Source organism: Methylomonas sp. Uni0009 (assembly GCF_054188105.3).
The window spans coordinates 2,640,486-2,755,399 of the sequence record NZ_JBTAFN010000001.1; the positions used below are offsets into that span (position 1 = coordinate 2,640,486).

Consider the following 114,914-nt stretch of genomic DNA (forward strand, 5'->3'; position numbering starts at 1 on the left):
GGCCAGCCTTTACCTAACGGAGAGCTCGGTGAAATTGTGGTTACGCATATGGCGACCAGAGATTTTCCGTTTATTCGGTATCGTACTGGCGATATGGGAATATTGTCGGATAAAGTCTGTGCCTGCGGGCGAGGATTACCCGTGCTGGAGGAGATTCAAGGTCGAACCACCGATTTTGTAGTTGCTCAGGATGGAACAGTATTGCATGGCTTGGCATTGATTTATGTCTTGCGAGATTTAGAAGGCGTTGATTCCTTTAAAATCACCCAAGACAGTTTGGATAAAACCACTGTGCAAATTGTTAAAACCCTAAAATATCAAGCGGCTTACGAACAAAAAATCGTCGACGAATTTAAAAAACGTTTAGGACCAGCCGTTACCATCAATATCGAATATACCGATTACATTCCCAAGGAACGTTCAGGAAAGTTCCGTTATGTGATCAGTCACGTCAAGGCATAACTATATCGATCACTATGACAAAATTTGCAGGATGGATGGGGAGCGGTCTCCAGAAAGATGAATCTATTGCTTTGCTGGGGCAAATGACGGCGGCGGATTCAACATTTAATGTTCGGCATGGTCAGAACTACGCCTTTTCAACCGCTGCGACCGATATGACGGACAGTAATGGGGTGTTGTTGCTCGTCCCGCAGTCCGGTTCGCGATTAGGTCGCTCTCAGAGTTTGTGGGATGCCTATTTAAGTCGCGGTGTCGATTTTTTAGTCGGTTTGCCGGAAGCTGATACCTTGCTGCTTATCGATACCAATCAGCAGCTGCTGATGTTGGCTACCGATCCGATTGGTCTCAGTAACATCTATTACGCAGAAATTGCCGGTGGCCTAATATTTGGTTCAAGTGCTGATTTTGTAGTGCGCCATCCTCAGGTCAGTAACGGCATTGCGCCGCAAGCGGTATTTGATTACATCTATCTCAACCATTGTCCCAGCCCCACAACGATTTATCGGCAGGTTAAAAAGCTGGAAGGCGGGCAATGCCTGGTTTATCACAACGGACGAATCAGCTTAAAACGCTACTGGCTACCGGTATTTCATGAGCAATCCTGCGATTTGCAGCAAGCCGGCCTGGAATTGCAGCAGCAGTTGATCGAAGCGGTTAGAAGTATGGCCGATACCGAAGACAATACCGGTGCGTTTCTGAGTGGTGGGCTGGATAGCTCCAGTGTGGCGGGTGCCTTGGCAAAGGTATTTCCAGGCAAGGCGAAAACCTTTTCGATGGGTTTTGACGCTGACGGCTATGATGAAATCGAGTACGCCAATATTGCAGTGCAACGTTTCAATACGCGGCAACACCAGTATTACGTCACTCCCGAGGATACCGTTAATGCCGTGCCGGCAATAGCGGCTTACTACGATGAGCCGTTTGGGAATGCGTCGGCCTTGGCAGCGTATTATTGCGCCAAGTTGGCTAAGGATCATGGTGTTGACCGTTTGCTCGCGGGGGATGGGGGGGACGAGATTTTTGCGGGTAACGAGCGCTATGCCAAGCAAATGTTATTCGAGAGTTATCATCGCCTGCCAAAATTCCTAAGCGCTGGCCTCGAAGCAACATTAAATAACTTGCCGGATGTAATAGCCAAACAAAAACTACCGTTCAAGGCAAAACGCTATATCGATCAAGCGAACGCAGCGATGCCAGACCGCTTACAGGACTACAATTTTTTGCATAGGCATGCTGCGGCAGACATTTTTCAAGCTGATTTTTTAGCGGAAATTGATACTTCTGCGCCCTTACGCCAGTTTAGGGAAGACTATTGGCGGCCGGAGTCTGCTAGTACCTTGAACCGTATGTTGTATCTGGATTGGAAAAATACGCTCCACGATAACGATTTGGTCAAGGTCAATAGAATGTGCGAAATGGCAGGCGTCGAAGTCTGCTACCCCTTGTTGGATAGACGCATTCTCGACTTGTCTTGCCGAATTCCTTCGAATGACAAGTTGCGAGGGCAAAAGCTGCGCTGGTTTTACAAGCAGGCTATGACGGATTTCCTTCCGGAGCGGATTATCAACAAGCCCAAGCATGGCTTTGGGTTGCCTTTCGGCGTTTGGCTGAAGGACCATCAGCCGCTTAAGCAGCTGGCTTATGGCGCAATAAATGATTTGAAGCGGCGCGAGTTTTTTAAACCGGACTTTTTGGATCATGCTATCGAGATGCATCAAAGCGTGCATGCCGCCTATTACGGCGATTTAGTTTGGATGTTGATGATGCTGGAGCTTTGGTTTGCCGGTAAGGGTTTGTAGTCAAACAATCCCCGTATTAACTAGCGATTTATAGAGAGTGACAAAAAACGTCAGTTATGAACAAAAACTACTTTTTTGATAAGGTTGTGGCTACAGGAATATTGCCTTTTTTATTTGTAAGAGCGTTGTGTAAGGCTTTGAAATGTATGTGAAAAAAGCTTAATTTTATCGTTTTATTCTGTTCGGAAGATAATTGGCATGCTAATTGTTAATAAGTCTGAGAGTTTTAAGTTCCGTTCATCATAAAAAAGAAGGTGGTTATGAATAAGCAAATGCAAAAAGTACAACAAGGTTTTACCTTGATCGAGTTAATGATCGTGGTCGCCATTATCGGTATCCTGGCTGCTATCGCGATTCCGGCGTATCAAGATTACACTATAAAATCCAAAGTCTCTGAGGGTCCGAGTTTAGCGTCGCCCGCCATAACAGCAGGTGGTGTTGCGTGTAGCGAGGGTACTCTGGGCATGGGTGCTAATGGAACGGCTGCGGGTGCTCAGACCAACGGTTCTTTTGGTCTTAGTACCAGTACAGCCATTGTAGGTAAATATGTCACTTCGGTTGAGATGACCGCTCCAACTTTTGCTACCGATCCTACTGCGACAATCACTATTACCTATAGAACTCTTGGTGGGCCCGTGCCAACCGGAAGAACGGTGATTTACTCTGGCCGATGCACTCAGGGATCGGGGATGCAATGGACAGTTTCAGGTGGTACTATGGACGCCAAATACAGACCAAAATAAAGATTTGTTTTAATTGATTGCTAAAGGGGCCTCAGGGCCCCTTTTGTTTTGATAGTATTTTATTTTTTACGTGAAAACAATGACTTGGTTTAATGCTCTCGCTAAGCTTTTATGCGAATCCAGCGCTCTGAAAGTATTACTACTTTCAGTTTTGATAGTGATTGTATATTTCCCAGGCTGTTATGGGCCGTTTGTGGCAGACGATTACCCTAATATTATTGATAACAATGGGATTCTACTGGAACATCTGAATAGCCAAGAATTGGCTTCCGCCTGGAGCGCCAATACCAGTGGCCCGTTCAAGCGGCCGATTGCAAGTTTCTCTTTTGCTTTGAATTACTATTATGCCGGCCAACATTTTGATCCGGTGGCTTTCAAGCTGACCAATGTCGGCATCCATTTCATCAACAGCTTCCTGGTGTTTTTTCTTAGTCGATTGTTGGTTAGCGTTGCGGCTCCAAGTTATCCCGCCCAAAAACTGGCGTTTCTAGCAGCATCGATCTGGGCATTGCATCCTATGCAATTGACCTCGGTTTTGTATGTGGTACAGCGGATGAGCAGTTTGTCCTGTCTGTTCATGTTAGGCGGATTTTTATTGTTTTTAAAAGGCAGGTTGCAAGCGGATAAGCCGGCCGGAATCGTGTTGATGGTAGCAGGCTGTGTGTTGGGCACGTTATTGGGAGCCTTGACCAAGGAAAATGCCTTATTATTGCCATTACTTATTTTTGTCTGTGAATTAACCTTGTTGCCGGCTATTCCTTCTACTGTACGAGGCAGAATTTACTGCTATTATGCCGTCACGGTGATACTACCAGTGCTGCTCGGAGTATCATATTTACTCAGTCACCCTGAGTACGTGCTAGGTGGTTACCTGACACGTAATTTTACCTTGGCGGAACGGCTGATGACCGAAGCCAGGGTGTTGTTCTATTATCTGGGGCTGTTGCTCTATCCCGATAATACCCAACTCAGTCTGGCGCACGATGATTTTACATTAAGTAAAGGTCTGTTTCAGCCGCAAACTACGGTGTTAGCAATCGTCGGTATTGTTTGCTTGATTATGGCTGCGATATATAACAGCTGTAGAAAAAGAACACGGTTTTTCAATTTTGCAATTCTGTGGTTCTTCATCGGACAGAGTATGGAGTCCAGTATTTTTCCGCTGGAATTGATTTATGAGCATCGTAATTATGTACCCAGCATTGGTATCGCGATTGCCGTGGTGGCTATATTGTATGAATTGCTTAGCAAGCGGATTGGCAATGGATTGCTCAACGCACTCTACGCCTGTATTGTCATCAGCCTGGCCTTGGCTACCCATACCCGAGCGGCAATTTGGTCCAATCTGGATAGCTTCAGTTATTTTGAGGTGCGTAATCACCCCGCTTCGGTACGAGCGAACAGCGCCTATGCCAATAGTCTTGAACTTAAACGAGGACCCAACCCAGAAACATATCAGCATTATTTAATTGCGTCACAGTTGAATACCTTTGAAGTTTCGACTTTGGTTGAAATGTTTAATGAACTTAATAGGTTGATTTATTTGCAAAGTAGGGATAATGAATCGAAAGAGATTGTCTTGCCTAGCCAATATGATGCTCCATTGGTGTTAGATGCGCGCTATATGTTGGCTCTAAAAGAGCTGGTTCACCAAGAAATAGTGGATAGGATTTCTGATAAATCCCATCCACTACGAACCATGGACTCAATCCGCGCCGCGACTAGGTGTTTGGTCAATGGGGATTACGAATGCAAAACGATAGCGGTTAATGTGTTGGAATGGATTGATGCTACCTTGGCCCAGTCTAATTTTAGTGACAAGCCTGTAATGCACTTAATCAAGGCTAAGGTTTTCTTTAATCAAGGGCAGACTGACGTTGCCATGGCAGAAGTCGACAAAGCCATCGCATTGTCACCCGACAGAATGTATTTTTACGCTGAAAAGGCTTATTTATATATCACGCTGAATGAGTTCGATAAGGCCGAACAAGTGATCAGGGAAGCTGAAGCTAGAGGTGTAGCAAACGGATCTGACGCGAAGGAGTTTAAAAAACTCAGGGATGCGATCATTATCAAAAAATCTATCACTCAACCCTAAAAGTCGTAACTTTTACTGTCGGATATTAATCAGCACACCCAAGCCAAATTCAATAGAATATTCGCTAAGTTTATCATCCTGATTCGCAGGGACTAGCATGATACTATTCGGGATTTGGTCAATTGCCATCAACAGCCGTCAAGGCCTGGGATTATGCGGATACTCAATATAGTCTTCAAAAATATCAATTCACTGGAAGGCGAAGGCCGAGTCGATTTCGACCAAGGACCTATCGCCGACAGCGGTGTGTTTGCTATCACTGGCCCCAACGGCTCAGGCAAAACCAGTATCCTCGATGTCATCACGCTAGGCCTATACGGTGAGACTTTTCGTTTCGACAAGCCTGCCGAGCATGTAATCACAAAGCAGGCAAACGATAGCTTCGCACAGGTTGAATTTGCTTTAGATGGCGAGAGGTTTCGTTCCTCATGGCAGGTAAAACGGCCTGCTGACGCAAATCAAGATCAGGTTTTACAGCCGGAAATGAGCTTGACTAAGTTAAACGATGATTCGGAGTTACTCGCCAGGACACCAAATACAGTACGGACCAAAATTGCCGAGTTGACGGGCATGGACTTTCATAAATTCAGCAAATCCATGGTTTTGCCGCAGGGCGACTTTGCGGCTTTTCTAAATGCGCTGGATAGCGAGCGCATGGACATTCTGGAAAAAATCAGCGGTACCCAGATCTATGTTGAGTATCGGCAGCGGACTGAAGGTAACTTTCATACATCGCTCAGTCGTTTAACGCAACTACAACAGGATATGGATCTGATTCCTTTACTCAGTCCGGAAGCCTTGCAAGCCGGTGAGCAAGACTTACAGGATTTCAAGGATCAAGTTGCTGAGTTAAAAAACCAACAAAAACAGTTGCAACAGCAACTATTTACAATCGAAAACATTCACTCACTAGAAGGACGCCAAAGACAACTTCTCGAACAGTCAAAGAAAGTTGATGCGCAAATTAAGCTGTTACAAGACGATTTACAGAAAATTGCCGATTGTCGGCAAGCGACGCAGTTTCGCGAAGAAGTAATTTTATTGGACGGTAAGCAGGGACAGATTGTCCAGAGTCAGGCGACCTTGGATGCTTATCGTCAGGAGCTGAATGCGCTACAGCGCCAACTTGGCGAAGATGTCAGTAACGCAATCGTCCCAAGCCTGAACGGTAAAAGCGTAGAGGAGCAAAAACAGGCTATTGATGCGCTGAAATTGAAAGTGGGTGATCTGAAGCTGGAGTTGCCGCGTGAAGCCGAACTGGTGCAGAAGCTGCAACAGCAATTGGACGAAAGAAAGGCCAGTCTTGCGGAAATAGACGGCTGGTTGCAAGATCATCAGGTGGATGCTAGTTTGCAGTCTGACTTTCCCGACGTGGTGCAGTTACGTAATCTTCGGACAGAACTGGTGGAGTTGGCCGGTAAGCAGAAGACTCAAGCCAATTGGACTAAAAACACGACTGCGGCGCTGAAAAAAAACCAGACTGCTTTACGCGATACTAAAACGGCGGTTGCCGATTTGAATGAGCGTATTGAAGCTGCACGTAAAACCCTACTGGAGTTGGCGCAAGGTAAAAGTTTCGAGGAGTTGAAGGAGTTACTGGTAGAGCAGCAAACACGGGTCAATGATTTTCAGGAACTGCACTCGCTGGCTGCGGTTAATGCCAAATTTACCAAAAAAAGTTTTTTTAGTTGGTTCTCTCGTAATAAAGCGCCGGAACTGCCCGATGAGACTCGCTTGCAAGCCAGGCTGGATGCCCTGCGAGACGAGATGGACCGTGAAGAGAATATCGGCAAAGCCTTGGAGCAAGCCGTGCTGAATGAGGCATTGCTGAAAAAATTTAGCGGTGATCGCGGCAAGTTGGTTGATGGTAAACCGTGTTTTTTATGTGGCTCCTTAGATCATCCCTATATTTCTAAACCGCCAATCCAAACCAACTCTAAAAAAGCCTTAGTCGATCAGCGCGGCAAGATGCAGGCCTTAAAAGCGGCTATCGATAGTGTCTCCGGGCAGTTGGCAGTGGCAAAAAAGCAAGGTAGTCAATTGTCAGCTCGGCAGCAAAGATTGCAGCAAATGCGCTCGCAATGGTTGGTTTTGAGCAACCGTTTAAACGCCGTCAGTGCGGAGCTGGACATCAATAATTTGTCTTTGCAAAAACGCTTGTGGGACGCAGAAGCCCAGGAGTTGGAGAAAATCAAAAACCTGGTCAATGATCACGCGCAGTTACAGCGTAATGTGGCTAAGTGGACGGCCGAGCTAGAAGCCAAGCACGCTTTGGTAGAAAAATTAACGGCGTCGGTGGAGCAACTTGATGCCACTTGGCGTAATCGGCCTCAGGAATACATCGAATCCGAACAGCTTTTCGCTAGTCGTACGGCGGAGCAAAAGGCGCTTGTTGATAAACTGGAAAAGCAGTTGGCTTTATTGGGTGAGAAGTTACCAGGAAAAGGCAAAGAAAATATAGTCTTCGATAAGCTCAATACTCGGCGCCAGGATTACCAAATCCGCGAGTTACGTCAGAAGGGCTTGCTGGAGGAAGTTGCTAGCTTGCAAGATAGACTGCAAGCCAGCCAAGCAAAAATAGCCAGTTATCAGGAGCAGACGGCTGACGCTTTGACTAGCTTGCAAACGGAAGAATCGCTGGGTTTGCATTTAGTTATCCTGGAGAAGCAAAAACTCATCGTCGAATTGGAGCGGCAAATAGCCACCCAGCAACTCGAACTAGATGCAATGCGGCGAGTTCTAGCTAATAAAATTGCGGGTGGCGTTTTTGCTGATGTCGATAGTTTACGGTCGGCTTTAGAGCTGATCGATAGGCGGGCGGAAATTGAGCAAAAGCTGGAACAGCAAAATACGCAATTGGCAGCAATCGGCGAAGAACTGGCTAAACTGTCAGCCGATTTACAAAATGAATTGGCGGTTATGCCGGCCAATTTAAACGAAGCCGATCTTTTGGGAATGCAACGTCAGCTATCCCAGAAAATCGATATAGCCGAACAAGAAGTAGCTACGTTGGAAACTAAGCTGGATAAACAGTCAGCTTATCAAGAAAAATATCAGAGCCTTCAGGCGCTTTTGGCTGAGCAAAGGGTGATACACGCGCAAGCCGAAGCGGAAATGAAGTTGATTAACGACGAGCAGGGTGGTTTCCGGCGGCGTATTCAACAGTTGTTGGTGGATAATTTGTTGTCGCAAGCCAACCGGATTTTGGAAAAACTAAGCGGACGTTACTATATTCGCAGTTTGGCTAGTGATAATGGTTTGGCGTTAGAGGTTGAAGATACCAAACAAAAAAATCTACGGCGATTGCCGAAAACCTTGTCTGGCGGGGAGAGCTTTGTGGTCAGTTTGGCTTTGGCCTTGGCGCTAGCTGAGATTGCCAACAACGGTAAGGCGATCGATTCACTGTTTCTGGATGAGGGCTTTGGTAATTTAGATGCGGAAGCCCTGTATCTGGCAATGAGTGCCTTAGAAGGCTTGAAGACTCAAGGGAAAACGGTCGGTGTAATTTCCCACGTCGAAGGGGTAAAAAAGCGCATTAAAACGCAGATTGAATTGGTAAAAAAAGCCAACGGTATGAGTGAGTTGAAGATGGTTGCTTGATCTGACGGTGGAGTAGGTGAATGCTCCACCACAAAATTAAGTAATTAATTGCTGGGGCGGAAGGCTTTGCCGTAGGTGGTTTCCGCGTTGAAATTGTCCCAAACATATAAAGGATAGACGATGGGCTGCGTAGGGATTGGCGAGGAAACCAAATCCAGCACGCCGACGCCGATTCTTCCTCCCATGTTCAATAACCCTTTAAAAGTCCCGCCGATAAAGCCGTAAATAACATTGCTTTGATTATTGATTAAAATAATGTTTTTCGGTATTTCCAGGGAAGATGTGGTGATGTTGGCGAGGCCGGTAGTCAGTTTTCGCCCGAAGGTTTCGCCATAGGTTTCGGCCTCTTCCGCTAGGCTTGGCAAGCTGGTCATTAGAAAAGCTGCGAATAAAACAGTGGTCAGGGCGCGAGTATTTCGATTCATAACTGATCCTGTATATGAGAATGGATTTGAGAATCTGTTGGTCGAGTCGGATTTACCGCTTCGACCGACAATCGCTCGAAAGTATAGCAGAGCCCTGAACTGTTTACTTTTTCAACGCCTTGGCAAATGCACTGCTCATGCTGTTCTGTAGCGCGGGTTGTTGTTTGGGTTTATGAGCAGTTTTTTGCGGTTTTTCTTTTGGAATAATCTCACCGGCATCCACGTTTTTTCGCATGCTTAGAGAAATACGCTGGCGTGCTACATCCACTTCCAGTACACGTACTTTTACCATATCGCCGGTTTTTACGACGCTACGCGGATCTTTAACAAAGTCGTCCGCCAGGTGTGAAATATGCACCAAACCGTCTTGGTGTACGCCGATGTCCACAAAAGCACCGAAATTGGCGACATTGGTCACGACGCCGTCTAAAGTCATGCCGGGTTCAAGATCGGTAATTTTCTCAACACCATCCTTGAATTGTACGCTTTTAAACTCCGGACGCGGGTCGCGGCCGGGTTTTTCCAGTTCCTGCAAAATATCCGAGACGGTGGGAACGCCAAAATTGGCGTTGGCATAGTTTGCCGGATTCAGGCCGCGTAAAAACTGGCTTTGGCCGATCAAGTCGCGGATTGATTTGCCCGTATCATCTAGGATTGCATTGATCACGGGGTAGGCTTCTGGATGTACGGCAGATGCGTCTAGCGGGTTGTCGCCGTTCATGACTCTGAGAAAGCCGGCGGCTTGTTCGAACGCTTTATCGCCTAGGCGCGGCACTTTTTTCAGCTGATTGCGGTTCGCAAACGGGCCATTCGCATCGCGAAACGCAACGATGTTTTCGCTGATGCTGCTGCTAAGTCCGGATACTTGTTTCAGCAAAGCTACCGAAGCTGTGTTTACGTCTACGCCGACCGCGTTCACGCAATCCTCTACCACGGTATCTAGCATACGAGCCAATTGCACTTGGTTAACATCATGTTGGTATTGACCAACGCCTATCGATTTTGGATCGATTTTCACCAGTTCCGCCAGTGGGTCTTGTAGCCGGCGGGCTATCGATACTGCGCCGCGTAATGAGACGTCGAGGTCTGGAAACTCCTTGGCAGCCAGTTCCGATGCCGAATATACCGACGCGCCGGCTTCGGAAACTGTGATTTTTTGAAAATTAAGGTCTTTATGTTGCTTCATCAAGTCTGCAACCAATTGATCAGTTTCCCGAGAAGCGGTGCCGTTACCGATACTCACCAGTTGTACTTGGTGCTGCTTGATCAATTTAGCCAGAACTGCTATCGATTGATCCCACTGGTTCTTAGGTTGATGTGGGTAAATGGTTTCTGTGGTCAACAGCTTGCCGGTTGCGTCAACCACAGCAACTTTGACACCTGTGCGAATGCCGGGGTCCAGGCCCATGGTCGCTTTGGGACCTGCTGGCGCCGCCAGCATCAAGTCGCGCAAATTGCTGGCAAACACTCTAATGGCTTCTTGCTCGGCGGCTTCGCGCAGTCTCAGCTTTAGATCCATATCGATACGGGTAAATAATTTGATTTTCCAGGCAAAGCGGGCGGTTTCGGCCAACCAGGCATCGGCGGGTTTTTCTGTGTCTTTAACTTGAAGGCGTTGACTAACGAATTGTGAACATAACTGATGTTCTTCTTGATCCAGTTCCGCCGGTTTCAGGGTTAAGGACAGTAAATCCTCGTTACGACCGCGGAACAAGGCCAAGGCACGGTGCGACGGAATCTTATTGATCGCTTCGCTATAGTCGAAATAATCCTTGAATTTGGCTGCCTCTGCTTCCTTGCTGGTCACGACGCTAGCGTGCAGGATCCCCTTATTCCAAACACGTTCGCGCAATTCAGCAAGTAGTTCGGCATCTTCGGAAATACGCTCCATGATGATCTGACGGGCGCCCTCCAGGGCCGCCGCGACATCCGCGATACCTTTTTCAGCATCGATATAGCTAGCTGCGATTTGTTCGGGGATTAGGTCGCGATTATCCAGGATGGCGTCGGCTAATGGTTCAAGACCGGCTTCGCGAGCAATTTGCGCTTTGGTGCGGCGTTTAGGCTTGTAGGGTAGGTATAGGTCTTCCAGAAGCGTTTTGGTGTCGGCGTCGAGTATTGCTAGTTCCAGTTCCGGGGTGAGCTTTCCTTGCGAGCGAATGGTGTCGAGAATTGAGTCGCGGCGGCTGTTAAGTTCCCGCAAATAAATCAATCTTTCCTCAAGATTTCGCAATTGCGTATCGTCCAGGCCACCGGTGACTTCTTTGCGATAGCGGGCTATGAAGGGCACCGTGGCGCCATCGTCCAATAGGGCGGCTGCGGCGGCGACTTGTTGCGGCTTAACTGAAAGTTCTTCGGCAATGCGTTGGATAACGTCCATCTGTAGCTAAAATAAAATTGGTATAAAGGCTCAATTCTACATTAGCGTGGGTTCTTGAAAAAGCGAACTATCAGAAATGGAGTGAGAAACTTGCAGGCACAAAAAAGGCGCCAGCTGAATTTTCAGCTGGCGCCTAAATTGCTAAGCAAAAATTATTTCGCTTGGCTTAAAACGTCGTTATTAAAATCTTTATGCTTTGCCAAAACTTGGGCTTCAGCTTGGGCAGAAGTTTCGCCGCTGTATTTGAGATGTTTGGTTTCATCCGCTTTCAGCAAAACGACGCCAGCAATAGCAATTGCAGTAACAACAGCAACTACAGTAAAGGTATTGTCTTTTTCTTGTTCAGCCATTTTTATAATCCTCATCTTGTTGTTGTAATAATTAGCCCTAAACGGGGCAACTCGAGTTGTATGTCGAAATTAGTATTATTGTTGGTCGACGGTGCATTTTTTACACTCAAAACTGTTTTGTGTCAAAACAATATTTTTGCGATTATTCGTTTTGATTGATAGGTGTTTTATTTTTCTAATAAAATCAATTAATTATGGGCTTTTCTTTTGGCTGAAAAGTATCCGGTTTTGATGCGATGCTGTTGCTGCGTATCTGTTTCGGCGCGGTTTGCTATGCATTTATGCCGTATGCCCGAAGCTTGCATTGCGGCGGCAAGTTTAGAAATATTGCGGGAAATTCCTATCGTTTGTCGAGTGTTCTGCGGGGCGATGAAGAGAAAGGAGGTATGGTTAACTTCGGCCATCGTGCAGGTTGCATGGTAGGATTGGAATTTGAATCTGGCAGTCTGTTTGTTCTTACGGCGTTGTGTTGTTCGAATGGAGGCGGCTCGAAAATAATCTTTAGCTAAATTTGAGGTACTCATGCTTAAACACATACATCTTCTTTTCGTGGCAGTTTTGGTCGTCAGCTTTATTGGGCGAGTGGTGCTTGCCGAGCTAAAGCCAGCCCTGTTGGAGCAGAAATGGCTAAAAATTGGTCCGCATGTTATTGCGAGTTTGGTCTTGTTGACCGGATTTGCCTTGGTTTTCCAAGGAGATTGGTTGTCAGCAGAATTTGCTTGGATTGTAGCCAAGCTATTGATGTTGATAGTTTACATTGGCTTGGGGATTGTGGCGATTCGCCAATCGGGACGTTCGCGATGGTTGGCTTTTGGTGGCGCATTGATTTGTTTGTATTACATCTCCAAGGTTGCTGTGACTAAGCAGGTTTTTTTCTTTTTTTAAGTGTTGTTCTATGCGTTGGGGTTTGCCCGCGAGGCCTTGTGTTTCTTAGAGAGTAGATAAATTTGGCTTGCGAAAAATAGTTATTGACAGATTGTGAAATTTGTAGGCTAACGAAAAAAGCTTGTCAAAGCGTTTTTATTCGGATAACCTCAAACCTCCTGTCAATACTCAACGTAAGGAGGGTAGGATGCGAAAAACGAAATTGACGGCAATATTATTGCTTTCAGCGAGTCTAGCGTCTTTTAGCTCTGTAGGTTTAGCGAAAACAGAAAGGAACGGTTTTCTTTCCCTTGAACAAAGCGGCGTCGCATCGTATTACAGCGACAAAATGCATGGTCAGCGGACAGCAAACGGTGAATTTTATGATAAAAACGCATTAACTGCGGCTCACGCGAGCTTGCCGTTTGGTTCTTTGGTGCGTGTCGTTAATCTTAGTAATAATCGTAGTGTCGAGTTGCGGATAAATAGCCGCGCTCATAAAGCCAATAAGCGGCTGCTTGATGTGTCCAAAAGGGCGGCCAGCGAGCTTGGTTTTATCCAAGCAGGCTTGGCGAAAGTCAAACTTGAAGTTCTGCGTGTAGGCGACGCCTAAGTTGCCTGTAGCGATGTAATTCGGTCTACGGACCGGATTACATCGTCCTCGCTTATTCTGAAATCTCTCAAACTTACTTGTTAAGCGGTTTCTTTAATCGCTTTAAAACCGATGTCTGTTCGGAAATACACATCCTGCCAGTTGATTTGTCTGCATAGCTCGTAGGCTTTTTCCTGGGCTTGAGCGATGCTGTCGCCCAATGCACACGCGCATAATACTCGGCCTCCAGCGGTGACTACTTGGCCTGCAACTTGTTTGGTGCCGGCATGAAACACTTTAAAATCGTCACCAATATTGCCCGGTAATCCGCTGATTGGATGGCCTTTGGCATAGTCGTCGGGATAGCCGCCGGCTGCGAGTACGACACCCAATGAAGGGCGTTCGTCCCACTCGGTGGTCGTATGATCAAGTTGTTTATCTATGGCCGCCAGACAAAGTTCAACCAAATCGCTTTTTAAACGCATCATGATCGGTTGGGTTTCCGGATCGCCAAAGCGGCAGTTGTATTCCAACACTTTGATACTACCGTTCTTGCCTATCATTAGGCCGGCGTAGAGAAAGCCGGTATATTCGTTACCGTCTTCACGCATGCCTTGCAAAGTGGGCAAAATTACCTCATCCATGACGCGCTGGTGAATCTCCGGTGTCACGACAGGTGCGGGAGAATAGGCCCCCATGCCGCCGGTGTTGGGGCCTTGATCGCCGTTGTCGCGGGCCTTGTGATCTTGAGAGGTGGCCATGGCCAAGGCATGCAAGCCGTCGGCGATAACGATAAAACTGGCTTCTTCGCCATCCAAAAATTCTTCAATCACCACCCGGTGCCCGGCCGTGCCAAACGTATTGCCGGCTAACATGTCTTGAACCGCGGCAATTGCCTCTTGTTCGGATTGGGCGACGACTACGCCTTTACCGGCTGCCAAACCATCGGCTTTGACAACGATGGGTGCGCCATTTTCGCGAATATAAGCGATTGCCGGTTCAACTTCTGTAAAACTTTCGTATGCGGCTGTGGGGATGCCGTGGCGGATCATAAAATCCTTACAGAAGGATTTGGAGCCTTCCAACTGCGCGGCTTGAGCAGTCGGCCCGAAGCACTTCAAACCAGCGGCGGAAAATCGGTCAACGATGCCTTTGACTAAGGGTACCTCCGGTCCAATTATGGTGAGCTCTATGTCTCGGGCTTGAGCGAAACTCAATAAACCTTCGATATCGTCGGCCTGAATATCTACATTGTTTATGCCGTGTTCCAGGGCAGTACCAGCGTTACCAGGCGCAACGTAGACGTTGCCGGCTTTTGCGGATTGCCTGACTTTCCAGGCCAAGGCGTGTTCTCGGCCGCCACTACCTACGATCAAAATATTCATATAAGGTTGTCCCGTATTAGTGTCTGAAATGCCGCATGCCGGTCAATACCATCGCGATATTGTGTTCGTCGGCGGCGGCAATCACTTCTGCATCGCGCATCGAGCCGCCTGGATGAATTACCGCCGTTATGCCGGCCGCCGCGGCCGCGTCGATGCCGTCGCGGAACGGAAAAAAGGCATCGGAGGCCATGACCGAGCCAGGCACCGTTAAGCCTTCGTCGGCGGCCTTAATGCCGGCGATTTTTGCCGAATAAACTCGACTCATTTGTCCGGCGCCAATGCCAATGGTTTGGCCGTCTTTGCCGTAAACGATGGCATTGGATTTAACAAATTTAGCGACTTTCCAGACGAATAATAGGTCCGCCAATTCTTGTTCAGTTGGTGCGCGTTTGCTGACTACTTTCAAATCGGCAGCGCTGATCTTGCCGGTATCCTTATCCTGAACTAATAAGCCGCCTGCGACGCGTTTAAAATCTAAGGCTGATTCATGGGTATTTGTCCAATAGCCGGTTTCCAGCACCCGGACGTTCTGCTTTTTAGCCAACGCCGCTTGCGCACCCGCTGATACGGCCGGTGCGATGATCACTTCGACGAACTGGCGTCCTGCGATTTCCGCCGCAGTCTTTTCGTCCAATTCGCGGTTGAAAGCGATAATGCCGCCAAATGCGGAGGTCGGGTCAGTCGCGTACGCCAGATTGTAGGCGTCGAAAATGTCACCGCTTACCGCAACGCCGCAAGGATTGGCGTGTTTGACGATCACGCAGGCAGGTTGGTCGTTAAACGCTTTGACACATTCTAATGCCGCATCGGCGTCGGCAATATTGTTGTAAGACAGTTCCTTGCCTTGCAATTGCTTGGCGGAGGCTATGCTGCCAGTCGGTGGATTTTTTTCACTATAAAAAGCCGCGTTTTGATGGGGATTTTCGCCGTAACGCATGCTCTGTAGGCGGTGGAATTGCAGATTTAGGGTTTCCGGGAAATCGCCGCCATCGACGACTTTACTGAGGTAAGCGGCAATCATTGTGTCGTAACGCGCGGTTTGCTCAAAGCTCTTTAGCGCCAATTTAAAACGGGTGTCGTGGCTTAGGGCGCCGGCATTCGCTTGTAACTCGGCCAAAATTTTCGGGTAATCGACCGGATCGACAACGATAGCCACGTCGTTATGGTTCTTGGCTGCGCCCCGGATCATGCTGGGGCCACCAATGTCAATGTTTTCTATCGCGGTTTCCAAGTCGCAATCGGGTTTTGCGACGGTTTGTTCGAAGGGATACAAGTTGACTACTACCATATCGATGGCTTTGATGCCGTTCTCGGCCATCACTGCGTCATCAATGCCGCGCCGACCTAGAATGCCGCCGTGAACTTTGGGATGTAGGGTTTTGACGCGGCCGTCCATCATTTCCGGGAAGCCGGTGTAGTCGGAGACTTCGGTAACCGTAATATTATTGTCGGCTAGCAGTTTAGCCGTGCCGCCGGTGGAGAGTAGCTCGATGCCTAGGTGGCTGAGTTCTCGGCAAAATTCCAGAATACCGGCTTTGTCGGAAACGCTGACCAATGCGCGGGTCACTTTTTTATTTATGCCCAAAGTGGGATTCATGCAAACCTCAAGAAAGGGTAAAAAGAAGGGTTGGAAATTAACCTATGCCGTAATGTTCAAGCTTTTTGCGTAAGGTGCTGCGGCTGAGGCCGAGGATAATCGCGGCTTTGCTTTGATTGTAATCGCAGTGTTTCAGCGTGGTTTCCAGTAGGGGTCTTTCCACTTCTGCTAAAACCAAATGGTATAAACCGCTGGAATCGTGCCCGTTTAGGTGGGCGAAATAGTCTTCGACGCAATGACGGACATGGTCAGACAGCGTTTGCTCGCTGCCGGTGACTTTATGTGTAAGATGTTTTCCCATCTAGGCGGCTCGTGGTGTCAGCAAATTGAAAGAGGCGTTGACGAGCGCGAGTTGCCGCGCAGCGTGTTGGGCTTGGTTAATTGCAGTCTTTTGGTCGGCAGGCAGATTGCCGAGATGATCGAAATACCAGCCGATGTGCTTGCGGGCGATTCTAACACCACTGTCGTTGCCATAAAAACTGTATAAATTTTCCAGGTGCCGGTTGATAACGGCTTTGATGTCGGTCAAGCAAAGTGGTGAATATGTCGTGTTGCCGAGATGGGCGACTAGGTCGTTAAATATCCAGGGTTTGCCTTGCGCCGCTCGCCCTATCATCACCGCGTCGGCTCCCGTATATGCCAATACCTCACTGGCTTTAGCGGGGCTATCGATATCGCCGTTTGCGATAATCGGAATACTGATACTTTGTTTGACCTGTTTGATGGTGTCGTACTCAGCATGTCCGGAAAATTTACAGGCTCGGCTGCGCCCGTGTATGGTGAGCGCTTGAATGCCGCAGCTCTCAGCAATCTTGGCGATGCTTGGCGCGTTTCTATTGGCTAAGTCCCAGCCCGTACGAATCTTGAGGGTTACCGGGATTTCCACGGCATTGATTACCGCGTCTAAAATTTTAGCCACTAATGACTCATTTTTCATTAGCGCTGAACCCGCCGCCACCGAGCACACTTTTTTTGCCGGGCAGCCCATGTTAATGTCGATAATCTGGGCGCCTCGGTCCTGATTCAATTTGGCCGCTTCAGCCATTTGCCGAGGGTCGGTACCCAAAATTTGCACCGAGCGCAGGCTAATGTCGCCGTTGTAATCGAGCTTTTTCAGGGTGCGCGGGTGGTGCTGCAAGCTGCGATTTGAAATCACCATTTCCGACACCGTGAGGCCCGCTCCAAATTCGCTGCAGATTTGCCGAAACGGTGCGTCTGTAATGCCCGCCATCGGCGCTAGTAATACTGGGTTGGGAAGTTCGTAAGGGCCAATTCGCATGAAAAGCCAAGCTAGTCGAAAAAGGCGGCAAATGATACCCGAAAACGCGCGGATTAACGATGGCTGAAAGAAAGTTCTTGAAAATCGTTGTTGGCGTTGATTTGGGAGCAAGTATTGCGTATTAATTTGGGGTTTAAATCTCCTGTGACCATTATCGCCGCGAAATCCACGGATGAAGTAGAAGCGTAAGCAATCGGCGAGATTTCCGGATTTGTTGAAGAGGATTGCATCGTTTGCCCGCGATGAAGTAGTCTTGGCCGAACAATTATGGAGTTAGATTCAATGGATAAACAAAGCTCAAATACTGTTTGGCATCATGCCACCGTAACACGTAGCCGCCGAGAGATTTTAAACGGGCACAAATCGGCCATTCTGTGGTTTACCGGTTTATCCGGGGCAGGCAAGTCAACTTTGGCTCATGCCGTCGAGGAGCGGTTGTACCAATTAAAGTGTCGAACGTTTGTGTTGGATGGCGATAACGTTCGCCAAGGCTTATGTGGCGATCTGGGGTTTAGTCATCAAGACCGGCAGGAGAATATCCGTAGAATTGCCGAAGTCGCCAAATTAATGCTGGAGGCCGGTACGATAGCGTTAACTGCCTTTATTTCGCCCTTCCGGGCTGAACGGCAATATGCGCGAAATTTGGTACCGCACGGCGATTTTATTGAAATTTACTGCAACTGCGATTTGTCCGTGTGTGAACAGCGGGATGTAAAAGGTCTATATAAAAAAGCGCGGCAAGGCGATATTAAACTATTCACCGGCATATCTTCCCCTTATGAAGTGCCGGAAAACCCCGAGATGGTAGTAGGTACCGGAACGTATGAGTTGGAAGCCTGTGTCGACCAAGTCATGAGCATGCTCGAGCAGCGCGGTGTTATCGCCTCTACTAAAGGCGAAATGTAAAGTGAATATCGACGTATTTAATGGCGATGCAGATGGTATTTGTGCGTTGCTACAGTTGCGATTGGCTTTTCCCAAGGAGTCTGTGCTTGTTACTGGGGTCAAGCGTGACATTGGTTTATTAAGTCGAGTTTGCGCTGAGGCAGGCGATCAAGCAGTTGTGCTCGACATCTCTCTGGATAAGAATCGCGTACCGCTATGCGAGCTTCTTAATAAAGGTGTCAGTTTTTTTTACATGGATCACCATTATTCAGGTGAAATTCCAGTTCACCAAGGTCTGACCTCTTTAATAAGCACTGATGCCAACGTTTGCACAAGTTTATTGATGAATATTTATTTGAAGCAACGCTTTGCCGAATGGGCTGTGACAGGGGCTTTTGGCGATAATTTGGATGCTTCGGCAAGAGAAGCCGCTAAGTTACTTAATTTAACGGCCCAAGAATTGCTTAAGCTACAGCAACTGGGAATCGCTATCAATTACAACGCTTACGGTGCGAGTATCGATGATCTATATTTTGCTCCGGATGAGCTCTATAGGCAGCTGGAAGGTTTTATATCGCCGTTTGACTTTATCCGGGATAAGGCGGAAATTTGTCAGCAATTATTTAATGGTTATAACGAGGATATGAGTCTAGCGGCGCAAGTTGATGCTGAATATCAGACCGACAGTATCTCGGTAGTTATTTTGCCTGATGAAAAGTGGGCAAGGCGGGTATCTGGTGTATGGGGAAATCAACTGGCTAATCAATATCCGAATAGGGCTCATGCAATCGTTAGCAACAATCAAAGAGGAGGCTATCAAATTAGCGTTAGAGCCCCGATAAATAATAAAGTTGGTGCCGATGTGTTATGTGCCTTATTTTCGGGTGGCGGCCGTAAGGCTGCGGCAGGTATTAATCATATTCCATACCAGCAGTTGACCAATTTTGTAGCGGCTTTTCAAAGCCAATATCAATGAGCCAAGTTTTTTGTGAAAAATAGCTTATTAATTGCTTGTGTTGTTTATACGATTTTTGTCGTTTACGGCAGTTTGGTGCCATGGCAATTTAATAGTATTTCGTTAAGCGATGCTTGGTTTCGTTTTCAGAATATTGAATATTTGACCCTGGGTATTGCGTCAAGAGCAGATTGGGTTGCCAATATTCTGCTATTTATACCGCTTGCCTTTCTTTGGCTGGGTACGCTTTCCCTAAAGCAACAATTTGTTGGTAGGTGTGTATCGTCAGTTTTTGTATTGATAGTCAGTTTTTTGCTTTGTTCGACTATCGAATTTACTCAGTTATTTTTTCCTCCCAGAACGGTGTCGTTAAACGACATAATAGCCGAAACTTTGGGAGCCGCCATTGGTGTTTTTGCGTGGTGGGTTTTTGGTGGAAGATTTGCCAATTGGTTTGAAAATTGGCAAATAAATAAAAACAATTCAGTTCCCTATTTGCAAATCTATTTGGGGTGTATGTTTTTTTACAGCGTCATGCCGCTGGATTTAACCCTAAGTCCTGTTGAGTTTTATCATAAATGGCATGAAGGGCGCGTTATTCTACTGCCATTTTATGGGTTAAAGGGAGAAGCTTTTCGAGATATATATGACTGCTTGTCTGACGTCATATTATGGATGCCAATTCCATGGCTATGGTATAAGCTTAAACCTTTGAGTAAAGTTGATCTATTAAAAAGAGTTTTTTTCTCGGCAACTATAATTGAGTTTTTTCAGCTGTTTGTATATAGCAGGGTTACCGATGTTACGGATATTTTGCTTGCGTTGGTGGGCGGTTTTATTGGCGTGCAATTAATAACGTTAGGTTCAAATAGGCTTGCTTTGGTCGGAAGTGCTAGTGAGTTGAAAAGTTATCATAGGTTCACTGTTTTGTATGTGTGTTTAGCGTATTTTTTATGGGTATTGGTTGTAGGATTTGTATTTTTGTACCCTTATGATTTTGAGTGGGGTTATATAAGATTTTCAACTTGGAGTGATAAGTTTCTTAGAGTGCCTTTTTATGCATATTATTATGGTACCGAATATAGGGCTATTACAGAGGTTTTTCATAAAATTTTATTTTTTATGCCTTTTGGTTTGATAGGGTATTCTTTTCAGTATTTTAATAGCCGTAATCAAGCAAGTATCATTATTTTGGCTGTAATAGTGATGACGGCTCTGAGTATTGAATTTGCACAATTGTTTTTGCCAAATAAAAATGTTGATATAACAGATGTTATTTTAGAATCTTTTGGAGGGTATCTCGGTTATTCGGTGGTCAAGCTGCTGCAACTTAATAGACCTGCTTTGCCGGAGCCTAAAAACAAGCTGGGAAATGAGGTTTTGTTTGCGATTTCAAGGGGGCAGGCTAATTTTGCTGAAGGCTCGGCTTCCGTGAGTCGTCCAAGAAATATTACGAGCTATACAAGTGGGATTCCCCTATTTTTGCTGGTAGTGGGGTCTGTATTTGTGACTTTGGGTGTGCTGGTATTTGTCAGTGGCTCTGAGGCTATGCCTTACAATGTGAGGGAGTTATTTTCGAAAGAATACCGAATCATCAGTGCTTTAGGCATAGCTGTATTGATTTATTGGTGCTTTGCATATCCGCTATTCTCTTTGATGAATATTTTGAAAAACGGTAGGGGAGAAGTTTTTTTTTATGCTCGTTTTTTAGCGGTACATACTCTGATAGCGTGGATGTTGGTAAGGGTTATTGTTCCCCTTGAAAGTATACATGATGTGTTGGGCTCTCCAATTTTGAGTATCCCCGCAGAGCTAGAGCTAGCGTTTCGGTTTTTAGGTTTGTTTGGTGTATATTCATTAATCGCATTGACAGCCACTCATGCGGCGCTTTTTTGGGTGGTTTCAACTCGGCAGTTGGTGCGGCTTTTCGTTTTAGGCTTCTTTTGGATATTATCGTTACTGCCGTTTGGGTATTGGATCGTGGTTATTGAAGCTGCGACGGACAATCTAACAGAGTTAATGATCAATAGTGGCTATTCTTTCGCGGTCATCTGTATTGGTATTTATTTTTTTCTGGTCGGCTGGCTAGGTTCGTCAATTTTATTTTTAACAGTTTTTAATAATAATCGGCACATTGTTGTTATCGGATTTTTATTTATAATTTCTTTTCCATTAGGCTATCAGTTGTTAAGTTGGGGAACGGAGCAGTTTATTCTAAAGTATGATGCTGTTTTTTCGGCTATGCAATTTTTGTTAAGTGCTGATAGAAGTCATTTAGTTTCAGGCGATATATTAATGGCGCGTTTTTTTGTGGCGCACTTTGGACTGGTTTTATTGGTTTTTACGGCTCAAGCCCCGCTGTGTATGATTTTTCGTAATGTGGTTACGTCGAAATATTCAACGAAGCCCATGTAACGAAGTGCTTAGTGGTGTTTTAGTTTTTCAGATGGCTATTTTAGTTTTTATTATTTTTTTTAAATTGATGCGTATTTATGTGCTTGGGTAGTCTTGCATGATATTTAGAAGTTTTCCATTCGCACTTATTCTGATGGCATTATTGAGCATATTCGTTACGAATGTAGTTGCGATGGGTATTCAGGCTGAGCTTGTCGTAGATGGCGTTAACGTGAAAGACGACAAAGAGAAGACTCAAACAGCTTCAGATGGAGTTAAAGATATACTAAGTTCGGTTGATCTTAAAAAAGATATTGCTAAAATTCATAGTCATGAAATAGCTGTCCAAAATATCAGGGCCAAGGTTTCTCCAGACGAATTGGCTGTTGACGATTCTTCGATCTCACGACCTATATTTCGACAGCAGGAAAACATTAATAAATCTGCGCAGTTTTCCTTCTTTGTTCCAGATTTTTCTGATGCCGATTTGGTTTGGGGGAGGGTTGGCTATAATTACTCCGATGATGTATTTTCCTCTAAAAAACTCCTGGACGAACTACGGGATAGTCTTGGGGAAGGAATATATAGCAAATTAGTTTGGACCTATTACGATCTCAAAGACCTTGACAGCAGGATATATGCGAGCATGGTCGGGTATGATTTAAGTGGCAGTAATTTGTTGGGAAAATTACAACAGTTTATCGGGGTGGATGAGAATTTGAATGCTATGATAGTTTTCAAGAGCAGTATTGGGATAACTGCTAAACCTGAGGGTGCTGGTGATAGGAAAAATCAAGATTCTGGCAGAAATTCTAAGGTTATACTTGACTTCTCTCAACGTAATTTCGCCAGAAAAGAAGAGGTTGATACTGGGCGACTTCAATATATTTTAAAATACTTGACGATAAAGAATTTTGTATACAGCTTATTGGCATTAATGGGGTTTGGTTCGGTTTGGCGGATGTTTAGGTTTTTTGTTAAACAAGATTTAAGATAACTGCTCCTAAAAAAACATTGAGAAATCTTGATATATCTTTTGATGGAAAAAGTTTGGATGGGTTGTTGTGAACCGCCCCGGTTGTCTCGGAGGCTCTAACCTCTGAGGGAATTGAGCACTGAAAGAGAAAACTACTAAACATTATTCATCGGAAATTCGAGAACAAGCGGTTTGCATGCTGCTAGATCATCAGGACGAATACCCGTCCGAATGGGCGGCGATTCAATCGATTTCTGCCGAGTCTGGTTGTGCAGCCGAGACCTTACGTCGCTGGCTGCGGCTGTCGCAAACGGCTGGCGTAAAACCTAAAGGGCCGGTCGACAGCCAGTCGGAGCAGACCAAGGCTCTGGAGTGCGAAGTCCGCTAGTTACGCCTGGCCAACGAGATTCTGGGTGAGGTGTCGGCGTATTTTGCACATGCGGAGCTCGACCGCTCGTCCAAACTATGAAAGCGTTCATTGACGACCATCGCGTCGTTTATGGGGGCGAGCCGATCTGTAAGATATTGCCGATTGCCCCTTCGACGTATTACCAGAAGTGATCCCTTGGTTTTGAACAGGAAATCGATGATTTGAAGTGAAATCCCTGTCATGGTTTAGGTGGCCAACTTGTCGGGGAGTCGCTATTTTTGCCGAAAGATTTTTTCGAACTTCCCAGCAGGAAAAAGTCGGCAAAAGCTACGCGACTTCTTATGCCTGCTGCCCCCTGATTCGTCCGCGTCACCTTGTTCCGATCCAGCAAGGGGGGGGCGAAACACAGACTCTCGCATGACTTAACGCCATGTCGCGATGCCTTGCAGGTTTTCTCCGCTTCTGTGCGAAAACCTGCAAGGCGCTACGGCTATCGGGGACTAAAAAATCTTCACTTCGCTAATGCTCCGTTTCCAAGATTTTCAGCGAGGGTTGGTAACCCATCGTTATAAGCCTAATGCGGCGTTTTTTGTTTCAAACTGGAATGTGGTCGCCCGTGGTTATACCACTCGGAATAATCCAGGAATGAAGCACGGGCTTGGCTGACGGAATCGTAAGCATGTAGGTAAATCCGCTCGTACTTGACGGATCGCCATAGTCGCTCGACAAAACATTATCTCGCCAGGCCTGCGGCCGTCCATACTAAGCTGGCAGCCTTGGCTTTTCACCACGTCGATAAATGCCTTGGCGGTTAACTGGCTGCCTTGGTTGGTGTTAACGAATGTTCAGTCTGCCATAGTGTTTGAAAGCTTTTTCCAAAACTTCCACGGCATGGCAGGCTTCCAGAGTTATCGACGCCTTGGCAGCCAGGACTTCGGGGCTGGCTCAGTCGACGACTGTCGTTAAATACGCGAATCCTTTGGTCGTTGGGATGTTGGGCGTATCCAGCGCCCAGGTCTGATTGGCGTATTGCCTCATAGAAAAAGGTAACCGAAGTATCAGAGTCGTTGCCTCACATTAGAGGTAACCTGGACTTGTGAAAAAATGAGTTTCAATTGTTGCTCAATGGCGGCCTTAAGAGCAAATGGATTGAGTTTGGCATGATGTTCCTGGAGAGTCTGTTTGGTGGTTTCCGGAATGCCAGGATGATTGATCACCCGTTGGTAAGGGGTTTGCGGGGCATGGTATTTTTTCACGACTTTGGCGCCGTCTCGGTGTTTTTTCTGAAGTTTCAGACTGGGGCAGAAATGATTCTGCAAAGGGCACCAAAGCGTGCTGTAGACCTCGTTCATCAACGGCACCAGCGCGGCATTATCCAGCCGGTCGTAGCCGAATAATTGCCTGGCGTGAGTCCAGTTTTTCTGCTCGACGTGAGCATTGTCGTTTTTTTTGTAAGGCCTGGCGCGGGTAAACGCAGGCTTTTGCGGGTGGTCGGTGAAATAGCGAACCAGGTGATGATTGAGAAATTCAGAACCATTGTCGCAATCGAAGCCTTTCAAAGGGAATGGCAACAGGTTCTCGATGGCCTGAATCTGTTCCAGGATACCTTGCGAGCCTTTATTCCAGGTGGCCCGGCATTCGGTCCAGCCGGTGACAATGTCCGTCATCGTCAGGCTCCAGACGAAATCGCCGGCCAGCGAATTGCCACAGTGAGCGACAGTATCGGCTTCGACAAAACCGGGCTGGGTCTCGTCCCAGTAATGAGTTCGGATGGGAATCTGGGTTTTCAACAGAGACCCGGGTTTGGTGCCGGACAAGCCTTTGGGGTGCTGGACGCGCAAGGGTTTGAGCAAGCGATCCAAGGTCGCCGCCGAAACCTTTAGCAAGTCGGCACGAACCTGATCGGAGAGTGAGCCGTACTGCGCTTCGTAGTGCGGCAGCCAGATCGGTATCGCTGCTTTCAGGCGCTTGCCGCACAGTTGATCGCTAGCGAACCAGATGCGCTTCAATGGCTCCAGCAACACCTCGGCTTGATATTTCCGCTTGGGGCCGGGCCGTTTGCTAGGCGAAGCGGTTGGCTTGGCTTTTCGATTCAGCAAACGAATCGCGTACTTACGGGCGTAGCCGCAGACTTCGCAAAACTCGTTCAGGATCGTTTGTTTCGTGGCCCTATCACTTTGTCGATAACGTTTTTGGATGGCGTGTAAATAGGCTCGTCGTTCGTGTTTTCCCATGGTGGTAACCCGCTTGATTTCGGTTACACACAATGTGAGGCAACGACCCGTTTTTACTGAACCCTTGGGTTACTTTTAATTTGAGGCAATTCGTTGGCACGGTCGACGGTTGTGTCGCGCAGCAAGTAGGGATAGACTTCTTGGTCGGGTGTCTTCTTGCTGGTGTTAGGCTTGCAGTAAACCGCCTCGATGCCCATTTTCGTGGTCAAGGTTTTCACCCGCTTGCGGCCGATCAGGATATGTCTTGCAGATTGAGCTGATCCCGTAACTGGCGAGGGCCCATGAACGGGTGTTTCAGGTGCAGTTGATCCAGACGCTTCATGATGTCCAAATCGCACTCCGAAACCTGCAAGGCATCGCGACACGGCGTTAAGTCATGCGAGAGCCTATGTTTCGACTCCTTGTTGGGTCGGAACGAGGTGGCGTGGACGAATCGGGGCGCCGCGGGCATGCGGTCGCGTAGTTTTTGCCGATTTTTTCCTGCAGGGAAGCTCGAAAAAATCTTTCGGCAAAATAGCGGCTCCTCGAACTCCATTATCGCAAAGGTTGGAGTCTTCGAGAAAATGGGGGCGATTCGCTTAAAAGACTACCGGAATTAAAAACAAAAACCCCGGTGGAATGAGTTTTCAACCGGGGTTTTCCGACAGTGGCGAATTTCAAATTCGCCTAGAATGCCAAATGTTAGGCTGATTTTCTACGTTGTCCTGCTAAGCCTAACAGACCAATTCCTAACAGTGCCAAAGATGTTGGTTCAGGAACTGAGACTGTGTTGCCATTGAATTGACCGTTGCCGCCATTGGAAGTTTTAGCATTGTTCGTTGTGTCAAAAAAGGCACTGGAATTATATTCCAGAGTTTTAGGGTCAAAGTAAGCATAGGCTGAGCCGCCAATAGCGCGAAGTTGTGCTGATACACTACCGCCTTCAACGTTACCGCTTCCAGTGAAGACAAGTGAATCAATTGCTAAATCGAGCCATACACTGCCTGATTGAGCGTCTAAAACCTCGGCATCGCCGCCTGCTGGGGTTTGATAGTTAGTAACGGTATCGTTTACAAAAATCCGTGCGAAAGCACCGCTAAGATCATAAGTGCCGTTTGTAAGCAGTGAAATACCGCCGAACGCAAATGTTAGCTCGTAACCAGCATCCATAAACGCAGGGCCGGAAGAAAATCCGCCGTTAACGCGGTCGATTTCGCCAACCCCTTGCAAGAAGTAACCTGTGGCACTAGTGCCGACGCCAGTGACCGTAGCTGTTACATCATTAATCCCAACAGCATTTGAGTAAAGAACTGGGTCGGTATCAGTTGCTGAATACCACTGAGTAAATTTAAATTCGCTCAAAAAGTCGTGGTCTGCTGCATCTAGATAGTCAGGATCCCAGTTTACATGGTCAACGCTCAACGCGCTTGCTGCACTGCTAAGGGCTAGCAAGCTTGCTGCGCCGATTAGTTTCAGTTTGGTAGATGTTTTCATAGTAGTCACCTTAAGTATCAGAAAAATTTAAAAGACCTAGTGTTCAGTCAAGCACTACTTAGCATGTATTGTGCCATTTGTTATATTTTATATAAGCTATTGTTTGTTATGTGGTTTTATTTTGGTGTGTTTGTGCGATTAACTTCCAAGTCAGTATGCTGTAAAAAAACCTGACGTTTGTTATGGTGCTAGTAGCTCCCAAGGTGCTTATGCAAGCTGTTATACTCATTTCTACTTGACCAGTTGTTAGGGGAATAAAAATGGATTCACGCACTTTAATTGCCGCTTTAACCGAATTTCAGCAAGCAATCGGTATTGATGGAGTAGTCAATAATCCAGATGTATTGGGTCTCATAGCTGCAAATTGTGTCGGAATTAGTCGCAGCATTCCGGCAATTGTCGTACCTGAGGATGTATCAGCCGTTTGTCAGATTGTCAGGATTGCTAATAAACATCAAATATCTCTTTATCCCTACAGCACTGGGCGAAATTGGGGCTATGGCTCAAAAAACCCAGCTCAGGACCATTGCGTGTTGGTTGATTTATCACGGATGAATAAAATCCTGGACTTTGATAAGGAAACAGGTTTGCTCACTATCGAGCCCGGAGTTACCCAACGCCAGCTTGATGCTTATTTAAAGCAGCATGACCATCCGTATCTGATTCCGGTTACCGGGGCTGGACCTGATTGTAGTCTGGTTGGAAACGCCTTAGAGCGAGGCTACGGCATCACTCCGTATGCTGATCACTTTGGGGCGGTAATGGGACTTGAGGCCGTGCTACCCAACGGAGAAATTTATCTTTCCATGCTCTCTGGTTTGGGAGGCGAGGCGGTTGATAAGGCTTTTAAATGGGGGATGGGGCCTTACATGGACGGTCTTTTCTCGCAAAGTAATTTTGGGATTGTCACCAAAATGACGATTGCTTTGGCGCCAAAACCGGAGCGAGTTGAGGCGTTTTTTTTCAGTGTAAAAAAAGCTGACGATCTAGGGTTGGCGGTTGAAAAAGTCCGGCAGGTGTTGCGTGAGGTGGGAACGGTGACGGGTTCTATCAACCTGATGAACAAACACCGGGTATTGTCGATGTCGGAGCCTTACCCAAAAGACCGCTTGGGCTCGGATGGGTTGATTCCGGAAGATGTGCTGCAGCAGCTTATGAAGCGCAATCAGGTCATGGAATGGACCGGTGTGGGTGCTATTTATGGCAATAAGAAAGTTGTTGCTGCGGCGAGAGGGGAGATTCGAAGAATATTAAAGCCTGTCGCCAAACGGCTTGTTTTTTTTACCCCGGGTTTAGTGAAATTCATGCATGGCGCCGCGCAGGCTTTGCCAGTTATCCGCGACTTACATTTAGTTAATGTGTTGGGGACGTTGAATAAAACCATGCAATTGTTTGCGGGAGAGCCAAGCGAGATTGCCTTGCCTCTGGCCTACTGGCGGTCAGGTGTCATGCCGACTGATGGTACCTCGATGAATCCGGATAAGGACGGTTGTGGGCTTATTTGGTATTCGCCGCTTCTACCCATGAAACCTGAGTTAACTCGCCAATATGTCGAAATGGTGAAATCCATCTGTATCAAACATAGAATCGAGCCGTTGATCACCTTGACTAGTATTTCGGATCGTTGTTGGGATAGTACCATTCCAATTTTGTTTGATAGGCAAGACGCAGATGAGGTTGCCAGGGCACAAGCTTGTTATCATGAACTGTTAGATACGGGGCGAAAACATGGTTTTGTGCCTTATCGTCTCGGTATCCAGTCTATGGATTTGCCGGCTAAGGAACATGCCGTTCCTGATGTTTTGCGTTCTCTAAAGCAGGCTGTCGACCCAAACAATATTATTGCCCCGGGTCGTTATGGCTTATAGACAAACTGGGGGGCGCTGGGTTTGGCTAATAAAGCCAACCCAGCATCTAGGTGGCTGCTAGTTTTTAATCGAATCTAGCATGGCTTCGGCGAAAACTTTGTGAACCTCTGTGGTTGGATGGATTTCATCCCAAAATATCAAACCGTTTCCTGCATCGAAAGGCACTATTGAACAATTGTCTTGAGTCAATACTGGACTATAGAGACATCCTGCCGCAGGTCCTGCTACAACCTGATCATCTCTAACGATCAAGGATTTGGTTATGGAGTAAATGTCGACTTTATAAATTTTGATTTTAGGTAGCTTTGCAAGTTCTCTCAATTCTATCCTTAGCCTGTTGTTGTGATCGATAGTTTGGAATGAAAGGAGGTCGAGAATTTCCGGATGAGGATTTGCGGGGTCTTGGTAAGCTATGAAATTAGCAATCGGTACTTCACTTAGGTCAGGGAGATTGGGCACTAGAAAACGGCGAATCCCTGAAGCATACAAGTTACGAATCGATTTGCTGATATTGTCGACAACTTGTTCTGTAGGAATCACGATTCCCTTGCCAAATTGATTGAGATAATCGTTTGCTCCACTCCAAACAAAAGCCAAAGAGTTTTCAACAAAGCTGTCATTTTTTATGACCTTGAACATGCCTACTTGCCCTAGTAGGCCGGTCACATTAAATTGTCCTAGTACCGAATTGCCGAAACTAGTTTCAGAGCCACCATAAGCAAAGCTTATGGCTAGGTTTTTATTTGGTTTCAGCGTAAGTTTTTCTGGAGAGAGCGCCAATATAGGCTTTACTTTAGACGAGTTGCCGAGTGACTTCCAGAATTGTTCAGCGGCATTTGGACCGTTCGAAAATCTACCGTTGAAATATCGCTTTTGGGGAGGGACGGGTATGGGAAGTCCTGAGGCGGATGTCTGTATATAAACGTTGCCGGTGTCCGATAAGCTATCACCGAAAACATAAAGATTCCGGTTGTTCTCCGCCAAGGCTGAGTTGCTGAGTTGCAACGATATTAAGGTAAATAAAATAAATCGTAGCATTGAAGTTTTCATTTTTTCTTCTCCCTAATAGGGTGGCAGGATTAATGGTAAGTTATTGATCACTAAAGTTTTTATAAATATTTTTTTATCTCGCTCCCTTACCCCACAAAATAACCTCCACCGTGCTCAGCATTATCGTCAAGTCCAGAAATAGGCTGTAGTTTTTGACGTAATACAAATCAAATTGCAGTTTTTGTCGGGTATCGTATTCGCTGGCGCCATAGGGGTAACATAGTTGCGCCCATCCGGTAATGCCGGGTTTAACCCTATGCCGTTCTTTATAATAAGGAATATTCTCTTCGAAGCCTTTTACGAATTCCGGTCTCTCCGGGCGCGGGCCGACAAAGCTCATATCGCCTTTTAGTACGTTTAGCAGTTGCGGCAGCTCGTCTATCCGATATTTACGAATCACTTTGCCGACGCGAGTTACGCGGTCATCGGTTTGGCTAGCCCATTGCGCGCCATTTTTTTCAGCGTCGATACGCATACTGCGAAATTTAATGACATCGAACGGAATGTCCCGATAGCCGACACGTTTTTGCCGATAGAAAACCGGTGCACCAAAGCCGCTTTCGATATAGATCGCCAACATGGTGAGGATCATTAGCCACCAACTGACAGATAGTAACAGCAGACTGGCTAAAATATCGAAGCTGCGTTTGACGATGGGGCGCAAACCGCCACTCACAAAACCATCGGAAAACATCAGCCAGCTTGGACTCAGCGCCTCCAGAAAAACCAGCCGTTGCTCTCTCTCATAGAAAGTTTGCAAGTCCATGATTTGCACGCCGGACATTTTGATGTCCAGCAGTTCCTCCACGGGTAGTTTTTTTCTACGATCATCGACAGCGATGACTATTTCATCGACGTTAGCGGCTTCGACAATATCGGTTAGCCTGATTTTTTCGTTGAGCGCAATCGCATGGGGTACGCTTATTGGTTCGTCCTCCAGCGTGATGTAACCGACTATTTCAAATCCTCTATAAATATAGCTGGAATTAACGACGCTGAGTTCGCCCGCTCTTTGCCCGCATCCCACCACTAACACCCTGCGTTTTAAATTATCCAGATTGACGAAGCGATAAAATAAATAACGTGTTAACAGCAAGCCCACAAAAGAAAAAATAATTGCGGAAATCAGGACGCTGCGTGCCAGCATCAAATCGGGAATGATGTAGTAGATGAACGCCAGTATAAAAACCGCAACGGCAAAGCTGAAGCTGATGCGCTGGAGAATATTGTATTCTTCTTTATCTAGTGTTTTGCGGTACAAGCCCAAACCGGAACAGCTGGCGATAAACACCACTGCGTAAACCGCTGCTGAAGCAGCGAGTTCGGATTGAGAATACCAGGATGCTATATATAAAAATCTGAGGCCAGCGCCGCAATACATAGCCAGATAAAACACCAAAGATTCCACTATAAGCAACCAAAGGTAGGCGGTGGAAATGTAATGTCGAAAAATTCTTATCATGTGAAGGCTACCGCTAACTCCTGGATAATAACTATTTGACGATATTCTGTTTTAGAAGCGTCTTGATATGTTCAGCGGGAATAGCATAGGTGATGCCGCTGGGATTGGATATGGCATTTTCTTTGCTGCCCTGTACAAAGACTTTGTTAATGATACCAACAACTTTTCCGGAATTGATGTCGTACAAGGGGCTGCCGCTGTTGCCGGGGTAGGCGGTGGCGTCTAATTGGAACACATTGAAAGGCGTCTGTAGTCGTTTCAGCATGTTGACGTTTAACTGCCGAGTGGCGATTGCCGGTATGGCGTTGGGTGAAATAGCCGAAATAATGCTTCGGTGCGTGACCGGATACAAACCCAGCACCATGCCTATTGGGTAACCGGTGAATGCATATTGCTCGCCCTCCCGCACTATTAATGAGTCACCGATTTCCAGTGCGGGTAAAACTCCGCCGTCTACCTTTAGCAATGCCAGATCGTGATCTTCATCGGTCACGGTCAGTTCTGCAATTTGCATTTGTTCTTTTTGCTCGTGGCGATAAAAAACCGCATAACGTTCGAGGTGCTCTTCGTCTAGTTTTTTTGCGGTTACGTGAGCGTTGGTAACCACTTTTCTGCCGTCGGCAACGGCGAAGCCGGTGCCCAGGAATACCGCACGCGGGTTTCGTGTTGGCATATAAGTGCCGATGGCTACTATTCCGGGTTTGACTCGGGCAAGAATGTCGGGGAGGTTAACTTCATCGGCATGGCTGGTGGCGATGGTGCATAGTCCGATAAATAGCGCCAAGAGATAAAGTATTTGGTTTTTCATGGCTGGAGGAGTTAAGGGGCCTTAATTGGTAGAGCTTGGAAAGTTTAGTCTAACTTAGCATGAATGCGGGCGTCGTCGTGAATTAACCGTTGTTTACACTTTGGTAATAGACAGGCACCGGCTTAGATAGCGCTTAATGTCCACCGGGAAAAACGCGCGTGGGCATTAACCTACTAAAATTATATACCCAGTGAACTAGTTGGTTTCTTTTGAGTCTTATTTTTCGGAGATAGTAAGACAATTCCCGGTAGTGTGTGGCAGTGGTGTATCAGCGGGTTTGAGATTAAAAAACGCAGGTCGCTGGCCTTCTGTTAAATCGCTACCGGTTTTTTTATGCTTATATCAGACCGATTCTGTTTGAAAATCGTTGTTCTTCCAACACAAAACCTCCGCGCCATCCGGTTTCCAATCCGCCAACACGTAGCGTCTGGCCGGCCGGTCATCCAGCATAAATTCGTGTAATTTCGGTCGATGCGTGTGTCCATGGATCAATGTGCAGCAACCATACTTGTGCAGGCTTTCGACCACCGTATCCTGGTTAACATCCATAATATCCAGGGTTTTGCCGCGTTTATGGTAATAGCTGCGCAACCGATACCAACGTGCCGCTATCAGCCGCAGCCATAAGGGTTTGGACAGCACATTTTGTTGCCATTCCGGGCTGTGCGATTTGCTGCGAAAAGCCTGGTAAGCCAAGTCGTCGCTGCAGAGTAAATCGCCGTGGGTTAGTAAAATTCGCTGACCATTCAATTCGATAGTCGCATATTCATCCAACAAACGGATACCGGTTTCCTGGCAGAAATCTTGACCCAGCAAAAAATCGCGGTTGCCCTGTAGTAGAAAAATCTCGGTGCCGGCGTCGCTAAGTTGTTTGAGAGCGTTTTTGATGGACGGGATAGGTCGGGTATTGTCGTCGTCGCCGATCCAGGCGTCGAACAAATCGCCAAGGATATACAGCGATTTTGCCTCAATGGCGCGCTGCTGCAAAAAGCCCAAGAAACGCCGGGTGATCTCCGGTTTTTCCAAAGCCAGATGCAGGTCGGAGATGAAGAGTACGTCTTGTTTCACGTTAAGCAACAGCGGTTTCCGCCCACTTACCGGCGGAAACCGCTAATTATTATTCGATAACTTCGGCTTTTTCGATAACGATGTCGGTTTTCGGTACATCCTGATGCGGACCGCGATTGCCGGTGGCTTGTTTGGCCATGGCATCGACGACATCCATGCCTTCGATCACTTCTCCGAATACTGCATAACCCCAACCGCTAGGGCTTGGGCTGGTGTGATCCAGAAAAGAATTGTCTTTATAATTGATAAAAAATTGCGCGGTTGCCGAATGCGGATCGTTAGTACGGGCCATTGCCAAGGTGCCGCGTTTGTTTTTCAGGCCATTGTCGGCTTCGTTCTTGATCGGTGCATTAGTTTCTTTTTGTTTGAATGAGGTATCGAAACCGCCGCCTTGGGCCATAAAACCTGGGATTACCCGGTGGAAAATGGTACCCGCATAAAAGCCCTGTTTCACATAGGCCAAAAAGTTGGCGGCGGAAACCGGTGCTTTTTCGTCTTCCAATTGAATGACGACGTCGCCCAGGGAAGTGGTTAATTTGACTTTGCTATGTGTATTGGACATTTTATTTTCTGTTGCAAATGAAAGGGTTGAGAATAAAAACAGCATCAGGTAAACCAGGGTGGTACGCATTGATAGCTCCATAATCGCGCTGCAAGCCGCGAATTCTATGTGTTTTTATCTTGAAAGAGAAGCTGGAATCTTGATAGATTGCCAGATGTTTCGCTACATCCACCTATGGTCAACATGTTGAAAATCTACAACACCTTAACTCGAAGTAAGCAAGAGTTCATTCCCAAACAGCTTGGCAAAGTCGGTATGTATGTCTGTGGCATGACGGTTTACGACTACTGTCATATCGGCCACGCGCGGGTCATGGTGGTGTTCGATACGGTCGCCCGTTATTTGCGGCATGCCGGGTATCAGCTTACCTACGTCAGAAATATTACCGACATCGACGACAAGATTATTCAGCGCGCCAATGAGAATGGCGAGGCGTTTACCGCATTGACCGAACGCTTTATCGATGCGATGCACGAAGACGAGCGCGCTTTGTCGGTGTTGCCGCCGGATATTGAACCAAAAGCCACGCAATCGATTGCCGACATCGTGAAGATGATTTCGACATTAATCGAGCGTGAGTTTGCCTACGTCGGTAGCAATGGTGACGTGTTTTATGCGGTAAACCGCTTTGACGGCTACGGCAAGCTGTCCGGTAAAAATATCGAAGACTTACAAGCCGGTGAGCGGGTGAATGTCGATACCGCCAAACGCGATCCGCTGGATTTTGTACTGTGGAAAATGGCCAAGCCCGGCGAACCTTATTGGGATTCACCGTGGGGGCAGGGCAGACCGGGCTGGCATATCGAATGCTCTGCCATGTCGACTTGTTGCCTGGGTAATCATTTTGATATTCATGGCGGCGGCATGGATTTGCAATTCCCGCATCACGAAAACGAGATTGCCCAGTCGGAAGGCGCCACCGGCGAACCCTTTGTGAATTACTGGATGCATAACGGTTTCGTGCGGGTCAACGAAGAAAAAATGTCCAAATCGTTGGGCAATTTTTTCACCGTGCGCGAGGTGTTGAAACAATATCGCCCGGAAGTGATCCGCTTCTTCATCCTCTCCAGCCATTATCGTAGTCCACTGAATTATTCCGATGAGCAACTCGACGAGGCGGGTGTGGCTTTGACTCGTTTGTATACAGCCTTGAGAGGTGTCGAAATTATCGATGTGGCTATCGATGCAGATTACTGCCAGCGTTTCGAACAGGCGATGGATGACGACTTTAATACACCAGTGGCTTTGGCTGTTCTATTTGATTTAGCGCGCGAATTAAACAAAGCTGAGGAAAAAAGCGTGCTGGCGGCAACATTAAAGCGACTGGCGGCCATTTTGGGCATATTGCAGGACGATCCGGACAGTTTTTTGAAGGGTGGAGCAGCGTCTGATGGTCTGAGTGAAACGGAAATAGAGCAATTGATTGACGCCAGAAAAACCGCGAAAGCCAGCAAAGACTGGGCGCAAGCCGACCAAATTCGCGATCAATTGAAAGCGCAGGGCATTGTGCTGGAGGATGTGGCTGGCGGCAACACCATTTGGCGCCGCGAAAGTTAAGGACTGTCAATGAACGAAATCAAAGATAAATCGGTAGAAACATTCCTGGACGAACTAGCTGGCAAGCAAGCCACGCCCGGCGGCGGTAGCGCGGCGGCAGTGATGGGTGCGCAAGCCGCCGCCTTGACCAGCATGGTCTGTAATTTGACCATCGGCAAACCCAAATACGCGGCGGTGGAAGAACAGATGAAGGCCTTGCTGACCGAGTCGGAAGCCTTGCGCAGCACCTTGATCGGCATGATCAAAGCCGATGTCGATGTATTTGACAAACTGATGGCCTGTTATGGCTTACCTAAAAGCACTGACGACGAGAAAGCCGTGCGCGCCGAACAGATTCAAACGGTGCTCAGAGAAGCCACCCTGGTGCCGCTGGAATGCGCGAAAGCTTGCGCCAAGGCTATCGAGTTGAGCCGGGTGGCTGCCGAACACGGCAATCTAGGGGTGATCAGCGATGCCGGGGTGGCGGTGATGGCGGGCTACGCCGGCTTGAAAAGCGCCGCGCTGAATGTACAGATCAACGCCGCGAGTTTGAAGGACAGGACGTTTGCCGAGGCTCAACTCGCCGAGCTGGATACTTTGCTGCAAGCAGGCGAACAGGCCGCCGAGCAGATTTACCAAATCGTCAGGGAAAAGCTTTAAATCTTTCCTTAGGACGGGGCAATTTCAATCGCCCCCTCTCAGCTTAACTTGAGCGGCAGGTTTTCTAAATCTGCTTAACATTGATGTTCAAGGTCTGAATCCGATAAGCAATCTGCCTAGGCGTCATATCCAGCAAGCGCGCGGCTTTGGCTTGTACCCAACCGCTTTGCTCCAACGCGGCAATCACCCGCTCCCGTTCGTCCATGTTTTCGTCGTGCAGATCAATGTGTTTGATCGATTGCGGGGTGCGGCTGATGCCTATTTCGTTTTCCAGGCCGGTGCTGGCAATCACGTCGCGGTCGATAATGCCTTCTTGGCTCATGATCGCCGCCCGTTCCAAACGGTTTTCCAATTCGCGAACGTTACCCGGCCAATCGTGTTTCATCAAAATCCGGATTGCACTTTCCTTGATTTCCAAAGGCCGGCCGCCTTGTTGGCGGGAGATACGGTTTAGGAGAAAACTGGCCAGTTCCGGAATGTCTTCGATACGCTCGCGCAGCGGCGGCATATTGATGGGCATCACATTCAAGCGGTAATACAAATCTTCGCGGAAATTGCCTTCGGCCACTTCCTGCTCCAGATTGCGGTTGGTGGCGGCAATGATGCGCACATTCACTTTTAAAGTGCGGACGCCGCCGACCCGCTCGAATTCGCCTTCTTGCAGCACGCGCAATAATTTGGCCTGAAACGACGCCGAGATCTCACCGATTTCATCGAGAAACAGCGTGCCGTTGTCTGCCAGTTCGAAGCGGCCCTTGCGTTGGCCGATTGCGCCGCTGAATGCACCTTTCTCATGGCCGAATAATTCCGATTCGAGCAAGGTGTCGGGCAAGGCTGCACAGTTCAATTTTAGAAACGGGCCGTTGGCGCAGGCTGAGTTAAAGTGTATCGAGCTGGCCACCACTTCCTTACCGGTGCCGGATTCGCCGCGAATCAACACAGTGGTATGCCATTTGGCCACCTGGCGGATGATGTCGAACACTTTCAGCATCGGCTCGGAATGGCCGATGATGTTTTCGAAGCGGTAGTTTTTGACCAGTGTTTGTTTTAAATAGTCGCGTTCGCTAGCTAGTTCGTTTTGCTTGCGTTCCATTACACGCAGCATGTTCACGCTTTGGGCGATCAGGTTGGCGACCATTTCCATGAAGCGGGCGCGCTCGCCCAAAAACGTCGAAGTACAAGGCTGCGCGGCTAAAATGCCGACCACTTCGCCTTGTTCGATGGCCAGCGGGGAGCCGATAAACGGTAAATCCGGGTTATAAACCCCTAAGCGACTCAGGAAACGCGGTTCGTCGGCGATGCGTTCCACGACGATGGTGCTGCCTTCGTCGAGGATAGCGCCTACCAGTCCCTCGCCCGGTTGGTAACGCACCGAGCGGTCTATGCCGTCGCCGTAGATCTCGCAAATGCTCATGCTGTCGTCATCGACATCGCGCAGCGTGATCATGCCGAAATGCAGGCCGTTACGCTTGTGCAAAATCTCCAGGATGCCTTTAAGCTTGGTGCGCAAGTCATGCGTGCTATTCAGCAATTGACTGACCAGAAATAGCGTATCCAGTTCGGATTCAACCAGCAATAAACGATCACTCATGGATGTTCACCATCGCTAGGTTTTTTTGACAGGGAAAGCTAATTTTAAAACTACAGCCGTTTTTGTATTGCGGGTCGATTTCTATCATGCCGTTATGCTGATTGACGATTTCCTTGCTCATGACCAGTCCCATGCCGGCCTGGACGCCGGCGGTGCTTTGATTGGTGGTAAAAAACGGTTCGAATACTTTGCTCCGTTGGTTGGCAGGTATGCCGGGGCCGGAATCGGCTATCGACACGCAAACCCAATCATGCTCGATAGCCGTGCTAATTTTGATGATGCGTTCCTGGCTGCCAGCACGATTCATTGCGTTGACCGCGTTGTCGATCAATTGCTTGAACAACATGCGTAACTTGTTTTCGGAGCCGAGGATATTGGGTAACACCGGGTTGGGCAGCCAATCCACCACAATGCCGTTTGCCAGAAATTTGGTGCTATACAGCAGCATCACTTCGTGCAGCAGCTGATTCAAATTCACCGGCACCACCGCGGACTCCGGTATTTCCGGCACACAGCGCTGCAAGGTGGCAAGCGTTTCTTCCCCCATTTTTTGCACTTGGCCCAATAGGTCGCGGATCGGACTATTGTTGGCGTCGTTGCGTTGCGTCATGATTTGAATCGCCGCGTGAATCTGGTTCAAGGGCTGGCGAATCTGGTGCATAGCACCCAACAAAGTTTCGCGGATGCTGCGGATGTGTTCTTCTTCCGCCAACATAGTGCGCAAAGTCTGTATCTGTAGCTTTTCCTGCTGCCGGCGCAAGGGGCTGATGTCGTTAATGGTCAACAGTAGATAGTCTTTGGATTGTCTGGCGAAGAAGCTGTCTGCGCAGACATCGTTTTCGATAAACCAGTTGCCGGAGCAGGAAAACCAACGCGTGCCTTTAAGCCCCGCGCTTTCAATCCTCACCTCGCGATTGGCGAAACCTTGTTGCCGGTCGATGTTGTCGCCCCACAAGTCGCCCATGTCATGTTCCAGGGCCTCCAGAAAGAACAGGGCGGGTTCCTTCTTATCGAGTTCGCTGATCAGCATCTTGTACATCTGATTGTCGAGCACGACCCGTTTGTCCGAATCGAGCACCACCATCGCCACCGGAGAAGCGTTCAGTACCGATTCGATCAATTGTTTTTGGTTATTAACTTGTTGTTCCGCGTAGTGTGCCTGGGTGACATCGCGGTGCATACCAATGTAATGACTGATGGCGCCGCGGTCGTCCAGCATCGGCGCGATGGTCAGATCAGCCAGATAGCGTTGCCCCATTTTTTGCCGATTGACCAATTGGCCGTGCCAAACCTGCTTACGGGAAATGGTGTGCCACAAATCATAATAAATCTGTCTGGGTGTGGACTTGTCGGACAGCGCTGATTCGTTTTGGCCCAAAATTTCAGCGGCGTTGTAGCCGGTTACATCGGTGAAGGCCTGGTTGATGTAAAGGATATTGGCTTTTTTATCGGTGATCGAAATGGCCACCGGCGCTTGCTCCACCGCCTTAACAAACAAAGAGAAAGGCAGTGTTTTAGAGGTTTTGCCGCTTCTTGGCGATTGCCCGCTAGGGCCGATGGCTGGCGATAGTATATCGGCCGTTTCAATCTCAATCTGGCCTTGCAGGTAGTCAGGGGTGGATTTGGTCATGGCAAATGGTTCTCGCGTGTTTTTTCTGGGCTTAAGTTGGAAAAATACATGCAATTAGAGAGCCAAATGCGTTTTCGCTCAGCTGCTGTTGGAAAATCCAGGCTATTTGTATGGTTTACGACAAATTTAACTGTACTTGTTCCGGCTCTGTGTTTTTTAGGACAGAGATGTTGGCGGCAAATCTTGCGGCTTTGCACTGAAATGGGGAGTTACGGCGTTTTTGCAGCATTGGCATAAATGATGCTGTCTTGTTGCAAAACACCGGGTCGAAAACGATGAGCGAATACTTACTTCTGATATTGGGTACAGCCTTGGTCAACAATGTCGTGTTGGTCAAGTTCTTGGGGTTATGCCCATTCATGGGCGTTTCCAACAAGCTGGACACCGCATTGGGCATGGGTTTGGCGACAACGTTTGTATTGACACTGGCGTCCGCGGCCAGCTGGGTGCTGGAGCATCGTTTATTGATACCGTTCGATATCGGTTTTCTGCGCGTGCTGGGTTTTATCTTGGTGATCGCCGCGGTAGTACAGTTTACCGAGATGGTGATACATAAAACCAGCCCGGTGATGTATCAGGTGTTGGGGATTTTTTTACCGCTGATTACGACTAATTGCGCGGTTTTGGGTGTGGCGCTGCTTAACATCCAAGAGAAATACAATTTCGTGCAAAGCCTGCTGTTCGGCTTTGGTTCGGCAATGGGTTTTACCCTGGTGATGGTGCTCTTCGCCGGTCTGCGTGAACGCTTAGCGCTCATGGCTGTACCGGCGCTTTTTTCCGGCACCCCCATCGCATTTATCACCGCCGGCATCCTGTCGCTGGCGTTCATGGGATTCGCGGGGCTTTACAGCAAATAAGAGGCACATCATGTACGTTTTATCTGCCATCGTTATTTTGACATCGCTGGGATTGTTGCTGGGCGTGGCTTTGGGGATTGCCGCCAAATATCTGAAGGTGGAGTCCGATCCGTTAATCGAGAAAGTTGAAGCCTTAATGCCCGGTTCGCAATGCGGCCAATGCGGCTTTCCCGGTTGCCGGCCGGCTGCCGAGGCCGTGGTATCCGGTGCCGCGCCGGTGACATTATGTCCGCCTGGCGGTACGTCGCTGGTGGAACAACTGGCCAAATTACTGGGTGTCGATGTCGATTTGAGCCAAACCCAAGACCAAGAAGCAATGGTGGCCAGAGTCAGTGAAGAAACCTGCACCGGTTGCACCCGCTGCTTCAAGGTTTGTCCTACAGACGCCATCGTCGGCGCACCCAAACAAATCCACGCGGTGGTGGCGGATGCCTGTATCGGTTGCAAGAAATGTGTGGAAGTCTGTCCTACCGAATGTCTGCAAATGCACCCTGTGGAAGTGACCTTGCGCAACTGGCGCTGGCCCAAACCGCTGGCCGCTTGAGACGGAGACACCTATGTTCGCCTTGTTCGAAAATCCCCGTTTGCGCGGCGGTATCCATGCCGAAGAGCACAAATCAGAAACCTCTCCGCTTAGCATTGTTACCGATTTTCCAATACCTAAGAAATTGTACATTCCGGTGCAACAGCATGTCGGCAAGCCTGCCGAGCCGGTGGTGAAGGTCGGCGAGAAAGTACTGAAGGGCCAATTGCTGGCCTATAGCCAAGGCACCATTTCGGCGCCTGTGCATGCACCAACATCGGGCGTTATTGCCGACGTCAAAGATTTTCCGGCACCGCATCCGTCAGCCTTGCCGATTCGCACCGTGGTGATTGAAAGCGACGGTAAGGAACAATGGGCCGAGTTAATCGTTCCGGCAGACCCGTTTCAACTCGAACCGGAAGAAATATGCCAACGAGTCGGCGCCGCCGGTGTGGTGGGTTTAGGCGGTGCGGTATTCCCGTCGGCGGTCAAACTCAGTTTAGGCCGCAAAAACAAGATTCATACCTTGCTGATTAATGCCGGCGAATGCGAGCCTTATCTGACTTGCGATGACCGTTTGATGCAAGAGCGCGCGGAGCAAATCGTTGCCGGCATCCGGTTAATGTTGCGCGGCATGGATGCCCCGAAGGCTATGGTGGGTATCGAAGATAATAAACTCGAAGCTTTCGCGGCCATGCAAACGGCCGCCCGGGATTTTCCCAATATCGTGGTGGCGCAAGTGCCGACCCGCTATCCGATGGGTTGGGATAGGCAAATGTTGCGTTATTTAACCGGCCAGGAAATTCCTGCCGACGGGCGAGCCACGGACATTGGGGTGGTGGTGCACAACGTCGCCACGGCGTTTGCCGTCTATCAAGCCATTTGCTTGGGACAACCCTTGATTAGCCGGGTGGTTACGGTCTCCGGCGCGGCCGTTGCCAAACCCAGAAATGTGGAAGTGCCCATCGGCACCTTGATGTCGGAAGTATTGGCGTTTTGCGGATTGGAAAAGTCGAAAATGGCCCGCTTAGTGATGGGCGGACCGATGATGGGCGACGCTTTGCCAATTGCCGAAGTACCGGTGGTGAAAGCCTGCAACGGCATCCTGGCCTTATCGCATGCCGACATCGACGAGCCGGCTATACAGCCTTGTATTCGCTGTTCCAGTTGCGTGACCGCTTGCCCGGTGGGTTTGTTGCCCTTGGAAATGGCCAGCCGTATCAAAGCCAACCAACTGGACTCAGCGGTTGATTTGGGCCTAAAGGACTGCATCAGTTGCGGCAGTTGTTCTTATGTCTGCCCGTCGAATATACCCTTGGTGCATTACTTTAAATTCGCTTCCGGCGAGTTAGTTAAACGCCAACAAGCCGAGCACAAGGCCGAACAAACCAAGCGTTTAGTCGAAGATAGAAATAATCGGATGGAACGGGCCAGATTGGAAGCCGAAGCGGAAGCTTTGCGTGCTCAGGAAGCCAGAGCTGCCCGTTTGGCTGCCGCACAACAGGCGCAAGCAGCGCCAGCAGAGGAAACCGTATGAGTAATAAACCGATTAGCGGGCCTCACGTGGCGGCCACCCGCCGCGTCGATCAAATCATGCGTTTGGTGATTATTGCCCTGGCACCGGCTACGGCCTGTGGCGTGTTGTTGTTCGGCTGGCCGGCTTTGTATTTGCTGGCGGTGACCGTGCTGTCCGCCATGGCTTTCGAAGGCTTGTGCCTGAAGATGAAAGGTGTGGCGGCAATGCCTTATTTGCGCGACGGTTCGGCGATCGTCACCGGCTTATTAGTGGCGATGACTTTGCCGCCTTGGGCGCCATGGTGGATAGGCGTAGTCGGTTCGGCGCTGGCGATTGTATTGGGCAAGCATGTTTACGGCGGTTTGGGGCAAAACCTGTTCAATCCGGCCATGCTGGCCAGGGTGGCTTTGTTGATTTCCTTTCCCATCGAGATGACTACCTGGGCCAACGTATCGCCGCTGTTCACCGGGCCCGGCGTGATCGATAGCTTAGCGATCACCTTTAGCGGTTTGGAAAACCCGGATGCGGTGACCGGCGCCACGACGTTGGGTTGGGTCAAGACTGAGTTTTCGCAAAACCGGCTGTTGCCCGGCAGTTTGATCGAATATTCGGGATTTTTAGCGTTTCTTGGTTGGGAGCGCGGCAGTTTGGGGGAAACCTCGTCTTTATTATTACTGGCCGGCGGCATTTGGCTGATGCGCCAAGGGGTCATCAAATGGCACATCCCTGTCTCGTTGCTGTTCAGTATCCTTCTGTTGTCGACGATTTTTCATGCTTGGGATAGTCAGCATTACCTTGGACCCTGGGTGCATTTGAATTCCGGCGCGGTGATGTTGGTAGCGTTCTTTATCGCCACCGATTATGTCACGTCGCCTAACACACCTTTAGGCCAAGTGATTTTCGGTGCGGGCTGTGGTTTATTGATTTTCGTGATCCGCTCTTGGGGCGGCTATCCGGAAGGCACCGGTTTTGCGATTTTATTGATGAACTCGGTTACGCCGCTGATCGATCATTACATTCGTCCCAGAATTTATGGCCGCTACCGAAACGGCAAGCCACTCGATATTTCCAATTCCTGAGACTGGTCATGAATTCCGAACCCGTTAAATTACCTCCTAAAGCCAACCGATATGTAGAGTACGCCTTGCGTATCTTGAGTAACTTTAGGCAAAAACTGGCCGTGTGGCTGGAGCCAGGAAATTTGGAACAACTGCGGCCGCTATTACAGTATCAGGCCGGCGTGTTGGGGGGATTTGCGTTGCTGGCGGCGATTTTATTGGGCGTTGCCGATCTGGCGACCCGTGGTGTGATCGAGTTGCGCTTGCAGGAAGATTTGCAAGCTAACCTGGAGCAAGTGGTTCCGGCTGAGCTGTACGATAACAACTTGCTGAAAGACAGTGTATTGCTGTCTTCCGCCGATGCTAATCTGGGCGCGGAGCAAACCGAAGTGTATCTGGCTAAAAAGGCCGGTTTGGTTAACGCAGTCTGTTTTAAATTCGTCGCACCTGATGGCTACGCCGGGCCGATCAGTTTGGTGATGGGTATTGACAGCAAAGGCGAAATCCTAGGCGTGCGGGTTATCGCTCATGTCGAAACACCGGGATTGGGCGATAAGATTGAAGTGACCAAGTCCAAGTGGGTGCTGTCTTTCAACGGCAAATCCTTGAATAACCTGACCGTCGAGCAGTGGGCGGTAAAAAAAGACGGCGGGGTGTTCGATCAGTTTAGTGGGGCGACGATTACGCCGCGCAAGGTCGTACAGGCCATCAAGCGGGGCTTGGAGTTTTACAAGGTGCATCAGGCGGAGTTGTTGCAGCCTAGTTGATAGTGTTTTTGGTGTCGCTATCGCGACGGTTAGTTTGCATGTCGGTTCGCGGACCGACAGCCGCGATACTTTTCTTTGCTCCGCCAAAGAAAAGTATCCAAAAGAAAGGCGGCCCGAATGCCGCTTTGCTCCTGCGCTCCGAAGCGTTTGGCGAGGGTTTTCGGAAGGGGCTTCCCAGCCCCTCCGAAAACGAGCGGCATCCATGCCGCCCCCCTAGCGGGCTAGTCTCGCCAAACGCTTCGGTGCTCGGCGCGGCATACGGGAAGAAAACCGTCGCGATCTTCTAAGGCATCAACACCTGCTCACGATTTTTGGAGATACCATCATGAATCTTTCGATTCTGTTTTCAGAACAATATAGAAAAATTGCCCGTGACGGCCTTTGGGACAATAACGTCGTGTTGACGCAAAACCTGGCACTGTGTCCATTGTTGGCTGTCACCGGTACCGCGACCAATGGCTTGGGCATGGGCCTAGCGACCATGGTGGTAATGGTGGCATCCAATGCCGCGGTATCGGTGAGCCGGCATCTGATTCCGTCTGAAATTCGCATCCCGATTTTCGTGCTGCTGATTGCTGCGTTGGTGACCTTGGTGGATATTTTTCTAAACGCCTGGATGCATGAGTTACATAAGGTACTGGGCCTGTTTATCCCGTTGATTGTCACCAACTGCGTCATTCTCGGTCGAGCCGAAGCGTTTGCTTCCAAGCAACCGGTGATGCCGTCGATGTGGGATGGTTTGATGATGGGGGTGGGCTTTACTGCGGCGATGGTGGTACTGGGGGCGATGCGGGAGATTAGTTCGGCCGGCACCTTGTTCGCCAATGCGTCTGTGTTGTTGGGGGAAAGTTTCCGGTTTTTGGAAACCACTTTGATTCCGGAATACAAAGGTTTTTTGTTGATGGCATTACCGCCGGGTGGCTTCATCATGCTGGGTTTCATGGTGGCATTGAAACGCTTGTTGGACCGGAAAGCGGCGGCCAAAATTACAGAACCGACCATTATTGATTCGGTTGTCTTGGAAGAAGGGGCGTAAACTATGAATGTGGGTGTATGTTATGCGCAGGCGGACAGGCAACTCTGGTTGCGGCTGGAAGTGCCGGAGGGCAGTACCATCGCCGAAGTGATTGAATTGTCCGGCGTGTTGACGCAATATCCCGAGATCGATCTGGAGAGCCAAAAGGTCGGGATTTTCGGTAAACTGGCCAAATTGGATGCATCGGTTAAGGAAGGGGACCGCGTGGAGATTTATCGTAAAATCACCGCCGATCCGGCGCAAGTTCAGCGCAGGCGGGTGGCGTAGCCCATGTACGTGTGTCTTTGCAAAGCCGTCACCGACAGTCAGCTCGATGCTGCCATAGACAGCGGCTTATGTTCGCGGAAACAGTTGGTGCAATGTTTCGGCGTCGGGGGCGATTGCGGTAAATGTAACAAGGACATTGCGCAAATTTTGGATAGAAAAAATGCATGTCGGCTATTGCAGGCTGCGAATGACGCCCAACTAATCATAAAAACCCAGGAGATTTGACATGCAAGGCGATAAAAAAGTAATCGAATTTTTAAATAAGGCACTGGAAAACGAATTAACTGCCATCAATCAATATTTTTTGCATGCCCGGATGTTCAAAAATTGGGGCTTTCAAAAGCTGAATGAAAAGGAATATCACGAATCGATCGACGAAATGAAACACGCCGATAAGTTGATCGAAAGGATTTTGTTTCTGGAAGGATTGCCCAATCTGCAAAGCCTCGGCCGTTTGATGATAGGCGAGAACCCCAAGGAAATGCTGGAATGCGACCTTAAATTGGAACATCTGGCCTTGCCTTTGTTGAAAGAGGCGATAGCTTATTGTGAAAGCATCAACGACTACGTCAGCAGGGAATTGTTCGAACACATTCTGGAAAGCGAAGAAGAGCATGTCGATTGGTTGGAAACCCAGATGGACCTGATCGAAAAAGTCGGCATTCAAAACTATCTGCAATCGCAGATGTAAATAGGCGCTCCAGTCAAAAAAAACTTTACGGGGCCGATTGCCGGCCCCGTTTGGTTAGTAAGCCCCGACGCTGCAGTATGCCAACGATTGTCATATCGTTGTTGCCCATCATCTTTTGCATCTTCCTGAAATTCTTAACCTCCCTTTTTTCATTGGATTGCGGTCTTTAGCGGTGGCTCGCATACCGGCACACCTGATCCTTGTGGGATGAATGAGACACCTATTCTCGCCATCGCGGTTTTGATGGCCCACCCAGTAGGCGCATCTGAGTCTATAGTTATGCTGCTTCGCTTGCCCTAGGGTTAAAACATAGGCGTAGTCATAACGACAGTTGACCAACTTTGATAGATGTTCCCTGGTGATGAATGAGTTATCCTTAGCGGTATTGCGCAACATCGATGCCAAGGGCTGAAGGGTTTAAATGGCCTTTAACGCGCTAACAACACCGAAAACATTGATAGGAATTTATGCCGCACAGTGCCTTTACGCTGGAATCGTTGCTGGAAACTCATGATCTGCCGCTGATCATAATCGGCGCCGATTTACGCATCGTGGCAGTGAATCGCGCTTGGGAACAGAGTTTTGGCGTCATGCGGCAGAATTTGGTCGGCCAACCGTGCTGCGTCGAAAACCGCAATTGCCGCCATCAGCGCTTATTTCAAACTCTGGAAGCCTACGCCGGTATTTTTGCCGACGCCAACGATGCCAGTTCCCAGCGTTCTTTTAGTGCGCGCGGTTTTCCGTTGCTGGATGCCGATGCCACATTGTATTTAGGCGAAACGCTAACCGTGTTGAAAAGATCCGCGGCAAAAGGCAACGAGGCACCGGCCATGATCGGTAAGTCGACGGCGTTTGGACAATATAAAACTCGGCTGCAACAGGCAGCGGATACGCAAGCACCGGTATTATTGCTGGGTGAGACCGGCACCGGTAAGGAATTGGCGGCGGAATTTGTGCATAGCCATTCCCGGCAGGCGGATGGCAATTTTGTGATTGTCGATTGTACGATTCTGGGCGAAGAGTTATTTGAAAGCGAATTGTTCGGGCATGAAAAGGGTGCGTTTACCGGCGCGACATCTGCAAAAAAAGGTTTATTCGAATTAGCTAACAATGGCACCCTGTTCTTCGACGAGATTGGCGATTTGCCGCTGTCGCAACAGCCCAAACTGCTGCGCGCCCTGGAAAGCGGCCAATTTCGGCGGGTAGGCGGCACGGCGATGCAAAAAGCCAATGTCAGAGTGGTATGTGCTACGCATAGAAATTTAGCGGACATGGTCAAAGCCGGCCGGTTTCGCGAAGATTTGTTCTACCGTTTATCGGTGTTTCCGGTCGAAGTGCCGCCACTGAGGCAGCGTAGACAGGACTTGCCCTTATTGATCGATCATTTTTTAGCGCAGTTAAACACCGAGGCCGATAGCGGCTATACAATGACGCAATCGGCCTTAATCAAGCTTATCCAATACGCTTGGCCCGGCAATATTCGCGAGCTGAGAAACTGTCTGCAATTGGCGGCCGGCTTGTGTCAGGATAAAAGCATTCAAGAAGCTGACATACATTTTATGCAGCGCCAAGCAGTAGGGGATCCGGCCGCCGCCAGTGAGGCAAGTGGCGATGCATATTCCCCGCCAATTAACAGCATGGCGCAATTCGAGGCGGAGTTTATCAATAGTTTGATCAGCAAGTATCAGGGGAATCGCAAGTTGATAGCGGCGGAAATGAATATCAGTGAACGAACGCTGTACCGTAAACTTAACCGACTCAATCTAAATTAAGTGGCGGGGCAATGATGGAATCCAACCTGATAAACTGGACGCTTGATAACGTTGGCAGCCGGCAACGCAACGGTTTGACCCCGCCGCGCGACATGCGCGAGACTATCGCCCAGATTAAAGCGCTGCCGCCTTTGCCCGGCAGCGCGCTGCGCATATTGAATCTGATCGCCGATCCCAGCGCGGATGCGCGCAAATTAGCCGACATCATCGAACTCGACCCGTTATTGACAGCGCAAATTACCCGTTGGGCCAGCTCTGCGCTCTACGGTTATCGCGGCCAGATCACGACCGTGCATGATGCGATTACTCGCGTGTTGGGGTTTGATTTTGTATTGGATTTGGCTTTGGGTTTGGCGGTGCTGGCACCGTTGAAATCGCCCAAGGAAGGGCAGATAGGTACGCGGATGTTCTGGACCCATGCCTTGGCCAGCACCCGCTTGATGGCGCAGTTGGCCGCCGTTATGCCGGCCGCTACGCGACCTGAGCCGCAAGCCTTGTTTTTATCAGGCTTGATGCACAATATCGGTTTCCCGTTACTGGGGCATCTTTTTCCTGACGAATTCAGTTATTTGAGTGGCTTGATCAATGCCAATCCCAGTCTGGCGATTTTCAATCTGGAAACTTTTGCCTTCGGGCTTAATCATGCCGAAATCGGCGCCTGGCTGATGAATGTGTGGTCGATGCCGCGCATGATTACCGATATTGTCTATCACCATCACAACCCCTTCTATCGCGGCGAAAACCACCAACTGAATCTGCTGACGTTTTACAGCGATTGCCTGTTGGGACGTTTAGGCATAGGCGATGCATCGAACCAGGTGTGTCCGGAGGAAGTGCCGGACTTGCTGGGCTTGGACGAGGCGGTTTGTCTGGAAATACTCGACAGCCAGAATGACGATTTAGCGAAAATTCTAGCGACTGCGGAACAACTTACCGATTAAATTCGCCGCCTGTCATCGCCAAGTGGGCGCCTAAAAATTTGCCGGCGCCCCACCAATCAACTCAGCAGTTAATCGCGCAATATTGCATTGCGGCGGTCGGATTGCTTCAAAATGCCTCCCAGTACCCACATTTGATACATGGATACGGTCCACATAAACGCAAAGGAAACGCCCAAGCCGGCCCCGGCGACAATCACCAACAAGGCGAAGTGGGGATTGAGTTTAGTCAGCCACCACGAGGCGATGTCTATCAGTAGAAACAAATAAGGCATCACGATGGCGGGGTATTTATATTTGCAAGGCACACCGGTACTAAAACTGAAAATGATGCCGACAAACATAAAAATAAAACTGATCCCAAACAAATGGATATGCGACAGGCGGGTCAGTGATTGAAAGGTAGCGCCTTCGTTTGATTCGGTCAGCTTTTTTAAGTTTTCAAACTTGGTGAAATCCGGCAACGAACCGGCATTGGCGCTATGACAGCCTATGCAAAATTGCTCGACGATGGGTTTGATGTCCTTGTTATAAACCGCTTCGTCACCGCCATCCCTGACCCATTGAATGATTTTGAAACGCTCCTGTTCCGGTGCGTTGTATTTCATCGATCCATTCAATTTGGATTCCAACACCGAACCGGAGCGGTCGCCATAGTAGCTGTAAACAATATCGTCCATCGACAAACCGAATTTGCCGTCGGCCATGCCGTGGGTAAACAAAATCTGGATTAAGGCCATCAAATAACCGGCGGCTATCGTCGTTAGATAACCGGTGAACAGCAATTTGATCGAGAGGCCGAAGCTGATCAGATTGGCGCCTTTGTACGCATATTTAACAGGTGTTTGGTTGCGATCAGACATAGATGTTTTCCGGGTTATTGAGCAGGGTATCGCTTAGCGCAAGGTTTAAAACGGGAGGCAAAAGCCTTGCCTCCCGTGCCAAGCATATTATTAGTTTTTGATATTTTGGTAGTAATAACCCAGTTCGCTGACTTCTTCATCAGTCAGGGTTTGCGCGATGATGCGCATCCGGCTGTAGATGTCGTTGTGACGAGAGCCTTCCTTAAACGCATGCAGTGTGGCCGAGATGTAATCGGCATTTTGGCCGGAGATGGCCGGAATATCGACGGCTTGCCCCTTGCCGTTGCCACCATGGCAGACTTCGCAAGGTGGAAACACCCGCTCACGGCTGCCGTTTTTAACCAAGGCTTCGGCTTTTTCATAGACCATTACCGTTTTCGATTGGAAGGCTGGCGGTTGCGAGCCGAACCATGCTGCCAAATCGGCGGCGTCCTGTTTACTCAGGGTTTTGGCCAAGCCCGACATCATCGCGTTATCCCGGCTACCGTCGGCATAATCCTGCAATTGCTTGTACAAATAGGTCGGCAATTGCCCGGCTAGCGACGGGAACGCCGCCGAGATACTGATGCCTTTTTCGCCGTGACAGGCGCTGCAAGCCTTGGCCAGTTCTTCGCCTTTTTGCGGATTGCCAGCTTTCACGAAATTTAACTGTTCGGCAGTCCAGGCGACTTGTGAGGAAGGCTGGGCAAAAGCCGCGCTGGGCAACAATAATGCTGCGCTTAGAATGAGTTTTTTCATGATCAGACCCCCCATCTGCCTGAACCAAAGGTTTCCATCAAGAAGAATTGCAGGATCGGATAGCCGAACGCGATCAGCATGAACACGCCGATCACGATATTCCATAAGGTGAAGTTGTTTAGATAGCCGGGCAGATTACTGACCGCGTGAATCGGCTCGGCGTATTCCACTTCACCCTGATAACTTTCGCTGCCGAGATGGGTTTTATACAGGTTGTAAACCAGCATGCCGGCCGAAACGACCAGGATCAAACCGCCGAAAATCATCGTGACCTCGTAGGGTTCCCAGGAAATCGTCAACAGATTGTTGTAATTGACGCTATCGATGCGGCGTGGCTGGCCTAGCAAGCCCAAGATGTGCCAAGGTGTGGTCATGATAATCATGCCGATGAACCAGCTCCAAAGCTGGGCAATGGCCATGGACGGGCAGAACAGCGGCTTGCCAGTCAAAATCGGCCAGAAGTAATAGGCAATGCCAAAGTACATGATGATAGTGGTGCCGCCGAAGATCAGATGGAAGTGTCCGGAAATCCAGGCGGTGTTGTGCACCATCGCGTTCATCGCGTAGCTGGCATTAACCAAGCCGCCGAAGCCGCCGAAGATCAGCATCAACAAGCCCAGAATGATGGCCAATACCATGGGATTATTCCAGGGCAGGGCAGCAATCCAGCCGAACAAGCCCTTGCCGCCGTTCAAACGACCGGCGATTTCCAGTGAGGCAATCACGGTAAAACCGGTGATGAAGGTTGGCAGCGTGACGACAAAGGTACCGACCGCGTGCAGGATTTTCCAGCCGTGGCCTTGTTCCGGGTCCATGTATAAATGATGAAAACCGATCGGCAAGCTGAATACCACCAATAAGATGAATGCGGCCCGGGCCATCTCATCGCTAAACAAAAAGCCGCCGGCTTGCTTGGGTACCAAGGTATAAAACGCCGTGTAGGTGGGAATCAGCCAGAAATAAACGATAGGATGCAGGGTCCAGGCGAACAGCGTGCGCGCCAAGCCGGCATCGATGGTATCGATCCAGCCCAAAGCCCAGGGTATCAGTTGGAACAACACTTCGGCGGCTACGCCGGCGCTGGTCCACAGCCATAAAATGGCGTTCGCGGTGGTGGCGAACATCGCCAATGGTACGGGTTGCTCCGGATTGATCTTTTTCCATTGCATGTACATGACAATCATCGACACGCACCAAAACCAGGAGCCGACGACCAATAAGGTTGCTCCGATGTAAAACAGCGGATGCGCCATCAATGGCGGATAAAAGGTAAACAGCACCGAAGCTTGGCCTAGCAGCAACGGTAATGCCGCCAAGACTACGCCAGTCAGGGCCACGCCGAAGCCGGTCCAGGCAAAAGTCTTATTCCAGACCGGTAGTTTCAGGGTGGTGTTGGCCACATAATAGCCAAAGCCCATGATGAAAAAGGTGGTGAGTACAAAGCCCATTAACACCCCGTGGGTACTGACCGAGGCGTAATACACTTCCCGCGATTCCAAAAAGCCGAAGAAGCCGCTACGCTCGATGACCTGATACAGGCCCATCACCGCCGCCAGCCCGAACGAGCCAAACGCCACCCAGAAATGGGTCAGCGCCAATTTTTTTTCCGCTGCGTTATCCATGATTTGCTCCCCCTTGTTTATTGAGCGCTTCCCATTGCGCCTTGCTCACCACTTTGATGTTGCTCCACATATGCGCGTGGCCCATGCCGCAATATTCGTTGCACAGCACGGGATACTCGCCGGCGTGATGAAAGGCGGTGCTTACCTGCGCAACGTAGCCGGGCACGATCATCGTGCTCATATTGGTCATCGGCATATGCACGCCGTGGATTACGTCCAGACTCACCCAGCGAAAAGTGATTTCGGTTTCGGCGGGCAGGGTGAGTTCTTTCGGATAAAAGCCGTAACGCCCGGCCACCATGCGTACGGTGACGCTACCGTTAGCATTATGTTGTACACCCAGCTTGTCTTCGGCGAACTCGGCTGAGAGATGCAGTTTGGCGGAGTCTATGGTTTCGACGTTACTCGGCGCGTGAATGCCGTGAAAAAACGCCGACCCTAAAATGACGGTCACAAACAGGCCGGCTATCCCCAACGAGATACCGGCCCAGTTTTTTTCCAGTTTATCGATATGCATGTCTCCCCCTTAACCGATATGGCCGCGAGGCAAAAAGATGCCGTAGTACATCAACAGCCAGGCTACGACCATGCCGCCGCCGACTATCAACATCAGCGCCCAAGTGCCCACCGGCGAGCTTTGCAAAATTTTTTGACGTTCTTCTTCTGAGAGATTGTTCATATCCTTCCTTCTTGTATGCGTTTTGATAGGAATTAGGTTGGCAACCAACGGCATGAACAGCAGGGGCTTTGTCATTCTTACTGATGACTTTACCATCTGATTGCTAGGGTAATCATACCTTTAGCGCCGGGCTAACCGAAAGCAATAAATCAGCGGTACTAATTGTTAGAGGAGGGTGGGCTGAAAGCGCGCCGAGAACGGCCTCGGTATTTACCGGAGCGGGGAAGACATGGAGGACGGGAAATTTAGAAATCCTGTGCGGTTGGAAATCTCTGATGTGAGCCAAAAAGCCAAAAAACTGGTAATGGCGAAGTCGTCGTGTCACTATTTGGTGCAAATCGTTAGTTTGCCCCAAAAAAGTTAACGGGATCCGCTGGCATGAAACACCGAAAAACTGCTTGCAAGCGTCCGTGTCGAATCACTAACCCGTGGTAGCCACAATGAATCAACCGATCAACGAATTTCAAGAAACGCCGCCCCGCCATGTGAAATTTCGATTACTTGGGTTTTCTAATGCGGCGTTGTTGCTGGCAGCTTGTAACTTTGTTATCTGGTTATTTATTTTATTTCCGATCTATGCCGCTACGGATGGCGTCTCTAACAGCGATGGCTTACGCTTCTTAGTGGTGGCTTTTATCGTGATGGATCTGGTTGGCTTAGCGTTGGCTGCCGTGGCGATGTTTAAGTCGAAACTCCGCAAAACCATGGCTAACTACGGATTTGTAATGAATGTCGCGATGATCGGTTTGAATCTATCGGTATTTCCGTTTTAAAGCTTTGTTGCTTCCGTTAAATATGTTTGTTGATTGAAATCAGTCAATCCTTTGCAGCTATGCCACAATAGGCAGTTGGAATCCTGAGGTTTTGTAAGCGGGGCTTTAAATGAGCAACTGTATGCGCTTAGGTCGACGAATAGAAATCAAACGGTGGGCATGGGGTGTCTACTGCAGATTTTTCCTTAGCCAGGCTTTTCGTGAATGAACTCCGGTGTACAAAGGATTTCCAGCGTGGTACGTACTCAAAAAATTATTATTAGCGACGGTTTGCTCAGGAGCAAATATGCGAACAGTTAGATCAAAATTAAAAAAAAATCTGGTCATTTTTCTGGTGATGGCTGCTTTTTCTGCTTTTAATCCAGTACTTGCCGAAACGGCGGGGACTGACGACAAGGATGCTCATCACGAACACAAGAGTATGGATTGGCCGGGGATTTATAATGGCCTAACCCCCTGTGCCGACTGCATCGGCGTGAAAACCACGCTGGCTTTGAACAAAAACGGCAGTTATCTGCTGATGACCCAATTTTTGGGGAAATCGGAAAGGGAGTTTACTGAAAAGGGTAAGTTTGCCCCTGGCGAAAAAGCCAACACTCTGGTTTTGACGCCAAAGAATGGCGCAACTTCCCAGCAATATCTGGTTGAAAAAGATGCGTTGATTCAGTTGGATGGTAACGGCAACCGGTTCACCGGCAAACTTGCTGATCGCTACATTTTGCGTCGAACCAGCGTCACCGATAAGCAGCCTGAACATTCCGGGCATTGATTTAAACGTTAGGCCGGGTGGCCGCGCGCGCTGGCGGCCATCCGGAAATTAGATCTGCTATATCGATTTCTGTTGGTTTTTACGCCGAAAATAGACAATGGCTAAAAGTACCGTCAAGGCCAACGCGCCAAGCATGAAACGCGGTTCCACGACCTTCACCGAATGATTTTCGTCTTTGAATTTGAACTTGGCGAGTACGCCCAAGGCGGGGTCGGTAATGTCAATGGCAATCGATTTGGCGGCAAGATTTAAAAATTGCACTTCGCTGCCATCGAACGGTTTGTTGTTGCGGGTATCGTTGCTGACCATGCCAGGATAAAGCGGTGTTTCAGCAAGGTGAGAGACACTCAACTGTTTGGCGATTTCTTGCTCGAGTTCGCGAGTGGTTTTACCGTCGGTTTTGATATGAATCGGTTTTTGGTCGTCTATCTTAATCTCGATTTCGCCTTGTGAGGCGGTGAGGGCTTTTTTCGAGGAAAAGCCGTCCAGATATTCGACATCCGCGCTGAACACCAAATCAAAAGCCACTTGCACGCCGTCGGCGTTGAAATTTTTATCGGCAAGATCGAAACGCAAGCCTTGGTTGCTGTAATCTCTAACCGTTACCGTGGTCAACGAATAGCCGGTTTTGTTGGCGATGATTAATTCTGCTTGTTCCGGCGGTTGGGTAATAGTGATGCCGCGCCAATTCGGATCGAGCTGAATCATGCCGTCTTTCATTGATGTAAGTAGTTTTTTGGTGACGGCGTGAGCCTGTGTCGGATCATCAAACTTGTGTGCATTCAGAAAGCTCAAGCCGGTAGAACGATATAGCTCCCCATCGTCGATACGCCATTCCGCCGTGTATGAAAACAGCGAATCGCTGGTTCTTCGAGGCATGCTGGTATGAATGCGCAATTTATCCTGATCTGCCGGCGTAGTGATTGCAAAGGCTGATGGGACAAAAATACCCGACGAACAGCATGTCAGAATGATGGCAAGAGTGGATCGTTTCATCGTGGTTCCAAGCAAAAAAAAATTTACGTTAGCATAATGCGGCGTAAATGACACAACCTTTGATCGGACGGATATTAACGCCACTAATTGTAGTGTTTGCCAGTGCTGATATTTTGCGGAAAACTAGGCTGAGCTTGCTTGTGTTTGACCAGAAAAGGCGGTGGTTTATTTGCGCGGATATCTGTTTATTCGGGAACAAAAAAATTCACCGCTTGAAATAAATGTTCAAGTAAAAACTAGGGATATTAAGGCAGGCAAACACTACGCAGCAAACGCTCGAGTATCTGTTCTGTATTACAATCCCAGTGCTGGGCGCTGCGTCAGGTTTTAATTCAATAAGTTGCAGGTAAGGTATCGGTAAAATCCGAAGAGGATAGAAGTGGACGAATCGATAGGGAGTAGAAATAGTGGGAACTAGAATTTTCCACTAAGTTTTTCAAAAAATAAATATAAATTAATAAGGAAATACTGTTATGACATTAGATTCTCATGCTGCTAAATTAAAAGAAATGGCGGAGAAAATTATAGATTTCACGCCGCAAGAAATCAGTAGTATTACGCCGGAAGAAATCCAGCGTCTATTTTATGATTTACAAGTTTACCAAATTGAATTGCAAATGCAGAATGAAGAACTGCAAAAAGCGCAATTTGAGTTATCCCGCCTAAATAATAAGTTAAATTTTACTTACCATTGCGTTCCGGTCGGTATTATCACTCTGGATTATCAAGGTTTTATAGAGCAAGCAAATCATACGTTTGCAGATATGTTGGGTTATAAAGCCAGTAAATTGCAGAAAACCCATTTTTCCAAGCTAATCTTCGAAGAAGATAAAAATATATTTATTCACCGTTTTGATGCTTTTTTCAAAGCGCCAGCCCATAAAAGTTTGCAGTTGCGTTTGCAAGGCGATAAGAACTTGGCTTTTCCTGCTTTGATTAAAGGTAATGCGGATGACGGTAGCGATACAGCAGGCGAATCGTTTGATTTGAAAGCGCGTAAATTAGTCGTGACTATCACAAATATTAGCGACGTGATCGCCGACGCAAATAAGGCTTGATTTTTTTATCGCCGCGTGAACGGTAATGTTGTCCAGAGGCTTTATTAATTTAAACGATTGATATTAAATAACATGGTTTTATGGATAATGAAAACACTGTAAAAGTGCCGCCGCAGTATATTGTCGGGATAGGTGCTTCGGCCGGAGGCTTGGAAGCTATTGAGGCATTTTTCAAGAATATGCCTGCGAATAGCGGTTTGTCGTTTGTGGTGATTCAGCATTTGTCACCACAGTATAAAAGTTTGATGGCTGAACTATTGTCCAAACATACCGCCATGCCGGTAAAGCGCATTGAGGACGGTATGAAAATCGAGCGCAACACCGTCTACTTGATTCCGCCCCGGAAAAACGTCACGGTGTTTCACAACCAGCTATTGCTGGCCGAGCAAGATCCCAGCAAAGGGATTAATCTGCCGATTGATATATTTTTGCGCTCCTTGAGCGAGGACGCCAGAGAGCTGGCGGTAGGTATCATTTTGTCCGGCACCGGCAGTGATGGCACACGCGGTATTCGTGCCATCAAAGAATTCGGCGGCATGGTGATGGTGCAAGACGAAAATTCCGCCAAATTCGACGGCATGCCCAAGAATGCTTTTGCTACGGGTTTGGCGGATTTTAGTTTGCCGCCGGAGAAGATGCCCGGTCAGTTGTTGGCGTTTGTTAAGCATCCCTATGCCACCTTACAGGAAAAAAATATCGTCTCGTCTGACGACAGTGACATCACGCGGATTTTTTCAATCCTTAGAGAAAAGTGCAAAATCGATTTTACCTTTTATAAACCCAATACGGTAGTTAGACGCATTGAACGGCGTATATCGATCAATCACTTAAAAGATATATCCGAGTATTTAAACTTGTTGCAAACAAATCCTCATGAAGTTTTAGTGTTATTTCAGGAGTTGTTGATAGGGGTTACCAGTTTTTTTCGCGACGAGCACGTATTTGACGATATTCGTGAGCATTGGTTAAAAAAAGTTGTCAAGTTATTGCAAGAAGATGAGTTGCGAGTTTGGGTGACCGCATGTTCCACCGGGGAGGAAGCTTATTCCTTGGCGATGTTGTTATCGGAATATCGGGAGTATTCAGGACATTATTTTCGCGTGAAGATTTTTGCGACCGATGTCGATCTAACAGCCATTGAGAAAGCCAGTAACGGTAAATATCCGGAAAGTATTATTGCAGATATTCCGCCCAAGCTCCTGTCGAAATACTTTATTCGCCGGGAAGATTATTTTCAGGTCAGTCAAAAAATTCGGGAAATGGTGGTGTTTGCCCAGCATAACCTGATTAAAGATCCACCGTTTACCAATATTCATATTCTCAGCTGTCGAAACGTGTTGATTTACTTGCAACCTGTTTTACAGAAAAAAATATTGGAGTTATTCAACTTTTCTCTGGTAAAGGAAGGCTTGTTGGTGCTGGGTACCAGTGAAACGATAGGCGATATGGGTGAGTATTTCGATGTGGCAAGTGCCAAATCAAAACTATATCGCTCCAAAGGCAAATATAAATCCTTGGGTTTTACTGCGTCCCCCAGTGCTTTAATGACTTACGCGCCGTATCCGAGTTCGGTGCGCTCCTCGAATGCGCTTAGTGGTCAGGAAGAAAGAGTATTGGACCGGTTCATCAGGGCAATATCGAATGATGTCTTGCCGTTTACGATGATAATTAATGAAAATATGGAAATATCCCATATTTTCGGCGATTCTAAAGATTATTTGAGTTATCCCAGCGGCAAACTGGTGAGTAATGTCAGTAAAATTGTTAAAAAAGATTTATCCATACCCATTTCCACAGGTATCCAAAAAGCCTTAAAAGCGAATAACGAAATTGTGTTGTCCAATATTCGGGTCAGAGAGCAGGACAGTTTGCGGACGTTTAGACTGCAATTTAAACCCCTGCCGGGCAAGAAGGGCCAAGAAATCTTAGTGGCGGCGATGATCACGGAGACGGTGGATCCTTCTTGTTTTAGCGAGACGGAAACCTTGGTCTACGATGTCAATTTAGATGCTAAACAACGCATCATCGATCTGGAGCAAGAATTACAGTTTACCCGCGAAAACCTGCAAGCTACGGTGGAAGAGTTAGAAACCTCTAACGAGGAATTGCAAGCCACCAACGAAGAATTATTGGCAAGTAATGAGGAATTGCAGAGTACGAATGAGGAATTGCAATCGGTCAACGAAGAGCTTTATACCGTCAATGCCGAACACCAGGGCAAGATAGTCGAGTTGACCTTGCTGAATAACGATTTGGATAACTTATTCAATAGTACCAATATCGCTACTCTGTTTTTAGACGAGAATCTGGATATTAGGCGATTTACTCCGAAACTACAGTCGATATTCCATATTTTGGAAACCGATCTCGGGCGGCCGTTTTATCACTTGACGCATACGATCAAAGACCTGGATGTCATCGCTGTCGTTAAAGGTGTCAACGATCAACACAACTGTTTCGATCAGGAAATTCAACTTGAAAACGGCACCTGGTATCTATTGCGGGTAATTCCCTACGTGGTTTCTGCGAAAGTCAATGCCGGCGTTATTTTGACTTTTGTAGACATCAATCAGCTGAAAAGCGCGCAATTGGAGTTGCATAAGCGTGAAGAGCAAGAAACACTGAGATTGGCCAAGTTTGTGCAGTTTTCCAACGATGCGATTACCTTGCTCGAACCGGACGGTACCATCGTGACGTGGAATCATGCCGCCGAGAAACTGTATGGCTGGTCGGCGCATGAAGCGCTGGGGATGAATTTTTACAATCTGATTCCGGACGACGAAAAGCATTTTGCCAAGCAAGGTTTAAGCAACCTGAAAGTGGGTAACACCTTGCCGTCGTTTCAGGCCAAGCGGCTGAGCAAATCCGGTAAGGTGGTGCACGTTTCGGCGTCGGCTTGTATGTTCCAGGCCGAGAACTCGGCTAGGGAGTTAATCGCGTTAACCGAGCGCGATTACGTTCACCAGCATCAAGTCGAAAAACAGGAGTGTTTAAATTGTTTGCAAAAGCTGGCCACGATAGTGATGGATACCGACGAAGCAATTATTCTGTTTGAAGTGTCAGGGAAGATTACCGCTTGGAATAAAGGTGCCGAAATCTTATACGGCTGGGATAGCTTGGACGCCGCCAGTATGACGTTTGCCGAGATCGTCTCTGACGATGAAAGGGGCATTACCCAACAACTGATTCAGGAATTGATCCTTGCTGGCGGCGTGAAAAGTATTAAGACCAAACGTATCACCAAGGATCAGAAAATTATCCCGGTGCGTATGCATGCAACGGTTTTGGGTAATCGCTCGGGAGAAGCGCTCTTAATCGTCAGCAGTGAAAAAGCGGTGCACTGAGCGGCTAATATCAACTCGCTATTGAGGCAAGATTTCGGCTAACGATTGCTCCACCGCCGACAATTCCGCCGGCGTATTGATGTTGACGAAGATGTGCGGCTTATCGCTGAAATCTACGTTGACCAGCGAATGCCGGTGAAACCAGGTTTGCAACTTACGCTCACCGCTGCGCAAGTAATTCTGTAAATCAGTTTGCAAGCTGGTTTTCAGTGCGGCGAAAACCGGATGCAGGCGTTCGCCGTCAAACGCCACGGCGATGTCCGCATCCTGGCTAATTAATGCGTCGAGCAAGCGTTGCAAATGCATGCTTGCAACCAGCGGCGAATCGCACGGCGCTACCAGTAATATCGCATGTTGCGCGGCCTGCATCGCCGCCAGAATGCCGGCCAGCGGGCCGTCAAAGCTTGGTTCGGCATCGCTGATAACCGGGTAAGCGAATTGCCGGTACTGATCTTGATTACGATTGGCGCTGATCAACAAATCGTCGACCAGTGGCATCATGGCTGCCATTGCGTAACTAACCAAGGGCCGGTTATTGCACAACATCAAGCCCTTGTCTTGCTCCTGCATGCGTCTGGCCATACCGCCGGCCAGCACCACGCCGCTAACTTTGTTTTGCCCGCTCATGATGGTAAGCTTTCCCGATGTTTAAAACAGCCGTCATTTTCGCAAGCCTGCCGTTGATTGCAAGTTGTGCCGCGCAGTCTCAGCATACCGAAGAAGTGACGTATTATCAGGTGGAAACCAGCAAACCCTACGACGAAGTATTGGCGGAATTGGAAGTAGCGATTGCCGAACACAACTTTCGCATCACCGGCCATAGTCGGGTGGGGAAGGTAATCCGCGACAGAGGAGCCACGAATTTTCCGGAATACGATACCGTACAGTTTTGCAACTTGACGCTGGCAAAGGTCGTGCTGGAAATCACCCCGCACGCAATTGGCTATATGCCCTGTAATGTGGTGACCTATCAATTCGCAGGTAAAACCATCGTCAGAACGCATCTGCTACCTGAAGATACCGACAACCCGGCCTTGAATAAATTCGCCAAGGAAATGAACCCGCAGTTGCAACAGATTGTCGACTTCGCCGCCGAACAATAACTATCCCTACAACGATAAAAACCGAGCATCATGAAAAAATCATTCTTCGCTACTCTCGCTGTTGTAACGCTGCTAAGCGGCTGTGCCACTACCCAGGAAAACTCAAAGCCGGAGGCCGCCGCAGCCGAGCCTGCGGCATTGGTCAATGACTATCCCACCCGGGACCGCGTCGAATATGTGCTGGAGTGCGTCGCCAAGCACGGCGGCCTGACCTATATCAGTCAATACGCCTGCGGTTGCAAAATCGATAAAATCGCCGAAAAACTCAGTTTCGAAGAATACGAGTCAGCCAAAACCTTTACTCAGATGCAAAAAACCCCAGGCGAAGCCGGTGCGGCCTTTCGCGATCCTAAACAATCCAAGGATTTGCGCACCAAGCTGAAGGATGCTGACGCCGAAGCGGAAAAAGCCTGTTTCGTTAAATAATTCCTGTTGACCATGATGGCCCCGGCCGGGTTGTCATCATGGTTCATGTCTTTTCCGTCAAACCATCGCTATACGAGCAGTTTGGCGTTTGCCGTCGGACTCACTTAATCTTACCGTTATGCCCAACGCCGAGTTTTTTCTTTCTTACCCCAAATTCAAACTGGCGATACTGGCCTTGTTGACGCTGAATATCGGTATTTACGCAGCGGTCGATACGCTGACCACTGCGGTTGATGCGCTGGTTTGGGTGATCTTATTGGTGATGTTCGAACTGGAAACTGTCAAGGCCGCGCCGTTTAATGAGACGACCTTGCATGCGGTGAGGAACGTTTTGATTGTGGTGATTGCCTTGGTATTCGGCAGCTACGTCCGCGATAACGAATGGTTGGATGTGCTCAACTCTCTGCTCTGGTTTGGGTTGATTGTGCTGCTCGAGTTGGAAGTGCGCTGGCCGACTTTGGTTGCTCGACACCGGCAGCTGTTTTGGTTGATCACTCTCGCTGTATTTGCGGGTTTAGTCGGTATGGTCGTGGCTTGGCTGATGCAGTCAGAGTGGCTGGATGCTTACGATGCGCTGCTGTGGATCACTGCATTCGGCGTGATTGAAGTCGATATTTTTCATTTTCTGAAGTTGACGCGCGATTAATCCCAACGCCATTTTCAGCGGTTTCCCAAGCATGAGAAAGATTGTTTGGTTGCTTATTTTGGTGGCGCCGTTGCTGCTGAAAGGCTGGTATGTCGATAATTTCATTTATCACTATACCGGTACCCGTTTGCTGGGATTTACTCAGGTTTTATTTAACGATGCCGTGATTTATGGCGGTATTTTAATATTACTGTATTTATCGCTGCTGCCGACTATGATGCGTTGGCTGGCGGCATTATTACGCTTGGCGGCTGTGCTGTTGTTTGCGGTTTATATTATCGATTACGCCATTATCGTTAATTTCAATACCCATTTGGCTTTAGGTGATGCGGTAAAATACGCCGATTATTCAAGTAAATATATTCAGCAAATTTATGGGTTAAGCGATTTTGGTGTGCTTGCGCTTAGCGTATTAATCTTGGCTGTACCTTTATATTTTTCGTGGGTAAGGTTTAAATCCGTAAATCCTTATGTCAAAAAGTGGCCCATCTGCTTAATTCTTGGCTTACCGTTGGCCGCGGCGTTTGCCGATAATGAAAAATACGCCCATGCCTGGATTTATAAAAATGTCATTGATTATAACTTAACCATATTATCCGAGGCTGCGCCGTATAGCGCCGCCTATGTCGATAACTTTAGTTTTCAAGAGCATATAGACTGCCAAACTCAACCGGTAGACACTAAGAATACTATTATTTTGATGGTGGAGTCCCTTTCCGCTTATCAAAGCCGATATTTCTCCGGCATCCACGATTGGACGCCCAATCTGGATGAAATTGCTCGCCAACATCAAGCGTTCAAGAATTTTTACGCCAACGGTTTTATCACCGAAGACGGCGAAGTCGCGCTGCTGACGGGCTTGCAGCCGCTCTATCCGCCCTCCAGTTATACCGACGATGGCGGTACGTCGTTTTATAGTTTTTATAATATAAAAGATTCCCTACCCAATATTCTTAAAAAGCACGGTTATAAAACCGAATTTTTAACGACTGCAGATTTGGAGTTTGGTAATACCGGAGTCTGGGCAAAAAGTGTGGGGTTTGATTATGTCGAAGGCCACGACCAGCCGGAGTATGATAAATGGGAACGGTTTCATTTTGAGGCCGCGCCGGATGAGGCCTTATATTTAAGAGCTTTGGACAGGATCGATAAAAATAAGAGAAATAATTTTTTGCTGTTTATCAAAACGGTTAGCAGTCATCATCCTTATATTAATCCGGAGACTAAGGAAAAATCCGAATCTGCGGCCATTACCTATACCGATAAGCAAATAGGCCGGTTTTATCAAGAACTAAAAAATAAGGGCTTTTTCAAGAATGGTCTCTTGATTATTGTCGGCGACCATCATTCGATGACACCCTTAAAAAAAGCCGAAGTCGAGTTATATGGCCAGTATAAAGCTTCGGCCAAAGTGCCTTTAGTGATTGTCGATAGCGACCGGCCGGTGGGCGTGGAAAATAATCAATATCAACAAATTGATGTGTTTAATACTTTGCAGGGCTTGGCGGCAGGCAAGCAATGTTATTCGGATTGGAACGGAATATTGTTCGGCGCCGCGAAAGCCTCACCCAAATACATCATTCATAGGCGCGGCGATAATCGGGATATGGTTAGTGTATTTGCCGAAAACGAAGACTATCTGGTGAAACTGGATGGCGATAATACTCGCGTAAATAGCAAGCTACCGGCTGATCAGACTGTCCGGCAGCTGTTGGTCGAAAAGGTTAACGCGCTGCGGATAGCGCGGGCGAAGTGGGCGTTGACACAATCCGCCGAAAAGTCAGATTGATACGCGCTTGTTTTAGTTGGCGAGTTTTGGGTAGTTCGTGGCGCCAATGGTGTTGCAACTCGCCGGCCATGATCAGCAAATCGCCGTGCCTTAGCTCGATATCCAGCACCGTGCAGCTGCGGGCGTGTCGAAAGCGCAGCAAGCGCGTCTCGCCGAAACTGAGCGACGCGATCAGCGGATTCGCTCCCAACTCTTTTTCATTATCGGCATGGCAGCCCATCGAGTCCCGGCCGTCGCGATACAGATTCGCCAAAACGCTATTGAAAGGCTGCTGGCAAACGGTTTCGACGTCGCTTCGTATGGATTGTAGCTCGCTGGTCCAGGGCAAGGGTTGGTGATCAACCCCGGAATAGCGGTAGTCGGCACCTGGGTCGCCGTACCAGGCCATCAAGCGCGGCACAGGCACCCAACGCCCGAAAATATGGATTTGCTCGGTTTGCCAGGCCAGGTTTTGCAATAAGCTGTGCAAATAACTGTCTGCAATGCCGGTTGGGTAGAAAGCTGGCAGAAGATATAACTTGCCATCGCGGGGAGCCAGATTTTGGTAGTTGATGTTTAAGCTCGATGTCATCGCAGTACGCGCCTCAGCTGGCTCGGGGATTTTAGCCGCCGAACCAGACAATCCGGTAAATGAGTCGGATTTAATGCACCAACAATATAATCAGCTGCGCGGCAATGATCCGCAGAATCATGACCAACGGGTATACGGTCGCATAGGCCATCGACACAGCCGCCGCCGGGCTGAGGTTATTGGCGAACGCCAACGCGGGTGGATCGGTCATGCTGCCGGCCAGCAAGCCGCAAAGCGTTAGAAAGTTGAGTTTATAAACTATCCGGCCCACGGCCGCGACGATCAGCAGAGGCAGCAAAGTGATCATCGCCGCGCAGGCCATCCAGTAAAAACCATCGCCTTTGACCAGTGTCTCGACGAATTGATCGCCGGAGTGCAAACCGACGCAGGCCAGGAACAACACAATGCCGATGTCTTTTAAAATGATGTTGGAGCTTTTCGGTAAATGCCAGGTCATCGTGCCCCAGTTACCCACCCGGCTGAGCATAATGGCCACCAGCAAAGGCCCGCCGGCCATGCCCAGTTTGACCGCGGAGGGAATGCCGGGTAAATACATGGGCACACTGCCCAGCAACACTCCCAGCGAGATGCCGATAAAAATCGGCATGATCTGCGGATGATTGAGTTCTTCCAGCGAGTTACCCAGGGCTTTTTCGATACTGTTTAACGCTTCCTGATGACCCACCACATTCAGCTCGTCACCGAAGTGGACATGCACATTGCTGGTGGGCGAGAACTCGACATCAGGCCGATGAATTCGGGAAATAGTGACGCCGTAAAGCATGCACAGATTGCCGACGGTTTGATTGATCGCGGATTTGTTGGTGACTACCAATCGTCTGCTTTGCAAATTGGTGGCAATTTGTTTTAGATCGATATCCGACTCCGGACCGATCAGAATTTTCAGTTGTTCCAAAGGTTCACGTTCGCCGACCAGGCGGATGGTGTCGCCAATTGCCAGGCGGCTTTCCTGGCCGGCGACATCGACTGCACCGTTATGCAGAATCCGGGTCATCACCACGTTCATACCTTCGAAAAACGGAATTTGGCTCAGCGTCAAACCGTTCAGATTTGGGTTTTCCACCCGCAAATCCTTCCAGATCGGTACATGGGTGTCTTGCTGTTGTTGGTCGGCAAAGCTTTTGGCTTCGTCGGCTATATCCACTTTAAACAAGCGTTTGTTTAGTAGCATGGCCAGAATGATGCCGGCGATACCGAATGGGTAGGCCACCGCATAGCCCAAGCCCGGCATTTTCAAGGTTTCGCTGTCGATGCCGGCAATCCCGCCCAGTACTTGCTGGGCGGCGGCCAGCGATGGGGTATTGGTGGTGGCGCCGGAAAACAGGCCTACCGCTACCGGCATCGGAATCTCGCCGACAATGCTGATTAATACCGTAATTAATGCGCCCAATAGCACAATCGCGGCGGCCATGCCGTTCAGCCGCAAGCCGTAACGAAAAAACGAGCTGACAAAGCTGGGGCCGACTTGCAAACCAATCGCGTAAACGAAGAGTACCAAGCCGAATTCTCGCAAGAAATGCATCACTTCCGGATTGATACTCAGTTGGAAATGCCCGAATAGCAGTCCGGAAAACAGCACGCCGGCGATGCCCAGTTGAATACCGGCCAGCGCTACTCTGCCCAACACCAGGCCGCTTGCCACTACCAAGCTAATAATTAGTAGTGTGTGCGGCACGGAATCTTGATTAAAAAGCGATAGCAACCACGACATGGCCTATTCCTTTGGTTCGAGTGGGTTGAAGGGATTTAGGTTTGCTTAGTCAATGTCGCCTGACTATGATGCAGAAGCCTGATAGCGCATTATGTGGTCAGGATTGTACAACAAGCCAACCAAGGGTGATTCCGATGAATAATAAATATCATAAATTGAGATATATCGTCATGCTGGGGCTGTTTGCCGCCGGCGTCAATGCTGCGGATATCGAAGCAGGCAAGGCGAAAGCGGCTGCGTGCCAAGGTTGCCACGGTGCGGCCGGCGTCAGTAGCAGCCCGTTGTGGCCCAGTCTGGCGGGGCAGAGCGCGGTGTATATCGAGAGTCAGCTGAATAAATTCCGCAACGGTCAGCGTGATAACGAGGTGATGAAGCCCTTGGCTTCAGGCTTGAGCGACACCGACATTCAAAATATTTCTGCGTATTACGCCAGCTTGCACGGCAAATCGGCCGGTAGCAGCGACGCCAATTTGGTTAAGCAGGGTAAAGACAAAGCCGCTATGTGTCTGGGTTGCCACGGCAACAATGCGCAAGGTATGGGTATGGTGCCGAAACTGGCCGGACAGCATCCGCAATATTTAGCCAAACAGCTAACCGATTTCAAAAAAGGCGCGCGCAAGGCCCCGCAAATGAATGCTCTGGCACAATCGCTTAGCGAAGACGACATCAAGGCGGTGGCCGCTTATTTGGGGTCCTTGTAAATTATTTGATATTCCGCATCGTTGAGAGTAACTAACGATGCGGTTGTTTTGTTGAATGATTCGGCTAACCTTATGTGCATAGTTCTTCAAATCCCGCAATCCAAGCGCATAGCAAATTAACAGTGTGATGAAATTAAAGGGTCCGATACGGATTGGCTTGTTGGCTTGCGCCTCCGGGTCTGCGCTAGCCGATGCGTTGTCATCCGATGTGTCCTGGTCGGTGATTGGGCGTAATGTCACGATTACTCAGCCGTTCTTTGCCGGCGCAGACAGGGGGAGTTTTGCCGGAAATTCGGCAACGGTAGGTTCGGGGGCCACCGTTAATTTGGCGGGTGGTTACAGTATTCAGGAAGGCGACACCAGTTACTGCCCAGGCTGCATTATCCAGCTTTATACCGCTTGGATTGCCCCGGCACAGGCTGGCTCGGCCGGGTTTTACTCCGGCGGGATCGGTCCCGGTTTCGGTAGCCTGAGCGGATCGTTTTCTGGCCAACTCACGGCTCCTAAAACACCGGGGACTTACTTTATCGGTCTTGGCGCAACGCTGGACTATGTTTACCAACCGAATACTGCCGGCGGGTTTGGGAAAGACCAGAATGGCATATCCGGTTTCGCGCCTTTTCAGGTAACTGTCATACCTATAGCCGTTAGTTCTATTAGTGCGAATGACAGTTTCAGCACTCTGCCCGGTTACTATTACAACACCGGCGGCGATTTCAACAACTATGGCACATTAGTCAATAACAGCGCCACGTTCAGTCATGGCTCAGGCGTTTTCGCCAATTTCGGCGCCATCAACAACCAAGGTGTAATCGAGAATGCCGGACAGATGGTCAATAGCGGCAGCATCGACAATGTAGCAGGCAATACGCTGACAAACGCCGGCGCACTGGTCAATCAGGGAAATTTCGGCAACGCCGGGCAACTGAGTAACCAAGGTACTTTCAGCAATCACGGCGTGCTGAACAATACCGGCACTATAAGCAATACCGGCCAATTCAATCTGGCGCAAACCGGCCTAATTACCGGGACCGGCGATTTCTATAACAGCGGGCAAGGGCGCGTCGATATTTCCGGTAACAACACGCATCGGTTTGATGGCAATGTCAGTAACGACGGTGTTTTCAGAACGGTAAATACCTCGGTAGCGTTTACCGGTAACTTCACGAATAACGGCCGCTATGAGAGCGACCCGTCGATCAACCAATTCAACAATCTGTCCATAGGTGCCAGCGGTTATTTGGTGGGCGGTGCCGGCGATGTTTTCATCGTAACCGGCGATTTTATTAATGCCAGCACGCAAAATACCCTGTGGAATACCGCAAATGCCGATCTGGTTTTCAGCGGCCCGAGCGCGACGCAGCATGCGATGAGCTTGGTGGGTAGCGATCAGGGGCAGACTACCGTCGGTGCGGTCAATAATTTTGCCTGGGGTTCTGTAACGGTAGCGAGCGGCAACGGTTTGAGCTTGGTCGATGGCAATAGCACGCCGGGCGCCGCATTGTATGCCAGTCGACTGGTATTGGCGGATGGCGTGAACCAATTAAGCAGCATTAGCAGCGACTACGACATTTACATCGATCCCAATCTGCCGGAAAACCAATACTTATTGGGAGCGATACGCAGTTTCGGTGGCGGTCGAGGCCAATTGGCCCCCTGGAGCCTGCAACCTTTTACAACAGAGACTAGCACCTCACCGGAATTAACCTTTAACCAGCAGACTTTCGCGCCCGCCTTGAATGAGGCTTGCGCGACCCCAAGCGGGATTTTGGCGACCCGGTGTCTGCAACTGCAAGCGCTCAGTCCGGAACAGCAAACCACCGCTGTTGCCGCATTAACGCCGGATCAGGTGCCGAGCCAGATGGCCGGGCCGGTGAAATTGGGCGCAACGCGCATGGATGGCCCGTTGACCCGATTGGCGAGCTTACGGGCAGGCGGCGGCGGTGCGCCTTTGTCGGTGAATTTTAACGGGATCCAATTATCCGCCAACCCCGTGGGCTCTCAGGGGCTAGGCGGCGCGGCGGGCGATGACGAGCTGTTCCGTGATTCGCCGCTGGGTGTGTTTTTACAAACCCGGTTTAATTTTGCCAATCTGCGCGGTGATGCGTGGGATCGCGGCTTTGATTCGCAAGCGCGCACCGTAACGGGCGGCGCGGATTATCGGCTAAGCGACAAATTGGTGGTTGGTGCCGCGTTTAACTACACGCATTCTTCCACCCAATATGCCGATTCGGCCGGCAATATGAGCAGCGATACTTATCTGGGCGCACTATACGGCAGCTATTATCTGCCCGAGGATATTTATCTGGATTGGGTGGGAAATTACGGCGGTAATGACTATGCCTTTAACCGCCAATACGCCTTTTCCGGATTCGCCGGCCAATCCGCATCGACAACCACCGGCAATCAATACGGTTTTGCATTAAGCAGCGGCAAAGACTTCAATTGGGACGAGTGGGCCATCGGCCCTTATCTGCGTTTAGAGTATCTGGGCATGACTATCGCCCAATACCAAGAGCACAGCGGCAACGGTTTCGACATCATCACCGGCGAGCAAATCAATCATTCTTTCGTCAGCAATTTCGGTACCCAAATCAGTTATGCGCTCAGCACGTCATGGGGCGTATTTACGCCGGCCGTGCGCGTGGAATGGGAGCATCAATACCTCAACGACAACCGGCTGATTCATATGCGCTTGGCTCAGGCCGAGCCGGGGCAGGGTAATTTTACGATTCAAACCGGCGAGCCCGACCGCGATTATGTCAATATCGGTGGTTCGCTCAGCGCTACTTTGCCCAATGGCGGCTCAGGGTTCGTGCGTTATGAAACCCGCTTGGGCCAAACCAATATTTCCGACCATATTCTGGAAGCGGGCTTGCGGATGAGTTTTTAGTTACGCAAGCCCTTCCTGACTATCACCGATACGGAGGTGGTGGCGGTAATCCGGGCGGTGGTGGCGGGATGCTAGGCTGTGATGTTTTCGGGGCCGGCGATTGGTAAGAAAACTGACCGGATACCGGCACCCGGTGGCCCTTGGCATACATACATTGCACATAGGCATTGTCGTAACCTTGTTGGGTGGCATAGCCGGAGCGTCTTGATTCGCCACTGCCGACGATAGTACCTGCAACCAAACCGGTGCCCGCGCCGATTGCCGCTCCGCCGCCCCCACCAATAGCGGCGCCGGCGGCCGCCCCCACTGCCGTGCCGACTGCGGCACTGCCGATTTGGCTATCGGTGCTGGCTTGATTCGGTGTGGCTCCCACTTGTCCGGCTGCGTATTGCTGGCATTGGTAGTCGTCTTGGCGAAATTGTTCGAATGATAAGCCGGTGCCGGGCAGCGCCATCACACTCGGGCCTGAAGGCATATGGGCGCAGCCGCTCAAGGCCAGTGCCACGCAGATTCCTGCTATTGGGTTTTTACTGTTCATGTTTGCGGTCTCCTGCTAGTTTTGCGGCGTCGGCTCAACTTGTTGCCAGCCATTCGCACAGTCCTTTACATAGGGATAGTAGCCAGCCGGGTCGTTACAGTAATACCAATAGCCTTCTGCTAAAGGGGCGTTCTGAGGCTGGCTGCGCTCGCGCTCGATGTAGACCGGGGGTTGCACCGGCACCGTGATGATTTCCCGCGGGTAATACGGATAAGCCGGGTAGTAAGGATAGGACGGGTAAAACGGTCGGGGATAGAGTGGAGCGCCGAAGTAGAAGCCAAAACCCGGACGGAAGCGTCCGCCAAAATGCCGGCCGCCGTGATGATGAAACGGGTCGGCGCTCGCGCTTAGCGTCCATGCCGACAGTAAAGCTATCAGCGTGGCTGACAGCCACTTTTTGAGTTTAAACATACTTACCTCTCGTTTGCGTGCCGTATTGGAAACGGGATTTCAATCAGAACACTTAAACCACCTTCCGGTCGGTTGCCGGCGCTGATGTTGCCGCCATGCGCATCGACGGCTCGATGGGCGATGGTGAGTCCCAGGCCGGTGCTGTGCGGTTTTTGCGCTTGACCACCGCGGAAAAACGGCTGAAAAATGGCCGTCAAATCCTGATCGGGTACCCCAGGGCCGTCATCGTCCACCCGAATTCTTAAGTGACGATTAGCGCTATCAAAATCGGCGGCAATGAATACCGTGCCGTCGGCTTGACAGTGCTGCACGGCGTTACGCAGCACGTTTTCGATAGCGCGATGTAATAGTTCGCTTTGGCATTCGACCTCCACGTCAACATCGCTGAGATACCTCAATGCGATACGCTTCGGTTCAGCCTCGAAACGCACGTCGGCGACAATGTCGGCCAGTAGGTCGTCGAGATTGATAGCATCTAGTTTTCCTGGCGCAACGCTCGCTTCCAGCTTGGACAGCATCAATAGTTCGCCGACCAAATCGCTGATACGTTGCGATTCCCGTTCGATGCGTTCCAGCGTGGCCGGCAATTTTTCCGGTTGTTGTTGGGCTAGGCCGATAGCGGCTTGGATACGCGCCAACGGTGAGCGAAGTTCGTGGGATACATCGTGCAGCAGACGTTGCTGAGCATTGATTAGCGAGCAGATTTGTTGCGCCATATGGTCAAAGTCACGACCCAGGTCCGCCAATTCGTCGCTGCGTCTACCCATTGCATTGCCGATGCGGGTATTTAGCCGGCCTTGAGCTACAGCGCTTAAAGCGTCGCGCAGGCTGCGAATGGGTTTGGCGAAATACCAGGCCAACAGTCCGCTGAACAGCAGGCTAGCCAAGCTGCCGGAGATTATCGGTAAAATCGGCGTGGGCGGCTCGCGGCGCGGGCGAGGGCCGTGCTCTTCCGGGTTACCGCTCGACGGGGGCGGCCGGTCTCCAAAAAGGGGGCCGTCGAAGCCAAATGCAGGCAGTTCGGGATTGCCCGGAAATGACGGCCTGAACAGGCTGCCAAAACCGTGTTCCGGCAAGGGTACGAAAAGTAGATAACGATGGCCGTCGTCGGCCGCAATCATTTGGATGGCATCCGGGAAGGCGTTTTTTCGCTGTAAGGCTCTGGCCTGCTGCAATACCTCTGTCGCTAAGGGTCTGCCCAACAATTCGCGGTCCGTATCGTCTACCGCGTATATCGGTGGAAAACGGGTGTTTTGCAAGGTCTGAATAAAATCGTGCAAGCCCTTGACGCCGCCATGCGGCAGGGTGCTGGCGGCCAGCTTGACTAGCGAGGCGCGTCTGACATCGACGACATCGGCTGACTTGGCGGACTGGTTTTGCTGCGCGGAGTGTCTGAGCCAGACGGCTGTACCCACACCGATGCCCGCGGTTAATAGAGCCAGCCAAAATGCGAAGAAAAACTTCCAAAATAATCTGCCCATCTTATACCTTAATCATCTGGTAGCCTTGGCCGCGCACGGTCTGAATGTAAGAGCGGCCGTCCGGCTGGTTGCCGAGTTTCTGGCGGATGCTGCTCATATGGACGTCAATGCTACGGTCGAAACGCGCCAGAGGCCTGCCCAGGGCTTTTTCGGAGAGCTCGTTTTTGCTGACGACCCGGCCCACCTGACTGGCCAAAGTTTCCAGCAAATTGAACTCGGTGCTGGTTAGGTCCAGGTCTTGTTCAAACCAGGCAGCTTTGCGTTTTTCCGGCCACAGTTTCAACGGCCCGGCCACAATCGGTCCCGGCGAGAGACTGGCGGCGGGCTGGGTTCGGCGCAAAATAGCCCGAATTCTGGCAACCAGTTCTCTGGGCGTGCAGGGCTTGGGGACGTAATCGTCGGCGCCGGATTCCAAGCCAATGATGCGGTCCACGTCATCGCCCTTGGCGGTAAACATCAGTATCGGCACCCGGCTTTCCAGGCGGATGTGCGTCAATATCTCGGTGCCTTTGATATCCGGCAGCATGATGTCCAAAATGACTAATTGATATTCGCCGGATAGGGCATGTTGCAGTCCGGAGGCGCCGGTATGGCTGACGTCCACATTAAAACCTTCCTGCGTTAGATACTCTCGGAATAATCCCGCCAGTTCGACATCGTCATCGATAATTAACACTTTGTGCATGGTTCTCGCTCGTTGGCTGTGTGTTCATCATCATAGCCGCGGCTTCCGTAGACAACCAGCAGGGTTTACCTGATTTTACACGGCACTAACAGCACTTAACCTCTGATTTGAAATACTGGCTACGACGAAATTGAACAAGTTTTGTCCTTGGATTTATCATCGTTTTGTGGAGAGTGTTATGAAAAAATTAGTGTTAGTGCTTGGCTTGTTACCCCTAACTGCAATGGCTGAGCCGCCGCACGGCGGGCACCACGGCGGCGGCAAACCGCCGATGCATAGGTTTGGCGAAGCGGACGGCGAGCAACATTTGCCGAGATTTTTAAAAAATCTTGATCTCAGCGAAAAACAGGAAGCCGATATCAAGAATTTAATGAAAACCCGATTCGGTGACGGCCAGGCCCGATTTAAAGACGAGCATGCGCTACGAGCCGAATTGCACGCTTTGAGCTTTTCCGCGGATTACAATGAGGAAAAGGCCAAAGCGTTGCTTGAGAAATCTGCGGCGATGCATCAGCAGATGGCCTTGGAAAAATCCAAGCTTGATCATGACGTGTTTATGCTGTTGACGGCGGCGCAGCAAGAAAAACTGCAAGCCGAAATCGGCAAATTCGAACATTGACTGAACCTGTTGTCCTTACACAGCCCGGTGCAGTGGCTGCTGGCGCCCGGGCAGCTCGGATAAGGCGGAATTGGCAATAAATACAGTGCCTTTGTGAAACAGTGGAATCTCGGTGACGCACCAAGTTAGAAAATTGTTAATGACCAAACAGCCATAATTTCGTAAAATCACCTAAGTTTTTATCTATCAGGAACGGGATGAATCGCAAGATTTATCCCGTTTTCTACATCTAAGGTGGCCAATCTTGAACAAACCTGCATTACTGGTACTAGAAGACGGGACGGTGTTTCACGGCATTTCGATAGGTGCCGACGGCTGTTCCGTGGGAGAAGTGGTTTTTAACACGGCATTGACCGGCTATCAGGAAATTCTCAGCGATCCGTCGTACGCACGGCAAATCGTCACATTGACGTATCCGCACATCGGCAATGTCGGTACTAATCCTGAAGACGACGAATCTGTCAAAGTGTTTGCCAGCGGCCTGGTGATACGGGATTTGCCTTTGCTGGCCAGCAGCTGGCGTAACGCGAAAACCCTTCCCGAATATCTGCGCGAGCACAACGTGGTGGCAATTGCCGACATCGACACCCGCAAATTAACCCGCTTGCTACGCGACAAAGGCGCGCAACGCGGTTGCATCATGGCCGGCGAATCGGTTGATTTAGACGCTGCGAAACAGGCCATTGAAGGCTTTCCAGGCTTGAAAGGTATGGATCTGGCGAAGGAAGTGACTACCGCGCAAGCCTATGTCTGGACCGAAAACGTCTGGAAGCTGGGTGAAGGTCATCAACAAGCGCCTGATTTGACCAAGCATGTAGTGGCTTACGATTTCGGTATCAAGCGCAATATCCTGCGTTTGTTGGCCAACCGCGGTTGCAAGGTCACGGTCGTTCCGGCCAAAACGCCCGCCGCCGAAGTGTTAGCAATGAATCCCGACGGCGTGTTTTTATCCAACGGTCCTGGCGATCCGGAGCCTTGCACCTATGCCATCGAAGCGATCAAAACCATCCTGGACAAAAAAGTGCCGGTATTCGGTATTTGTTTGGGCCATCAGTTATTGGCTTTAGCCAGCGGCGCGAAAACCGAGAAAATGAAATTCGGCCATCACGGTGCCAACCATCCGGTGCAAGAACTGGCAACCGGCCGGGTGATGATCAGCAGCCAAAACCACGGTTTTGCCGCTAGCGCCGACTCTTTGCCCGCCAACCTGAAAGCCACCTACGTATCGCTGTTCGACGGCAGTTTGCAGGGCATCGCCCGCACCGATGTGCCGGCCTTCAGCTTTCAGGGGCATCCGGAAGCCAGTCCCGGCCCGCACGATGTCGAGTCCTTGTTCGACGATTTCATCGATTTGATGAACCAGCCTCGTTCCGCTTAAGTTTTATACAGAGTGATATGCCAAAAAGAACCGACATAAAATCGATTTTATTACTGGGCGCAGGACCGATTGTCATCGGTCAGGCTTGCGAGTTTGATTATTCCGGCACCCAGGCTTGCAAAGCGCTACGGGAAGAGGGATACCGGGTGATTCTGGTCAACTCCAATCCGGCGACGATCATGACCGACCCGGATATGGCCGACGCGATTTACATCGAGCCTATCGACTGGCAGACCGTTGAGAAAATCATCGAAAAAGAACGTCCCGACGCCATCCTGCCGACGATGGGCGGCCAGACCGCGTTGAACTGCGCGTTGGCGCTGGACAAACACGGCGTATTGGCAAAATACGGCGTGGAGATGATAGGCGCGACCAAGGAAGCGATTAATATGGCCGAGGATCGCGCGCTGTTCAATGAAGCGATGGCGCGCATTGGTTTGGAAGTGTCCAGAGCCAAGGTCGCACACAGCATGGAAGAAGCGTTTGCCGCACAGGAAGAAGTGGGTTATCCCACCGTGATTCGGCCCTCGTTCACGATGGGCGGTAGCGGCGGCGGTATTGCCTATAACCGCGAAGAGTTCATCGAGATTTGCGAGCGCGGCCTGTATTTGTCGCCGACCAGCGAGCTATTGATCGAAGAATCCATTTTGGGCTGGAAAGAGTTTGAAATGGAAGTGGTGCGGGATTCCAAAGACAATTGCATCATTATCTGCTCGATCGAAAATTTCGATCCTATGGGCGTGCACACCGGCGATTCGATCACCGTAGCCCCGGCGCAAACTCTGACCGACAAGGAATATCAAATTCTGCGTAACGCTTCCTTGGCGGTATTGCGGGAAATCGGTGTGGATACCGGCGGTTCCAACGTACAGTTTGCCATCAATCCCGACACCGGCCGCTTGATTGTCATCGAAATGAATCCTCGTGTCTCGCGTTCGTCGGCGTTGGCCTCCAAGGCCACCGGTTTCCCGATTGCCAAAGTCGCGGCCAAATTGGCGGTGGGCTATACGCTGGACGAGTTGCGTAACGAAATCACCGGCGGTGCTACGCCGGCGTCGTTCGAGCCGTCCATCGATTACGTGGTTACCAAGGTGCCGCGCTTTGCCTTCGAAAAATTCCCGCAAGCTAATGACAGGCTGACCACGCAAATGAAGTCGGTCGGCGAGGTGATGGCAATTGGCCGCACCTTCCAGGAATCTTTGCAAAAAGCTTTGCGTGGCTTGGAAGTGGGTGTCGATGGTCTGGATGAAATTGCCGATTTGAACGATGCTAATAGCGAAGACACCATTCTGAAAGAATTACGCTATCCTGGCCCGCAACGCCTTTGGTATTTGGCGGATGCATTCCGTAGTGGTTTGAGTTTTACTGAGATTCATCAGGCCTCGAAAATTGATCCGTGGTTTCTGGCGCAGGTCGAGGATCTGATTAATACTGAAAAAACCTTGTCCACCAAAACCCTGGCAACTCTGGAGCCGGGCGAATTATTGCGGCTGAAGCGCAAAGGTTTTTCCGACAGACGTCTGGCCAAATTACTGGAAACCAAGGAATCCGAAGTGCGCAGCGTCCGCCACAAAAAAGGCGTGCGCCCGGTTTACAAGCGCATCGATTCTTGCGCAGCGGAGTTTGCTTCCGATACCGCCTATCTGTATTCGACTTACGAACAGGAATGCGAGGCTAATCCGTCCGACAAGGAAAAAATCATCATCCTTGGCGGTGGCCCGAACCGGATCGGCCAAGGTATCGAATTTGATTATTGCTGCGTGCATGCCGCGTTGGCGCTGCGCGAAGATGGTTACGAAACCATCATGGTCAACTGTAACCCGGAAACCGTTTCTACCGACTTCGATACTTCCGATCGTCTGTATTTCGAGCCCTTGACGCTGGAAGATGTGTTGGAAATTATCGAATTGGAAAAACCCAAGGGTGTCATCGTCCAATACGGTGGGCAAACGCCGTTAAAACTGGCCCGGGCCTTGGAAGCTGCTGGTGCGCCGATTATCGGCACTTCGCCCGATTCGATAGACTTGGCTGAAGACCGTGAGCGTTTCCAGAAATTGTTGGAGCGTTTGAATCTGTTGCAACCACCCAATGCCACTGCACGTTCGGTCGAGCAAGCCGTTAATTCGGCTCGCGAACTCGGTTATCCGTTGGTCGTGCGCCCATCCTATGTGTTGGGTGGTCGGGCGATGGAGATCGTGTTCAACGAAGAAGGCTTGCGCCGCTACATGAAAGAAGCGGTCAGTGTTTCCAACGATTCGCCCGTATTGCTGGATAGATTTCTGGACGATGCGGTGGAAATGGACGTCGATGCGATTTACGACGGCGAGACAGTGTTGATCGGCGGGTTGATGGAACATATCGAGCAAGCCGGCGTGCATTCCGGCGACTCGGCGTGTTCGTTGCCGCCTTATGACTTGCCGGCACATATGCAGGATCAGCTGCGTGCACAAGTCGCGAAAATGGCCGAAGCGCTGGGTGTACGCGGTCTGATGAATACTCAGTTTGCGATTCAAGGCGAAACCATCTATGTGCTGGAAGTCAATCCGCGCGCCTCGCGCACCGCGCCGTTTGTCTCCAAAGCCACCGGTTATCCGCTGGCGAAAATCGCTGCGCGGGTGATGGTCGGTAAATCCTTGCAAGAGCAGGGCATTACCGAAGAGCGTATTCCCGAATATTTCTCAGTGAAAGAGGCGGTATTCCCGTTCATTAAGTTCCCCGGCGTCGATCCTTTGCTGGGCCCGGAAATGAAGTCCACCGGCGAAGTGATGGGCGTCGGTAAGACCTTCGGCGAAGCGTTTGCCAAATCGCAGCGTGCGTGTGGTGTGGATTTGAGCCACAGCGGCAAGGTGTTGATCAGTATCCGTGATGCCGACAAACCTAAGCTGCCGGAACTGGCTAAAATGCTGATCGACAAAAATTACGAGATTGTGGCGACTCGCGGTACTGCCAAGGTATTGAAAGAAGCCGGTATTCCTTGCAAGGAAATCTTCAAGGTCAACGAAGGCCGGCCCAACACCGTGGATATGATTAAAAACGGCGAGGTGCAGTTGATCGTCAACACGACCGAAGGTGTTAAAGCCGTGGCTGATTCGTTTACCATGCGCCGCGAAGCCTTGCAGCGCAAAGTGACCTATTACACGACGATGGCGGGTGCGCGTGCCGCGTGTTATGCCTTGGGCGAACTCGATGCCGGCGACGTGAATTGCCTGCAAGACTTGCATAAAACATTTTAACGGATGAATTTGAATTCAAAAGGGGAGCAGTAAATGCAAAAATTTCCACTGACAGTGGTGGGTGCCAATAAATTGCGCGCCGAATTGGAAGAACTTAAAACTGTGGTTAGACCGCGCATCATTCAGGCCATCTCTGAGGCGCGCGCCCACGGCGATTTAAAAGAAAATGCCGAGTACCACGCGGCGCGCGAACAGCAAAGCTTTGCCGAAGGCCGCATCGCTGAAATCGAAGGCAAGTTATCCAACGCCAATATCATTGATGTGACAAAAACCGAAGCCAACGGCAAGGTCGTGTTCGGGGCGACAGTGGAAATCGAAGATCTCGATTCCGGCAAAACAGTGACCTATCAGATCGTCGGCGAAGACGAAGCCAACATCAAGGAAGGCCGCATTTCGGTGGGTTCGCCGATTGCCAGAGCATTAATTGGCAAAGAAGTGGAAGACGTGGTGACGGTAAAAGCGCCGGGCGGCAATATCGAATACGAGATTCTCTCGGTTCAATATATTTAAGCTGATTGGTTAATGGGGAGGAACGCCTCCCCATTGGCTTTATTTTTTGGGGTTCAAACGATAAATAACGGCTATTTGACCAATAGATTGCACCAGTTCAGCCTTGGTTTGCGCGCAGATTTGTTCTCTAATAGCCGCACGCTCGTCTCTTTCCGCGCGAATTTTGACTTTGATCAGCTCGTGAGCGTCCAACGCTACATTAATTTCTTTGATAACTGCTTCGGTCAAACCTGCCTGGCCGATAATCACCACTGGATTTAGCGGGTGAGCTTCAGCTTTCAGCTTTTTCTTTTGAATAGGATTCACTCTGTTTCCTTAAACTTTAAAAACCCAGCAATTTTACACGAATAGAAAATATGGCACGCAGCAAAAGTAGCCAGCAGTGGATGCAGGAACATTTCCAAGACGAGTATGTCAAGAAAGCGCAGGCCATGGGCTACCGCTCTCGTGCCGTGTTCAAGCTGATAGAAATCCAAGAAAAAGACAAAATCATAAAACCTGGTATTAATATAGTCGACCTAGGCGCCGCGCCGGGCGGGTGGTCGGAATATGTCAGCAAAATCGTCGGTAAAAAAAATAAGGTGATTGCGCTGGATTTGTTGGCCATCGATCCTATTGATGGCGTCGATTTTATTCAAGGTGATTTCCGGGAAGACGATGTGCTGGAGCAGCTATATAAAGTGCTTGATGGCGAACCGGTTCACTTGTTATTGTCGGATATGGCCCCCAATATGAGTGGTAGCCGGGAAATGGATCAGCCGCGGGCGATTTACTTGGGCGAATTGGCTCTGGATGCCGCGCAACATATATTGGCTAAGGGTGGGACGTTTTTGATCAAGATGTTTCAGGGCGCCGGATTTGATGAATACTATAATCAAGTGCGTCAGCAGTTCAGCAGTGTGGTGATTAGGAAGCCGAAAGCTTCGCGGCCCAGAAGTAACGAAGTGTATATTTTGGCGAAGGGTTTTAAATAAAACTGCGAAAGTCGCCGTTCATAGGGCTATGATGGCGGTGGGATGCGAGTAGTCCTGATACAATTACTCGGTTTTTAAATTTTGAGGCCATTCCAGGCCGGAGCGCGTAACTTGAGCGATATGATTAAAAATTTAATTTTGTGGGTGGTCATCGCCGTAGTGTTGATGGCTGTATTCAACAGTTTCGGGTCGCGGGCGATTCGTAGCGACGCGACTTTTTCGTACTCGCAATTGATCGACGCTGTCAAAGCTGGACAAGTTCAGCAGGTTGCGATCTCCGATAATACTGTCAAAGGCAAAATGGTCTCCGGCGATAAGTTTAAAACTTATATGCCTAACGATCCGCATTTGATCGACGATCTGTTGGCTAATGGTGTGGAAATATCCGTCCAGCCTCCCGAAGAGCCGTCCATGCTGATGCAAATCTTCGTGTCATTCGGTCCGATTTTGTTGCTGATCGCGGTTTGGGTATTCTTCATGCGCCAAATGCAAGGCGGCGGCGTGGGTGGTCGCGGCGGTGCGATGGGCTTTGGTAAAAGTAAGGCGCGGATGCTGGATCAGGATCAAAATAAGGTGACGTTTGCCGACGTGGCAGGTTGCGACGAGGCTAAGGAAGAGGTCGAAGAAATGGTCGACTTCCTTAAAGACCCGTCAAAATACCAGAAATTGGGTGGTAAAGTGCCGCGCGGCGCCTTGATGGTTGGCCCTCCGGGTACCGGTAAAACTTTGTTGGCCAGAGCGATAGCCGGCGAAGCCAAAGTGCCGTTCTTCACTATTTCCGGTTCGGACTTCGTGGAAATGTTCGTCGGTGTTGGTGCCTCCAGGGTGCGCGACATGTTCGAACAAGCTAAAAAACACGCACCGTGCATCATCTTCATCGACGAGATCGATGCGGTTGGTCGTTCACGTGGTGCCGGTTTGGGCGGTGGTAACGACGAGCGCGAACAAACCTTGAACCAGTTGTTGGTTGAGATGGACGGCTTCGAAGGTCACGAAGGTATTATCGTTATCGCGGCAACCAACCGTTCCGACGTGTTGGATAAAGCGTTGTTACGTCCAGGCCGTTTCGACCGTCAAGTGGTAGTCGGGTTGCCTGACGTGAGGGGCCGGGAACAAATTCTTAATGTGCATTTGAAAAAAGTCCCTGCGGCGGATGACGTCAAAATCAAATATATCGCCCAAGGTACGCCAGGATTTTCCGGTGCTGACTTAGCCAACTTGGTTAACGAAGCGGCCTTGTTCGCCGCGCGCTACAACAAGCGTTTAGTCAGCATGGTGGACTTGGAAAAAGCCAAGGATAAACTGATCATGGGGGCGGAAAGACGTTCCATGGTGATGGACGAGAAAGAAAAGAAAATGACTGCGTATCACGAAGCCGGTCACGCTATCGTCGGCCGCTTGGTGCCTGAACACGATCCTGTCTACAAAGTCAGCATCATGCCGCGTGGCCGTGCGTTGGGTGTAACCATGTTCTTGCCTGAGCGCGATCAATATAGCGCTAGCAAACGTAAACTCGATAGCATGATTTCCAGCTTGTACGGTGGCCGGATTGCCGAGGAATTGATTTTTGGCTGGGAACAAGTGTCCACCGGTGCTTCCAACGACATCGAACGTGCCACCGAGCTGGCCAGAAACATGGTGACCAAATGGGGTTTGTCGCAACGTCTTGGTCCTTTGGCGTACAGCGAAGAAGAAGGCGAAATTTTCTTGGGCCGCTCAGTCACCCAGCATAAATCGGTTGCGGAAGAGACTTCACACACCATTGATGAAGAAATCCGGTCTATCATTGATAGAAATTACGAAAGAGCGGAAACGATTCTGAAAGAAAACGAAGATATTCTGCATGCAATGGCAGATGCCTTGATGAAGTACGAAACCATCGATAAATATCAGATCGATGATTTAATGGAAAGAAAACCGGTGAGAGAGCCGAAAGGTTGGGAGGACGATACGCCGTCTTCCAGTGGTGGCATCAAAAATGATCATTGGGATCAAAAAGATACCGACCCATCAATCGGAGGCGCAGCCGAGCAAGGCTGATGCTGTAACGGCAAAAGCGAGAGAGGCTCCGGCCTCTCTTTTTTTTGGGATTTAGTTAAGAGAATTTGAGTATGGCAAAAAAATATTTTGGCACTGACGGTATCCGCGGCAAAGTCGGTGAGTACCCCATTACTGCCGACTTCATGCTAAAACTGGGCTGGGCGACAGGCAGAGTCTTTGCCAAGGAAGGCAGTGGTTTCGTGTTGGTGGGCAAGGACACGCGCATTTCCGGCTATATGTTCGAATCAGCGTTGGAAGCTGGGTTGTCGGCGGCGGGTGTGGATACCCGTTTATTGGGGCCTATGCCCACGCCTGGTATTGCCTACTTGACTCGTACTTTGAGAGCAAAAGCCGGCATTGTCATCAGTGCTTCTCACAATCCGTACTATGACAACGGTATCAAGTTTTTCTCGGTGGATGGCGCCAAATTGCCGGATGACGTGGAGCACCAGATCGAACAGTATCTGGATGCGCCGATGACTACGGTGGAATCGGCAAAACTGGGTAAAGCCAAACGGGTCAGCGATGCGGCCGGGCGTTATATTGAGTTTTGCAAGGCAACGGTACCGCCGCATTTGGATTTTAAAGGCATGCGGATTGTTATCGATTGTGCCAACGGTGCGACCTATCACATCGCACCGCATGTTTTTAGCGAAGTGGGAGCCGAAGTTGTCACCATCGGCGCCGACCCGGATGGTTTGAACATTAACGACGAATGCGGTGCTACCAAGCCGGAAAATCTGGCTGCCAAAGTGCTGGAATTCCGCGCCGATCTGGGAATAGCGCTGGATGGCGACGGCGACCGGATTATCATGGTCGATCACAAAGGTGAAATTGTCGATGGCGACGAGTTGATTTACATCATTGCTAAATCGCGCTTGGAAGAAGGCAAATTGTTCGGGCCCGTGATTGGTACACTGATGTCAAACCTTGGCATGGAGCATGCGCTGAAAGCCGTCGGCGTGCCTCTGCTGCGCGCCAAAGTAGGCGACCGCTATGTGATGGAAATGTTATCTGAGCACAAAGGTATGCTCGGTGGCGAAGGCTCCGGACATATTATCTGTCTGGATAAAACCACCACGGGCGACGGTATTGTTTCCGCCTTGCAAGTGTTGGCGGAAATGCAACGTACTGGCAAAAGCCTGAATGAGCTTAAATCCGGTATGAGCAAATACCCGCAAGTGCTGATTAACGTCAAAACCGATAAAAAAGTCAAAATCGAAGAGATCGACAGCATCAAAAAAGCCGTGGACGCAGTAGAGAAAAAACTGGGTGAACGAGGTAGAGTGTTGCTGCGATCCTCCGGCACCGAGCCATTGATCCGAGTGATGGTGGAAGGTGTAGATCAAGACGAGGTGGTCAAGTTTGCCAACCAACTGGCCGCCGATGTCAAGAAAGCTATTCCGGCTTGAACTAAAAGGCTTAACTCGATATTATATGCGGTCTTATTTAGCTCGGAGGATGTAATGCGTCGGTCTTTGATTATGGGTAACTGGAAAATGAACGGCTCTCGGGAAGATGGGCAAAAACTTGCTCAAGCTTTAGCTGACGGTCTTGGTAATGTTCAGCAAGAAGTAGCGGTTTGTGTTCCATTCGTCTATTTGTCAGATATTCGTAGCGTATTGGCGGCATCCCCCATCGCATTGGGCGCGCAAAATGTTGCCGACCAAGCATCCGGTGCTTATACCGGCGAAGTATCAGCAGCAATGCTGAGCGAAGTCGGCTGCAAATATGCATTGGTTGGTCACTCCGAGCGTCGCAGCTACTACGGCGACACCAACGAGTCGGTTGCCAGACGTTTTTGCCAAGCCTTGAGCAAAGGTGTCGTCCCGGTACTTTGCGTGGGCGAAACACTGGAAGAGCGTGAACAAGACAGAACCTTCCGAGTTGTTGACGAGCAACTGGACGCCGTGATTGCCGCCGCAGGCATCGAAGCGTTCGAAACCGCCGTGATTGCTTACGAACCTGTTTGGGCTATCGGCACCGGTAAAGTGGCGACCGACGAGCAAGCGCAAGAAGTACACAAGTACATTCGCCAACGGATTGCCGATAGAAATCCGGTAATCGCGGAAAAAGTACAAATTTTATACGGCGGAAGCGTCAAGCCAGATAACGCAAAAGGCTTGTTTGCGATGCCTGACATTGATGGTGGTTTGGTGGGTGGCGCATCGCTGGATGCAAAAGGCTTCCTGCAGATTTGCCATTCGGTTTAGTCTCATCCGATTAAGGTCTTTATGTTGTACCAAATTATAATAATTATTCACATCTTCCTGGGTATAGGCATCGTTGGCTTGGTCCTGATGCAACAAGGAAAAGGCGCGGATGCCGGCGCGACTTTTGGCGGCGGCGCATCCGGTTCGGTATTCGGCGCGCAAGGTTCTGCCTCATTTTTGTCCAGAACCACCGCTATTTTCGCCACCTTGTTTTTTATTACCAGCTTAGGCCTGGCCGTGTTAAGTGGCTATCAAGGTAAAAAAACCGACGTCATATTGGATTCGACACCTGCTGCTGAACCCGTTAAGTCTGATGTACCATTAACGCAAGGCATGCCGGCAGACGGCAGCTTGCCGATCCAGGATGCGACTTTGCCTGCAGCGCCGGCTATCAAAGAAGTCGAAAAGCCAGCGGCAAAATAAGTTAGCAACAATTAAAGCCGACGTGGTGAAATTGGTAGACACGCCATCTTGAGGGGGTGGTGACGCAAGTCGTGGCGGTTCAAGTCCGCCCGTCGGTACCATTTGAAGATGCACGCAAGTGCAAAGAAGTGCAAAAACCCGCGAATCTTCTGGGCTCGCGGGTTTTTTATTGTCCAGCGACATATACAACTAAAAATATTACTTTTTTGCTACCGAGCCTATAGTGCCTGAAAAAAGGTAACAAAATGGCGGTTAAGGAATAAGCCAATCAAGGAAGTCAAATCGTCTGAAATATTGGCAGTGCTAAAGCCGATGTTGATAAACGGCAGCTTGAAACGGCCCACCGGTTCCACGCTGAAATCAGTTCGATCTTTGCTTATGCGATTGTCCACAACTTTACCGACTACGACCCGGCGCAATCCGTCGCCAAACAGATGCCTGCGCAAAGGGTTGAACACCGAGCTGCAATCATCGACCCAAAACTTGTAGCGCAATTGCTCAGGGATATAAGCAACTATCAGGGCACCTTTGTAGTTCAATCGGCATTCAGGCTTTCGCCTCTAATGTTTCAACGGCCCGGCGAAATCCGACAAATGCTTTGGGCTGATGTTGACCTAGTGGCGCGGGAATGGCGGCCCTATGTGTCTAAAACAGACTTTCATCATATCGTGCCGCTATCAAACCAAGCTATTGACATACTGGAAGCCGTCCAACCGCTCACGGGTGGCGGCCAGTATGTCTTTCCGTCAAGTCGGGGCGATGGACGGCGAATGTCGGATAACACTATCAGAACAGCACATAAATCGTTAGGTTATGATTCAGACGTAATGACAGCACACGGCTTCAGAACCACGGCATCAACCCTGCTAAATGAACAAGGTTGGTCACCCGATGCTATTGAACGACAATTGGCTCACGCTCCACGTGACCAGGTAAGGGCCCCCTATAATCGAGCGCAATACCTCGAAGAGCGGCGGCGGATGATGCAGAGCTGGGCTGATTACCTCGATGGCTTGAAGGCCGGCACTCAAGTAATACTGTTCAGAAAACAAGGGTAAGACTTAGCGCATCGCCTGCCGCGCGGCTTGAGCCAAGAACCCGGAACGGGTAGCGCCATGAGCTTTGGCGTATTCGTCAATACGAGTCAGCAACAGCTTAGGCAATGTAATATTGATCTTCTCGGCTGGGCCTAAATACCGTTCTACCGGCACTTCTACGATAGACCACACCCATCCGGCAAATTCTGGGTTTGCTTGGTGTTCCGCTAGCGTTTTGCCGGGTGGAATCATTGCACCATCTTCGATAACTGTTTCGCACCATAGATCAATGGCTTCTTTCGCGTTTTCGAATGCCTCGTCCAGGGTGTCGCCTGCCGAAAAGCAACCCGGCAAATCGGGCACCACTACGCCAAAAGCATGATCCTCATCACCTGGTTCTATCGCAACAAAAAATCTCATACCTTCAACTCCGCTTGTTTTAACAGCTTGTTTACCAACCCTTTGCCTAAATCGCTCTTTGGATGCGGCACCGTCAAATGCCCCGGCTTAACCGGGTGAACAAAGATGTGATGACTGCCTTTAACGCTACGCAGCGTCCACCCATCATCTTCAAGTAGCTTGATTAGTTGCCTGCTATTCATGGTGTGTATTATAACCACCATGGGGTGGCTGACAAGTCGGCGCTCCCTTTGGTATTGGAATCTTCTTGGGATGTAATGAATCACTAATCATCGATTTCTAAGTCACTCGATTTCAAAGGGCCGCCGGATTACATGGCGGGCTGTAAGTCATCGCATATTGACTCAAGAAACGGATCAAACGTATCGATATCGTGCAGCACATTGAAATCATCTTCCAATTTGCGGCCACCAAGACTTTCTGCCGGGTTTTCACAAAGGCCATACTACACAGCGAGCTTTTTAGCAGTGGATAATGCGCTAATCGCACCTCGCAGTTGCTCTAAAGCCCATAATTCGTGAAAGCGTGAATTTAGAATGCCGAAGTTAGAGTCGTCCAAGCGAGCGATGAAGGCAATTGCGTGGCTTGGCAAAACCGTTGATTGTTTCCATGTGAATAGCCTATGCTTTGCCACTGCCTCTAGCGCGCAGCCACACACAGCACGTCGTAGGGATTTTAAGATAATATTCAGCGCTTCAGACTAAGCCAAACTTGAGGTTGTAGTTTTAGTTACAGGGATGTTTTCATCAGCGGCGAGTCAGGACTTATTCAAAGGTTTACAAGGATTTTTCCCGGAAATGAATAACAAAAAAAACCTCAGCGAACGTGACATCTGCAGCAAATTTATCACGCCGGCCCTAACGGCCGCCGGCTGGGATTTGCTCAGCCAGATTCGGGAAGAAGTCGGTTTCACCAAAGGCCGCATTATCGTGCGCGGCAAACTGCATACGCGCGGTGAACAAAAACGCGCGGATTACATCCTCTACCATCAAGCGAATATGCCGCTGGCCGTCATCGAGGCCAAGGTCAACAGCCTCAGCGTGGGTGCAGGTATGCAGCAAGCGCTGCACTATGCCGAAACTCTCAGCGTGCCGTTCGTATTCAGTTCCAATGGCGACGGCTTTCTGATGCATGACCGCACCGGCTTGTCCGACAAGACTGAGCAATGGCTGGCGCTGGACGCATTCCCGTCGCCGGCCGAACTGTGGCAGCGTTATTGCCGATGGAAAGGTTTGGAGACAGACGCCGCTCGTCACACTGTGGAAATGCCGTACTACGATGACGGCACCGGTCGCTCGCCGCGTTATTATCAAGCCAATGCCATCAACCGCACGGTTGAAGCGGTAGCAAAACAACAGCAGCGCATCTTGCTGGTGATGGCGACCGGCACCGGTAAAACCTACACCGCATTCCAGATCATCTGGCGCCTATGGAAGTCCGGCGCGAAAAAGCGCATCCTGTTTTTAGCCGACCGTAATATCTTGGTGGATCAAACCAAAAACAACGACTTCAAACCGTTTGCCGCGGCGATGACCAAAATCAGCAAGAGGCAGGTCGATAAAAGTTACGAGATTTACCTGTCTCTATATCAAGCCGTCACCGGCAGCGAAGAAGAGCAAAATATCTACAAACAATTCTCTCCCGACTTTTTCGATTTGATTGTCATCGACGAATGCCATCGTGGCAGCGCCGCAGAAGACTCGGCCTGGCGCGACATTCTGGCCTATTTTTCCTCGGCTACCCATATCGGCTTAACCGCCACGCCCAAAGAAACCAAAGACGTATCCAGTATTTTTTACTTCGGCGAACCGGTTTATACCTACAGCCTCAAACAAGGTATCGAAGATGGCTTTTTGGCGCCCTACAAAGTGGTGCGCATCGACATCGACAAAGATCTGCAAGGTTGGCGACCCAGCAAAGGTCAAACCGACAAAAATGGCCAACTGATAGAAGATCGGGTGTATAACCAGATCGATATGGATCGCATCCTGGTACTGGAAAAACGCACTGAACTGGTCGCCAAGAAAATCACCGAATTTCTGACTGCCACCGATCCTTACGCCAAAACCATCGTGTTTTGCGATGACATCGACCACGCCGAACGCATGCGCCAAGCCTTGGTTAACCTGAACCCGGAGCGGGTCAAGGAAAGCCGCAAATACGTCATGCGCATTACCGGCGATGAACTCGAAGGCAAGGCCGAACTGGATAACTTCATCAACCCCGAACAGCGTTACCCGGTCATCGCCACCACCTCCAAACTGATGACGACCGGCGTGGATGCGCAAACATGCAAACTGGTGGTGCTGGATCAACATATTAAATCGATGACCGAGTTCAAGCAGATCATCGGTCGCGGCACCCGCATCAACGAGGATTACGACAAATATTGGTTCACCATCATGGACTTCAAAAAAGCCACCGAGCTATTTGCCGACCAGGATTTCGATGGCGAGCCGGTGATGATTTACGCGCCCGAAGGCGATGCTTCCCCCGTCCCACCGGACGATAATCCCGGCGCTGAAACCGATCATCCCGATTCAGAAACTACCGAAAATACCGGCGATACCACAGCAGGCGAGGGCGGCGACGAACCGCGCGGACGAGTAAAATACGTGCTCGGCGATGTCAGCGTCTATGTGATTGCCGAACGGGTTCAGTATTACGGTCCGGAAGGCAAACTGATCACCGAATCGCTCAAGGATTACACGCGCTCCACCGTGCGCAAGGATTATGCCTCGCTCGATGATTTCCTGCGCCGCTGGACCAAAGCCGAACGCAAAGCCGCCATCCTGCAAGAGCTGGAACAGCACGGCCTGTTGCTGGAGCCGCTGGCTGATGAAGTGGGTAAGGATTTCGACGCCTTCGATCTCATCTGCCACGTCGCCTTTGACCAACCGCCGCTCACTCGTCGCGAGCGCGCCGAGCAAGTCAAAAAGCGCAACTACTTTGCCAAATACGGCGAGCAGGCGCGCCAGATACTGGAAACCCTGTTGGAAAAATACGCCGACACCGGCATAGAAAACATTGAAGACATCAAAATCCTCACCCTGGACCCGTTCAAAAACATGGGTTCCGCCAGTGAACTGGTCTCGGCCTTTGGCGGCAAGCCCGCCTACCTGGCCGCGCTGCAAGAATTAGAAGCCCATCTGTATGCGTAAACTCCGGCTTTTATAATTTTTGTAGTCGATTCGCGTGGGCAGAAAAACTTGCCCACCCACCCTTTGCATATCACTCTTAACAAACATGATAAGCCCCCATTTATGAGCATTTCCGCCACCATTAAATCCATCCAAGACATCATGCGCAAAGATGTGGGTGTCGATGGCGACGCCCAGCGCCTCAGTCAATTGGTGTGGATGTTGTTTTTAAAAATCTTTGACGACCGCGAAACCGAATGGGAGATATTGCAAGACAACTATCAATCGCCGTTGCCGGAGCCGTACCGCTGGCGTAACTGGGCGGCCAATGCCGAAGGCATGACCGGCGATGCGCTGAAATCGTTCCTGGATAACGAGCTGTTCCCCTCCTTGCAGCAACTGCCGGCCAAGGGCGGCGACCAGCGCGCCTACGTCATCCGTTCGGTGTTTGAAGACGCCTACAACTACATGAAATCCGGCCAGCTGATCCGGCAAGTCATCAACAAAATTCAGGAAGGCGTCGATTTCAACAAAGCCCAGGAACGGCATTTGTTCGGCGATATGTACGAGCAATTGCTGCGCGATTTGCAGTCCGCAGGCAATGCCGGCGAATTTTACACCCCGCGCGCCGTCACCGAGTTCATGGTGCGCATGGTCAACCCGCGCCTGGGTGAAAAAGTCATGGACCCGGCCTGCGGCACCGGCGGGTTTCTGTCCTGCGCCATCGAACACATCCGCAAACAGGACGTGAAAACCGTCGATGACGAAGCCCAACTGCAAGCCAGCATCTTCGGTATCGAGAAAAAGCCGCTGCCGCATTTGCTCTGCACCACCAACATGATCCTGCACGGCATGGATGTCCCCAGCAATATCCGCCACGACAACACCCTGGCCAGGCCGCTCATCAGCTGGACGCCCAAAGACCGTGTCGATGTCATCGTCACCAACCCGCCGTTTGGCGGCATGGAAGAAGACGGTATCGAAACCAATTTTCCGGCCAGCTTCCGCACTCGCGAAACCGCCGACCTGTTTTTAGTGCTGATCATGCAACTGCTTAAAGCCGGTGGCCGCGCCGCCCTGGTATTGCCGGACGGTTTTCTGTTTGGCGAAGGCATCAAAACCCGTATCAAGGAAAAACTGCTGGCAGAATGCAACCTGCACACCATCGTCCGCCTGCCCAACGGCGTGTTTGCGCCGTACACCGGCATCAAAACCAATTTGCTGTTTTTCAGCAAAGGCACGCCCACCCAAAACATCTGGTTTTACGAACACCCCTATCCGCCCGGCGTCAAAAGCTACAACAAAACCAAGCCGATGAAGATCGAAGAGTTTGCGGCGGAGGCCGCCTGGTGGGGCAGTGAAGCGGATGGTTTCAGTCAGCGCGTGGAAAACCCGCAAGCCTGGCAAGTCAGCCTGGCAGACATCCAGGCCCGCAACTACAACCTGGATTGCAAAAACCCGCATGTCGGCGAGCAGGAAATCCACGACCCCGAACAACTGCTGGCCCAATACCAAACCATGCAAGCCGACATTGCCGCCTTGCGCGGGCAATTGAAAAATATACTGGCACAAGCGTTAGCGGACAGGAGGGCATGATGAATACACCGGTGAATATTCAGCCTTTATTTGATCAAGTCCGGCAGGTCATCGACCACGCCCATCAACAACTACGCCATACTGTCAACGATCTCATGGTGCAAAGTTATTGGCACATCGGTCGCTTGATTATCGACGACGAACAAGGCGGTGCGCACCGTGCGGAATATGGCAAGCAAACGCTAAAACAATTATCAGACAAACTGAGCGCCGAATACGGCAAGGGGTTTTCACCGCAAAATCTTTGGAATTTCCGTCAGTTTTATCTTGAATTCCCAATTCTCTCCACGGCATGGAGAGAATGACAACCCGAATTGCAACGCGACCGGGCTATATTGGAAAATGCCGGTATGCATACTGCCGCATTTACAGGAAAGCGAGATTAGCCATGCCGATCATTAGTCGATTTCTGGGGGTCGTCATCTCCATGTTCTGGAATGACCATGCTCCACCGCACTTTCACGCCAAATATGGCGATTACGAAATTACCGTCAACATTCATACTGGCGTAGTAGAAGGCCAATTCCCACGCCGCGCTTTGCGCCACGTATTGGATTGGTATGAATTGCATCAGGCGGAATTGTTGGAAGACTGGGAGCTATGCCGCAAATCGCAATTACCTAAACCCATAGAACCCTTGGAGTAACGCCATGTTCCTGCATATTAATGAAGCTAAATATCTCGACGAATACAAGGTCGCTGTCACGTTCAATGACGGCAAATCCGGCGTGGCCGATCTCTCCTCTGCGCTCACTGCTGGCGTATTTAAGGTGCTGCAAGACAAAACCGAGTTTGCCAAACTCAGAGTGGATGAAGAACTGGACACCATTAGCTGGCCGAATGGCTTAGATCTGGCTCCGGAATTCGTTTACTTCCAGGCCTTTAAGGATGACCCTCACCTTCAACTGCAATTCAAAGCATGGGGCTATGCAGGCTGATTTGCGGATATTTAAAGGTATGAGCGCCATTCAGCAACTGTTGACCGAACACCTGGATCTCTGGACCGCTGCCGACACCGTTAAAAAGTCAGGCCGGGGCCGTGGGGCCGGCACGGCGGCCAGTGTCTATGGCATCAAGAAACTGCGCGAGCTGATTTTGGAACTGGCCGTGCGCGGCAAACTGGTGCCGCAAGATGCTAACGACGAGCCGGCCAGTGAATTGCTGAAACGGATAAAGGCGGAAAAGGCCAAGTTGATTGCGGAAGGCAAGATCAAGAACAGCAAATCCCCCCTAACCCCCCTTTTGCAAAGAGGGGGATCAAATTCAACGGCAGTCACAGCAACGACATCAACGTCAACTTCAAATCCTCCCCCCTTTGCAAAAGGGGGGCCGGGGGGGATTTCTGATGAACAGCAGCCGTTTGAATTGCCGCAAGGGTGGGAGTGGGTGAGGCTTGGTGAAGTTTGTTCTTACATTCAACGCGGCAAAGGTCCTGTTTATACCGGTAAATCTGACTATTCGGTTATATCCCAAAAATGCGTTAGGTGGACTGGGCTTGATCTTTCCCAAGCACGATTTATCGATTCAGACTCGATACATAAATACGAAGCTATAAGGATGCTTTGCGAGGGAGATGTTTTATGGAATTCCACCGGAACAGGCACTATCGGGCGCGCATGTGTTATCCCTGAGTTGGAACATAAGCAAATTCTCGTTGCAGATTCTCATGTGACGGTAATCAGACCGATCTCCTTTTTGAGTGTTTTTTTATGGCGATGGATTCAAAGTCCTTCCGTCCAGTCCAAGATAGAAAGTGCCGCCTCGGGAACGACCAATCAAATTGAATTAAATACCTCTACAGTTATTTCACATCCATTTCCATTGCCACCCGTCGCCGAACAACACCGCATCGTCGCCAAAGTCGATGAGTTGATGGCGCTGTGTGACCAACTGGAAAGCCAGCACAATAACGCCGCTGAAGCCCACGAAAAACTGGTCAGCCATTTGCTCGGCACGCTCACTTCCACAAACGTTCGTCCTGAGCTTGTAGAAGGACCATTAGCAAAAGATGCCGCTCATGCTTCGATCATTCGACAGGCTCATGACTCAGTACGAACGGAATCTTTTGCCGAAAACTGGCAGCGCATCGCCGCGCATTTCGACACCTTGTTCACCACCGAAGCCAGCATCGACGCCCTCAAGCAAACCCTGCTGCAACTGGCGGTAATGGGCAAACTGGTACCGCAAGACCCAAACGACGAACCGGCCAGCGAGTTGCTTAAACGGATTCAGGCTGAAAAAGCTAAGTTGATTGCGGAAGGGAAGATAAAAAAAGATAAACCTCTGCCGCCGATTGCTGAAGATGAAAAGCCGTATGAATTACCAGCGGAATGGGAATGGCTGAGACTTGGTGTTGCTCTCGACATAAATGGCGGAGTGACACTCGGTAGAAAAATAACTGGTGTAGATTTGGTTGAACTGCCCTATTTGCGCGTGGCAAATGTTCAAAGAGGTCATTTGGTGCTTGATAGCATCAAAACTTTAGAAATACGTCAATCTGAACTAGGACGGTATCAACTGCTCAAGGACGATTTGCTCGTAACGGAGGGTGGTGACTGGGATAAGGTTGGAAGGACAGCTATTTGGAATTCTGAAATAGAGAGTTGTCTTCATCAAAATCATATTTTCAGAATGCGTCGATTAACGAAAGATCTATCTAGCTTATGGATTGAGATGTATATGAATTCGATAGCAAAAGCATATTTTCAAGCAGCTTCAAAACAAACTACTAATCTCGCATCTATCAATATGACGCAGTTGAAGAGCTGTGTGATTGCAGTTCCACCACTGCGAGAACAACACCGCATAGTCGCCAAAGTCGAAGAACTGATGGCCCTCTGCGACCAACTTAAAGCCCGTCTCGTCGCCGCTAATCAGTTGCAGCAAAAGCTGGCGGATGGGATGGTTGAGCGGGCCATCATGTCGTGATGTATTGCTCACCGCCTGAATAGAAAGCCGCCTTCAGTCATTTTTCAGAGCGTTTATACCCATGGGCCGTCGCTATATCGTCCGCTGAGCCGGCCTGTGCTGGGCGCAGCCGATGTGGCCGGTGTACAAGGCACCCGGCGCGCTGCTCATGAACCATGCCGTATTCCCCAACAAAACATAAAGGCGCGTTATTGCTGAAGCTGTGGATTATTGCCTCCGGCTGCCGGTAATTCGCCACAGATGTAGGGGCGGGCGGCTTGTAAAGTGCTTATGCCGGCAAACAGCAAGGGTTTGCGACCCGACCGATCAGTGGTCGTCGCCGGTCAGATGGCAATAGGCATTGCTATTTGGCTCCGGCCAACAAGGGAGGAGCTGGCCAAGAGCATCAGCGATTTGAATTGGTGTGCCCAAAACGGCATGCGGATGAGCGCTTCGCTTAAAGGCGGATCGGTTCAAGTCGCGGTTTGGAACCACCTTTTTAGCGGTGGGAATTTATTGATATTTCAAAGGAGCCAGTCAAATGAACACGCAAGTAAATCAAAATTTTAGGGTTCTGAATACGGAAGAACTGCAACAGGTAGCCGGCGGTTGGTGCGGAACGCCTTACCCAGGTTTCTGGAAAGGGCCAAAACCTGGTCCGCTGCCCGACTTGTTTAGTGGCGCGGTCAGCAAGCTATCCATGGTCAGTTTGAATCCGCAACCGTTGCCACCCGCTGAAATCAGTTTTTTCGCGCAGTAAGCGCTTAAGCTTAGAAGAGCCGGCCCCGTGCCGGCTTTTTTACGTGGCGGCAAGTAAATAAAGGCTGAGTTACCGGCCTAAAAAAACCATGCCGCCAACAACTTGCTTACTAACGGCATGGCAGGTAGGAGAGGAGTGCAGGACGATTTAAACGCTGGCTTGTTTGCGTTTACCCAAGCCCATAACGCCCAGGATGCCGCTTAGAAACAGCCAGGTGGCAGCGGGCAGCGGTACGGCGGCAACGCCGGATACCGAGAAGGCTTGGTTAAACGTGGTGCCGCCGACGATGTCGGTGCCGATTCTCAGCCAGTCCGGGTCCAGGTTGCCGTCGCGTATCCAGGATTGCAAATCCGGCGTGAACGGGCCGCTGCCACCGACGATGGGTTTGGCGGCAGACAACCAGAGGAAATTGCCGTTTTTCAATTCCACCTGCGGCACGAAAAAGTAATGGTCGGCTGCCAAGGAGATGGCGTCGTTAAAATTAATGTCAAATCTGACTTCCTGTCCGGAAACAGCGCCTTCGCCGCCGGTGGTTTGGTTGGGCAGCGGATGAATGCCGTTGATTACCGAGTTGCCGGCCAAGGCGTTGCTGTTTAGTAATGTGACGCTGTAGCTCAAGGAGTTGTCAGCCGATTCGCGGCCCAAAAACGCCACATCCGAAGGCGAGTTGACGCGGGTAGGCACGCGGCCGGAGGGCGGGTTTACGGAATCCTTACCAAATACCCGGTAGATTTCCACATTCACATTGGCGATGTCACTCAGCGTGGCGCCGTTGGCGAGCAAACCGGTGAACGTGGCTTGGTTTAATTGGGTGTGTTGCGTTAATACAAAGTCGTCCGCTGATTCTATTTCCCGGCTGGTGCCGCCGGCTTGCGCGCCGGTGGCGATGCGGTAATCCGGGCCGCCCGTGCTGAACGAGAAGGCTGCGGCGTCGGCGTTGGCGGCGAACAAGGTGGAAACGGCCAAAAGGGGGATTAATTTGCTTTGCATGTCGGTACTCCTAAAAGGGTTAAAGTGCTGAGAATTGGTCTCGGATAAAGAAACTGCTGGCAGCTTCTGTCTCTAACAATGCGAGTAGCGTGCCAAGAAAGTTTTTTATAAATATATGTTTAAAATCATTTAGTTAGGATTTGGTTTTTCCTTGTTTGTGCCGGCGGGTGGGTGCGACGAAAGTTGCAGCAAAGGTGCTGGAAAGCGCTGCGATGCCGGTCATTAAGCGGCGGAGGGCGGTTAACAGAGTGGCTTATTCAGCAACTTTTGTCTCAGGGGGGTAACGGAAAGCTTAAATGTAGCGTGATAATCAAAGAAAAGGCCGTTGATCCAGTACGAAATTTAGCCTTACCCTGATTTCAATCGAGGATAGAATGAAGACCGGATTCGTAAACCACGCTTTGACACACGTAAACATGACGCAGAAAAGTATGGCTGGGCTTTTTTTAGCGGTTGGCATGGGGATGGCCTTAACGATGGCCGCGCGGGCGCAAACCCCGGAACCGCTGGCGCCCTTACCGCTCACGGTGGCTTTAGATGCCCCGCGCGTGGTGTTGGGCCAACGCTTATTTCATGATCCTAAACTCTCCGACCAAGGCCAGCGCTCTTGCGCCAGTTGTCATCCCCTAGACAGCGGCGGCATGGACGGCAAGGTCCGCGCCGAAGCGGCGGACGGGGTGTCGCGGCTGCGCAATACTCCCAGTTTGTTCAATGTCTCGTTCAACTACTTTTTTAATTGGGATGGGGTAGTCACCACACTGGAAGCCCACACCGAAAAAGTCATGCTGAATCCGAAAATCATGAACGCCAAGTGGCCGGAGTTGATCGAGCGTTTGCGCGCGGTGTCGGATTATGTCGATGCGTTTAGCCGAATCTACCCCGACGGCTTGACCAAAGCCAATGTGGTAGACGCCTTGAGCCATTTCGAACGTAGTTTGATCACGCCCAATGCCCGCTTCGACCGCTTTCTACGCGGTGAAACCGCGGCACTTGATACTGACGAACAGGAAGGCTTTCATTTGTTCAAGGCCTTGGGCTGCGTGGCCTGCCATCAGGGCGTCAATATCGGCGGCAATCTATTTCAGAAGTTCGGCGTATTCGGCGCACCGCAAGGGCCGCAAGAGCCGGTGGACGAGGGCCGTTACAGCGTCACCGGCAACGACAGAGACCGCGGCGTGTTTCGGGTGCCAAGCCTGCGCAATGTGGCCGTCACCGCGCCGTATTTTCACGATGGCCGCGCCGCTACCCTGGAAGCGGCGGTGGATACGATGGCCGAGCATCAATTGGGTAAGCGGCTGGCGGCGAAGCAGCGCGATGCTATCGTCAAATTTCTAAAGACATTGACCGGGGAATACGCCGGCAAGGCTTTGGTTGCTAGCCAAGCAGCCAAGCCATGACCGCGATTTCTTGGCGGCCCAGGTTGATCGTCGCCGGTCTGTTGCTGGCCCTGACCTATCTCTGGCTGCAAAGCGCCAGCCCGGAACTGGAGCGGCGTAACCGCCTGCAAAGTACGTTGCGTATCATCGAATTGCGCGATGCGGAACTGATGCGCGATATTTTGCTGGCCCGCGCCGGCTTGCTGGCTAACTACGATGCCCTCACCCAAGCCGGCCAGGAGTTGCTGCGGTTATCGCAGAGTTTGCAAACCGAATTGCAACCGGCGAATGCTGAAGCGGAGAGGCTCATGGGTACATTGGCTGATCAGCTAACGGCAACAGTGCAGGAACGCTTGGGGCAGATCGAATACTTAAAATCCGATAACGCCTTGTTGCGCAATTCGGTGATGTCCTTCGACGAAATAGGCAAAACTTTGCGCGCTGCTGCGAAGCCCGGTGATGCCGCCAAGCTGGGCAATTTATGGCGCTTGATGTTCAGTTTCATGGACAGTCCGCAGCCGGAATTGGCCGTGGAAATTCAGCAGGAGCTTGATCGGCTGGCCGGACTGGCCGCGCAGTCGGACGACTATCGGGTGCTGATCGCCCACGGCCGGCTGATCATTGACGTATCGCCGAAGGTGGATACGCTCTTGCGGCAGATCATCGCCCAGCCTATCGTCAGCCGGCTTGATGATTTGCAACAAGCCCTGCGCCAGTACAGCGGCAGCGTGGAGCAACAAGCCGAAATCTATCGTTTGGCGTTGTATTTAGTCGCCGTCGTCTTATTGGCGTATTTGCTGTATCAATTTGTCCTGCTCAGGGCAAACACGCTGGCTTTGCGAAAGGCCCATGCCAATTTGCAACAAGAAACCAACGAACGCTTGCAAGCCGAATCCTGGTTGCGGGAAAGTGAAGCCAGACTGCGCGCCATTACCGACTCGGCGCATGAAGCGATTGTCTCCGTGGACATGCAAGGCAATATCGTGTCCTGGAACCAGGGCGCACAGCTGATGTTTGGCTTTCCGGCAGAGCAGATGCTGGGTCAGCCGTTTCAGCAGTTGCTGGCACACCCGGCGCAGGACCTTTTCGCACAAATTAAGGAAGCACAAGGCGAAAATCGACGCAATAGCCCGATGCGGGAATTGAAAGCGTTAAGGCAGAACAACAGTGTGTTTCCGGTGGAGTTGTCGCTATCCCGTTGGACGCGCGGCGCCGAGCGCTATTCGACCGCGATCATCCGCGACATTAGCGTGCGCAAGCAACTGGAACAGGTGGCTCGCCAGCAAGAGTTGCAACTGATTCAGGCCAACAAAATGACTGCCTTGGGTACTTTGGTGTCCGGCGTCGCGCATGAAATCAATAACCCCAATCAACTGATTTTGTTTAATTCAGGTTTACTTGCCGATATTTGGAGCGATGCGCTGGAGGTGTTGGAAGAGCGTTATCAAGCGGCCGGCGAATTTTCCTTGGGCGGTTTGCCTTACAGCGAAATGCGCGGTAGTGCGGCGGTGTTGATCCGCGATGTCAGGGATGGCGCCAAACGCATCGAACGTATTGTCGCCGAACTGAAAAACTATGCCCGCCCGCCCAGCAGCGAGGCTCCGGTATCTTTTGCGATTAACGAGGTGGTGGAGCGGGCGTTAGGTTTACTGAAGCATCTGATAGACCAAAAAACCCGGCATTTCAAAACCGATTTTGCCGAGGGCTTGCCGGAGCTGCGCGGCAATCCGCAGCAGGTGGAACAGGTGCTGGTCAATCTGTTGATTAATGCCTTGGAAGCGCTTCCGGACCCGGAGAAATCTGTTAGCGTTACCACCAAACTTTTGAATGACGGCCGGCAGTTGGGTGTGGAAGTTCGAGATGAAGGCATCGGCATCGCCGCCGAACATATCCAACAACTCTGCGACCCGTTCTTTACCACGAAACAGGCTAATGGCGGCACCGGCTTGGGTTTGGCGATCAGCGCTTCATTGCTGCGCGCCCAGGGTGGTAGCTTAAGTTTTTCATCCGAGCCGGGGCAAGGCACCTGTGCGCGGGTTATTTTTCAGGTCAATCCGGGGCCGGCGATGGCAGACAATCATGCAATGTAAAGACCTGGGCAAGCTGCCTATCTTGTTGGTGGACGACGAAGCGCAATTGCTGCACAGCGCTAGTCTGGTGTTGCGTAGTGCCGGCTTTGCCGAGGTGCTGACGCTGGACGACAGCCGAGCGGTATTGCCGTTGCTGGCAAGCCGGCCCATCGGCGTCATTGTGCTGGATTTGACCATGCCGCATCTGTCCGGCAAGGCGTTATTGGAGCAGATAGCCGCCGAGTATCCGGAAATCCCGGTGATCATGATGACCGCCACCAACGATTTGCAGATTGCTGTAGAGTGCATGCGCAGCGGCGCCAGCGATTATTTACTCAAGCCGGTCGAGCATAGCTGTCTGGTGGCAGCGGTGCGGCGGGCCGTGGAAAGCCGGGTGTTGCGCGCGGAATTTTTGTCGCTGAAAGAGCGGATGCTGACCAACAGCCCCCATGAGCCCAGCGCATTTGCCGACATCGTCACGCAAAGCCCGGCCATGTTTGCTATCTTCCGCTACATCGAAGCTATTGCCGCCTCCCCGCAACCGGTGTTGATCACCGGCGAAACCGGGGCCGGCAAAGAGTTGATTGCCCGTGCCTTGCACCGCTTGTCCGGGCGCGCGGGTGATTTGGTGGCGGTCAATGTCGCCGGCCTGGACGATACCTTGTTTTCCGATACGTTGTTCGGCCATGCCAAAGGCTCGTTCACCGGCGCGGAACGGGCCCGTGACGGATTGCTGGCCAGTTCCGGCGAGGGCACGTTGTTTCTGGATGAAATCGGCGACCTTAGCATCGCTTCGCAAGTCAAATTGTTGCGTTTATTGCAGGATGGTTCGTTTTATCCGATAGGTGCGGATCGGCCCCGGCAGAGCAGGGCGCGCATCATTGTGGCGACCCATTGCGATGTCAGACGGCAAGTCGAACTCGGCAGTTTTCGCAAGGATTTATATTTTCGCTTGCGGACCCATCATATCCAACTGCCGCCGCTCCGCGAACGCCGGGAAGACCTGCCGCAACTGACGCTGCATTTTGTGGAGAAAGCCGCCGACAGCCTGGGCAAGCCTGCACCCAGCGTGCCGCCGGCGTTGTTTCAGTGGTTGCATAATTACTCGTTCCCCGGCAATATCCGCGAGCTCGAAGGCATGGCCTTCGATGCGGTGGCTCGTAGCCGGGGCGGGGTACTGTCCTTGCAGAGCTTCAAAGACGCTATTGCTGAGCACATGCCAAGCTCTGGCGAAGGGGATTTGGCAAGTGCGAATCTGGCATCGTCCGGCAATTTCCCGGAGCGCTTGCCGACTCTGAAGGAAGCCGAAGAGTCACTGATTGCCGAAGCTTTACAACGCGCCCAAGGCAATCAGGGTGTTGCCGCCGGCCTGCTGGGCATTAGTCGGCAGGCTTTAAACAAGCGGCTGATTCGCCGCGACGCGGAGAGCTTCTGAGTCCAAGAACTACTTGTCCGGGCCGGCGTATCAGCCGATAAAACTTAATAAAACAACGCCAAGGAGAGCCAAGCGTGGCTTTAATATCTTTACGACAACTTTTGGATTATGCCGCCGAACACAGCTTTGCCGTGCCGGCTTTCAACATCAGCAACATGGAGCAAGTGCAGGCCATCATGCAGGCCGCCGATGCTTGTGACAGCCCGGTAATCATGCAAGGTTCTGCTGGCGCTAATCGCTATGCCGGCGAGGTATTTCTGCGGCATTTGATCTTGGCCGCCGTCGAGCAATATCCGCATATTCCGGTGGTGATGCACCGCGACCACGCGCCATCGCCGGACATTTGCGCCCAAGCTATTCAATCGGGATTTAGTTCGGTGATGATGGACGGTTCGTTGCTGGAAGATATGAAAACCCCGGCGTCTTTTGCCTATAACGTCGAGGTGACCCGCCGCGTGGTGAACATGGCGCATGCCTGCGGCGTGTCGGTGGAAGGGGAGATCGGTTGCCTGGGTTCGTTGGAAAATCAGCAAGATGCGGATCACAGCCGCTTGCTGACCGACCCCGACGAGGCGGTGGAATTTGTCAAGCAAACCCAAATCGATGCGTTGGCGGTGGCCATAGGCACCAGTCATGGCGCGTATAAATTTAGCAAGCCGCCGACGGGTGAAGTGTTGGTAATCAGCCGCTTAAAAACCTTGCAACAGCGTCTGCCGAATATGCATTTTGTGATGCACGGCTCCAGTTCGGTGCCGCAAGACTGGCTGCAAGTCATCAACGAACACGGCGGCGATATTCCGGAAACCTATGGCGTGCCGGTGGCGGAAATTGTGGAAGGCATTAAATACGGGGTACGCAAAGTCAATATCGATACCGACTTGCGCATGGCCTCCACCGGCGCGATTCGCCGCTTTGTCGCCCAACCGGAACATGCCGCGGAATTGGATGCTCGCAAGATTTACCAAGCCGCCAGAGATGCGATGCAGGCGCTTTGCCAGGCGCGTTACGAAGCATTCGGTTCGGCTGGACATGCCGGCAAGATTAAAGCGGTGCCATTAAGCCAGATGGCGAAAAGCTATTGTTGAGATAGGTAAACGCCGAGCGGATTTTTCGCAAAGTTGCCTATGATTTTCTGACCCTTGAGCGTCATACTTACCTATCCTGCGGGGTTGTCGTTGGCAATCCCGTAAAGCCCGACTGGGCAGTTCCGACAGAAATCCCACCTTAACCCCGCTATTTTTATTCGATGTAAGACTAAAAAAATAATTATCTTAATAATGCTACAATTCGCGCCCGATTAGGTTTGTCCGAAAGTGAGTCCTTTATTTTTTGTCCGTGAGAACGGGAACGGGCTACAGCGTAGTCACTAGGAGGAAATGTGAGAGTTTTGGCTATTGTGTTAATTGCATCGCTGGTATGTTTGATGGGTGCTTGCAGCAAGGCGAATCAGATCAATGCCCGGAGTTTACAGACTGCGCAAAAGTCGGTTTTTTACATCAAAGAACATTTACCGGAAGCCGAACGTATGCCGTTTGAGGTTTCCTATTGGTTATTGCGCGAGCAAATCAAGAATAACGATGAGTTCTTGCAACTCATCGACGGTAAGACTTCAAAAGAGTTGATCGATCTGGGCAAGGAAAATTTTACGAAGCGTAAAGCGGCAGGCGACAAGGAATATGCCCGTTACGAGAATTGGGAGCAGATGATTGCTAAGTCTGCGCAACAACGCAACGCTCAAGAAACCGCCGACAGCGCCGATCCGCGCGACAAAAAGGATTACCCCCGCGTCGACTACAAAATGCACGCGATGTAACTCACGCATTTATGCGTCTGCTACTGGTCGAGGACGATCCGGCCTTTGCTTTGCCGCTGGCGGCTGATTTGCGCGGCGCCGGCTACGTCGTCGATACCGCAACCGACGGTGCGCAGGGCGAGTTCCTGGGGGCGACTGAGCCCTACGATGCCGCGATTCTCGACTTGGGCCTGCCCAAGCTGGCCGGACTGGAAGTACTGAAATGCTGGCGCGCCGCCGGCAACCACATGCCGGTGATTGTCTTGACCGCCCGCGACGCCTGGTACGAAAAAGTCGACGGCTTCAAGGCCGGCGCCGACGACTATGTCTGCAAGCCCTTCCACCCTCAAGAATTGCTAGCCCGCTTGCAGGCGGTGTTGAAGCGAGTGCACCATTTCAACCAAGCCAAACTAAGACTGTTCGGCGTCGAACTGGACGAAGACGAACAAACCGCCCTGATTGACGGCGGCGAAGCTCAACCACTAACCGCCATCGAATTCAGGCTATTGCGCTACTTCATGTTGAATGCCGGCAAGGTGTTGAGTAAGGCGCAACTGGGCGAACATGTTTACAGCGAATCGGCCGAACCCGACAGCAACGTGCTGGAAGTCTACGTCAAACGTCTGCGCAAGATCGTCGGCACCGATTTGATTCATACTCGGCGGGGCCAGGGCTATCTGTTCGGTCTCAAGCCGTGATGTCCTTACGCAAGCGCCTGGGCCGCGGCCTGATCGCGGTGCTGGGGGCGATATTCATTCTGCACTGGATCGCTGCCGACTGGATCATCCGCAGCGCCGCCGAAAAGCAAATGGCCAACCGCCTGGCCGATGACGGCTACTCGTTGCTGGACTCCCTGGCCTACAGCGACGCCGAGCAAGTCACTTTCAATAGCTTCCATATCAGTTCGGTCTACAACCGCCGGCTGTCCGGGCATTATTATCTGGTCAAAGTCGATGCCCTGGCTTACCCGTCGCCTTCCTTGCTGGATTTTCCGCTGGCGGTCGAGGCCGTCGGGCCGGAGCAATCGATGCTGTACCATGCGGCCGGGCCCGAGAAAACGCCGCTGTTGGTCTTGACCTTGGGCGCGGTCCGTTTCGGCCATCGCATCAACATCAGCGTGGCGGAAGACCTGTCGGCGGTCGACCACGACATCACCGCCATTCGTTTGGCCTATTTGGGTTTGACCTTGCTGATATTGTTCAGCGCCATCGGCCTGCTGCGCTGGGACATCCAGCGCGCGCTGCATCCTTTGGTTTTGGTGCGTGCCGAATTGGAGCAGGTCGCCGGCGGCGGCAGGCAACATATCGGCAGCGAGGTGCCGGCCGAAGTCCTGCCGCTGGTCGAGGAAATTAACCATTTGCTGGAATTGGTCGTCCGCCGCTTGCAACAGTCGCGCACCGCGATGGGCAATCTGGCGCACGCGCTGAAATCGCCGATGGCGCTATTGCTAAGAACCGGCGAAGACCCGCATTTCGATGGCCGGCCTGACTTGCGTTCGCGCCTGGATGAGCAAAGCCAGGCTATCCGCCATTGCATCGAACGCGAATTAAAACGGGCGCGGATCGCCGGCGACCAGCAGGCGGCGCCGGCTTTCAACCCGCATAGCGAAATCATCGCCCTGAAAAAGACTCTGCGCGCCATTTACGCCGACAAGCCGCTGGATATTCAAGTCACCGCACCCAAACAACTGCTGCATTTCGACCGGGAGGACTTGATGGAAGTCCTCGGCAATCTGCTGGATAACGCCTGCAAATGGGCGAAGCAGCGGATTGATGTCGAATTGGCGCTGGAAGGCGGGGTAGTGATTCGGGTCGCCGACGACGGCCCCGGTTGCCAAAACGAAGATCTGGCCTACCTGACCCAACGCGGCCGGCGCTTAGATGAGTCGGTGCAGGGCCATGGCCTGGGTCTTGGTATCGTGTCGGACATCGTCAACACCTACCATGGCGCAATATATTTTGGCCGCAGTAAGGTTCTGGGCGGCTTTTTGGTAACGGTGAGTTTGCCGTTGCATCGCTAAAACCGGATTTAAAGCGCCGGGATTTTCAGTTTCGATTCAGTTGGCTTGGTTACATTGCGCCCCGGTATTCAGTTTCGGCCTGCCGGGGCTTGGATGCGTTGTTAATCAATATTCAATCCGAAGTGAATCATATGCCCAAACAACATGGATTATTGCCGGCTTTGCTAGCGGGTGTGATGGCCGGGAGCGTGGCGGCGGCCGAACCCGAAGCCCATTCGCCTTCAGCCGAGAATGCCGTCGACACGCTGACTAGCGTCGAAGTCGAAGAAAGCGTCGAGAAAGCCGCGACCTTTTCCGGTTCCACCTCGGTGATCGACAAGCAAACCTTGGAGCGCGACCAAGTCTTTACCGTCAACGAAGCCTTGCGCAAGGCGCCCGGCGTCTATGTGCGCGACGAGGAAGGCTTTGGTCTGCGGCCGAACATCGCCTTTCGCGGCCAAAACCCGTTCCGCTCCACCAAGGTGTTGTTCCTGGAAGACGGAATCCCATTCAACTTCGCGCCCTACGGCGACAACGACATCTACTACCATCCGCCGATCGAACGCTACGACGGCATCGAGATTTACAAGGGTGCCGATTTGACGCAATTCGGCCCGCAAACCATCAACGGTGCGATCAATTACTTGACACCCAAGGTACCGACCGCGCCCGGCGGTTTCGTCAGCTTTACCGGTGGCAACCGCGATTACCTGAACGGCCACGCCCGTTACGGTGGCATGGCCAAGAACGTGCAAGGCCTGGATGCCATCGGCGGTGTAGTCGATTACATCCACAAGGAAGGCATGGAAAATCGCGACAATACCTTTGCCGTGGTGGACGATGCCAATCTGAAAAGCATCATCGACTTCGACGCCCGTAATCGCTTGACGCTGCGCGGCGATTTCTACCACCAGGACGAACAAGGCGCGGCCTTCGGTTTGACCGACGCCGAATACCGCAATCTCGGCGCGCGTTACAATCCGGACAAAAACGCCAATTTTACCAACGACCGCTGGTCAACCTCGGCCACCTACGAGCACAGCTTTAATAACGACGTGACGTTGGAAACCAGTTTTTACTGGTCGGCGTACGAGCGCAACTGGTGGCGGCAGCAAAACGAATTTCCGACCGAGAACCAGTGCGTCTCCCGCGGCATTCCGACATATGTGCAAGACCGGGAAAACGGTGTTCCGATCGATATGGATCTGTGCAACTACAATTCCGGCCGCTTGCGTAACTACGAAACCTGGGGCGTGGCGCCGACCTTGCATGCCAAACACGATTTGTTCGGCATCGAAAGCCAATTGGATGCCGGTTTCCGCGCGCATTTCGAGAATCAGTATCGCCGCTTTGTTCGCGGCAGTACCGCGGATGCACGCGACGCCAGCAATCCCAACGGCGGCAATTACGGTCAACTGACCGAGAATAACGAACGCTTTGCCGACGCCTATTCCGGTTTTGTGCAGAACAAATTCATCTGGAACGATTGGACCTTCACGCCGGGCGTGCGCGTCGAATCGGTCAGCTATGAACGCAAGAATTTGCTGAACGGCACGCAAGGCCAAAGCAGCCTGACCGAAATCCTGCCGTCGTTCGCGATGACTTATGTACCCATCGATAGCGCCGAGCTGTTTTTCGGCATTCACCGCGGTTTCGCGCCGCCCCGAGTGGAGGACGCGGTTTACAACGATACCGGCGGCTCGGCCGAAGTCGGCGCCGAGATCAGTTGGAATACCGAGTTCGGCGTCCGGGCCAGACCGGTGCGCGGCGTCAAAACCGAGCTGACCTATTTCCACAACGACTTCGATTCTTTAACCGTACTGGGTACGGTTGGCGGCGGCACGGTGCCGGTGGCGCAAGGCAAGGCCTTGTATGAAGGTATCGAATTGATGGCACGAGCCGATTTCGGCGATGTATTCAACTGGACCCACAACCCGTATGCGCAGATTGCCTACATGTGGCTGCCGACCGCCGAGACCACCGAAGCCTTCCGCTGTGTGCCGCTGTCCAGCGGCGCCTATCCGGCGAGTTGCCCCGGCGGCAATGTATTCGGTTCCGCGCCCGGCAAGCGCGCGCCGTATGCGCCGGAAAGCCTGTTGACCGCGACCTTGGGCTACTCGCATCCGACCGGTTTCGATGCCCACTTGGAAGCAGCCTTCGTCAGCGAGCAATACGCCGATTTTCTGAATCTGGACAGCGGCGCCGACCATCCTAACGGCCCGACCAGCAGCGCGGCTTTGGGCGGTAGCTACGGCAAAATCAACGACTACGTGGTGGTCAACTTCGCCAGCTCCTACAAGTTGCGCAAGGACTTGACCCTGTTCGTGTCGCTGAAAAACATGCTGGACAACACCTACATCACCGACCGGGTGCGTGGCATCCAGTCCGGCATGCCGCGTCTGGTTCAGGCAGGGTTTAAGTACGAGTTTTGATAGGCAGGGTTTTTATTTTAATTTGGTTATGAAATATTTTTAATTCATCTTATTTCTGCTACGATGGAGGCGTTTCTATAAAAATTCCTCAACCTTGCCGCTATCGGAGACAGAAGCATGAAGCAACAATTATTACGACGGTTTTTAGTTGTAATGCTGGCGATCATGCCAGCTGCGCAGGCGCACCCGTTCCATTGGACCGGCGATACTATCGGTTTCCTCAGCGGCCTATTCCACCCTTTTTCCAGTTCGGATCATATTCTGACGATGTTGGCGGTGGGTATGTGGATATGCCGAACAGCTAGCGGCAAATCGGTTTTATGGCTGGCGCTGTTGTTCCTGTCCATGCTTTTGCTGGGCGGCGGCTTGACCCTGATCCCGTTGGAGATTGCCCACGCTGAAACGCTGATGTATGCGAGCGTGCTGGTTTTGGGTTTGCTGTTGGCGTCGGGACGCAAATTGCACTGGGTTTTTTCGTTGCTGCTGATTGCTGCCGTCGCGGTGTTTCACGGTTATGTGCACGCTTTGGCTATTTGGCTGGATGTTGAAGCGCTTGGCTATACGGCCGGCTTCGCTTTGGCGACTTCAAGTCTATTGGCAATCGGCGTTGCCGTAAACCTGGGTATCTTGATGTCATTGGCTAAGCTGGCTGGCCGGATGCCTCAATAAATAGCCACGCCAAGCACTCGAAAATAATTTCAACCAAAGGAGTCGCCCGCTCAGTAGCGTTTAATCTCAGATCAGGACAATTTGCTTTACCCGTTACATTTCATTTTAACTAAGAGGAAACACATGACATTAAAGAAAATTTTTATCGCATCAACTCTGCTGGTTTCGATTCTGGGCTTTTCCGGTGCAACGTATGCAAAAGAAGCCCATAAAACTGTGCCAGAGGTGTTGAAAGAAGTGGATGCGCATATGCAAGCCGCTTTGGATGCGATTCCGTCCGCTGATTCGACAAAAATAGCCACGTTGATCAAGGAAGCGTCGCAAAGCGCCAGCGAACTTAGCGCCAACTATAAATTCGAATTCGAACGCGACAAAGTAGTTTTGAAATTGAAAAAAGCCAGAGAATTGGCTAAAAAGTCCGATTTTGCTGCAGCAGAACAAGAACTTAAAGAAGCCAGAGAAGGCTTTGCCGGTCTGACAAAATTCCAGTAATGGCATTTTGACAACACAAATACTTCATGTATGCAGTTTGGGCAGCTTGGGCTGCCCTTTTTTTTGCGCGGAAGAAAAATACCGGAAGTCGCTGCCGACTGGGCCGGCGTGGACAATTTAAGCGGCCGGAAAAAATAGCGCGGTCAAGAAATAACGGGTCGTTTTGCACGGGATAGGCACGAAAATAAACGTCAAAAACGCCGATACCTCCCACTGTTATTCGAGTGTGCCAACTCCGGCGACGGCAGAAGTTTGCTTTTACTGTTGGTTAGAAAGCCTGGTTGGCAAAGGGGTTGAGACTGGGGCGTTGAACCACGTTAAAGCCAAATTCGGTGGCTTGGTGGCAGGCGTTGCAACCAGCGGTGAGCTTATCGTAATTGGCAATAAACTCAGCTTTGTTTTTGGCGTTTATCGCTTGTTCCAGCGCTGTGAGTGGCTGGTCGACATATTGGGCGATCAATTCCGGAATCGCTTGTTTGATCTGCTTATGCGTGGGGTGGTACTTACCGGCATCTTCCATCCCTTCGTGCAGTTCGTCGATTTCATAGGCCGCCAGTGCCCAGTTTTCGGCCTGACCGGCAAACCATAATTTGGCGTGGCGAGTGGCGGTTTGCGCCATGATTTCACCCAGGCCTGGTACGAAACCGGCGTCGGCGTGCTGTTCATCGTGGTGGTGATGGGAGGCACAGGCGGTTAGCGATAACACGCAAGCGGCCAGTATGGTCGATTTAAATCGGATTGGTGTCATAGGGGGTTCCTTTGCAAGACAGAGTGAAAGCAGGGTATTGACTACCGACGGTCGCGACATACGCGGCGCGCCGGCATCTTTTCGTTCGGCCCCTAGCATGTGGTTACGGCAGGCAGGCCCGTTGTGGTCGGAGCGACGAAATCGGGGTTAACGCGGTGTATGAGCTGGATTGGGCTTTAGCCAGCGCGGCACTAAGTAGGCCGCCAGTGCTATCAATCCGCCCAGCAACCCCACCAAAATCCATAGGCTATTGCCGCTAGTGGCCGTTGGTTCCACAAGCAAGCCAACGGTCAGCGGCATGTGAAGCGCGCTGATCTCCGGTGGCGTATGCAAGTCGTCGTCCTTGACGAACAGCACGGCTTGGTATTTACCCGGCGTTTTAAAATCCACTGTCGTCGTCAATACGCCTTGCTTAACCACGGCCATCGGTAATTCGGCTATGGATTGGCCGTCTTCGCGTAGTATTTTCAATGCCACCGGCTTCTTGCGTACATCCAGATCCAGCAAATCGATAGCAATCTGAGTTTTGCCGACGTGCGGCAGATCGACGCATTCGGCCTGAGGTACGGATTTGTCGTCCTTGGCACGATTAGGATCGATCTGGTAGGCGGCAAAATTGACCACGTAATAGTCATTGGTCAGCATGCAACCGTAAAGATCGTAGCTGCCGTTGGCGCCTTTGCGGTTACCGCCCAGCGGCACCGATGCCATAGCCAGTTGCAAGCCGGTCGTGAACAACAATAAAGCAGCGGAAAGTCGGCTGATACGAATCATGGTTTGGCCTCCCCGGGCGCCGATTCGGCGACGATGGAAAATTTGGAAACCCCGCTGACGATTAGCCCGTCTTCGGTAATCACCCGGTAGCGGGTGGCGTAATCGCCGGGCGGCAATGTTTGGGTGGTGGCGGTTAGCCGATGGCGTTCGCCGAGGACTAGGCGGGCATCGCCGTTGTCCACCCGCTTGCCTTGGGCATCGACGACGACGACCGAAGGTGAACGCTCGCCGACGTTACCACTGAACCAGAATTTCACCGTGCCGTCGAAACCGGTCACTTCGGCGTTATTTTTGGGGTCGGACTTTAACAGCACGCCTTCGGCAAGGCTAATTGGGCTGGCCAATGCCAGCAACACCGGGATGAATGGATTTAAAAGCTTACGCATGGAGTTTCCTTAGGGCAGGCCGAAGAAACCGGCGATGAACAGTACCAGCGGATCGGATAAGGGGTGAAAGAAGCCCAAGGTTATCGCCGCCAGACTAATGACGAAAACCCGGGTCCAGGTCGTCAGATCCAAATCCTGTTTGCGCCAGAGCAAATGAAATGCCAGCCAACTTAATAACCAGACGCCGATAGCCAGGGTTTCCTTGCCCGTATACGAGCCTATGCTGCCGTCCGGACCCTTGCCTTGCGAACCCGGAATCCAATAGCCGAAGCTATGCACTAACTTGTCCAGGCCGGGCGACAATCGCGAAATATGGTGGCTGACCATCAAGGTCAAAAATGCCAATAATAGGGCTAGGCTGGCCGCTACCACCGGCCCGGAATAGAGGGGCTCGTTATTGGAATCGGTTTGGTTTTGATTATGTATCACGCGGGTCACCGTCAAACAAAGCGCAGTTTGGCCAGTACCAAGCCAACCACGAAGCCGATCATCAGAAAACTCCATGACACCAGGATTGTGATGCCGACGAAGCGGGTCAGGTCGCGGCGCATTTGGATCGATAGGCCGTAGTAGTACAGTGTCGCGGTTGCCAATAGCATCAGCGGAAACGGGAATAGCGAGACGAATTCCTTGAATTCCATCAGCACGTTATGAATTGCCGGCACATGAGCCAATATCCAGTCGCGCGGACCGTCCTGTCCGCGGTAGCGCATATAGATCCAGTTGCCGCTAATCGCGCCGGCCAGATTTAGCAGGGTGGCGGCCAGCAGCCAGTGGCGCAACGATTCAAGTCTGACGTGCATGCCTTTTATCAACGGAATGGCGCGATGGGTAAGATAGGTGCCGACCACGACAGCGAGGATAGCGCTCACGCCATGCACGCCGGCCTTCAGGCTATACTCGCTCGGATACCAAAAGTCTGACGCCGTTAATATCAACAGCAGTGTTAAGGCAATACCGACTTGGCTGCGAATGACGAGTTTGCTGAAGTTGTCGTGTATGTAATGTCCGGTGGACATGAAAAATGCCTCTTGTTGTTTTAATCGCGCCGGCAGTGCGGCGGGTATCTATATCGGCGTAAACGCCAGCGAATCAGGGCTTTGCGTTATAATCGGCGATCCCATAACAATAACGACAGGAGCCGACTTTGGAACGTTTTACCATCTCTCTCAACGACGATTTGGCCGCCGAATTCGATCAATGGATTGCAGCGCGCGGCTACTCCAACCGTTCCGAAGCCGTACGCGATTTATTGCGCAAGGAAATCGAAACCAAGCGCCTAAGCAAGGATGAAGCCATCTACAGCATCGCCACGCTGTCCTATGTCTACAATCATCACGAACGCAATTTAGCCGAACGCCTAACCAGCCTGCAACACGACGCCCATGACCTGGTCGTGTCGTCCATGCATGTTCATCTCGATCACGACGACTGCATGGAAACCTTGTTCCTGCGCGGCATGACTCAACGAATTCGGTCGCTGGCAGACAAAATGTCCGCCGAAACCGGGGTGCGCCACGCATCGCTAAACTTGGTGCCGGTGAAAATGGCAATGTCGCATCACCAGCATGGTCACCACGATCATACTCACAGCCACTTTCATCCGCGTACTTGAAGGCCCGAGTTAGCGGCACGAGCAGTTTATTGGCGAAGATAATAAGATATTTTGTTAAATCTTCATAATTTTAAAAAATGTGACTTCTATCGTATGATGGTTTTCCGTTTTGTCCTACATGGCGCATAGATCGAGCTTTAAGACCGATAAACCCAGATAAATCTCATGCAATTTCAGTTTCAAACCAAGCTAACAGAGTCAGCCCGCAGCCGTTTACGGCTCGCGTCGTGCCTGGCTTTGGCGTTTGGGTTGTTATTTTCGTTGCTCAATATTTTTGGCGGTTTGGACAATATCGGTTGGAACAATGGTTTCAGTCATCCCTTGGGGGGCTGGGATCACCTGCTGACCATGTTGGCGGTGGGGGTCTGGGCTGCGCAATTACGCGGTCAAGCGATCTGGATGTTGCCGTTGGCCTTTGTCGGCGTGATGAGCTTGGGCGGATTGGCCGGCGCCGCAGGACTGACGATTCCCAGCGTCGAAGGCATCATCCTATTGTCCTGCGCGGTGTTTGCCGTGCTGATTACCCGCAAGATTCGTTTCAGCGCTAAGGTCAACGTCTTTATCGTCGCCTTTTTCGCGTTTTTCCACGGCTTTGCCCACGGCCAGGAAATTTCCACATCGGCTAGTTTGTTGTCTTACACACTGGGCTTTATGCTGGCGACGCTGTTGCTGCACGGCGCCGGGATACTGGTCGCTAAGTTGGTGGTGTTGACCGCTACCTGCTTGCTGACTTTGTTATTCTCGCAAGCGGCGTTGGCCAAAGCCGCTGACACCATGGTCAGCGACACCGGCAACATTACAACGCTAAATCAGAGTACCAGTTCAACAGCGTTGAGCAACTGGACGGACTTATTCAATACCGAAGCGTTGGCCGAGCGGTCTGTTTGTGAGCGGCAATTAGCTACGATGGGGCTGGATGATGCGGTTTCGGGCGGTCAAGCGTTGGGTAGTCCGGCCGGATATTCGGCGATAAAGGCGTGCGCTACGGACGGTCAAACCCTTGGGCCTAGTGCTTCACTGAGCGCTTATCTGCAGAATCTGTCGGTGCTATTCAAGGCTATCGTCGATTTCGATGGTCTGGCAGCACTGGGCAACTTACACTTCAGGCAATTGTTTCCAGACATCAATCATACGCCGGGTACGCAATTGCGCAGCAGTGGCGTCGGTCGCACATCGCCGCCTGCCTATCCGAATGTCTTTGTTGTAAGCACCTCTTTTACTCTTCGCAAGTCCCCGGTTTCCACAGTTGAAGCTCCCCGTCTTCAACCGACTTTCGCCAGCACTCTCCCCGGCGAGTTTTCTACCCAATCATTAAACGAATTACAGCCAGACGCTTTAGCGGCTGCGGTTTCCAGCAAGCAGTTTTCGCTCCCCGAGCCAGCGCTTTGCGCGGCACGTTTATCCCTCCCGTTTCATTCTCGCGCTGTCTGTGTTCAACGGCTTATAGCGCGCGGTTTAGAAAATTCGACCGATTTCGGTCCTGGCAATACCCCAAAAACAATAACAACTAAAACAATAACGCACATCGAGGAAGACCTTATGCAACACCCTGCCGGCGCTTCGCGTCACCCATCGCCTTTACTAAATACCTCCCGGAGCTGAGATGAAATCCTGCAATACCTATTTCAAAAAGAAGCACCTGGTCATCGGCCTGGAAATTATTTTAGGTCTGGCCTGTGCGGATCTGAACGCCGCACCAAATGCCGACGCGGAATCTGTCGAACAAACGGCGCAAGAGACCTCGCAACAGAGCACAAAGAAAGTCAAAACCGCTAAGTCAGAAGAACTGGAAGCGGTGCAAGTGGAAGAAGACGGCCGCGGCAAGAATCTGATCGGTATTGCGCCGTCGGCCTCGCAAGGCGAAGTCAGCCAGAAGCAATTCGAATACCGGCCGTTCTCGCGTAACGGCGAATTGGTCGAAGTGGTGCCGGGTGCCGTCGCCACCCAGCATAGCGGCTCCGGCAAGGCCAACCAATACTTCCTGCGCGGCTTTAACCTGGACCACGGTACCGATTTCACGACTTATGTCGACGGCATCCCGATGAACATGACTACCCACGCCCACGGTCAAGGTTACATGGACATCAACAGCATCATTCCCGAGTTGGTGAAAAAAGTGGAATACGGCAAGGGCCCGTATTACGCGGAAGTGGGGGACTTCTCGGCCGCCGGTTACGCCAAAATGTTCAGTATGGACAAGTTGGATAAAGGCATCGCCAAATTTACCGCTGGTTCGTTTGATTACTACCGAACGCTGGTGGCCAATTCCAGCAAAGTTGGCGACGGCGATTTGCTGTATGCCGGCGAATTCAATCTCTACAACGGCGTCTGGGAAGTGCCGGAAGATTCGAAAAAATTCAACGGCCAGTTGCGTTACACGCTGGATCGCGGCGATTGGGGGATGGCAATTAACGGCAAGGCTTACACCAATAGCTGGACCGCTACCAATCAGATTCCGCAGGCGGCCATTGATAGCGGTGCCATCGGTCTGTACGGCAGCATGGACCCGACTGACGGCGGCGAGAGCAACCGTTATAGCGCTTCGGCCAGCTTCTGGAACCAGGGCGGCAACTGGAAAAACGACGCGAATATCTACGCGGTCTACACCGATTTGAATTTGTTCTCCAATTTCAGCGGCTTTACCCGCGGCGACGGCGGTGACCAGATTTTACAAACCGAACGCCGCGTGCAAACCGGCGGCCATTTCGAACACACCCGCTATAACAAGCTGTTCGGGTTTGAAATGGACAATAGCATTGGTCTGCAATTTCGTAATGACCAGATCATGGACTTAGGTCTATACGAAACCACAGCCCGGCAGATCGTCAATACCGTCAGCAAGAGCAATGTCGGGGTGACTACCGTGGGTACCTATTTCAAAAACACCACCCATTGGCACGATAAAGTCCGCACTATCGCCGGCTTGCGCGGCGATTTCATCAACAATGACGTCGAAGTGCTGGCCAGCGGCAGCGGCACAGCCGAGACCAACGCCGCCAACTCCGGCAGCCGCGGCAAAGCCATGATCAGTCCGAAATTGAGTCTGGTGGTCGGTCCCTGGTACAACACCGAATACTTCGCGAATATCGGTTACGGCTATCACTCCAACGATGCGCGCGGCACCACGCTGCAAGTGCATCCGGTCACCGGCACCGAGTTTGACCCCGATGGCAATGCGGTTAGTCCGCGCATCCGCCCGGCGGCCTGGTCGCGCGGCGGCGAAGTGGGCGCGCGTACCAATATCATCCCCGGTTTGAACAGCACCTTTGCCTTGTGGTGGTTGCAATCCAGTGAGGAGCTGGTGTTCGTCGGCGATGCCGGAACGACCGAAGTGAATGGTAAATCGCAACGCTACGGTATCGAGTTTACCAATTACTACAAACCCACCGAATGGCTGACGCTGGATGCCGACTATGCCTTGACCACGGCGCAATTCAACAAAGCACCGGATGGTGCGACCAATAAGTACATCCCCAATTCCGTGGGCCGGGTCATTAGTGCCGGTGCCCTGATCGAAGCCCCCAACGGTCTGTTCGGCACCTTGCGTTTCCGCCACTTCGGCAGCGTGCCGCTGGATGAATCCGGCGCGGTTTGGGCCGGCGATACCAACATCGTCAACTTGGGTGCGGGTTATAAGCAAAAGCAATACAAATTCGAGGTCGACATCTTCAATATTCTCGGTTCACAAAGCAACGATATTGCCTACAACTATGAATATAACTATCCAAACGGCGTTTCTGGCGCCGGCCTGATGAAACATCCGGTCGAGCCACGTATGGTGCGTGGCACCATCACGGTCAATTTTTAAGGATAGCCTGATGAAATTTGCTTCAACCCACTGGGCTATCAGCTTGATTGCAGTGTTGTTAACGCTGCAATCCGCCGGGGTTTATGCGCATCCACCCGGTCTAAGTTCGCTGGATGTAACGATCAACCCCGCGCAACTCGATGCCAAGGTGACTTTTGCCTTACAAGACATCGAAGCCTTTGCGCCGATGGATGCCGATTTGGACGCGGAGGTGACCGAAGCCGAGCGCGAAGCGGCCAAGCCGGCTATTGCCAAACTATTGGCCGAGCAACTGCGCGTGAATATCGATAGCCATGATGCTCTGCCCAGCGAACCAGGACAGGTCAGCTTTGACGATCAAAATAATGCGCGGGTGGAACTGCACTATCCGGGAGCTGTGCAAACCGCTTTGTTGGTACAGTCGAAGTTTTTGGCTTTGCTGCCCGACGGCCATCAGCAGTATTTGACGGTCAGGGACGCCAACGGCAAAGCGCTCAGCGAAAAAATGCTGGGCAAACACGACGATCAGATCAGTTTACCAATCGCCAACGCCGTGGCCGCGGAGTCCCCCCAAGCTCCGTTTGCGGCGTTCGGCGATTTTTTTAAGCTGGGTATCGAGCATATTCTCACCGGTTACGATCATTTGCTGTTTTTGTTCGCACTGTTGGCGGTCACTCACAGCTTTTGGCCGGCCTTGAAAATCATCACGTTTTTTACCGTCGCCCATTCCATCACGCTGGCTTGCGCCGGGCTGAACCTGA

At 50.6% G+C, this 114,914-nt stretch carries 107 protein-coding genes, 1 tRNA gene, 2 pseudogenes and 1 other annotated feature (2 of these 111 cut by a window edge); of the genes and pseudogenes, 68 read left to right on the forward strand and 42 right to left on the reverse strand.

Features of this window, described 5'->3' with window-relative positions; translation table 11 throughout:
- The 5 genes from ACWAU0_RS12440 to ACWAU0_RS12460 form a co-directional block, all read left to right on the forward strand.
- Positions 1-462, forward strand: the end of a protein-coding gene (locus tag ACWAU0_RS12440) for a phenylacetate--CoA ligase family protein (protein WP_458136859.1). It extends 678 nt beyond the left edge of the window; only the last 462 of its 1,140 coding nucleotides appear in the window; its start codon lies off the left edge, out of view; the stop codon is at positions 460-462.
- A gap of 14 nt (positions 463-476) precedes the next feature.
- On the forward strand, positions 477-2,261 hold the full coding sequence (locus ACWAU0_RS12445; protein ID WP_523070797.1) for an asparagine synthetase B family protein: 1,785 nt from the start codon (positions 477-479) through the stop codon (positions 2,259-2,261).
- A 260-nt stretch (positions 2,262-2,521) separates the two neighbouring features.
- Entirely contained in the window at positions 2,522-3,004 is a 483-nt protein-coding gene (locus ACWAU0_RS12450; protein WP_458136861.1) for a pilin, read from the forward strand.
- A 79-nt stretch (positions 3,005-3,083) separates the two neighbouring features.
- Positions 3,084-5,102 (forward strand): tetratricopeptide repeat protein, encoded by a 2,019-nt coding sequence (locus ACWAU0_RS12455; RefSeq protein WP_458139228.1) that lies wholly within the window; start codon positions 3,084-3,086, stop codon positions 5,100-5,102.
- Positions 5,103-5,255: 153 nt separating this feature from the next.
- Entirely contained in the window at positions 5,256-8,702 is a 3,447-nt protein-coding gene (locus ACWAU0_RS12460; RefSeq protein ID WP_458136862.1) for an AAA family ATPase, read from the forward strand.
- 44 nt (positions 8,703-8,746) lie between these two features.
- Here ACWAU0_RS12460 and ACWAU0_RS12465 read toward each other — a convergent pair whose 3' ends face one another.
- From ACWAU0_RS12465 to ACWAU0_RS12480, 4 genes are all read right to left on the reverse strand, one after another.
- A complete protein-coding gene (locus ACWAU0_RS12465; protein ID WP_033155672.1) occupies positions 8,747-9,127 on the reverse strand; it encodes an exosortase system-associated protein, TIGR04073 family in 381 nt (126 codons plus the stop codon).
- 103 nt (positions 9,128-9,230) lie between these two features.
- Positions 9,231-11,507, reverse strand: a complete 2,277-nt coding sequence (locus ACWAU0_RS12470; protein WP_458136863.1) for a Tex family protein — start codon at positions 11,505-11,507, stop codon at positions 9,231-9,233.
- 152 nt (positions 11,508-11,659) lie between these two features.
- Positions 11,660-11,857 (reverse strand): hypothetical protein, encoded by a 198-nt coding sequence (locus ACWAU0_RS12475; RefSeq protein ID WP_033155670.1) that lies wholly within the window; start codon positions 11,855-11,857, stop codon positions 11,660-11,662.
- Positions 11,858-12,045: 188 nt separating this feature from the next.
- Positions 12,046-12,381, reverse strand: coding sequence for a hypothetical protein (locus ACWAU0_RS12480; protein ID WP_458136864.1), 336 nt, complete (start codon positions 12,379-12,381; stop codon positions 12,046-12,048).
- On the opposite strand from ACWAU0_RS12480, the gene ACWAU0_RS12485 reads away from it, so the two are divergent.
- Complete coding sequence (locus ACWAU0_RS12485; protein WP_458136865.1) at positions 12,380-12,742, forward strand: SirB2 family protein; 363 nt, start codon at positions 12,380-12,382, stop codon at positions 12,740-12,742. The genes ACWAU0_RS12480 and ACWAU0_RS12485 overlap by 2 nt on opposite strands.
- A 187-nt stretch (positions 12,743-12,929) precedes the next feature.
- The gene (locus ACWAU0_RS12490) at positions 12,930-13,334 is read left to right on the forward strand and encodes a septal ring lytic transglycosylase RlpA family protein (protein ID WP_064010231.1); all 405 of its coding nucleotides are present in this window, start codon (positions 12,930-12,932) and stop codon (positions 13,332-13,334) included.
- Between the two features lie 80 nt (positions 13,335-13,414).
- Here ACWAU0_RS12490 and purD read toward each other — a convergent pair whose 3' ends face one another.
- Genes purD through dusB form a run of 4 tightly spaced genes read right to left on the reverse strand, consistent with a single transcriptional unit; the run spans position 13,415 to position 17,574 of the window.
- The gene (gene purD / locus ACWAU0_RS12495; protein ID WP_458136866.1) at positions 13,415-14,698 is read right to left on the reverse strand and encodes a phosphoribosylamine--glycine ligase; all 1,284 of its coding nucleotides are present in this window, start codon (positions 14,696-14,698) and stop codon (positions 13,415-13,417) included.
- Positions 14,699-14,714: 16 nt separating this feature from the next.
- Positions 14,715-16,295 carry a bifunctional phosphoribosylaminoimidazolecarboxamide formyltransferase/IMP cyclohydrolase gene (gene purH, locus ACWAU0_RS12500; RefSeq protein ID WP_458136867.1) on the reverse strand — a complete coding sequence of 527 codons (1,581 nt, stop codon included), beginning with the start codon at positions 16,293-16,295 and terminating at the stop codon, positions 14,715-14,717.
- Positions 16,296-16,332: 37 nt separating this feature from the next.
- Positions 16,333-16,596 carry a helix-turn-helix domain-containing protein gene (locus tag ACWAU0_RS12505; RefSeq protein ID WP_020485063.1) on the reverse strand — a complete coding sequence of 88 codons (264 nt, stop codon included), beginning with the start codon at positions 16,594-16,596 and terminating at the stop codon, positions 16,333-16,335.
- Entirely contained in the window at positions 16,597-17,574 is a 978-nt protein-coding gene (gene dusB / locus ACWAU0_RS12510) for a tRNA dihydrouridine synthase DusB (protein ID WP_458136868.1), read from the reverse strand.
- A 282-nt stretch (positions 17,575-17,856) separates the two neighbouring features.
- Here dusB and cysC point away from each other — a divergent pair, with 282 nt between their 5' ends.
- The 5 genes and pseudogenes from cysC to ACWAU0_RS12535 all read left to right on the forward strand — a co-directional run.
- Positions 17,857-18,480: an adenylyl-sulfate kinase gene (cysC, locus tag ACWAU0_RS12515; RefSeq protein ID WP_205451140.1), complete on the forward strand. Its 624-nt coding sequence runs from the start codon at positions 17,857-17,859 to the stop codon at positions 18,478-18,480.
- A 1-nt stretch (position 18,481) separates the two neighbouring features.
- Positions 18,482-19,435, forward strand: a complete 954-nt coding sequence (locus tag ACWAU0_RS12520; protein ID WP_458136869.1) for a DHH family phosphoesterase — start codon at positions 18,482-18,484, stop codon at positions 19,433-19,435.
- 12 nt (positions 19,436-19,447) lie between these two features.
- Complete coding sequence (locus ACWAU0_RS12525; RefSeq protein WP_458136870.1) at positions 19,448-21,829, forward strand: VanZ family protein; 2,382 nt, start codon at positions 19,448-19,450, stop codon at positions 21,827-21,829.
- A 97-nt stretch (positions 21,830-21,926) separates the two neighbouring features.
- Entirely contained in the window at positions 21,927-22,805 is an 879-nt protein-coding gene (locus tag ACWAU0_RS12530) for a hypothetical protein (RefSeq protein ID WP_458136871.1), read from the forward strand.
- A 175-nt stretch (positions 22,806-22,980) separates the two neighbouring features.
- Positions 22,981-23,339, forward strand: a pseudogene (locus ACWAU0_RS12535) (transposase); the annotation flags it as partial.
- Positions 23,208-23,324 (forward strand) — a sequence feature (AL1L pseudoknot). (Overlaps the previous pseudogene by 117 nt.)
- A gap of 389 nt (positions 23,340-23,728) precedes the next feature.
- Here the strand turns inward: ACWAU0_RS12535 and ACWAU0_RS12540 are convergent.
- The 4 genes and pseudogenes from ACWAU0_RS12540 to ACWAU0_RS12555 all read right to left on the reverse strand — a co-directional run.
- A pseudogene (locus tag ACWAU0_RS12540) lies at positions 23,729-23,872 on the reverse strand (integrase core domain-containing protein); the annotation flags it as partial.
- Positions 23,873-24,212: 340 nt separating this feature from the next.
- A complete protein-coding gene (locus tag ACWAU0_RS12545) occupies positions 24,213-25,388 on the reverse strand; it encodes an integrase (protein WP_458136872.1) in 1,176 nt (391 codons plus the stop codon).
- 232 nt (positions 25,389-25,620) lie between these two features.
- Positions 25,621-25,839 (reverse strand): hypothetical protein, encoded by a 219-nt coding sequence (locus ACWAU0_RS12550; RefSeq protein ID WP_205451134.1) that lies wholly within the window; start codon positions 25,837-25,839, stop codon positions 25,621-25,623.
- Positions 25,840-26,069: 230 nt separating this feature from the next.
- Positions 26,070-26,861, reverse strand: a complete 792-nt coding sequence (locus ACWAU0_RS12555) for a PEP-CTERM sorting domain-containing protein (protein WP_205451133.1) — start codon at positions 26,859-26,861, stop codon at positions 26,070-26,072.
- A 260-nt stretch (positions 26,862-27,121) separates the two neighbouring features.
- Here ACWAU0_RS12555 and ACWAU0_RS12560 point away from each other — a divergent pair, with 260 nt between their 5' ends.
- Complete coding sequence (locus ACWAU0_RS12560; RefSeq protein ID WP_458136873.1) at positions 27,122-28,729, forward strand: FAD-binding oxidoreductase; 1,608 nt, start codon at positions 27,122-27,124, stop codon at positions 28,727-28,729.
- A gap of 57 nt (positions 28,730-28,786) precedes the next feature.
- Here ACWAU0_RS12560 and ACWAU0_RS12565 read toward each other — a convergent pair whose 3' ends face one another.
- From ACWAU0_RS12565 to ACWAU0_RS12585, 5 genes are all read right to left on the reverse strand, one after another.
- Entirely contained in the window at positions 28,787-29,779 is a 993-nt protein-coding gene (locus tag ACWAU0_RS12565) for an SGNH/GDSL hydrolase family protein (RefSeq protein ID WP_205451131.1), read from the reverse strand.
- Between the two features lie 73 nt (positions 29,780-29,852).
- A complete protein-coding gene (locus ACWAU0_RS12570; protein WP_033155656.1) occupies positions 29,853-31,241 on the reverse strand; it encodes a TIGR03013 family XrtA/PEP-CTERM system glycosyltransferase in 1,389 nt (462 codons plus the stop codon).
- 31 nt (positions 31,242-31,272) lie between these two features.
- Positions 31,273-32,049, reverse strand: coding sequence for a S1 family peptidase (locus tag ACWAU0_RS12575; RefSeq protein WP_458136874.1), 777 nt, complete (start codon positions 32,047-32,049; stop codon positions 31,273-31,275).
- 342 nt (positions 32,050-32,391) lie between these two features.
- Positions 32,392-33,117 carry a UDP-2,3-diacylglucosamine diphosphatase gene (locus ACWAU0_RS12580; RefSeq protein WP_458136875.1) on the reverse strand — a complete coding sequence of 242 codons (726 nt, stop codon included), beginning with the start codon at positions 33,115-33,117 and terminating at the stop codon, positions 32,392-32,394.
- A 49-nt stretch (positions 33,118-33,166) separates the two neighbouring features.
- Positions 33,167-33,748, reverse strand: coding sequence for a peptidylprolyl isomerase (locus ACWAU0_RS12585; protein WP_171694539.1), 582 nt, complete (start codon positions 33,746-33,748; stop codon positions 33,167-33,169).
- A gap of 114 nt (positions 33,749-33,862) precedes the next feature.
- Here ACWAU0_RS12585 and cysS point away from each other — a divergent pair, with 114 nt between their 5' ends.
- The gene (cysS, locus tag ACWAU0_RS12590) at positions 33,863-35,236 is read left to right on the forward strand and encodes a cysteine--tRNA ligase (RefSeq protein WP_458136876.1); all 1,374 of its coding nucleotides are present in this window, start codon (positions 33,863-33,865) and stop codon (positions 35,234-35,236) included.
- A gap of 9 nt (positions 35,237-35,245) precedes the next feature.
- Positions 35,246-35,875, forward strand: a complete 630-nt coding sequence (gene fchA / locus ACWAU0_RS12595) for a methenyltetrahydrofolate cyclohydrolase (RefSeq protein WP_458136877.1) — start codon at positions 35,246-35,248, stop codon at positions 35,873-35,875.
- A 64-nt stretch (positions 35,876-35,939) separates the two neighbouring features.
- Here the strand turns inward: fchA and nifA are convergent, their stop codons facing one another.
- Together nifA and nifL are read right to left on the reverse strand one after the other, a co-directional pair.
- Positions 35,940-37,466, reverse strand: coding sequence for a nif-specific transcriptional activator NifA (gene nifA, locus ACWAU0_RS12600; protein WP_020485085.1), 1,527 nt, complete (start codon positions 37,464-37,466; stop codon positions 35,940-35,942).
- Positions 37,459-39,096 carry a nitrogen fixation negative regulator NifL gene (nifL, locus tag ACWAU0_RS12605; protein WP_458136878.1) on the reverse strand — a complete coding sequence of 546 codons (1,638 nt, stop codon included), beginning with the start codon at positions 39,094-39,096 and terminating at the stop codon, positions 37,459-37,461. The genes nifA and nifL overlap by 8 nt, the downstream gene beginning before the upstream one ends.
- A 275-nt stretch (positions 39,097-39,371) precedes the next feature.
- On the opposite strand from nifL, the gene rsxA reads away from it, so the two are divergent.
- From rsxA to ACWAU0_RS12660, 11 genes are all read left to right on the forward strand, one after another.
- The gene (gene rsxA / locus ACWAU0_RS12610) at positions 39,372-39,953 is read left to right on the forward strand and encodes an electron transport complex subunit RsxA (RefSeq protein WP_026147191.1); all 582 of its coding nucleotides are present in this window, start codon (positions 39,372-39,374) and stop codon (positions 39,951-39,953) included.
- A gap of 10 nt (positions 39,954-39,963) precedes the next feature.
- Positions 39,964-40,497 (forward strand): electron transport complex subunit RsxB, encoded by a 534-nt coding sequence (rsxB, locus tag ACWAU0_RS12615; protein WP_033155651.1) that lies wholly within the window; start codon positions 39,964-39,966, stop codon positions 40,495-40,497.
- A gap of 13 nt (positions 40,498-40,510) precedes the next feature.
- A complete protein-coding gene (rsxC, locus tag ACWAU0_RS12620; RefSeq protein ID WP_458136879.1) occupies positions 40,511-42,013 on the forward strand; it encodes an electron transport complex subunit RsxC in 1,503 nt (500 codons plus the stop codon).
- Entirely contained in the window at positions 42,010-43,071 is a 1,062-nt protein-coding gene (locus ACWAU0_RS12625; RefSeq protein WP_033155649.1) for an RnfABCDGE type electron transport complex subunit D, read from the forward strand. Before rsxC ends, ACWAU0_RS12625 begins: the two co-directional genes overlap by 4 nt.
- 8 nt (positions 43,072-43,079) lie before the next feature.
- Positions 43,080-43,817 carry an electron transport complex subunit RsxG gene (gene rsxG, locus ACWAU0_RS12630; RefSeq protein WP_033155648.1) on the forward strand — a complete coding sequence of 246 codons (738 nt, stop codon included), beginning with the start codon at positions 43,080-43,082 and terminating at the stop codon, positions 43,815-43,817.
- A 325-nt stretch (positions 43,818-44,142) separates the two neighbouring features.
- A complete protein-coding gene (locus ACWAU0_RS12635; RefSeq protein ID WP_205451124.1) occupies positions 44,143-44,853 on the forward strand; it encodes an electron transport complex subunit E in 711 nt (236 codons plus the stop codon).
- Between the two features lie 3 nt (positions 44,854-44,856).
- Complete coding sequence (locus ACWAU0_RS12640; protein WP_171694546.1) at positions 44,857-45,120, forward strand: RnfH family protein; 264 nt, start codon at positions 44,857-44,859, stop codon at positions 45,118-45,120.
- A 3-nt stretch (positions 45,121-45,123) separates the two neighbouring features.
- Positions 45,124-45,345 (forward strand): (2Fe-2S)-binding protein, encoded by a 222-nt coding sequence (locus ACWAU0_RS12645; protein WP_033155644.1) that lies wholly within the window; start codon positions 45,124-45,126, stop codon positions 45,343-45,345.
- 1 nt (position 45,346) lies between these two features.
- Positions 45,347-45,811, forward strand: coding sequence for a bacterioferritin (bfr, locus tag ACWAU0_RS12650; protein ID WP_033155643.1), 465 nt, complete (start codon positions 45,347-45,349; stop codon positions 45,809-45,811).
- Between the two features lie 467 nt (positions 45,812-46,278).
- On the forward strand, positions 46,279-47,583 hold the full coding sequence (locus ACWAU0_RS12655) for a sigma-54 interaction domain-containing protein (protein ID WP_458136880.1): 1,305 nt from the start codon (positions 46,279-46,281) through the stop codon (positions 47,581-47,583).
- Between the two features lie 11 nt (positions 47,584-47,594).
- Positions 47,595-48,524, forward strand: coding sequence for an HDOD domain-containing protein (locus tag ACWAU0_RS12660; RefSeq protein WP_458136881.1), 930 nt, complete (start codon positions 47,595-47,597; stop codon positions 48,522-48,524).
- Positions 48,525-48,592: 68 nt separating this feature from the next.
- Here ACWAU0_RS12660 and ACWAU0_RS12665 read toward each other — a convergent pair whose 3' ends face one another.
- From ACWAU0_RS12665 to ACWAU0_RS12685, 5 genes are all read right to left on the reverse strand, one after another.
- Entirely contained in the window at positions 48,593-49,384 is a 792-nt protein-coding gene (locus ACWAU0_RS12665) for an Aq_1264-related membrane protein (protein WP_445368303.1), read from the reverse strand.
- Between the two features lie 90 nt (positions 49,385-49,474).
- Positions 49,475-50,122: a c-type cytochrome gene (locus ACWAU0_RS12670; RefSeq protein WP_458136882.1), complete on the reverse strand. Its 648-nt coding sequence runs from the start codon at positions 50,120-50,122 to the stop codon at positions 49,475-49,477.
- Positions 50,123-50,124: 2 nt separating this feature from the next.
- Complete coding sequence (locus ACWAU0_RS12675; RefSeq protein WP_458136883.1) at positions 50,125-51,744, reverse strand: b(o/a)3-type cytochrome-c oxidase subunit 1; 1,620 nt, start codon at positions 51,742-51,744, stop codon at positions 50,125-50,127.
- Positions 51,737-52,261 carry a cupredoxin domain-containing protein gene (locus ACWAU0_RS12680; RefSeq protein WP_033155639.1) on the reverse strand — a complete coding sequence of 175 codons (525 nt, stop codon included), beginning with the start codon at positions 52,259-52,261 and terminating at the stop codon, positions 51,737-51,739. The genes ACWAU0_RS12675 and ACWAU0_RS12680 overlap by 8 nt, the downstream gene beginning before the upstream one ends.
- Before the next feature lie 9 nt (positions 52,262-52,270).
- Complete coding sequence (locus ACWAU0_RS12685) at positions 52,271-52,423, reverse strand: hypothetical protein (RefSeq protein ID WP_051669688.1); 153 nt, start codon at positions 52,421-52,423, stop codon at positions 52,271-52,273.
- Between the two features lie 440 nt (positions 52,424-52,863).
- Between ACWAU0_RS12685 and ACWAU0_RS12690 the strand changes: the two genes are divergently transcribed.
- Together ACWAU0_RS12690 and ACWAU0_RS12695 are read left to right on the forward strand one after the other, a co-directional pair.
- Positions 52,864-53,196 (forward strand): hypothetical protein, encoded by a 333-nt coding sequence (locus ACWAU0_RS12690; protein WP_033155638.1) that lies wholly within the window; start codon positions 52,864-52,866, stop codon positions 53,194-53,196.
- Positions 53,197-53,410: 214 nt separating this feature from the next.
- Positions 53,411-53,965, forward strand: a complete 555-nt coding sequence (locus ACWAU0_RS12695) for a copper resistance protein NlpE (protein ID WP_458136884.1) — start codon at positions 53,411-53,413, stop codon at positions 53,963-53,965.
- Between the two features lie 57 nt (positions 53,966-54,022).
- On the opposite strand, the gene ACWAU0_RS12700 is transcribed toward ACWAU0_RS12695, so the two are convergent.
- Entirely contained in the window at positions 54,023-54,961 is a 939-nt protein-coding gene (locus tag ACWAU0_RS12700) for a hypothetical protein (protein ID WP_458136885.1), read from the reverse strand.
- A gap of 473 nt (positions 54,962-55,434) precedes the next feature.
- Between ACWAU0_RS12700 and ACWAU0_RS12705 the strand changes: the two genes are divergently transcribed.
- Positions 55,435-56,019, forward strand: a complete 585-nt coding sequence (locus ACWAU0_RS12705; RefSeq protein ID WP_205451118.1) for a PAS domain-containing protein — start codon at positions 55,435-55,437, stop codon at positions 56,017-56,019.
- 80 nt (positions 56,020-56,099) lie between these two features.
- Positions 56,100-59,363, forward strand: a complete 3,264-nt coding sequence (locus ACWAU0_RS12710) for a chemotaxis protein CheB (protein WP_458136886.1) — start codon at positions 56,100-56,102, stop codon at positions 59,361-59,363.
- An 18-nt stretch (positions 59,364-59,381) separates the two neighbouring features.
- Here the strand turns inward: ACWAU0_RS12710 and mobA are convergent, their stop codons facing one another.
- Positions 59,382-59,990: a molybdenum cofactor guanylyltransferase MobA gene (gene mobA, locus ACWAU0_RS12715; protein ID WP_458136887.1), complete on the reverse strand. Its 609-nt coding sequence runs from the start codon at positions 59,988-59,990 to the stop codon at positions 59,382-59,384.
- 17 nt (positions 59,991-60,007) lie between these two features.
- On the opposite strand from mobA, the gene ACWAU0_RS12720 reads away from it, so the two are divergent.
- The 4 genes from ACWAU0_RS12720 (at position 60,008) to ACWAU0_RS12735 (ending at position 63,327) form a co-directional block, all read left to right on the forward strand.
- Positions 60,008-60,466 carry a DUF302 domain-containing protein gene (locus tag ACWAU0_RS12720; protein ID WP_458136888.1) on the forward strand — a complete coding sequence of 153 codons (459 nt, stop codon included), beginning with the start codon at positions 60,008-60,010 and terminating at the stop codon, positions 60,464-60,466.
- Between the two features lie 30 nt (positions 60,467-60,496).
- The gene (locus tag ACWAU0_RS12725) at positions 60,497-60,892 is read left to right on the forward strand and encodes a hypothetical protein (protein ID WP_026603822.1); all 396 of its coding nucleotides are present in this window, start codon (positions 60,497-60,499) and stop codon (positions 60,890-60,892) included.
- Positions 60,893-61,010: 118 nt separating this feature from the next.
- On the forward strand, positions 61,011-61,538 hold the full coding sequence (locus ACWAU0_RS12730) for a hypothetical protein (protein ID WP_458136889.1): 528 nt from the start codon (positions 61,011-61,013) through the stop codon (positions 61,536-61,538).
- 31 nt (positions 61,539-61,569) lie between these two features.
- Positions 61,570-63,327: an LTA synthase family protein gene (locus ACWAU0_RS12735; RefSeq protein WP_458136890.1), complete on the forward strand. Its 1,758-nt coding sequence runs from the start codon at positions 61,570-61,572 to the stop codon at positions 63,325-63,327.
- On the opposite strand, the gene ACWAU0_RS12740 is transcribed toward ACWAU0_RS12735, so the two are convergent.
- Both ACWAU0_RS12740 and ACWAU0_RS12745 read right to left on the reverse strand, forming a co-directional pair.
- Positions 63,263-63,898 carry an alpha-ketoglutarate-dependent dioxygenase AlkB family protein gene (locus ACWAU0_RS12740; protein WP_458136891.1) on the reverse strand — a complete coding sequence of 212 codons (636 nt, stop codon included), beginning with the start codon at positions 63,896-63,898 and terminating at the stop codon, positions 63,263-63,265. The genes ACWAU0_RS12735 and ACWAU0_RS12740 overlap by 65 nt on opposite strands.
- A gap of 70 nt (positions 63,899-63,968) precedes the next feature.
- On the reverse strand, positions 63,969-65,630 hold the full coding sequence (locus tag ACWAU0_RS12745) for a putative transporter (protein ID WP_415880199.1): 1,662 nt from the start codon (positions 65,628-65,630) through the stop codon (positions 63,969-63,971).
- A 134-nt stretch (positions 65,631-65,764) separates the two neighbouring features.
- Between ACWAU0_RS12745 and ACWAU0_RS12750 the strand changes: the two genes are divergently transcribed.
- Both ACWAU0_RS12750 and ACWAU0_RS12755 read left to right on the forward strand, forming a co-directional pair.
- Positions 65,765-66,331 carry a c-type cytochrome gene (locus tag ACWAU0_RS12750; RefSeq protein WP_415880200.1) on the forward strand — a complete coding sequence of 189 codons (567 nt, stop codon included), beginning with the start codon at positions 65,765-65,767 and terminating at the stop codon, positions 66,329-66,331.
- A gap of 127 nt (positions 66,332-66,458) precedes the next feature.
- Entirely contained in the window at positions 66,459-69,224 is a 2,766-nt protein-coding gene (locus ACWAU0_RS12755) for an autotransporter domain-containing protein (protein ID WP_458136892.1), read from the forward strand.
- Positions 69,225-69,246: 22 nt separating this feature from the next.
- Here ACWAU0_RS12755 and ACWAU0_RS12760 read toward each other — a convergent pair whose 3' ends face one another.
- Genes ACWAU0_RS12760 through ACWAU0_RS12775 form a run of 4 tightly spaced genes read right to left on the reverse strand, consistent with a single transcriptional unit; the run spans position 69,247 to position 72,339 of the window.
- Complete coding sequence (locus ACWAU0_RS12760; protein WP_458136893.1) at positions 69,247-69,762, reverse strand: hypothetical protein; 516 nt, start codon at positions 69,760-69,762, stop codon at positions 69,247-69,249.
- A 15-nt stretch (positions 69,763-69,777) separates the two neighbouring features.
- On the reverse strand, positions 69,778-70,173 hold the full coding sequence (locus ACWAU0_RS12765) for a hypothetical protein (protein WP_458136894.1): 396 nt from the start codon (positions 70,171-70,173) through the stop codon (positions 69,778-69,780).
- A 2-nt stretch (positions 70,174-70,175) separates the two neighbouring features.
- Entirely contained in the window at positions 70,176-71,654 is a 1,479-nt protein-coding gene (locus ACWAU0_RS12770) for a sensor histidine kinase (RefSeq protein WP_458136895.1), read from the reverse strand.
- A gap of 1 nt (position 71,655) precedes the next feature.
- Positions 71,656-72,339: a response regulator gene (locus ACWAU0_RS12775; protein WP_458136896.1), complete on the reverse strand. Its 684-nt coding sequence runs from the start codon at positions 72,337-72,339 to the stop codon at positions 71,656-71,658.
- A 178-nt stretch (positions 72,340-72,517) separates the two neighbouring features.
- Between ACWAU0_RS12775 and ACWAU0_RS12780 the strand changes: the two genes are divergently transcribed.
- The 4 genes from ACWAU0_RS12780 (at position 72,518) to greA (ending at position 78,079) form a co-directional block, all read left to right on the forward strand.
- A complete protein-coding gene (locus ACWAU0_RS12780; protein ID WP_171696156.1) occupies positions 72,518-72,958 on the forward strand; it encodes a Spy/CpxP family protein refolding chaperone in 441 nt (146 codons plus the stop codon).
- Between the two features lie 244 nt (positions 72,959-73,202).
- Positions 73,203-74,336, forward strand: coding sequence for a glutamine-hydrolyzing carbamoyl-phosphate synthase small subunit (gene carA, locus ACWAU0_RS12785; RefSeq protein ID WP_458136897.1), 1,134 nt, complete (start codon positions 73,203-73,205; stop codon positions 74,334-74,336).
- A gap of 17 nt (positions 74,337-74,353) precedes the next feature.
- Positions 74,354-77,569: a carbamoyl-phosphate synthase large subunit gene (gene carB, locus ACWAU0_RS12790; protein WP_458136898.1), complete on the forward strand. Its 3,216-nt coding sequence runs from the start codon at positions 74,354-74,356 to the stop codon at positions 77,567-77,569.
- 33 nt (positions 77,570-77,602) lie between these two features.
- Positions 77,603-78,079 carry a transcription elongation factor GreA gene (gene greA / locus ACWAU0_RS12795; protein ID WP_020485125.1) on the forward strand — a complete coding sequence of 159 codons (477 nt, stop codon included), beginning with the start codon at positions 77,603-77,605 and terminating at the stop codon, positions 78,077-78,079.
- Between the two features lie 39 nt (positions 78,080-78,118).
- Here greA and yhbY read toward each other — a convergent pair whose 3' ends face one another.
- Positions 78,119-78,385, reverse strand: a complete 267-nt coding sequence (yhbY, locus tag ACWAU0_RS12800) for a ribosome assembly RNA-binding protein YhbY (protein WP_205451089.1) — start codon at positions 78,383-78,385, stop codon at positions 78,119-78,121.
- A gap of 50 nt (positions 78,386-78,435) precedes the next feature.
- On the opposite strand from yhbY, the gene rlmE reads away from it, so the two are divergent.
- From rlmE to ACWAU0_RS12830, 6 genes are all read left to right on the forward strand, one after another.
- Positions 78,436-79,053: a 23S rRNA (uridine(2552)-2'-O)-methyltransferase RlmE gene (gene rlmE, locus ACWAU0_RS12805; RefSeq protein ID WP_205451081.1), complete on the forward strand. Its 618-nt coding sequence runs from the start codon at positions 78,436-78,438 to the stop codon at positions 79,051-79,053.
- 120 nt (positions 79,054-79,173) lie between these two features.
- Positions 79,174-81,093 (forward strand): ATP-dependent zinc metalloprotease FtsH, encoded by a 1,920-nt coding sequence (ftsH, locus tag ACWAU0_RS12810; protein WP_205451079.1) that lies wholly within the window; start codon positions 79,174-79,176, stop codon positions 81,091-81,093.
- Positions 81,094-81,164: 71 nt separating this feature from the next.
- Positions 81,165-82,505, forward strand: coding sequence for a phosphoglucosamine mutase (gene glmM / locus ACWAU0_RS12815; protein ID WP_033155614.1), 1,341 nt, complete (start codon positions 81,165-81,167; stop codon positions 82,503-82,505).
- 54 nt (positions 82,506-82,559) lie between these two features.
- Positions 82,560-83,306: a triose-phosphate isomerase gene (tpiA, locus tag ACWAU0_RS12820; protein ID WP_033155613.1), complete on the forward strand. Its 747-nt coding sequence runs from the start codon at positions 82,560-82,562 to the stop codon at positions 83,304-83,306.
- 87 nt (positions 83,307-83,393) lie between these two features.
- A complete protein-coding gene (secG, locus tag ACWAU0_RS12825; protein ID WP_445368325.1) occupies positions 83,394-83,729 on the forward strand; it encodes a preprotein translocase subunit SecG in 336 nt (111 codons plus the stop codon).
- A gap of 16 nt (positions 83,730-83,745) precedes the next feature.
- Positions 83,746-83,830, forward strand: a tRNA-Leu gene (locus tag ACWAU0_RS12830).
- 117 nt (positions 83,831-83,947) lie between these two features.
- Here the strand turns inward: ACWAU0_RS12830 and ACWAU0_RS12835 are convergent.
- A complete protein-coding gene (locus ACWAU0_RS12835) occupies positions 83,948-84,268 on the reverse strand; it encodes a hypothetical protein (RefSeq protein WP_051669681.1) in 321 nt (106 codons plus the stop codon).
- A gap of 24 nt (positions 84,269-84,292) precedes the next feature.
- On the opposite strand from ACWAU0_RS12835, the gene ACWAU0_RS12840 reads away from it, so the two are divergent.
- Positions 84,293-84,787 (forward strand): tyrosine-type recombinase/integrase, encoded by a 495-nt coding sequence (locus tag ACWAU0_RS12840; protein WP_225893119.1) that lies wholly within the window; start codon positions 84,293-84,295, stop codon positions 84,785-84,787.
- A 3-nt stretch (positions 84,788-84,790) separates the two neighbouring features.
- On the opposite strand, the gene ACWAU0_RS12845 is transcribed toward ACWAU0_RS12840, so the two are convergent.
- Both ACWAU0_RS12845 and ACWAU0_RS12850 read right to left on the reverse strand, forming a co-directional pair.
- A complete protein-coding gene (locus ACWAU0_RS12845) occupies positions 84,791-85,186 on the reverse strand; it encodes a type II toxin-antitoxin system HicB family antitoxin (protein WP_033155605.1) in 396 nt (131 codons plus the stop codon).
- Positions 85,183-85,389 carry a type II toxin-antitoxin system HicA family toxin gene (locus tag ACWAU0_RS12850; protein ID WP_458136899.1) on the reverse strand — a complete coding sequence of 69 codons (207 nt, stop codon included), beginning with the start codon at positions 85,387-85,389 and terminating at the stop codon, positions 85,183-85,185. Before ACWAU0_RS12850 ends, ACWAU0_RS12845 begins: the two co-directional genes overlap by 4 nt.
- 594 nt (positions 85,390-85,983) lie before the next feature.
- Here ACWAU0_RS12850 and hsdR point away from each other — a divergent pair.
- The 7 genes from hsdR (at position 85,984) to ACWAU0_RS12885 (ending at position 93,589) form a co-directional block, all read left to right on the forward strand.
- Positions 85,984-88,347: an EcoAI/FtnUII family type I restriction enzme subunit R gene (hsdR, locus tag ACWAU0_RS12855; RefSeq protein WP_458136900.1), complete on the forward strand. Its 2,364-nt coding sequence runs from the start codon at positions 85,984-85,986 to the stop codon at positions 88,345-88,347.
- A 102-nt stretch (positions 88,348-88,449) separates the two neighbouring features.
- Positions 88,450-89,922, forward strand: coding sequence for a type I restriction-modification system subunit M (locus tag ACWAU0_RS12860; protein ID WP_458136901.1), 1,473 nt, complete (start codon positions 88,450-88,452; stop codon positions 89,920-89,922).
- Positions 89,919-90,227: a DUF1016 N-terminal domain-containing protein gene (locus tag ACWAU0_RS12865; protein ID WP_458136902.1), complete on the forward strand. Its 309-nt coding sequence runs from the start codon at positions 89,919-89,921 to the stop codon at positions 90,225-90,227. The genes ACWAU0_RS12860 and ACWAU0_RS12865 overlap by 4 nt, the downstream gene beginning before the upstream one ends.
- A gap of 83 nt (positions 90,228-90,310) precedes the next feature.
- Positions 90,311-90,568 carry a DUF4160 domain-containing protein gene (locus ACWAU0_RS12870; RefSeq protein WP_033155600.1) on the forward strand — a complete coding sequence of 86 codons (258 nt, stop codon included), beginning with the start codon at positions 90,311-90,313 and terminating at the stop codon, positions 90,566-90,568.
- A 4-nt stretch (positions 90,569-90,572) separates the two neighbouring features.
- A complete protein-coding gene (locus tag ACWAU0_RS12875; protein WP_033155599.1) occupies positions 90,573-90,860 on the forward strand; it encodes a DUF2442 domain-containing protein in 288 nt (95 codons plus the stop codon).
- Positions 90,850-92,850: a restriction endonuclease subunit S gene (locus tag ACWAU0_RS12880; protein WP_523070798.1), complete on the forward strand. Its 2,001-nt coding sequence runs from the start codon at positions 90,850-90,852 to the stop codon at positions 92,848-92,850. The genes ACWAU0_RS12875 and ACWAU0_RS12880 overlap by 11 nt, the downstream gene beginning before the upstream one ends.
- Before the next feature lie 520 nt (positions 92,851-93,370).
- Entirely contained in the window at positions 93,371-93,589 is a 219-nt protein-coding gene (locus ACWAU0_RS12885) for a bacteriocin (protein ID WP_458136904.1), read from the forward strand.
- Positions 93,590-93,736: 147 nt separating this feature from the next.
- Here the strand turns inward: ACWAU0_RS12885 and ACWAU0_RS12890 are convergent, their stop codons facing one another.
- Entirely contained in the window at positions 93,737-94,579 is an 843-nt protein-coding gene (locus tag ACWAU0_RS12890; RefSeq protein ID WP_171696144.1) for a PEP-CTERM sorting domain-containing protein, read from the reverse strand.
- Positions 94,580-95,010: 431 nt separating this feature from the next.
- Between ACWAU0_RS12890 and ACWAU0_RS12895 the strand changes: the two genes are divergently transcribed.
- The 10 genes from ACWAU0_RS12895 (at position 95,011) to ACWAU0_RS12940 (ending at position 106,843) form a co-directional block, all read left to right on the forward strand.
- Positions 95,011-95,976, forward strand: coding sequence for a cytochrome-c peroxidase (locus tag ACWAU0_RS12895; RefSeq protein WP_523070799.1), 966 nt, complete (start codon positions 95,011-95,013; stop codon positions 95,974-95,976).
- Complete coding sequence (locus tag ACWAU0_RS12900) at positions 95,973-98,045, forward strand: DAHL domain-containing protein (protein WP_458136906.1); 2,073 nt, start codon at positions 95,973-95,975, stop codon at positions 98,043-98,045. The genes ACWAU0_RS12895 and ACWAU0_RS12900 overlap by 4 nt, the downstream gene beginning before the upstream one ends.
- Positions 98,035-99,459: a sigma-54-dependent transcriptional regulator gene (locus tag ACWAU0_RS12905; RefSeq protein WP_458136907.1), complete on the forward strand. Its 1,425-nt coding sequence runs from the start codon at positions 98,035-98,037 to the stop codon at positions 99,457-99,459. The genes ACWAU0_RS12900 and ACWAU0_RS12905 overlap by 11 nt, the downstream gene beginning before the upstream one ends.
- Positions 99,460-99,533: 74 nt before the next feature.
- Positions 99,534-100,544: a class II fructose-bisphosphate aldolase gene (gene fba, locus ACWAU0_RS12910; RefSeq protein ID WP_458136908.1), complete on the forward strand. Its 1,011-nt coding sequence runs from the start codon at positions 99,534-99,536 to the stop codon at positions 100,542-100,544.
- A gap of 293 nt (positions 100,545-100,837) precedes the next feature.
- On the forward strand, positions 100,838-101,272 hold the full coding sequence (locus tag ACWAU0_RS12915; RefSeq protein ID WP_458136909.1) for a hypothetical protein: 435 nt from the start codon (positions 100,838-100,840) through the stop codon (positions 101,270-101,272).
- A gap of 11 nt (positions 101,273-101,283) precedes the next feature.
- Positions 101,284-101,949: a response regulator transcription factor gene (locus ACWAU0_RS12920; protein WP_033155593.1), complete on the forward strand. Its 666-nt coding sequence runs from the start codon at positions 101,284-101,286 to the stop codon at positions 101,947-101,949.
- Entirely contained in the window at positions 101,949-103,271 is a 1,323-nt protein-coding gene (locus tag ACWAU0_RS12925) for a sensor histidine kinase (protein WP_458136910.1), read from the forward strand. Before ACWAU0_RS12920 ends, ACWAU0_RS12925 begins: the two co-directional genes overlap by 1 nt.
- 131 nt (positions 103,272-103,402) lie before the next feature.
- Positions 103,403-105,682, forward strand: a complete 2,280-nt coding sequence (locus tag ACWAU0_RS12930) for a TonB-dependent receptor family protein (protein WP_458136911.1) — start codon at positions 103,403-103,405, stop codon at positions 105,680-105,682.
- 117 nt (positions 105,683-105,799) lie between these two features.
- Entirely contained in the window at positions 105,800-106,351 is a 552-nt protein-coding gene (locus ACWAU0_RS12935) for a HupE/UreJ family protein (RefSeq protein ID WP_458136912.1), read from the forward strand.
- A 123-nt stretch (positions 106,352-106,474) separates the two neighbouring features.
- The gene (locus tag ACWAU0_RS12940) at positions 106,475-106,843 is read left to right on the forward strand and encodes a hypothetical protein (protein ID WP_458136913.1); all 369 of its coding nucleotides are present in this window, start codon (positions 106,475-106,477) and stop codon (positions 106,841-106,843) included.
- A 268-nt stretch (positions 106,844-107,111) separates the two neighbouring features.
- Here the strand turns inward: ACWAU0_RS12940 and ACWAU0_RS12945 are convergent, their stop codons facing one another.
- The 5 genes from ACWAU0_RS12945 to ACWAU0_RS12965 form a co-directional block, all read right to left on the reverse strand.
- Positions 107,112-107,591 carry a hypothetical protein gene (locus ACWAU0_RS12945; RefSeq protein WP_033155590.1) on the reverse strand — a complete coding sequence of 160 codons (480 nt, stop codon included), beginning with the start codon at positions 107,589-107,591 and terminating at the stop codon, positions 107,112-107,114.
- 147 nt (positions 107,592-107,738) lie between these two features.
- Entirely contained in the window at positions 107,739-108,365 is a 627-nt protein-coding gene (locus tag ACWAU0_RS12950) for a hypothetical protein (protein ID WP_033155589.1), read from the reverse strand.
- The gene (locus ACWAU0_RS12955; RefSeq protein WP_033155588.1) at positions 108,362-108,751 is read right to left on the reverse strand and encodes a copper resistance CopC family protein; all 390 of its coding nucleotides are present in this window, start codon (positions 108,749-108,751) and stop codon (positions 108,362-108,364) included. Before ACWAU0_RS12955 ends, ACWAU0_RS12950 begins: the two co-directional genes overlap by 4 nt.
- 9 nt (positions 108,752-108,760) lie before the next feature.
- Entirely contained in the window at positions 108,761-109,180 is a 420-nt protein-coding gene (locus ACWAU0_RS12960; protein ID WP_033155796.1) for a hypothetical protein, read from the reverse strand.
- 11 nt (positions 109,181-109,191) lie between these two features.
- Positions 109,192-109,770, reverse strand: coding sequence for a hypothetical protein (locus ACWAU0_RS12965; RefSeq protein ID WP_205451035.1), 579 nt, complete (start codon positions 109,768-109,770; stop codon positions 109,192-109,194).
- A gap of 128 nt (positions 109,771-109,898) precedes the next feature.
- Here ACWAU0_RS12965 and nikR point away from each other — a divergent pair, with 128 nt between their 5' ends.
- The 4 genes from nikR to ACWAU0_RS12985 all read left to right on the forward strand — a co-directional run.
- Positions 109,899-110,366, forward strand: coding sequence for a nickel-responsive transcriptional regulator NikR (nikR, locus tag ACWAU0_RS12970; protein WP_033155586.1), 468 nt, complete (start codon positions 109,899-109,901; stop codon positions 110,364-110,366).
- 165 nt (positions 110,367-110,531) lie between these two features.
- The gene (locus ACWAU0_RS12975; protein ID WP_458136914.1) at positions 110,532-111,968 is read left to right on the forward strand and encodes a HupE/UreJ family protein; all 1,437 of its coding nucleotides are present in this window, start codon (positions 110,532-110,534) and stop codon (positions 111,966-111,968) included.
- A 1-nt stretch (position 111,969) separates the two neighbouring features.
- The gene (locus tag ACWAU0_RS12980) at positions 111,970-114,174 is read left to right on the forward strand and encodes a TonB-dependent receptor (protein WP_458136915.1); all 2,205 of its coding nucleotides are present in this window, start codon (positions 111,970-111,972) and stop codon (positions 114,172-114,174) included.
- 10 nt (positions 114,175-114,184) lie between these two features.
- On the forward strand, positions 114,185-114,914 hold the 5' portion of the coding sequence (locus tag ACWAU0_RS12985; protein WP_458136916.1) for a HupE/UreJ family protein. The gene runs 377 nt beyond the window's last position; 730 of the gene's 1,107 nt are visible here — the first part of the coding sequence; its start codon is at positions 114,185-114,187; the stop codon falls past the right edge of the window.

What these genes read in the sequence shown, in the direction of transcription:
- ACWAU0_RS12730 (WP_458136889.1), top strand. Translation starts at nt 61,011, where the DNA reads ATGCCCAACGCCGAGTTTTTTCTTTCTTACCCCAAATTCAAACTGGCG.
- ACWAU0_RS12975 (WP_458136914.1), top strand. Translation starts at nt 110,532, where the DNA reads ATGCAATTTCAGTTTCAAACCAAGCTAACAGAGTCAGCCCGCAGCCGT.
- tpiA (WP_033155613.1), top strand. Translation starts at nt 82,560, where the DNA reads ATGCGTCGGTCTTTGATTATGGGTAACTGGAAAATGAACGGCTCTCGG.
- ACWAU0_RS12470 (WP_458136863.1), bottom strand. Translation starts at nt 11,507, where the DNA reads ATGGACGTTATCCAACGCATTGCCGAAGAACTTTCAGTTAAGCCGCAA.
- ACWAU0_RS12735 (WP_458136890.1), top strand. Translation starts at nt 61,570, where the DNA reads ATGAGAAAGATTGTTTGGTTGCTTATTTTGGTGGCGCCGTTGCTGCTG.
- ACWAU0_RS12490 (WP_064010231.1), top strand. Translation starts at nt 12,930, where the DNA reads ATGCGAAAAACGAAATTGACGGCAATATTATTGCTTTCAGCGAGTCTA.
- ACWAU0_RS12635 (WP_205451124.1), top strand. Translation starts at nt 44,143, where the DNA reads ATGAATCTTTCGATTCTGTTTTCAGAACAATATAGAAAAATTGCCCGT.
- ACWAU0_RS12555 (WP_205451133.1), bottom strand. Translation starts at nt 26,861, where the DNA reads ATGAAAACATCTACCAAACTGAAACTAATCGGCGCAGCAAGCTTGCTA.
- ACWAU0_RS12700 (WP_458136885.1), bottom strand. Translation starts at nt 54,961, where the DNA reads ATGAAACGATCCACTCTTGCCATCATTCTGACATGCTGTTCGTCGGGT.
- rsxG (WP_033155648.1), top strand. Translation starts at nt 43,080, where the DNA reads ATGAATTCCGAACCCGTTAAATTACCTCCTAAAGCCAACCGATATGTA.
- ACWAU0_RS12770 (WP_458136895.1), bottom strand. Translation starts at nt 71,654, where the DNA reads ATGGGCAGATTATTTTGGAAGTTTTTCTTCGCATTTTGGCTGGCTCTA.
- ACWAU0_RS12675 (WP_458136883.1), bottom strand. Translation starts at nt 51,744, where the DNA reads ATGGATAACGCAGCGGAAAAAAAATTGGCGCTGACCCATTTCTGGGTG.
- ACWAU0_RS12475 (WP_033155670.1), bottom strand. Translation starts at nt 11,857, where the DNA reads ATGGCTGAACAAGAAAAAGACAATACCTTTACTGTAGTTGCTGTTGTT.
- ACWAU0_RS12905 (WP_458136907.1), top strand. Translation starts at nt 98,035, where the DNA reads ATGCAATGTAAAGACCTGGGCAAGCTGCCTATCTTGTTGGTGGACGAC.
- ACWAU0_RS12875 (WP_033155599.1), top strand. Translation starts at nt 90,573, where the DNA reads ATGTTCCTGCATATTAATGAAGCTAAATATCTCGACGAATACAAGGTC.
- purH (WP_458136867.1), bottom strand. Translation starts at nt 16,295, where the DNA reads ATGAATCCCACTTTGGGCATAAATAAAAAAGTGACCCGCGCATTGGTC.
- ACWAU0_RS12465 (WP_033155672.1), bottom strand. Translation starts at nt 9,127, where the DNA reads ATGAATCGAAATACTCGCGCCCTGACCACTGTTTTATTCGCAGCTTTT.
- ACWAU0_RS12640 (WP_171694546.1), top strand. Translation starts at nt 44,857, where the DNA reads ATGAATGTGGGTGTATGTTATGCGCAGGCGGACAGGCAACTCTGGTTG.
- cysS (WP_458136876.1), top strand. Translation starts at nt 33,863, where the DNA reads ATGTTGAAAATCTACAACACCTTAACTCGAAGTAAGCAAGAGTTCATT.
- ACWAU0_RS12765 (WP_458136894.1), bottom strand. Translation starts at nt 70,173, where the DNA reads ATGTTTAAACTCAAAAAGTGGCTGTCAGCCACGCTGATAGCTTTACTG.
- ACWAU0_RS12775 (WP_458136896.1), bottom strand. Translation starts at nt 72,339, where the DNA reads ATGCACAAAGTGTTAATTATCGATGACGATGTCGAACTGGCGGGATTA.
- ACWAU0_RS12920 (WP_033155593.1), top strand. Translation starts at nt 101,284, where the DNA reads ATGCGTCTGCTACTGGTCGAGGACGATCCGGCCTTTGCTTTGCCGCTG.
- ACWAU0_RS12965 (WP_205451035.1), bottom strand. Translation starts at nt 109,770, where the DNA reads ATGTCCACCGGACATTACATACACGACAACTTCAGCAAACTCGTCATT.
- greA (WP_020485125.1), top strand. Translation starts at nt 77,603, where the DNA reads ATGCAAAAATTTCCACTGACAGTGGTGGGTGCCAATAAATTGCGCGCC.
- ACWAU0_RS12585 (WP_171694539.1), bottom strand. Translation starts at nt 33,748, where the DNA reads ATGCGTACCACCCTGGTTTACCTGATGCTGTTTTTATTCTCAACCCTT.
- ACWAU0_RS12460 (WP_458136862.1), top strand. Translation starts at nt 5,256, where the DNA reads ATGCGGATACTCAATATAGTCTTCAAAAATATCAATTCACTGGAAGGC.
- ACWAU0_RS12980 (WP_458136915.1), top strand. Translation starts at nt 111,970, where the DNA reads ATGAAATCCTGCAATACCTATTTCAAAAAGAAGCACCTGGTCATCGGC.
- ACWAU0_RS12685 (WP_051669688.1), bottom strand. Translation starts at nt 52,423, where the DNA reads ATGAACAATCTCTCAGAAGAAGAACGTCAAAAAATTTTGCAAAGCTCG.
- ACWAU0_RS12710 (WP_458136886.1), top strand. Translation starts at nt 56,100, where the DNA reads ATGGATAATGAAAACACTGTAAAAGTGCCGCCGCAGTATATTGTCGGG.
- ACWAU0_RS12680 (WP_033155639.1), bottom strand. Translation starts at nt 52,261, where the DNA reads ATGCATATCGATAAACTGGAAAAAAACTGGGCCGGTATCTCGTTGGGG.
- hsdR (WP_458136900.1), top strand. Translation starts at nt 85,984, where the DNA reads ATGAATAACAAAAAAAACCTCAGCGAACGTGACATCTGCAGCAAATTT.
- rsxB (WP_033155651.1), top strand. Translation starts at nt 39,964, where the DNA reads ATGTACGTTTTATCTGCCATCGTTATTTTGACATCGCTGGGATTGTTG.
- ACWAU0_RS12760 (WP_458136893.1), bottom strand. Translation starts at nt 69,762, where the DNA reads ATGAACAGTAAAAACCCAATAGCAGGAATCTGCGTGGCACTGGCCTTG.
- ACWAU0_RS12450 (WP_458136861.1), top strand. Translation starts at nt 2,522, where the DNA reads ATGAATAAGCAAATGCAAAAAGTACAACAAGGTTTTACCTTGATCGAG.
- ACWAU0_RS12900 (WP_458136906.1), top strand. Translation starts at nt 95,973, where the DNA reads ATGACCGCGATTTCTTGGCGGCCCAGGTTGATCGTCGCCGGTCTGTTG.
- ACWAU0_RS12665 (WP_445368303.1), bottom strand. Translation starts at nt 49,384, where the DNA reads ATGTCTGATCGCAACCAAACACCTGTTAAATATGCGTACAAAGGCGCC.
- ACWAU0_RS12565 (WP_205451131.1), bottom strand. Translation starts at nt 29,779, where the DNA reads ATGAAAACTTCAATGCTACGATTTATTTTATTTACCTTAATATCGTTG.
- ACWAU0_RS12885 (WP_458136904.1), top strand. Translation starts at nt 93,371, where the DNA reads ATGAACACGCAAGTAAATCAAAATTTTAGGGTTCTGAATACGGAAGAA.
- ACWAU0_RS12950 (WP_033155589.1), bottom strand. Translation starts at nt 108,365, where the DNA reads ATGATTCGTATCAGCCGACTTTCCGCTGCTTTATTGTTGTTCACGACC.
- ACWAU0_RS12935 (WP_458136912.1), top strand. Translation starts at nt 105,800, where the DNA reads ATGAAGCAACAATTATTACGACGGTTTTTAGTTGTAATGCTGGCGATC.
- ACWAU0_RS12575 (WP_458136874.1), bottom strand. Translation starts at nt 32,049, where the DNA reads ATGAAAAACCAAATACTTTATCTCTTGGCGCTATTTATCGGACTATGC.
- ACWAU0_RS12485 (WP_458136865.1), top strand. Translation starts at nt 12,380, where the DNA reads ATGCTTAAACACATACATCTTCTTTTCGTGGCAGTTTTGGTCGTCAGC.
- ACWAU0_RS12895 (WP_523070799.1), top strand. Translation starts at nt 95,011, where the DNA reads ATGGCTGGGCTTTTTTTAGCGGTTGGCATGGGGATGGCCTTAACGATG.
- ACWAU0_RS12930 (WP_458136911.1), top strand. Translation starts at nt 103,403, where the DNA reads ATGCCCAAACAACATGGATTATTGCCGGCTTTGCTAGCGGGTGTGATG.
- ACWAU0_RS12890 (WP_171696144.1), bottom strand. Translation starts at nt 94,579, where the DNA reads ATGCAAAGCAAATTAATCCCCCTTTTGGCCGTTTCCACCTTGTTCGCC.
- cysC (WP_205451140.1), top strand. Translation starts at nt 17,857, where the DNA reads ATGGATAAACAAAGCTCAAATACTGTTTGGCATCATGCCACCGTAACA.
- ACWAU0_RS12870 (WP_033155600.1), top strand. Translation starts at nt 90,311, where the DNA reads ATGCCGATCATTAGTCGATTTCTGGGGGTCGTCATCTCCATGTTCTGG.
- mobA (WP_458136887.1), bottom strand. Translation starts at nt 59,990, where the DNA reads ATGAGCGGGCAAAACAAAGTTAGCGGCGTGGTGCTGGCCGGCGGTATG.
- secG (WP_445368325.1), top strand. Translation starts at nt 83,394, where the DNA reads ATGCAACAAGGAAAAGGCGCGGATGCCGGCGCGACTTTTGGCGGCGGC.
- ACWAU0_RS12840 (WP_225893119.1), top strand. Translation starts at nt 84,293, where the DNA reads ATGTTTCAACGGCCCGGCGAAATCCGACAAATGCTTTGGGCTGATGTT.
- ACWAU0_RS12480 (WP_458136864.1), bottom strand. Translation starts at nt 12,381, where the DNA reads ATGAGTACCTCAAATTTAGCTAAAGATTATTTTCGAGCCGCCTCCATT.
- ACWAU0_RS12645 (WP_033155644.1), top strand. Translation starts at nt 45,124, where the DNA reads ATGTACGTGTGTCTTTGCAAAGCCGTCACCGACAGTCAGCTCGATGCT.
- ACWAU0_RS12505 (WP_020485063.1), bottom strand. Translation starts at nt 16,596, where the DNA reads ATGGGAAAACATCTTACACATAAAGTCACCGGCAGCGAGCAAACGCTG.
- ACWAU0_RS12850 (WP_458136899.1), bottom strand. Translation starts at nt 85,389, where the DNA reads ATGGTGGTTATAATACACACCATGAATAGCAGGCAACTAATCAAGCTA.
- ACWAU0_RS12550 (WP_205451134.1), bottom strand. Translation starts at nt 25,839, where the DNA reads ATGCCCGCGGCGCCCCGATTCGTCCACGCCACCTCGTTCCGACCCAAC.
- ACWAU0_RS12750 (WP_415880200.1), top strand. Translation starts at nt 65,765, where the DNA reads ATGAATAATAAATATCATAAATTGAGATATATCGTCATGCTGGGGCTG.
- ACWAU0_RS12455 (WP_458139228.1), top strand. Translation starts at nt 3,084, where the DNA reads ATGACTTGGTTTAATGCTCTCGCTAAGCTTTTATGCGAATCCAGCGCT.
- ACWAU0_RS12865 (WP_458136902.1), top strand. Translation starts at nt 89,919, where the DNA reads ATGATGAATACACCGGTGAATATTCAGCCTTTATTTGATCAAGTCCGG.
- dusB (WP_458136868.1), bottom strand. Translation starts at nt 17,574, where the DNA reads ATGCGAATTGGCCCTTACGAACTTCCCAACCCAGTATTACTAGCGCCG.
- ACWAU0_RS12625 (WP_033155649.1), top strand. Translation starts at nt 42,010, where the DNA reads ATGAGTAATAAACCGATTAGCGGGCCTCACGTGGCGGCCACCCGCCGC.
- purD (WP_458136866.1), bottom strand. Translation starts at nt 14,698, where the DNA reads ATGAATATTTTGATCGTAGGTAGTGGCGGCCGAGAACACGCCTTGGCC.
- ACWAU0_RS12940 (WP_458136913.1), top strand. Translation starts at nt 106,475, where the DNA reads ATGACATTAAAGAAAATTTTTATCGCATCAACTCTGCTGGTTTCGATT.
- ACWAU0_RS12755 (WP_458136892.1), top strand. Translation starts at nt 66,459, where the DNA reads ATGAAATTAAAGGGTCCGATACGGATTGGCTTGTTGGCTTGCGCCTCC.
- ACWAU0_RS12880 (WP_523070798.1), top strand. Translation starts at nt 90,850, where the DNA reads ATGCAGGCTGATTTGCGGATATTTAAAGGTATGAGCGCCATTCAGCAA.
- bfr (WP_033155643.1), top strand. Translation starts at nt 45,347, where the DNA reads ATGCAAGGCGATAAAAAAGTAATCGAATTTTTAAATAAGGCACTGGAA.
- ACWAU0_RS12860 (WP_458136901.1), top strand. Translation starts at nt 88,450, where the DNA reads ATGAGCATTTCCGCCACCATTAAATCCATCCAAGACATCATGCGCAAA.
- ACWAU0_RS12945 (WP_033155590.1), bottom strand. Translation starts at nt 107,591, where the DNA reads ATGACACCAATCCGATTTAAATCGACCATACTGGCCGCTTGCGTGTTA.
- ACWAU0_RS12845 (WP_033155605.1), bottom strand. Translation starts at nt 85,186, where the DNA reads ATGAGATTTTTTGTTGCGATAGAACCAGGTGATGAGGATCATGCTTTT.
- nifA (WP_020485085.1), bottom strand. Translation starts at nt 37,466, where the DNA reads ATGAGTGATCGTTTATTGCTGGTTGAATCCGAACTGGATACGCTATTT.
- ACWAU0_RS12560 (WP_458136873.1), top strand. Translation starts at nt 27,122, where the DNA reads ATGGATTCACGCACTTTAATTGCCGCTTTAACCGAATTTCAGCAAGCA.
- ACWAU0_RS12725 (WP_026603822.1), top strand. Translation starts at nt 60,497, where the DNA reads ATGAAAAAATCATTCTTCGCTACTCTCGCTGTTGTAACGCTGCTAAGC.
- ACWAU0_RS12570 (WP_033155656.1), bottom strand. Translation starts at nt 31,241, where the DNA reads ATGATAAGAATTTTTCGACATTACATTTCCACCGCCTACCTTTGGTTG.
- ACWAU0_RS12705 (WP_205451118.1), top strand. Translation starts at nt 55,435, where the DNA reads ATGACATTAGATTCTCATGCTGCTAAATTAAAAGAAATGGCGGAGAAA.
- nifL (WP_458136878.1), bottom strand. Translation starts at nt 39,096, where the DNA reads ATGACCAAATCCACCCCTGACTACCTGCAAGGCCAGATTGAGATTGAA.
- ACWAU0_RS12690 (WP_033155638.1), top strand. Translation starts at nt 52,864, where the DNA reads ATGAATCAACCGATCAACGAATTTCAAGAAACGCCGCCCCGCCATGTG.
- ACWAU0_RS12655 (WP_458136880.1), top strand. Translation starts at nt 46,279, where the DNA reads ATGCCGCACAGTGCCTTTACGCTGGAATCGTTGCTGGAAACTCATGAT.
- ACWAU0_RS12740 (WP_458136891.1), bottom strand. Translation starts at nt 63,898, where the DNA reads ATGACATCGAGCTTAAACATCAACTACCAAAATCTGGCTCCCCGCGAT.
- ACWAU0_RS12670 (WP_458136882.1), bottom strand. Translation starts at nt 50,122, where the DNA reads ATGAAAAAACTCATTCTAAGCGCAGCATTATTGTTGCCCAGCGCGGCT.
- ACWAU0_RS12720 (WP_458136888.1), top strand. Translation starts at nt 60,008, where the DNA reads ATGTTTAAAACAGCCGTCATTTTCGCAAGCCTGCCGTTGATTGCAAGT.
- rlmE (WP_205451081.1), top strand. Translation starts at nt 78,436, where the DNA reads ATGGCACGCAGCAAAAGTAGCCAGCAGTGGATGCAGGAACATTTCCAA.
- ACWAU0_RS12745 (WP_415880199.1), bottom strand. Translation starts at nt 65,630, where the DNA reads ATGTCGTGGTTGCTATCGCTTTTTAATCAAGATTCCGTGCCGCACACA.
- ACWAU0_RS12445 (WP_523070797.1), top strand. Translation starts at nt 477, where the DNA reads ATGACAAAATTTGCAGGATGGATGGGGAGCGGTCTCCAGAAAGATGAA.
- rsxC (WP_458136879.1), top strand. Translation starts at nt 40,511, where the DNA reads ATGTTCGCCTTGTTCGAAAATCCCCGTTTGCGCGGCGGTATCCATGCC.
- ACWAU0_RS12530 (WP_458136871.1), top strand. Translation starts at nt 21,927, where the DNA reads ATGATATTTAGAAGTTTTCCATTCGCACTTATTCTGATGGCATTATTG.
- rsxA (WP_026147191.1), top strand. Translation starts at nt 39,372, where the DNA reads ATGAGCGAATACTTACTTCTGATATTGGGTACAGCCTTGGTCAACAAT.
- glmM (WP_033155614.1), top strand. Translation starts at nt 81,165, where the DNA reads ATGGCAAAAAAATATTTTGGCACTGACGGTATCCGCGGCAAAGTCGGT.
- ftsH (WP_205451079.1), top strand. Translation starts at nt 79,174, where the DNA reads ATGATTAAAAATTTAATTTTGTGGGTGGTCATCGCCGTAGTGTTGATG.
- ACWAU0_RS12925 (WP_458136910.1), top strand. Translation starts at nt 101,949, where the DNA reads ATGTCCTTACGCAAGCGCCTGGGCCGCGGCCTGATCGCGGTGCTGGGG.
- ACWAU0_RS12660 (WP_458136881.1), top strand. Translation starts at nt 47,595, where the DNA reads ATGATGGAATCCAACCTGATAAACTGGACGCTTGATAACGTTGGCAGC.
- fchA (WP_458136877.1), top strand. Translation starts at nt 35,246, where the DNA reads ATGAACGAAATCAAAGATAAATCGGTAGAAACATTCCTGGACGAACTA.
- ACWAU0_RS12545 (WP_458136872.1), bottom strand. Translation starts at nt 25,388, where the DNA reads ATGGGAAAACACGAACGACGAGCCTATTTACACGCCATCCAAAAACGT.
- ACWAU0_RS12780 (WP_171696156.1), top strand. Translation starts at nt 72,518, where the DNA reads ATGAAAAAATTAGTGTTAGTGCTTGGCTTGTTACCCCTAACTGCAATG.
- ACWAU0_RS12955 (WP_033155588.1), bottom strand. Translation starts at nt 108,751, where the DNA reads ATGCGTAAGCTTTTAAATCCATTCATCCCGGTGTTGCTGGCATTGGCC.
- carB (WP_458136898.1), top strand. Translation starts at nt 74,354, where the DNA reads ATGCCAAAAAGAACCGACATAAAATCGATTTTATTACTGGGCGCAGGA.